This is a genomic window from Oceanobacillus sojae, assembly GCF_007991515.1.
GTDB lineage: Bacteria > Bacillota > Bacilli > Bacillales > Amphibacillaceae > Oceanobacillus > Oceanobacillus sojae.
Genome location: NZ_BJYM01000014.1, coordinates 57,672 through 150,340, shown reverse-complemented (window position 1 = coordinate 150,340; position 92,669 = coordinate 57,672). Strand labels below are relative to the sequence as shown.

Annotated in this window: 102 protein-coding genes and 2 other annotated features (1 of these 104 only partly in view); of the genes, 86 read left to right on the top strand and 16 right to left on the bottom strand. The window is 39.1% G+C overall.

The annotated features are described in order from the left end of the window. Nucleotides 1-320 precede the first annotated feature (320 nt). The 29 genes from OSO01_RS16595 (at nt 321) to tuf (ending at nt 33,541) form a co-directional block, all read left to right on the top strand. Nucleotides 321-1,007 (top strand): MgtC/SapB family protein, encoded by a 687-nt coding sequence (locus OSO01_RS16595; RefSeq protein WP_246145191.1) that lies wholly within the window; start codon nt 321-323, stop codon nt 1,005-1,007. A gap of 182 nt (nt 1,008-1,189) precedes the next feature. After that, a complete protein-coding gene (locus OSO01_RS16590) occupies nt 1,190-1,657 on the top strand; it encodes a CtsR family transcriptional regulator (RefSeq protein ID WP_147211559.1) in 468 nt (155 codons plus the stop codon). Nucleotides 1,658-1,681: 24 nt separating this feature from the next. Continuing rightward, entirely contained in the window at nt 1,682-2,233 is a 552-nt protein-coding gene (gene mcsA / locus OSO01_RS16585) for a protein-arginine kinase activator protein McsA (RefSeq protein ID WP_147211558.1), read from the top strand. After that, on the top strand, nt 2,230-3,294 hold the full coding sequence (gene mcsB / locus OSO01_RS16580) for a protein-arginine kinase McsB (protein WP_147211557.1): 1,065 nt from the start codon (nt 2,230-2,232) through the stop codon (nt 3,292-3,294). The genes mcsA and mcsB overlap by 4 nt, the downstream gene beginning before the upstream one ends. 13 nt (nt 3,295-3,307) lie before the next feature. Further along, entirely contained in the window at nt 3,308-5,737 is a 2,430-nt protein-coding gene (clpC, locus tag OSO01_RS16575) for an ATP-dependent protease ATP-binding subunit ClpC (RefSeq protein ID WP_147211556.1), read from the top strand. A gap of 228 nt (nt 5,738-5,965) precedes the next feature. After that, nucleotides 5,966-7,339, top strand: coding sequence for a DNA repair protein RadA (radA, locus tag OSO01_RS16570; protein WP_147211555.1), 1,374 nt, complete (start codon nt 5,966-5,968; stop codon nt 7,337-7,339). Nucleotides 7,340-7,500: 161 nt separating this feature from the next. Further along, the gene (locus OSO01_RS16565) at nt 7,501-8,598 is read left to right on the top strand and encodes a PIN/TRAM domain-containing protein (RefSeq protein WP_147211554.1); all 1,098 of its coding nucleotides are present in this window, start codon (nt 7,501-7,503) and stop codon (nt 8,596-8,598) included. Nucleotides 8,599-8,802: 204 nt separating this feature from the next. Beyond that, the gene (gene gltX, locus OSO01_RS16560; RefSeq protein WP_147211553.1) at nt 8,803-10,272 is read left to right on the top strand and encodes a glutamate--tRNA ligase; all 1,470 of its coding nucleotides are present in this window, start codon (nt 8,803-8,805) and stop codon (nt 10,270-10,272) included. Between the two features lie 330 nt (nt 10,273-10,602). Beyond that, nucleotides 10,603-10,820: a binding site (T-box leader), on the top strand. A gap of 126 nt (nt 10,821-10,946) precedes the next feature. Then, the gene (gene cysE / locus OSO01_RS16555) at nt 10,947-11,603 is read left to right on the top strand and encodes a serine O-acetyltransferase (protein ID WP_147211567.1); all 657 of its coding nucleotides are present in this window, start codon (nt 10,947-10,949) and stop codon (nt 11,601-11,603) included. Continuing rightward, nucleotides 11,584-12,990: a cysteine--tRNA ligase gene (gene cysS / locus OSO01_RS16550; RefSeq protein WP_147211552.1), complete on the top strand. Its 1,407-nt coding sequence runs from the start codon at nt 11,584-11,586 to the stop codon at nt 12,988-12,990. The genes cysE and cysS overlap by 20 nt, the downstream gene beginning before the upstream one ends. Next, a complete protein-coding gene (locus tag OSO01_RS16545; RefSeq protein WP_147211551.1) occupies nt 12,990-13,391 on the top strand; it encodes a Mini-ribonuclease 3 in 402 nt (133 codons plus the stop codon). Before cysS ends, OSO01_RS16545 begins: the two co-directional genes overlap by 1 nt. Nucleotides 13,392-13,416: 25 nt before the next feature. Beyond that, a complete protein-coding gene (gene rlmB, locus OSO01_RS16540; protein WP_147211566.1) occupies nt 13,417-14,145 on the top strand; it encodes a 23S rRNA (guanosine(2251)-2'-O)-methyltransferase RlmB in 729 nt (242 codons plus the stop codon). Next, nucleotides 14,146-14,652 carry an NYN domain-containing protein gene (locus OSO01_RS16535; RefSeq protein ID WP_147211550.1) on the top strand — a complete coding sequence of 169 codons (507 nt, stop codon included), beginning with the start codon at nt 14,146-14,148 and terminating at the stop codon, nt 14,650-14,652. Nucleotides 14,653-15,094: 442 nt separating this feature from the next. Continuing rightward, nucleotides 15,095-15,748 (top strand): RNA polymerase sporulation sigma factor SigH, encoded by a 654-nt coding sequence (sigH, locus tag OSO01_RS16530; protein ID WP_147211549.1) that lies wholly within the window; start codon nt 15,095-15,097, stop codon nt 15,746-15,748. Nucleotides 15,749-15,861: 113 nt separating this feature from the next. Then, on the top strand, nt 15,862-16,011 hold the full coding sequence (gene rpmG / locus OSO01_RS16525; protein WP_077605138.1) for a 50S ribosomal protein L33: 150 nt from the start codon (nt 15,862-15,864) through the stop codon (nt 16,009-16,011). A gap of 48 nt (nt 16,012-16,059) precedes the next feature. Further along, entirely contained in the window at nt 16,060-16,233 is a 174-nt protein-coding gene (secE, locus tag OSO01_RS16520; RefSeq protein ID WP_147211548.1) for a preprotein translocase subunit SecE, read from the top strand. 101 nt (nt 16,234-16,334) lie between these two features. Continuing rightward, a complete protein-coding gene (locus OSO01_RS23435) occupies nt 16,335-16,487 on the top strand; it encodes a hypothetical protein (protein ID WP_186813687.1) in 153 nt (50 codons plus the stop codon). Further along, nucleotides 16,433-16,969, top strand: a complete 537-nt coding sequence (nusG, locus tag OSO01_RS16515; protein ID WP_147211547.1) for a transcription termination/antitermination protein NusG — start codon at nt 16,433-16,435, stop codon at nt 16,967-16,969. The genes OSO01_RS23435 and nusG overlap by 55 nt, the downstream gene beginning before the upstream one ends. 236 nt (nt 16,970-17,205) lie before the next feature. Further along, entirely contained in the window at nt 17,206-17,631 is a 426-nt protein-coding gene (rplK, locus tag OSO01_RS16510; protein WP_139344913.1) for a 50S ribosomal protein L11, read from the top strand. Nucleotides 17,632-17,903: 272 nt separating this feature from the next. Continuing rightward, nucleotides 17,904-18,596: a 50S ribosomal protein L1 gene (gene rplA / locus OSO01_RS16505; RefSeq protein WP_147211546.1), complete on the top strand. Its 693-nt coding sequence runs from the start codon at nt 17,904-17,906 to the stop codon at nt 18,594-18,596. Between the two features lie 49 nt (nt 18,597-18,645). Beyond that, nucleotides 18,646-18,791, top strand: a sequence feature (ribosomal protein L10 leader region). Nucleotides 18,792-18,842: 51 nt separating this feature from the next. After that, nucleotides 18,843-19,340, top strand: a complete 498-nt coding sequence (gene rplJ, locus OSO01_RS16500; RefSeq protein WP_147211545.1) for a 50S ribosomal protein L10 — start codon at nt 18,843-18,845, stop codon at nt 19,338-19,340. A 259-nt stretch (nt 19,341-19,599) separates the two neighbouring features. Further along, the gene (rplL, locus tag OSO01_RS16495) at nt 19,600-19,962 is read left to right on the top strand and encodes a 50S ribosomal protein L7/L12 (protein ID WP_077605132.1); all 363 of its coding nucleotides are present in this window, start codon (nt 19,600-19,602) and stop codon (nt 19,960-19,962) included. A gap of 338 nt (nt 19,963-20,300) precedes the next feature. Beyond that, entirely contained in the window at nt 20,301-20,906 is a 606-nt protein-coding gene (locus tag OSO01_RS16490; protein ID WP_147211544.1) for a class I SAM-dependent methyltransferase, read from the top strand. Between the two features lie 409 nt (nt 20,907-21,315). After that, nucleotides 21,316-24,861: a DNA-directed RNA polymerase subunit beta gene (gene rpoB, locus OSO01_RS16485; protein ID WP_147211543.1), complete on the top strand. Its 3,546-nt coding sequence runs from the start codon at nt 21,316-21,318 to the stop codon at nt 24,859-24,861. Nucleotides 24,862-25,234: 373 nt separating this feature from the next. Continuing rightward, nucleotides 25,235-28,849 (top strand): DNA-directed RNA polymerase subunit beta', encoded by a 3,615-nt coding sequence (rpoC, locus tag OSO01_RS16480; protein ID WP_147211542.1) that lies wholly within the window; start codon nt 25,235-25,237, stop codon nt 28,847-28,849. A 352-nt stretch (nt 28,850-29,201) separates the two neighbouring features. Beyond that, on the top strand, nt 29,202-29,615 hold the full coding sequence (rpsL, locus tag OSO01_RS16475; protein ID WP_077605128.1) for a 30S ribosomal protein S12: 414 nt from the start codon (nt 29,202-29,204) through the stop codon (nt 29,613-29,615). Between the two features lie 36 nt (nt 29,616-29,651). Then, nucleotides 29,652-30,122 carry a 30S ribosomal protein S7 gene (rpsG, locus tag OSO01_RS16470; protein WP_077605127.1) on the top strand — a complete coding sequence of 157 codons (471 nt, stop codon included), beginning with the start codon at nt 29,652-29,654 and terminating at the stop codon, nt 30,120-30,122. A 42-nt stretch (nt 30,123-30,164) separates the two neighbouring features. Beyond that, complete coding sequence (gene fusA, locus OSO01_RS16465; RefSeq protein WP_147211541.1) at nt 30,165-32,243, top strand: elongation factor G; 2,079 nt, start codon at nt 30,165-30,167, stop codon at nt 32,241-32,243. A 107-nt stretch (nt 32,244-32,350) separates the two neighbouring features. Further along, nucleotides 32,351-33,541: an elongation factor Tu gene (gene tuf / locus OSO01_RS16460; RefSeq protein WP_077605125.1), complete on the top strand. Its 1,191-nt coding sequence runs from the start codon at nt 32,351-32,353 to the stop codon at nt 33,539-33,541. A gap of 90 nt (nt 33,542-33,631) precedes the next feature. On the opposite strand, the gene glpX is transcribed toward tuf, so the two are convergent. Continuing rightward, complete coding sequence (glpX, locus tag OSO01_RS16455) at nt 33,632-34,576, bottom strand: class II fructose-bisphosphatase (protein WP_147211540.1); 945 nt, start codon at nt 34,574-34,576, stop codon at nt 33,632-33,634. 451 nt (nt 34,577-35,027) lie between these two features. Between glpX and OSO01_RS16450 the strand changes: the two genes are divergently transcribed. The 45 genes from OSO01_RS16450 (at nt 35,028) to OSO01_RS16230 (ending at nt 65,851) form a co-directional block, all read left to right on the top strand. Further along, nucleotides 35,028-36,389 (top strand): sigma-54 interaction domain-containing protein, encoded by a 1,362-nt coding sequence (locus OSO01_RS16450; protein ID WP_147211539.1) that lies wholly within the window; start codon nt 35,028-35,030, stop codon nt 36,387-36,389. Nucleotides 36,390-36,610: 221 nt separating this feature from the next. After that, nucleotides 36,611-37,306, top strand: coding sequence for a CoA transferase subunit A (locus OSO01_RS16445; protein WP_147211538.1), 696 nt, complete (start codon nt 36,611-36,613; stop codon nt 37,304-37,306). A gap of 24 nt (nt 37,307-37,330) precedes the next feature. Then, entirely contained in the window at nt 37,331-38,005 is a 675-nt protein-coding gene (locus OSO01_RS16440; RefSeq protein WP_147211537.1) for a 3-oxoacid CoA-transferase subunit B, read from the top strand. 52 nt (nt 38,006-38,057) lie between these two features. Next, nucleotides 38,058-38,834 carry a 3-hydroxybutyrate dehydrogenase gene (locus OSO01_RS16435; RefSeq protein ID WP_147211536.1) on the top strand — a complete coding sequence of 259 codons (777 nt, stop codon included), beginning with the start codon at nt 38,058-38,060 and terminating at the stop codon, nt 38,832-38,834. Between the two features lie 24 nt (nt 38,835-38,858). After that, on the top strand, nt 38,859-40,037 hold the full coding sequence (locus tag OSO01_RS16430; RefSeq protein WP_147211535.1) for a thiolase family protein: 1,179 nt from the start codon (nt 38,859-38,861) through the stop codon (nt 40,035-40,037). 147 nt (nt 40,038-40,184) lie between these two features. Further along, the gene (locus tag OSO01_RS16425) at nt 40,185-41,498 is read left to right on the top strand and encodes a GntP family permease (RefSeq protein WP_147211565.1); all 1,314 of its coding nucleotides are present in this window, start codon (nt 40,185-40,187) and stop codon (nt 41,496-41,498) included. Nucleotides 41,499-41,539: 41 nt separating this feature from the next. Continuing rightward, nucleotides 41,540-42,859 (top strand): short-chain fatty acid transporter, encoded by a 1,320-nt coding sequence (locus OSO01_RS16420; RefSeq protein WP_147211534.1) that lies wholly within the window; start codon nt 41,540-41,542, stop codon nt 42,857-42,859. 502 nt (nt 42,860-43,361) lie between these two features. Next, entirely contained in the window at nt 43,362-43,670 is a 309-nt protein-coding gene (rpsJ, locus tag OSO01_RS16415) for a 30S ribosomal protein S10 (RefSeq protein ID WP_077605122.1), read from the top strand. A 28-nt stretch (nt 43,671-43,698) separates the two neighbouring features. After that, nucleotides 43,699-44,328, top strand: coding sequence for a 50S ribosomal protein L3 (gene rplC / locus OSO01_RS16410; RefSeq protein ID WP_077605121.1), 630 nt, complete (start codon nt 43,699-43,701; stop codon nt 44,326-44,328). Nucleotides 44,329-44,354: 26 nt separating this feature from the next. Further along, nucleotides 44,355-44,978 (top strand): 50S ribosomal protein L4, encoded by a 624-nt coding sequence (rplD, locus tag OSO01_RS16405; RefSeq protein ID WP_147211533.1) that lies wholly within the window; start codon nt 44,355-44,357, stop codon nt 44,976-44,978. Then, nucleotides 44,978-45,265, top strand: a complete 288-nt coding sequence (rplW, locus tag OSO01_RS16400) for a 50S ribosomal protein L23 (RefSeq protein ID WP_147211532.1) — start codon at nt 44,978-44,980, stop codon at nt 45,263-45,265. Before rplD ends, rplW begins: the two co-directional genes overlap by 1 nt. A 43-nt stretch (nt 45,266-45,308) precedes the next feature. After that, nucleotides 45,309-46,139, top strand: a complete 831-nt coding sequence (rplB, locus tag OSO01_RS16395; protein WP_147211531.1) for a 50S ribosomal protein L2 — start codon at nt 45,309-45,311, stop codon at nt 46,137-46,139. Between the two features lie 57 nt (nt 46,140-46,196). After that, complete coding sequence (rpsS, locus tag OSO01_RS16390; RefSeq protein WP_077605117.1) at nt 46,197-46,475, top strand: 30S ribosomal protein S19; 279 nt, start codon at nt 46,197-46,199, stop codon at nt 46,473-46,475. An 18-nt stretch (nt 46,476-46,493) separates the two neighbouring features. After that, nucleotides 46,494-46,835 (top strand): 50S ribosomal protein L22, encoded by a 342-nt coding sequence (rplV, locus tag OSO01_RS16385; RefSeq protein WP_077605116.1) that lies wholly within the window; start codon nt 46,494-46,496, stop codon nt 46,833-46,835. 3 nt (nt 46,836-46,838) lie between these two features. Further along, a complete protein-coding gene (gene rpsC / locus OSO01_RS16380; protein WP_147211530.1) occupies nt 46,839-47,480 on the top strand; it encodes a 30S ribosomal protein S3 in 642 nt (213 codons plus the stop codon). 18 nt (nt 47,481-47,498) lie between these two features. After that, a complete protein-coding gene (gene rplP, locus OSO01_RS16375) occupies nt 47,499-47,933 on the top strand; it encodes a 50S ribosomal protein L16 (RefSeq protein WP_147211529.1) in 435 nt (144 codons plus the stop codon). Then, the gene (gene rpmC / locus OSO01_RS16370; RefSeq protein ID WP_077605114.1) at nt 47,923-48,123 is read left to right on the top strand and encodes a 50S ribosomal protein L29; all 201 of its coding nucleotides are present in this window, start codon (nt 47,923-47,925) and stop codon (nt 48,121-48,123) included. Before rplP ends, rpmC begins: the two co-directional genes overlap by 11 nt. Before the next feature lie 26 nt (nt 48,124-48,149). Further along, nucleotides 48,150-48,413 (top strand): 30S ribosomal protein S17, encoded by a 264-nt coding sequence (rpsQ, locus tag OSO01_RS16365; protein ID WP_077605113.1) that lies wholly within the window; start codon nt 48,150-48,152, stop codon nt 48,411-48,413. Nucleotides 48,414-48,455: 42 nt separating this feature from the next. After that, a complete protein-coding gene (rplN, locus tag OSO01_RS16360) occupies nt 48,456-48,824 on the top strand; it encodes a 50S ribosomal protein L14 (protein WP_077605112.1) in 369 nt (122 codons plus the stop codon). 34 nt (nt 48,825-48,858) lie between these two features. Then, nucleotides 48,859-49,170 (top strand): 50S ribosomal protein L24, encoded by a 312-nt coding sequence (gene rplX, locus OSO01_RS16355; RefSeq protein ID WP_077605111.1) that lies wholly within the window; start codon nt 48,859-48,861, stop codon nt 49,168-49,170. Nucleotides 49,171-49,197: 27 nt separating this feature from the next. After that, nucleotides 49,198-49,737, top strand: coding sequence for a 50S ribosomal protein L5 (gene rplE / locus OSO01_RS16350; RefSeq protein ID WP_147211528.1), 540 nt, complete (start codon nt 49,198-49,200; stop codon nt 49,735-49,737). A gap of 28 nt (nt 49,738-49,765) precedes the next feature. Next, nucleotides 49,766-49,951, top strand: a complete 186-nt coding sequence (locus OSO01_RS16345; protein WP_010652082.1) for a type Z 30S ribosomal protein S14 — start codon at nt 49,766-49,768, stop codon at nt 49,949-49,951. Between the two features lie 29 nt (nt 49,952-49,980). Continuing rightward, a complete protein-coding gene (rpsH, locus tag OSO01_RS16340; protein ID WP_147211527.1) occupies nt 49,981-50,379 on the top strand; it encodes a 30S ribosomal protein S8 in 399 nt (132 codons plus the stop codon). Between the two features lie 30 nt (nt 50,380-50,409). Further along, on the top strand, nt 50,410-50,946 hold the full coding sequence (gene rplF, locus OSO01_RS16335; protein ID WP_077605108.1) for a 50S ribosomal protein L6: 537 nt from the start codon (nt 50,410-50,412) through the stop codon (nt 50,944-50,946). A 30-nt stretch (nt 50,947-50,976) separates the two neighbouring features. Beyond that, on the top strand, nt 50,977-51,336 hold the full coding sequence (gene rplR, locus OSO01_RS16330; RefSeq protein ID WP_077605107.1) for a 50S ribosomal protein L18: 360 nt from the start codon (nt 50,977-50,979) through the stop codon (nt 51,334-51,336). Between the two features lie 28 nt (nt 51,337-51,364). Further along, nucleotides 51,365-51,865 carry a 30S ribosomal protein S5 gene (rpsE, locus tag OSO01_RS16325; protein WP_139089182.1) on the top strand — a complete coding sequence of 167 codons (501 nt, stop codon included), beginning with the start codon at nt 51,365-51,367 and terminating at the stop codon, nt 51,863-51,865. Nucleotides 51,866-51,878: 13 nt separating this feature from the next. Then, complete coding sequence (rpmD, locus tag OSO01_RS16320; RefSeq protein ID WP_077605106.1) at nt 51,879-52,061, top strand: 50S ribosomal protein L30; 183 nt, start codon at nt 51,879-51,881, stop codon at nt 52,059-52,061. A gap of 30 nt (nt 52,062-52,091) precedes the next feature. Beyond that, nucleotides 52,092-52,532, top strand: a complete 441-nt coding sequence (rplO, locus tag OSO01_RS16315; RefSeq protein WP_077605105.1) for a 50S ribosomal protein L15 — start codon at nt 52,092-52,094, stop codon at nt 52,530-52,532. A gap of 1 nt (nt 52,533) precedes the next feature. Next, nucleotides 52,534-53,829 (top strand): preprotein translocase subunit SecY, encoded by a 1,296-nt coding sequence (secY, locus tag OSO01_RS16310; protein WP_147211526.1) that lies wholly within the window; start codon nt 52,534-52,536, stop codon nt 53,827-53,829. A gap of 31 nt (nt 53,830-53,860) precedes the next feature. Then, nucleotides 53,861-54,505, top strand: a complete 645-nt coding sequence (locus OSO01_RS16305) for an adenylate kinase (RefSeq protein WP_077605103.1) — start codon at nt 53,861-53,863, stop codon at nt 54,503-54,505. A 455-nt stretch (nt 54,506-54,960) separates the two neighbouring features. Then, a complete protein-coding gene (gene infA / locus OSO01_RS16300; protein ID WP_040985051.1) occupies nt 54,961-55,179 on the top strand; it encodes a translation initiation factor IF-1 in 219 nt (72 codons plus the stop codon). A gap of 31 nt (nt 55,180-55,210) precedes the next feature. Beyond that, on the top strand, nt 55,211-55,324 hold the full coding sequence (gene rpmJ / locus OSO01_RS16295) for a 50S ribosomal protein L36 (RefSeq protein ID WP_010095733.1): 114 nt from the start codon (nt 55,211-55,213) through the stop codon (nt 55,322-55,324). A gap of 23 nt (nt 55,325-55,347) precedes the next feature. Beyond that, nucleotides 55,348-55,713 (top strand): 30S ribosomal protein S13, encoded by a 366-nt coding sequence (gene rpsM / locus OSO01_RS16290; RefSeq protein WP_147211525.1) that lies wholly within the window; start codon nt 55,348-55,350, stop codon nt 55,711-55,713. A gap of 21 nt (nt 55,714-55,734) precedes the next feature. Then, a complete protein-coding gene (gene rpsK, locus OSO01_RS16285; RefSeq protein ID WP_040985036.1) occupies nt 55,735-56,124 on the top strand; it encodes a 30S ribosomal protein S11 in 390 nt (129 codons plus the stop codon). A 205-nt stretch (nt 56,125-56,329) separates the two neighbouring features. Further along, a complete protein-coding gene (locus OSO01_RS16280) occupies nt 56,330-57,274 on the top strand; it encodes a DNA-directed RNA polymerase subunit alpha (protein WP_077605101.1) in 945 nt (314 codons plus the stop codon). A gap of 43 nt (nt 57,275-57,317) precedes the next feature. After that, nucleotides 57,318-57,671 (top strand): 50S ribosomal protein L17, encoded by a 354-nt coding sequence (rplQ, locus tag OSO01_RS16275; protein ID WP_147211524.1) that lies wholly within the window; start codon nt 57,318-57,320, stop codon nt 57,669-57,671. Between the two features lie 402 nt (nt 57,672-58,073). Next, entirely contained in the window at nt 58,074-58,916 is an 843-nt protein-coding gene (locus OSO01_RS16270; protein ID WP_147211523.1) for an energy-coupling factor ABC transporter ATP-binding protein, read from the top strand. Next, nucleotides 58,892-59,761, top strand: coding sequence for an energy-coupling factor ABC transporter ATP-binding protein (locus OSO01_RS16265; protein WP_147211522.1), 870 nt, complete (start codon nt 58,892-58,894; stop codon nt 59,759-59,761). The genes OSO01_RS16270 and OSO01_RS16265 overlap by 25 nt, the downstream gene beginning before the upstream one ends. Next, the gene (locus OSO01_RS16260) at nt 59,754-60,551 is read left to right on the top strand and encodes an energy-coupling factor transporter transmembrane component T family protein (RefSeq protein ID WP_147211521.1); all 798 of its coding nucleotides are present in this window, start codon (nt 59,754-59,756) and stop codon (nt 60,549-60,551) included. Before OSO01_RS16265 ends, OSO01_RS16260 begins: the two co-directional genes overlap by 8 nt. 22 nt (nt 60,552-60,573) lie before the next feature. Continuing rightward, nucleotides 60,574-61,347 carry a tRNA pseudouridine(38-40) synthase TruA gene (gene truA, locus OSO01_RS16255; protein WP_147211520.1) on the top strand — a complete coding sequence of 258 codons (774 nt, stop codon included), beginning with the start codon at nt 60,574-60,576 and terminating at the stop codon, nt 61,345-61,347. A gap of 195 nt (nt 61,348-61,542) precedes the next feature. After that, a complete protein-coding gene (rplM, locus tag OSO01_RS16250; protein WP_077605095.1) occupies nt 61,543-61,980 on the top strand; it encodes a 50S ribosomal protein L13 in 438 nt (145 codons plus the stop codon). 19 nt (nt 61,981-61,999) lie between these two features. Beyond that, nucleotides 62,000-62,392, top strand: coding sequence for a 30S ribosomal protein S9 (rpsI, locus tag OSO01_RS16245; protein WP_077605094.1), 393 nt, complete (start codon nt 62,000-62,002; stop codon nt 62,390-62,392). A gap of 1,046 nt (nt 62,393-63,438) precedes the next feature. Beyond that, nucleotides 63,439-63,822 (top strand): VOC family protein, encoded by a 384-nt coding sequence (locus OSO01_RS16240; RefSeq protein ID WP_147211519.1) that lies wholly within the window; start codon nt 63,439-63,441, stop codon nt 63,820-63,822. A 261-nt stretch (nt 63,823-64,083) separates the two neighbouring features. Further along, entirely contained in the window at nt 64,084-65,121 is a 1,038-nt protein-coding gene (locus OSO01_RS16235) for a serine hydrolase domain-containing protein (RefSeq protein ID WP_147211518.1), read from the top strand. Between the two features lie 217 nt (nt 65,122-65,338). After that, nucleotides 65,339-65,851 (top strand): type 1 glutamine amidotransferase domain-containing protein, encoded by a 513-nt coding sequence (locus OSO01_RS16230; RefSeq protein ID WP_147211517.1) that lies wholly within the window; start codon nt 65,339-65,341, stop codon nt 65,849-65,851. Nucleotides 65,852-65,907: 56 nt separating this feature from the next. Here OSO01_RS16230 and OSO01_RS16225 read toward each other — a convergent pair whose 3' ends face one another. Further along, a complete protein-coding gene (locus OSO01_RS16225) occupies nt 65,908-66,285 on the bottom strand; it encodes a winged helix-turn-helix transcriptional regulator (RefSeq protein WP_147211516.1) in 378 nt (125 codons plus the stop codon). A gap of 194 nt (nt 66,286-66,479) precedes the next feature. Between OSO01_RS16225 and OSO01_RS16220 the strand changes: the two genes are divergently transcribed. Then, complete coding sequence (locus OSO01_RS16220) at nt 66,480-67,058, top strand: DUF6944 family repetitive protein (RefSeq protein WP_147211515.1); 579 nt, start codon at nt 66,480-66,482, stop codon at nt 67,056-67,058. A gap of 135 nt (nt 67,059-67,193) precedes the next feature. Here the strand turns inward: OSO01_RS16220 and OSO01_RS16215 are convergent, their stop codons facing one another. Then, a complete protein-coding gene (locus OSO01_RS16215; RefSeq protein ID WP_147211514.1) occupies nt 67,194-67,628 on the bottom strand; it encodes an Rrf2 family transcriptional regulator in 435 nt (144 codons plus the stop codon). Nucleotides 67,629-67,827: 199 nt separating this feature from the next. Here OSO01_RS16215 and OSO01_RS16210 point away from each other — a divergent pair, with 199 nt between their 5' ends. Further along, nucleotides 67,828-68,466 (top strand): NAD(P)-dependent oxidoreductase, encoded by a 639-nt coding sequence (locus tag OSO01_RS16210; protein WP_147211513.1) that lies wholly within the window; start codon nt 67,828-67,830, stop codon nt 68,464-68,466. A gap of 68 nt (nt 68,467-68,534) precedes the next feature. On the opposite strand, the gene OSO01_RS16205 is transcribed toward OSO01_RS16210, so the two are convergent. From OSO01_RS16205 to OSO01_RS16195, 3 genes are read right to left on the bottom strand one after another with little or no spacing between them, the layout of a single operon-like run. Then, nucleotides 68,535-69,386: a PRD domain-containing protein gene (locus tag OSO01_RS16205; protein ID WP_147211512.1), complete on the bottom strand. Its 852-nt coding sequence runs from the start codon at nt 69,384-69,386 to the stop codon at nt 68,535-68,537. Nucleotides 69,387-69,411: 25 nt separating this feature from the next. Continuing rightward, nucleotides 69,412-70,815, bottom strand: a complete 1,404-nt coding sequence (locus OSO01_RS16200) for a glycoside hydrolase family 1 protein (protein ID WP_147211511.1) — start codon at nt 70,813-70,815, stop codon at nt 69,412-69,414. 51 nt (nt 70,816-70,866) lie between these two features. Further along, the gene (locus tag OSO01_RS16195) at nt 70,867-72,714 is read right to left on the bottom strand and encodes a beta-glucoside-specific PTS transporter subunit IIABC (RefSeq protein ID WP_147211510.1); all 1,848 of its coding nucleotides are present in this window, start codon (nt 72,712-72,714) and stop codon (nt 70,867-70,869) included. 506 nt (nt 72,715-73,220) lie between these two features. Between OSO01_RS16195 and OSO01_RS16190 the strand changes: the two genes are divergently transcribed. After that, a complete protein-coding gene (locus OSO01_RS16190) occupies nt 73,221-74,429 on the top strand; it encodes an MFS transporter (protein ID WP_198048738.1) in 1,209 nt (402 codons plus the stop codon). Nucleotides 74,430-74,661: 232 nt separating this feature from the next. Here OSO01_RS16190 and OSO01_RS16185 read toward each other — a convergent pair whose 3' ends face one another. The 4 genes from OSO01_RS16185 to OSO01_RS16170 all read right to left on the bottom strand — a co-directional run bounded on the left by OSO01_RS16185 (nt 74,662) and on the right by OSO01_RS16170 (nt 77,683). Next, nucleotides 74,662-75,810 (bottom strand): ArgE/DapE family deacylase, encoded by a 1,149-nt coding sequence (locus tag OSO01_RS16185; RefSeq protein WP_147211509.1) that lies wholly within the window; start codon nt 75,808-75,810, stop codon nt 74,662-74,664. Between the two features lie 246 nt (nt 75,811-76,056). Next, on the bottom strand, nt 76,057-76,383 hold the full coding sequence (locus OSO01_RS16180) for a branched-chain amino acid transporter permease (protein WP_147211563.1): 327 nt from the start codon (nt 76,381-76,383) through the stop codon (nt 76,057-76,059). 2 nt (nt 76,384-76,385) lie between these two features. Continuing rightward, nucleotides 76,386-77,093: an AzlC family ABC transporter permease gene (locus OSO01_RS16175; RefSeq protein WP_147211508.1), complete on the bottom strand. Its 708-nt coding sequence runs from the start codon at nt 77,091-77,093 to the stop codon at nt 76,386-76,388. 35 nt (nt 77,094-77,128) lie between these two features. Further along, entirely contained in the window at nt 77,129-77,683 is a 555-nt protein-coding gene (locus tag OSO01_RS16170; RefSeq protein WP_147211507.1) for a helix-turn-helix domain-containing protein, read from the bottom strand. A 94-nt stretch (nt 77,684-77,777) separates the two neighbouring features. Between OSO01_RS16170 and OSO01_RS23430 the strand changes: the two genes are divergently transcribed. Beyond that, a complete protein-coding gene (locus OSO01_RS23430; RefSeq protein WP_156988018.1) occupies nt 77,778-77,915 on the top strand; it encodes a hypothetical protein in 138 nt (45 codons plus the stop codon). 78 nt (nt 77,916-77,993) lie between these two features. Here OSO01_RS23430 and OSO01_RS23770 read toward each other — a convergent pair whose 3' ends face one another. The 3 genes from OSO01_RS23770 to adhE all read right to left on the bottom strand — a co-directional run bounded on the left by OSO01_RS23770 (nt 77,994) and on the right by adhE (nt 81,721). After that, nucleotides 77,994-78,467 carry an MBL fold metallo-hydrolase gene (locus OSO01_RS23770; RefSeq protein WP_246145190.1) on the bottom strand — a complete coding sequence of 158 codons (474 nt, stop codon included), beginning with the start codon at nt 78,465-78,467 and terminating at the stop codon, nt 77,994-77,996. After that, complete coding sequence (locus OSO01_RS23765; protein ID WP_246145189.1) at nt 78,440-78,841, bottom strand: MBL fold metallo-hydrolase; 402 nt, start codon at nt 78,839-78,841, stop codon at nt 78,440-78,442. The genes OSO01_RS23770 and OSO01_RS23765 overlap by 28 nt, the downstream gene beginning before the upstream one ends. A 282-nt stretch (nt 78,842-79,123) precedes the next feature. Beyond that, the gene (gene adhE, locus OSO01_RS16160) at nt 79,124-81,721 is read right to left on the bottom strand and encodes a bifunctional acetaldehyde-CoA/alcohol dehydrogenase (RefSeq protein WP_147211506.1); all 2,598 of its coding nucleotides are present in this window, start codon (nt 81,719-81,721) and stop codon (nt 79,124-79,126) included. A gap of 689 nt (nt 81,722-82,410) precedes the next feature. Here adhE and OSO01_RS16150 point away from each other — a divergent pair. From OSO01_RS16150 to OSO01_RS16135, 4 genes are all read left to right on the top strand, one after another. After that, nucleotides 82,411-84,948: a winged helix-turn-helix domain-containing protein gene (locus tag OSO01_RS16150; RefSeq protein WP_147211504.1), complete on the top strand. Its 2,538-nt coding sequence runs from the start codon at nt 82,411-82,413 to the stop codon at nt 84,946-84,948. Nucleotides 84,949-85,433: 485 nt separating this feature from the next. After that, the gene (locus tag OSO01_RS16145) at nt 85,434-85,838 is read left to right on the top strand and encodes a hypothetical protein (RefSeq protein ID WP_147211503.1); all 405 of its coding nucleotides are present in this window, start codon (nt 85,434-85,436) and stop codon (nt 85,836-85,838) included. A 147-nt stretch (nt 85,839-85,985) separates the two neighbouring features. Continuing rightward, the gene (locus tag OSO01_RS16140; protein ID WP_147211502.1) at nt 85,986-87,071 is read left to right on the top strand and encodes a sensor histidine kinase; all 1,086 of its coding nucleotides are present in this window, start codon (nt 85,986-85,988) and stop codon (nt 87,069-87,071) included. Further along, on the top strand, nt 87,072-87,758 hold the full coding sequence (locus OSO01_RS16135) for a response regulator transcription factor (protein WP_147211501.1): 687 nt from the start codon (nt 87,072-87,074) through the stop codon (nt 87,756-87,758). Between the two features lie 155 nt (nt 87,759-87,913). Here OSO01_RS16135 and OSO01_RS16130 read toward each other — a convergent pair whose 3' ends face one another. Further along, nucleotides 87,914-88,594, bottom strand: a complete 681-nt coding sequence (locus tag OSO01_RS16130; RefSeq protein WP_147211500.1) for a PadR family transcriptional regulator — start codon at nt 88,592-88,594, stop codon at nt 87,914-87,916. Nucleotides 88,595-88,778: 184 nt separating this feature from the next. On the opposite strand from OSO01_RS16130, the gene OSO01_RS16125 reads away from it, so the two are divergent. From OSO01_RS16125 to OSO01_RS16115, 3 genes are all read left to right on the top strand, one after another. Continuing rightward, on the top strand, nt 88,779-89,390 hold the full coding sequence (locus OSO01_RS16125) for a pyroglutamyl-peptidase I (RefSeq protein WP_147211499.1): 612 nt from the start codon (nt 88,779-88,781) through the stop codon (nt 89,388-89,390). Between the two features lie 72 nt (nt 89,391-89,462). Beyond that, the gene (locus tag OSO01_RS16120) at nt 89,463-90,026 is read left to right on the top strand and encodes a cysteine hydrolase family protein (RefSeq protein ID WP_147211498.1); all 564 of its coding nucleotides are present in this window, start codon (nt 89,463-89,465) and stop codon (nt 90,024-90,026) included. Nucleotides 90,027-90,208: 182 nt separating this feature from the next. Continuing rightward, on the top strand, nt 90,209-91,366 hold the full coding sequence (locus OSO01_RS16115) for a pyridoxal-phosphate-dependent aminotransferase family protein (protein WP_147211497.1): 1,158 nt from the start codon (nt 90,209-90,211) through the stop codon (nt 91,364-91,366). A 123-nt stretch (nt 91,367-91,489) separates the two neighbouring features. On the opposite strand, the gene OSO01_RS16110 is transcribed toward OSO01_RS16115, so the two are convergent. Continuing rightward, nucleotides 91,490-92,107: an HAD-IA family hydrolase gene (locus OSO01_RS16110; protein ID WP_147211496.1), complete on the bottom strand. Its 618-nt coding sequence runs from the start codon at nt 92,105-92,107 to the stop codon at nt 91,490-91,492. A gap of 5 nt (nt 92,108-92,112) precedes the next feature. Further along, entirely contained in the window at nt 92,113-92,532 is a 420-nt protein-coding gene (locus tag OSO01_RS16105) for a VOC family protein (protein ID WP_147211495.1), read from the bottom strand. 87 nt (nt 92,533-92,619) lie between these two features. Between OSO01_RS16105 and OSO01_RS16100 the strand changes: the two genes are divergently transcribed. After that, nucleotides 92,620-92,669, top strand: partial view of an RNA polymerase sigma factor gene (locus OSO01_RS16100; RefSeq protein ID WP_147211494.1) — the start only. It continues 607 nt past the right edge of the window; the window shows 50 of its 657 coding nt (coding positions 1-50); it begins with the start codon at nt 92,620-92,622; the stop codon falls past the right edge of the window.

Below are 92,669 nucleotides of genomic sequence, written 5' to 3'. Positions count from 1 at the left end.
ACATTAAAAAAAGAGTTAAGCTTATGCTTAACTCTTTTTTGTATTCTTAAACCTTCTATATTAAATTTGGAATCATAAAATAATTAAATAAGCTTATTAAAAATAGTAATCCAGAATAGATAATAAAATTTTCTTATTAGCAAATTAAAAGGATTAGAATATAATGGAAGTTAGACATGATAAAATTTAAAAATGATATTTTTGAGAGAGGAGATGGAGACAAGCTATTCTTTTCTATCTATTCGAATATGCATAAAAGATGAAACGATCACGTAAAGATATAATTGCATTTTAAATTCTATACAAAGGAGTAAGTAAAATTGGAACAATTCATTGGTGGTGATTTTCTTGTTATTGTATCACGTTTATTTATTGCTTTGATATTATCTGGTTTAATTGGTTTTGAACGAGAAATTAATAATCATTCAGCTGGGTTCCGTACGCATATACTAGTAGGAGTAGGATCCTGTTTAATGATGATTTTATCAATTTTTGGTTTTATCGCTTTCATGGAACAATATGATAATATTCGATTCGATCCTGCCCGTATCCCTTCTTATGTAATTAGCGGTATCGGCTTTCTGGGAGCAGGTACAATTATTGTTTACGGAGGAACTATCAAAGGGTTAACAACAGCTGCTTCTATATGGGCTGTAGCAGGTATTGGATTAGTTGTCGGAGCCGGTATGTACAGCGTTGCTATTGTAACAACGCTTATTATTCTTGTCAGTTTAATTTTTTTAAATCAAATAGAGCATTTCTTCCCCCGATTTAAATCAAGCAATTTTATTGAGATTATTGCATCAGAGGAATTTGAAATACATGAAGCAGTAAAGTCAATTGAAAAGAATCATTTTAATATTAAACAAATGGAGATAAAATTGTTGGAAGGTAATCAACGCAGAATTCATATGTGGACAAATATGAAGGGGAATAAAAATTTAATTTATTTATTTGATGATATATCCAAGCTTCCAGGAGTGGTAAATATAACAAAACGAAGTTAAAATTTAAATATTTTCATAGAGTTTCTATAATTATGTTTTGATTTCTTGTCTGTTTGTCAAAAATAGAAATACCATCCATTTGCAACTTAAAGAATTTATATTATAATAAAGTCATAGTCAAAGTTAGTCAAAGTCAAAGGAACTGATTTATCGAATAAATTATTTGATTTGAGGTGCGAAGGATGAGTAACATTTCAGATATCATTGAACAATATTTGAAAAAAGTATTACAGGCAGAGGAGCAGCAAGCTATCGAAATTAAAAGAAGTGAAATTGCAGATCAATTTCAATGTGTACCTTCTCAAATAAATTATGTGATTAATACACGATTTACTGTGGAGAAGGGGTATATTGTGGAAAGTAAGCGTGGGGGTGGCGGTTATATTCGGATTATGCGTATACGTCATCAGAATCAATCAGAGTTAATCGATGAAATTATATTTTTAATCGGTGATTCGATCCCCCAACGTGCTGCCTTAGATATTTTAGATCGGCTTTTAGAGGAGGAGCTGATTACAGCACGTGAAGCAAAGTTAATGTTAGCAAGTATTGATAGAACAACATTGGCTTTTCAATTACCATTACGTGATGAATTGCGTGCACGTATACTCAAATCTGCATTAACTGCTCTTAAGTATTTGAACGATTAATTACCTGAAGGGGAGGAGCGTCGTATGGAATGCCAGGAATGCCATGAAAGAAAGGCTACATTACATTTTAAACATATAATAAATGGCCAGGAGACAAAAATCAGTCTTTGTGAAGTATGTGCCAAGAAAAAAGGGTATTTAAGCTATCCAGAAGAAGGATATTCTTTAAATGACCTTTTATCAGGGCTGTTCCAAAAGGATGGATTAAATTTGAGCTCTGCAGGAACAACAAAATCCAATCAGTCCCAAGAACTGAAATGCCCCTCTTGCGGCAGAACGTTTAGTGAATTTAAAAAGGCCGGGAAATTTGGCTGTGCAAATTGTTATGCTTCCTTTGGATCCAAGGTAGAACCAATTTTACGGCGTGTACATGCTGGAAATACAAAGCATACTGGCAGGATACCAAAGCGTGCAGGAAAGTATATACAGCAAAAACAATTAATTTCTTCTCATAAAGAAGAGTTAAAACAGCTGATTGAAGAAGAAGAGTTTGAAAAGGCAGCTGTTCTTCGTGATAAAATCAGAGAACTGGAGAAAGAAAATCACCAAAATAAGGAAGCGGGTGATAACACGTGACATTAGAATCATTTATAAACGAAGCGATTAGCCCATGGATGCTGGAGGATGGTCCAGATAAAGATATAGTGATGAGCAGCCGCGTTCGTTTAGCCCGCAACTTTGCTGATCAATTGTACCCGACATCCGGTAATCAAGAAGCATTAGAAGAAGTACTGCAGTTTATTAAGAAAAATTATACTCAGCAGGAAGATACGGAGCAGAATTCCATTTCATTTATACCAATGAATAATTTAAATATGATTGAAAAACTTGTTTTGGTGGAAAAACACTTAATAAGTCCACATTTAATTAAGCATAGTGATCATGCGGCTGTGTTATTATCCGAAAATGAGCAGACTTCGATTATGGTAAATGAAGAGGACCATTTGCGTATCCAGGTGTATTATCCAGGTCTACAGCTGAAAAAAGCATTGGAGGAAGCATACTACTTAGATGATTGGCTGGAAGAAAAGGCCGACTATGCATTCGACGAGACAAAAGGTTACCTCACCAGTTGTCCTACAAATATTGGAACTGGGATGCGAGCTTCTATTATGATGCATTTACCTGCTCTCGTGCTGACAAAGCAAATTAATCGGCTGATTCCCGCAATCAACCAGCTAGGTCTTGTTGTCAGAGGGATATATGGTGAGGGCAGTGAGGCAAGAGGAAATATATTTCAAATATCAAATCAGATTACGCTGGGCAAATCGGAAGAGGACATTATAGAAGATTTGGAGAGCATTGTTAATCAGCTCGTGGAGCATGAGCGCATGGCTCGTGTATATATTTACGAACAATCAGAGATTAGCCTGGAGGATCGCGTCTTCCGTTCATATGGAACATTAAAAAATAGCAGGATAATTGATTCAAAGGAAGCTGCGATTTGTATTTCAAATTTGCGTTTAGGTATAGATTTAGGCATAATAGAAAACATTTCCGAGAATATACTGAATGAGCTGATGGTTTTAACACAACCTGGATTCCTGCAACATTATGCTAATAAAGCATTACGCTCTGATGAACGTGATATTCGAAGGGCTTCCATCATTCGTGAAAGATTAAATTTGAAAAAGTAGGAGGAAATAACATATGATGTTTGGTCGCTTTACAGAGAGAGCACAAAAGGTATTAGCATTATCTCAAGATGAGGCTGTACGATTAGGCCATAATAATATTGGAACAGAGCATATTCTTCTTGGTTTGGTACGTGAAGGGGAAGGCATAGCTGCGAAAGCATTGCAATCTCTCGGCTTGGAAGTATCTAAAATTCAAGAAGAAGTTGAAAAGCTGATTGGTGTTGGCAAGCAGCCTTCTCAATCCATTCATTATACTCCCAGAGCGAAGAAGGTCGTTGAATTATCTCAGGATGAAGCAAGGAAGCTGGGCCACTCTTATGTTGGAACAGAGCATATTCTCTTAGGTTTAATCCGTGAAGGAGAAGGAGTTGCTGCCCGTGTTTTAAATAACCTTGGTGTAAGCTTAAATAAAGCCCGGCAGCAGGTGCTTCAGCTCTTAGGGAGTAATGAGTCCCAGGCAGGGCGCCAAGGGCGCACAGGGCAGCAGACAAACGCAAGCACCCCTACTTTAGATTCTTTAGCCCGCGATTTGACAGTCAGCGCGAAAGAAGGAAAGATAGACCCTGTTATTGGACGCTCCAAGGAAATTGAACGTGTTATTCAAGTACTGAGCCGCCGAACTAAAAACAACCCTGTGCTTATTGGTGAGCCCGGTGTCGGCAAGACTGCTGTTGCAGAAGGACTAGCACAGCAAATTATTGATAATGAGGTTCCGGAAACACTGCGCGATAAACGTGTGATGACATTAGATATGGGTACTGTTGTTGCAGGAACAAAATATCGTGGTGAGTTTGAGGACCGCTTGAAAAAAGTAATGGAAGAGATTCGTCAATCAGGGAACGTTATTTTATTCATTGATGAGCTCCATACCCTTATTGGTGCCGGTGGAGCAGAGGGTGCAATTGATGCATCTAATATTCTTAAGCCATCACTTGCCCGCGGAGAATTACAATGTATTGGAGCAACGACATTAGATGAGTACCGGAAATACATTGAAAAGGATGCTGCATTAGAGCGCCGGTTCCAGCCAATTCAGGTGGATGAACCGACACTTGATGAAACAATTCAAATTTTAAAAGGCTTAAGAGACCGCTATGAAGCGCATCATCGTGTAACAATTACAGATGAGGCAATTGAAGCAGCAGCAACCTTATCTGATCGATATATTACGGACCGTTTCCTGCCGGATAAGGCAATTGATTTAATTGATGAAGCTGGTTCAAAAGTACGCTTGAACTCATATACTGTTCCGCCAAACTTAAAAGAGCTGGAACAGAAATTAGAAGAGGTAAGAAAAGAAAAAGATGCTGCAGTACAAAGTCAGGAATTTGAAAAGGCAGCATCACTAAGAGATTCTGAACAGCGTTATCGGGAAAACCTTGAGAAAACAAAGGATGAGTGGAAGGAAAAGCAGGGGCAGACCGATTCTGAAGTAACCATGGAGGATATTGCTGCAGTTGTATCAATTTGGACAGGAGTTCCTGTTTCTAAACTGACGAAGGATGAGAGTGAGCGTCTGCTGAACATGGAAGAAATTCTTCATGATCGTGTTATTGGTCAATCCGAAGCAGTAAATGCTGTAGCAAAAGCAATTCGCCGTGCCCGCGCCGGGTTAAAAGATCCAAAACGTCCAATTGGCTCTTTCATATTCCTTGGGCCAACTGGTATCGGTAAAACAGAGCTTGCCCGTGCGCTTGCAGAAGTAATGTTTGCCGATGAAGATGCTATGATCCGCATTGATATGTCTGAGTACATGGAAAGGCATGCGACTTCCCGTTTAGTTGGGTCTCCTCCAGGCTATGTAGGTTATGAAGAGGGAGGACAATTAACAGAAAGAGTCCGCCGTAAACCATATTCTGTTGTTCTGCTGGATGAAGTGGAAAAAGCACATCCAGAAGTCTTTAACATTCTCTTGCAGGTACTTGAGGATGGCAGGTTGACCGATTCAAAAGGAAGAGTTGTTGATTTCCGTAATACTGTTATCATCATGACTTCTAATGTTGGAGCAAGCGAATTGAAGCGTAATAAATACGTCGGTTTCACATTAGATAATGAAGAAAGACAGCATCAGGATATGAAATCAAAGGTTCTGGATGAATTGAAAAAGGCATTCCGCCCAGAATTCCTAAATCGTATTGATGAGACCATCGTGTTCCATTCCTTGGAGAAAAAACACATGAAGGATATTGCATCATTAATGCTGAAACAGCTACAAAAACGCTTAGAAGAGCAAGACTTAACACTTTCTCTTACAGATAAAGCGATTGAAAAAATTGCTAATGAAGGCTTTGATCCAGAGTATGGTGCCCGTCCACTGAGACGCTCTATTCAAAGTAATATTGAGAATTTATTGTCAGAAGAGCTTTTAAAAGGTAACATTCAAAAAGAGCAAAAGGTAAAAATAGGCTTAAACAGCAAAGGAGAATTTATTATCCTTTCTTAAAAAGAACTTCCTAATAAAGTATCAAAAGCTAGAAGAACATGGGTTCTTCTAGCTTTTCTCCATTATATTGAAAAAACTTGTGGCATAAATATGGAAGATAGTTTTTTAATTTGATGCTTTCCTGTAACCTATGAAAACCAGAAATAGTCTATAATAAGAAATATGGGTGGTTTCATGTATAGTGACTTGCATTAGACATGGAACATTGATTGAAGGAGGTTTCAAACGTTGGCAAAAAGGAAAACAAAATTTGTCTGTCAAGAATGTGGTTATGAATCGGCTAAGTGGATGGGAAAATGTCCAGCTTGCCATCAATGGAATACAATGGTAGAAGAAATTGAAGCTGCTGCTGTAAAAGGCAGAACAGGATATATGTCTGGTATAACCTCCTCACAAAAGCCTGAAAAAATCACCTCTATTGAATCGAAGAAGGAACCGCGTGTGACAACGAAAATGAGGGAATTTAATCGTGTGCTGGGCGGAGGCGTTGTTTTAGGATCACTGGTTTTAATTGGCGGAGATCCGGGTATTGGAAAATCAACCCTCTTATTACAAATATCTGCACAGCTGGCGGAGAAAGATTTACCGGTTCTTTATGTTTCAGGTGAAGAATCTACAAGACAAACAAAATTACGTGCAGATCGGTTAGATATAAAAACAGATAAACTGTATGTATTATCAGAAACAAATTTAATGGATATAAGCAGACAGATAGAAGAAATTAACCCCTCCTTTGTCGTTGTTGATTCTATTCAAACCGTTTTTAAAGAAGAGATAACAAGTGCGCCCGGCAGTGTTTCACAGGTTAGAGAATGTACAATGGAGCTTATGAAAATTGCGAAGACCAAAGGTATTCCTATTTTTATTGTCGGTCATGTAACCAAAGAAGGCTCCATTGCAGGTCCCCGTTTATTAGAACATATGGTGGATGCTGTATTGTACTTTGAAGGAGAACGGCATCACACTTATCGTATTTTAAGAGGTGTGAAGAACCGTTTTGGAAGTACAAATGAAATGGGGATTTTTGAGATGAAGGAGGAAGGATTACGTGAAGTAATGAACCCTTCTGAAATCTTCCTGGAAGAAAGATCTCAAGGTGCTGCCGGATCGACTGTTGTTGCTTCGATGGAAGGAACGCGGCCGGTTTTAGTAGAAATACAGGCATTGATTTCACCGACAAGCTTTGGTAATCCGCGCAGGACGGCCACAGGGGTAGATCATAATCGAGTACCGCTTTTGATGGCTGTATTGGAAAAACGCGTCGGGCTTATGCTGCAAAATCAAGACGCTTATATTAAAGTAGCAGGTGGTGTAAAGCTGGACGAGCCGGCTATTGATTTAGCACTTGCGGTCAGTATTGCATCAAGCTTCCGGGATCAGCCGACAAAGCCAAATGATATTTTTATAGGAGAGGTTGGCCTTACAGGGGAAATTCGTCGTGTATCCCGTATTGAACAACGGGTACAGGAGTCTGCAAAATTAGGGTTTAAGCGGGTAATTTGTCCGAAAAATAATTTAGACGGCTGGAATTATCCAGCAGGTATCGAAGTAATTGGTGTTTCCAATGTGCAGGAAGCTTTAGAAATTGGATTACATCAGTAGAGTTTTAAGAAAATGTTCAAAAAGTGCTGTGGCTGCTCATCCCATCGAAATTTGCGGGTCCGTTTTTTGAACATAAACTTTTCGAAGAATTCCAATCAGGTTAGCATATATTACGCATCATTTGGTAATACTACTAATACTAGTCAGGAGGTGTAAAGGAATTGATGAAAAAAGTAGTACACTTATTTTTTATTATATTGGGCGGTACCATGGGGTATCTCTATCTTCCGGCAATCGTTCAGTTATTAAACGTTTCTGAATCAAGCTGGTTAACTTCATCTATTTTGGGAATGATTGTTGGAGCTATTATATTTTTTATCTTGTCTTATTTACTAGTAAACTATATTGTGAATTTCTTTCGTTGGGTGGAAGATGCACTGGTCAAATTACCAGCCATGGATTTGTTTTTTGGCAGTATTGGATTAATTGTCGGTTTAGTTATAGCTTACTTTGTTAATATGCCTTTGCAAGATATGAGCATTCGTATTTTTTCGCAGGTTTTGCCTCTTTTCATTATGATTATACTTGGTTACTTAGGTTTCCAGGTTGGTTTTCGCCGGCGTGAGGAATTTATGAATATACTCAAACCTGCGAAAAAGGACAAGCGCCGCAGCAATGATGAAGAGGATGCGGATTCAAATGTGCAGTATCCAAGCCCTAAAATTTTAGATACAAGCGTGATTATCGATGGGCGGATTGCAGATATTTGTCAGACAAATTTTTTAGAGGGAACAATCGTTATTCCTCAGTTTGTACTCGGTGAATTACAGCATATCGCAGATTCATCCGATGCGTTGAAACGGAATCGGGGCAGACGCGGATTAGATATCTTGAACAGAATTCAGAAAGAGCTCGCTGTAAAAGTTGAAATCTATGAAGGCGATTTTGAAGATATTCCAGAAGTGGACAGCAAGCTGATTAAGCTGGCAAAAGTCATTGACGGGATTGTCGTGACAAATGATTTTAATTTAAATAAAGTATGTGACTTTCAGGGAGTGTCTGTTTTAAATATTAATGATCTTGCCAATGCAGTGAAGCCGGTTGTACTTCCGGGGGAAGAGCTGCATGTTCAAGTAATTAAAGACGGGAAAGAGCACAATCAGGGTGTTGCTTATTTAGATGATGGAACGATGATTGTTGTAGAAGAAGGCAGAGATTATATCGGCAAAAATATTGAGGTTGTTATTACGAGTGTTTTACAAACCTCTGCTGGCCGGATGATTTTTGCAAAACCAAAATTACTTGAAAAAGCTTTATAAAAAGGGTATAACTGATAAAGGATAAAAAAAGTGATAACATGGATATGTTATCACTTTTCGTATAGAACTTGTTAATAGGATAAAGATAGGGGAGCCCCTCTTCTGACAGGTGTTCAAAAAAGATTTCTATTAGATTTTTTGAACAGTTTCTCCTGAAAAACAGGCAGCGAAGCGATTTTATAAACAATGAAGGAGGCATTTTAAATGAGTAAGGAAGTTCGTGTACGTTATGCACCCAGTCCTACAGGGCATTTGCACATTGGTAATGCTCGTACGGCTTTATTTAATTATTTATATGCAAAACATTTTGATGGGAAATTTATTATTCGCACAGAAGATACAGATGATAAAAGAAATGTAGAAGGCGGCGAAGAGAGTCAGTTAAAATATTTAAAATGGCTCGGTCTGGAATGGGATGAAGGAGCAGATATCGGCGGGGATTACGGTCCTTACCGTCAAACAGAACGCTTAGATATTTATCAAAAGTACGTAGATGAACTGCTTGAGCGAGATTTAGCCTATAAATGCTACATGACAGAAGAAGAGCTGGAAGCAGAACGAGAAGAGCAGCGTACTAATGGACAAGTCCCTAAATACGCTGGAAAACATAGTAACTTAACAGAGGAAGAAATTCGGAGCTTTGAAGAGGAAGGCAGGAAACCGAGTATCCGTATTCGTGTTCCTAAAAATAAAACATATACCTTCCAGGATATCGTTCGTGGAGAAATCACATTTGAATCGAGTGATTTTGGCGACTGGGTCATTGTAAAGAAAAATGGTATTCCAACTTATAATTTTGCCGTAGCTATTGATGATCATTTTATGGAAATTACCGATGTATTGCGTGGAGAAGAGCATATCTCTAATACACCCAAGCAAATGATGGTCTATGATGCATTTGGATGGACAGCACCGCGTTACGGGCATATGACATTAATTCTTAATGAAGAACGTAAAAAGCTGAGTAAACGTGATGAGCATATCCTGCAGTTTATTGAGCAATACCGTAATCTGGGCTACCTTCCAGAAGCGATGTTTAACTTCATCAGCTTACTTGGATGGTCTCCGGTTGGCGAAGAAGAGATGTTTAGCCAGGATGAACTGATTGAAATATTCGATCCGCAACGGTTATCTACTTCTGCTGCTATTTTTGACCAGCATAAATTGAAATGGATGAACAATGAATATATTAAGAAATCAGATTTAAGCCGTGTAATTGACTTAGCATTGCCGCATTTAATTGAAGCAGGTAAGCTTCCTGAAGATATGGACGGGAAGACACGCGAATGGGCAGAAAATGTAATTAGCTTATATCGTGAACAATTACGCTATGGAGCAGAAATTGTAGAGTTGACAGAGCTGTTTTTCCAAGAGGATATTTCATATGGTGAAGCAGAGCGGGAAATCCTGAGTGAAGAACAGGTTCCAGAAGTATTACAGGTATTCACAGATAAATTAATCCATTTAGAGTCGTTTGATAAAGATTCAATTAAAGCGCAATTTAAAGCAACCCAAAAAGAAACAGGACATCGCGGTAAGAAACTTTTCATGCCTATCCGTGTGGCTACAACGGGACAAATGCACGGTCCGGAGCTGCCTTTTGCTATTGAATTATTAGGAAGAGATATTATCGTGAAGCGTTTGGATAAATTATTAAAGGAAATGGGAGCTTAAGAGTTCACATTTGTCCGATTATATAATATATTATCCTTATAAAGGATGTTCAAAAAGTCTCCAAATGATAAGCGGCGAATCTCTGCGTTGCCGTGACTTTTCCGATGGGACTGGGACTGCGATTACTCGCCCCACCAAGAGCGTTACTCACGTATTTGAAAGCATAGAGGAACTTCTGTTAAGATCGTCCACGTCCTGTGGACAACACAGAAGTCACCACATCCTGTGGAAGTCCGTTCGGAAAAGCCATAGCGCCTTGATCTTCTTGCTTCTAATTTGGCTACTTTTTGAACTTGTACTTATAAGAAATGCCTATAAAAACGAAATATCCATAAAGCGTGGATGGGGTAAAGTAAAAATGAATTTCTTACTCAGAGAGAATCACATTTGCTGCGAGTGATTTTAAGATTTCTTTTTGAAGTGCGCCTCAGAGTCTATCGTAGAAAATAAAGTACACGATAGCGGTTCTCTGCCGTTAACAAGAGCAAAGTGGAGAGAGGTTTTTCTTTCTCTGAACAGAGTGGGACCGCGCAAAAAGCGTCTCTGTGTTTTTTAGAACACAGAGACGCTTTTCTTATAGATATAGAAGAGAAAAACCAAGGGCACTTATGCTGTGCGAAATCTTTCCAACTTATTTTAAATAAAAGGGGCTGTATATTGTGGTCTTTCGAAGAATGAAGGAGGATATGGAGGTTGTATTTGAACAAGATCCGGCCGCTCGAACATATTTTGAAGTTATGTTAACTTATTCTGGCGTACATGCAATATGGGCTCATCGCATAGCTCATTGGCTGTATAATAAGAACTTGAAATTTCTGGCTCGTTTTATTTCGCAATTCTCCCGTTTTATAACCGGTATTGAAATACATCCAGGGGCAAGAATAGGAAGACGATTGTTTATTGATCATGGAATGGGCGTTGTCATTGGAGAGACGTGTGAAATAGGGGATAATGTCACAATCTTTCAGGGAGTAACGCTTGGCGGAACAGGTAAAGAACAAGGTAAACGGCACCCCACGATTGAAGACAATGCGATGATATCGACAGGTGCCAAAGTACTTGGGGCAATTACTATTGGAGAGAACTCAAAAGTAGGAGGAGGCTCCGTCGTATTAAAAGATGTTCCTGCTAATTCTACAGTTGTCGGTGTTCCCGGCCAAGTGGTAGTCCAAGATGGAATAAGACTGAACAGGGATCTGGATCATCAGAACATTCCAGATCCGGTTTCGGAAAAATGCAGTGATTTACAAGACCAGATTACAGAACTAAAAGCGGAAATCGAGCTTTTAAAGAAAGGAAGAATAAACAATCATGACGATCCAAATATATAACACGTTAACAAGGCAGAAAGAGGATTTCAAACCAATTGAACCAGGAAAAGTGTCTATGTACGTTTGCGGGCCCACCGTATACAACTATATCCATATTGGAAATGCACGTCCTGCCATTGTATTTGATACAGTACGGAGATATTTTGAATATAGGGGCTTTGATGTTCGTTATGTTCTTAATTTCACAGATGTAGACGATAAAATTATTAAAGCAGCCAAGGAAGCGGGGGAAGAGGTAGGTACGCTTGCTGATCGGTTTATTGATGCTTATTTAGAAGATGTGAAATCACTGGGTGTGAAAAAGGCAACCCAAAATCCGCGTGTTATGGATTCGATGGAAGAAATTATAGTCTTTATCAAAGAATTAGTTGACAAAGGCTATGCTTATGAAGCGGGCGGAGATGTGTATTTCAAGCCGCGCTCCTTTGAAGGATATGGAAAGCTTTCTCATCAATCTATTGATGAATTGCGTTCTGGCGCCCGCATTCAAGTCGGCGAGAAAAAAGAAGATCCTTTAGACTTTGCTTTATGGAAAAAAGCAAAAGAAGGAGAAATTGCATGGGATTCTCCTTGGGGAGAAGGGCGCCCGGGCTGGCATATTGAATGCTCAGCGATGGCGAAGAAATATTTAGGTGAAACAATTGATATTCATGCAGGAGGGCAGGACTTAACCTTCCCGCATCATGAGAATGAAATTGCACAATCCGAAGCACATAATGATAAAACCTTTGCAAACTACTGGATGCATAACGGCTATATTAATATTGACAATGAAAAAATGTCGAAATCACTCGGTAATTTTGTGCTTGCACGTGATTTAATTGAAAAGCACGATCCGAAAGTATTACGTTTCTTTATGCTTTCCGTACATTATCGCAACCCGATTAATTTCACAGAAGAATTATTAGAAAGTGCTAAAACAAGCTTGGAAAGAATTGAAACAGCTTATCACAATTTAGGACATCGCCGTAAAGCAAGCATGGATCTAAGAGAGGATAATAAAGAATGGCTGGCCCGTATTGAGGACCGTAAAAAACGGTTTGAAGCAGAGATGGATGATGACTTTAATACAGCGAATGCAATTTCCATTCTATTTGATTTATCTAAAGAGGCGAATGTTTATGTACAGGAGGAGCAAACAGCAACAGAGGTGATTGATGCCTTCCGTGAAACGATTGACTCCATGCTCCAGGTATTAGGAATTGACATCAAAAATGAACAGGAAGAGCTTTTGGATGAAATTATCGAAGCGTTGATTGCGGAACGGAACGAGGCGCGTAAAAATCGTAATTTTGCCCGTGCAGATGAAATACGTGATCAATTGAAGAACGAAAAAATCATCTTAGAGGATACGCCGCAGGGTGTAAGATGGAAAAGAGGTAAATAATGAAAGACAGTGATGTCAGACAGATGAAAAGCCTCGCTCTGGCGTATATTGGTGATGCAATTTATGAAGTATATGTACGTGAGCTATTATTAGAGCGGGGAACCATTAAACCGAATCAATTACATCAGGAAGCTATTCAATATGTATCTGGCAAGTCACAGGCAAAGGTTATTCTCCATTGGCTGGAGGATAACCTTTTAACAGAAGAAGAAAGCAAAGTAGTAATCCGGGGAAGAAATGCCAAATCGGGCAGTACGCCTAAAAATATCAGTGTACAGACTTATCGGTACAGTACAGCGTTTGAAGCGTTGATTGGCTATCACTATTTATTAAAAAATGAGCAAAGGCTGCAGGAATTAATGACAAAAGCAGTGGATTTTTTAGAAGAAGGGAGTGCTTGAAGTGACACAGGAAAAGGAGTGGATTATGGGTAAAAATCCCGTAATCGAAGCATTAAAATCTGGCCGTTCTGTAAATAAAGTTTGGATATCTGAACAATTGCAGGGGACGGCTGCACACAAAATACAACAGCTTGCCCGTGAAGCTGGAGCGGTTGTTCAGAAGGTGCCAAGATCGAAGCTGGATAAGCTGCAGGAAGGAAATCATCAGGGGGTAGTAGCCTCGGTAGCCTCTTATCCTTATGCATCCATTGAAGATCTCTTCGGCAGGGCAGAGGAAAGAGGAGAGGCGCCTTTCTTTATTTTGCTGGATGAATTAGAGGATCCGCATAACTTAGGATCTATTTTACGTACTGCTGATGCAACTGGAGCGCATGGAGTTATTATACCTAAGCATCGTTCAGTCGGTCTGACAGCTACAGTGGCGAAAACAGCAGCTGGAGCGTTGGAATATATTCCTGTTGCCAGAGTGACGAATATTGCTAACACTATTGATGAACTTAAAGAAAGAAATATATGGATTGTCGGGACAGAAGCAGATGCTGATGAAGATTATCGGCAGCTTGACGGAACCCTGCCAATTGGACTTGTTATCGGAAACGAAGGAAAAGGAATGAGCCGGCTTGTCCGGAAAAAATGTGACTGGACGGTCAGCTTGCCGATGGTCGGACAAGTTTCCTCGTTAAACGCATCAGTTGCATGCAGTTTACTTCTTTATGAAGTATTACGAAAGCGAAAGCCCCTAGGGAGTTCCTAAATGGTTGTATTAATTGTAGATGGCTATAATATCATCGGAGCATGGCCAGAGCTTGAGTATCTGAAAGAAAAAGATATTGGTCAGGCAAGAGATCGACTTATTGAGCTTCTGGCAGAGTACCAGGCGTTTACCGGCGACCGTGTGATTATAGTCTTTGATGCATACTATGTACGGGGATTGGAATCGAAGCAAGAACAATTTAAAGTTGAAGTTATTTATACCAAAGAAAAAGAAACAGCAGATGAATGTATTGAGAAGCTTGTCAGGAAAGTAAAAAATGTTGAGACTCAAGTGTATGTTGCAACATCAGATTATGCCGAGCAACGGACAATTTTTGGACAAGGGGCTCTGCGCAAATCAGCCAGAGAGCTCCAGATTGAGATGGACGATATGAATCAGGAGATCCGTATTAACCTTGAGGTACATCAGAAGGAAAAGCCAGCTGCTAAAATCCCGATAGACCATGATTTGCTAAAAAGGTTTGAAGAGATGCGGCGGGGGAAATAGAAGGATATGGAATGAACAGAAAGCAGGGAGTGCTTCTCAGAATGCTTAAGAGAAGTCATTCCTGCAAAAAAAGGTGTTACAGATAGAATGAATGCCCGGCACAGAACGCTCAAAATGAGAAGCTTTTTTCCACCTGGTATTTTTTAATAAGCTCGACAGCTATTTGATGGTTTTCAATTAAAGTCAAATAGAAGAACCTGATATCGTTATGACGAAAAATATTTTTTAAAATAAATAATTATAGCTCCAGATGGCTTTAGACAAAGCGATAAGCACGTTTTGCTTCATTTTATATTTAGGTAAAAAGGCTTGTTTCTTTTCACGGAAACGACAAATTACGACTACTTCTGTCATAAAAGGGTCGTTGACGATATTTCTGATCGTCTAGTATAATAGTGCCTATCGTGGATATATTTGGAGATATCGATTTAGGAGGGGATTATTGGTGAACGGTGGGCAAATCAATACACGCAGCAAGAAGTTGGACAAGCTAGAAGATATTCATTTGCTGGAATTAATCCATCAAGGTGACAGCTATGCATTGGACCTCCTGATACATCGGTATTTAAATTTTGTAAGATTAAAAGCAAGAACCTATTTTTTGGTCGGTGCTGATAAAGAAGATATTATTCAAGAAGGAATGATTGGGCTATATAAAGCTATTCGTGATTTTAATATGGATCAGCCGACTCCTTTTAAAGCGTTCGCAGAATTGTGTGTAACAAGGCAAATTATCACAGCGATTAAAACAGCGACCAGACAAAAACATGTCCCTTTAAATTCTTATGTTTCTCTTGATAAGCCCATTTATGAAGAGGAATCTGACCGGACACTGCTAGATATAATCAGCAGCACGGAGGATAGTGATCCAGAGGAAATGCTTATTAACCGGGAAGAGTACGGTGCAATGGAATTCAAATTATCAGAATTGTTGAGCGGTTTGGAGAGACAAGTACTTCAGCTGTATTTAGATGGTTGTACCTATCAGGAGATTGCAGAGCAATTAAACCGTCATGTGAAATCGATTGATAACGCTTTAGTACGGGTGAAGCGGAAGCTGGAGATACTGCTGGAGGAAAATGGAGTTACTATTTAAAAGAGAGTGTTCAAAAAGAACAAAGTGTGAAAAAACCAGAGATAACATTGACATAACGATAGTGAAGTGCTATGTTAATATAGTCTATATCCCTATGTATTGGGGTGGAATATATGAATAAAAAGATAGTCTTATCATGTGCAGTATGTTCTAGCAGGAACTATTCAACGAACAAAAACGCAGCCAATCAATCGCAAAGATTAGAAGTGAAAAAGTTCTGTAAACATTGCAAAACACATACCCTGCACCGTGAGACAAAATAGATATAGATTGATGGATAGATTCGCGTAAGTTCGGGGGGATATCAGTAGATGTTTAAGTTCTTAAAGAATGTTTCAAGAGAAATGAAGAAGGTAAGCTGGCCAAAAGGAAAAGAATTGAGAAACTATACCGTTGTGGTAATCTCTACAGTCATTTTTATGGCGGTATTCTTTTTCGTTGTTGATTTAGGCATATCTCAACTTTTAGATGCATTTTTTGAATAATTCCGTTATAATATAGGTATAATGAACAGAAGATAAAAGTCAGCGAAAACCCGATTTATGCGGGTTTTTTAAATTGGAATAGAAAAGTGGAGAGCGCTCATGTGTTAGCTCCCTGGCTTCTGGCGCTTGTAGCTAGAAAAAAGAAGAATACATTGATTTGTGAAGAGGAGGGGACAGGGCAGTTTATTGTCCGATACAAATGGAAAAGAATTGGTACGTGGTTCACACTTATTCCGGCTACGAGAATAAAGTGAAGATGAATCTTGAAAAAAGAGTAGAGTCTATGGGAATGGAAGATAAGATTTTCCGTGTTATTGTTCCGGAAGATGAGGAAGCAGAAATTAAAAATGGTAAAAAGAAAATGGTAAAGAAAAAATCTTTCCCTGGCTATGTTTTAACAGAAATGGTTATGACCGATGATTCATGGTATGTGGTACGTAATACTCCTGGAGTTACAGGATTTGTCGGTTCCAGCGGACATGGTGCAAAACCGACACCGTTATTACCGGATGAAGTAGATGTTGTATTGAAAAGAATGGGTGTCAGTGAGCCCGCTCTCCAAATCGACTTTGAAGTCAAAGAAAGTGTCCGTGTAACTGACGGTCCATTTACAGACTTTACAGGAACGATTGAGCAGATTGATGCAGATAAACAAAAACTGAAAGTACATGTTAATATGTTCGGGAGAGAAACACCGGTTGAACTGGACTTTTCTCAAGTAGACAAGCTTTCATAGGTTTTTCCTGGGAGATAAAAAAGAGCTATCCAACTAAATGTGAACGAATTGCTGAAATAGCAATTCGTTTCAGGTAAAGCTTTTTCATGAACCGAGGCTTGCTTTTTTTTTGAATTCATGCTAAGATTCTTTTGTTATTCTTGTTCTCAATTAAAAGGAGAACAGGGAATGAGTGGGAGGGTAAATAAAATCAAAGACCCTATTACCACATCACGGACTTTAAGGAGGTGTGTCTCGTGGCTAAAAAAGTAATCAAATTAGTAAAATTGCAAATTCCTGCGGGAAAAGCGAATCCAGCACCACCAGTTGGGCCGGCGCTAGGTCAAGCAGGTGTTAACATTATGGGATTCTGTAAAGAATTTAACGCTCGAACACAAGAACAGGCAGGTTTAATCATTCCTGTTGAAATCACAGTATTCGAGGATCGTTCATTTACATTTGTTACAAAGACTCCACCGGCAGCAGTGCTACTTAAAAAAGCAGCTGGAATCGAGTCTGGTTCAGGTGAACCTAATAAAACAAAAGTCGCTACTGTAAAGCGCGACAAAGTAAAAGAAATCGCTGAAACAAAAATGCCTGATTTAAATGCAGCTGATGTTGATGCGGCAATGCGCATGGTTGAAGGTACTGCGCGCAGTATGGGAATCACAATCGAAGACTGATTCGATATTCCGTAATCAGGCTTTCTGAAGTTAAAGAGGAAGTTCAAAAAGCTCCCAAATGATAGGCGGCGAATCTCTGCGTTGACGTGATTTTCTTGCTTCTAATTTGATCCCTTTTTGAACACGTACTTTAAGGGTTGCGGTTGTTTTCACCCGCAGCCTTATTCGTGAAAACGCCGGATGGAAAGATGATTTGTGTACTGGACAAGAGTGTTTGCTCTCGTCCCGTGGGAGGTACAACCGTTATAACCACAAAAGAGGAGGATATTAATATGGCTAAATATGGTAAGAAACATCAAGAAGCTTTAAAGCTGATTGATCGTACAAAAGCATATGAAATTAAAGAAGCTGTAGAGCTTGCAAAAAAGACTGCAAAAGCAAACTTTGATGAAACAGTAGAAGCTGCTTTTCGTCTTGGTGTAGACCCTAAGAAAGCAGATCAACAAATCCGCGGAGCAATGGTTTTACCGCATGGTACTGGTAAAACTCAACGCGTTCTTGTATTTGCTAAAGGTGATAAAGCAAAAGAAGCAGAAGCTGCTGGTGCAGATTATGTTGGAGAAGAAGATTACATCAACAAAATCAACCAAGGCTGGTTTGATTTCGACGTAATCGTTGCTACTCCGGACATGATGGCTCAAGTAGGTAAATTAGGTCGTGTTTTAGGACCAAAAGGCTTAATGCCAAACCCTAAAACTGGAACAGTAACTTTCGAAGTAGAAAAAGCTGTTCAAGACATTAAAGCTGGTAAAGTAGAATATCGTGTTGATAAATCTTCTAATATCCATGTTCCAATTGGAAAAGTTTCTTTCGATGAAACAAAATTAGTAGAAAACTTTACTGCACTTACTGATCAACTTGTAAAAGTTAAGCCTCAGTCTTCTAAAGGTACTTACCTTAAAAATGCTTCCATTGCATCTACAATGGGACCAGGAATCAAAGTTGACGTTTCAAACTTCCGTTAATTAGTAGTTGACTTTTAAGCCAACGTTCGATATACTAATTTTCGGTTTAATAAAATCGAATGTTATACCGTAGACAGCAGGGGCTATGCATGAGCTTAATTATCCTGCCGAGGTGTTTATTTATAGAAAGGCAAAACCGTTTTGCCGATCTAAGGTAAGCTCTCATGTCTGCATGAGAGCTTTTTTTATAGAAAAGCACGTTCGAACGGTGTAATAATAGCGACGGTTATTATAGGAGGTGGAAAGATGTCAGGGATTATTGAACAAAAGAAACAATTAGTAGAAGAAATTGCAGATAAGTTTCGTAATAGCCAAACTGCAGTAGTAGTTGACTATCGTGGACTTAACGTTTCAGAGGTTACTGCATTACGTAAAGAGCTTCGCGAAGCAGGTGTTGAATTCAAAGTATACAAAAATACAATGGTTCGCCGTGCTGTAGAAGCTGTTGAGCTAAACGAGCTTAGTGATGTATTAACTGGACCAAACGCAATTGCATTTAGTGAAGATGTTGTTGCTCCGGCAAGAATCTTGAACAACTTCAGTAAGGATCATGAAGCTTTAGAAATTAAAGGCGGAATTATTGAAGGAAATGTTGCTTCACTAGATCAAATTAAAGAGCTTGCAGATCTGCCAAACTACGAAGGTATGGTATCTATGCTGCTTAGCGTACTTCAAGCTCCAATCCGTAATCTTGCTTATGCTACAAAAGCTGTTGCAGAGCAAAAAGAAGAACAAGGTGCGTAATACACCAAACGGTTTAATAACGAAAAGCGCAGAGCGCCCGTTTAAAAACGTAGAGATTGGAGCGGCGTACCTGAGATAAAGGAATCACGGTGAGGTAACGAACCGATGATGACTTATCGTAGGGGGCTCACGTGTTAGCTCCCTAGTTTTTGGCGCTCGGAGCTGGATAGCTATATTTCAAGCGTAAGAGTAAAATTGTGATAAAACCACATGCTTGCTCACAAATAAAAAACAAACTTATATCAGGAGGAATTTAATCATGACAAACGAAGAAATGATTAGTGCAATTAAAGAAATGACTGTACTTGAATTAAACGATTTAGTAAAAGCAATCGAAGAAGAGTTCGGCGTAACAGCTGCTGCTCCAGTTGCTGCTGCAGGTGCTGCAGGCGGCGCTGCTGAAGAAGAAAAAACTGAATTTGACGTTGTTCTTACTGGAGCTGGTGCTTCTAAGATCAAAGTTGTTAAAGCAGTTCGCGAAATCACTGGCCTTGGCTTAAAAGATGCTAAAGACTTAGTAGATAACGCTCCTAAAGCAATTAAAGAAGCTGTATCTAAAGAAGAAGCAGAAGAAGTTAAAGGCAAACTTGAAGAAGCTGGTGCTTCTGTAGAAGTTAAATAATTTAACGAATATAAGAAAAAGAGCTCGTCGTATTTTAGACGGGCTCTTTTATCACGAATTGATAAAAGGTCACCTTTGTCACTAGAAAAAGTTCAAGTTTATATACGAGAATGATTTTTAGTTGAACAGGTGGCCTTTTTTTAACCAAGAAAATATTTGGGTTGTTTGTATTAGATGCAAGTTATAAGTAGGTTTTTTTGGCTGGCGCTCCAAATTCTTGGGACTACGGTTACTCGCCCCGCCCAAGCCGCTGTAACGGACATCGCCCTATGATTAGGAAGTGTACGATCGCAGCTCAGGTATTTTTCTTAATTAATATAAAGTGGGTGCTAATCCATATGACAGAGCATTATTATTCGAAGCAGCCTCAGGCGAAGTCATCTCCTCAAAGCTGGTCTTTTGATTTGCGGGGAAGGACATTTCAATTTACAAGTGATATTGGTGTCTTCTCGAAAAGTGAAGTGGATTTTGGTTCAAGAGTGCTTATTGAAACTTTTCAGGAGCCGGAAATTAATGGGCCGATATTAGATGTAGGGTGCGGTTATGGACCAATTGGATTGTCTTTAGCTTCCGATTTTTCTGAAAGACAAATTTTTATGATTGATGTAAATGAGCGGGCTGTTGAACTGGCTGCTAAAAATGCAGAAATCAATAAAATTACGAATACAACTATTCTTCAAAGTGATCTATATGAGAATTTGAATGAAAAATCTTTTGCTTCTATTGTTACCAATCCGCCGATACGCGCTGGTAAAAGAGTAGTGCATGCTATATTTGAAGAAGCTTATAATCATTTAGCAGATCATGGAGATTTATGGGTAGTCATTCAGAAAAAACAGGGAGCGCCCTCTGCAAAAGATAAGATGGAAGAGATTTTTGGTAATGCGGAAGTAGTTATAAAGAAAAAAGGTTATTTTATATTGCGAGCAAAAAAGTTTGACTAATGATTGGGACTATGCTAAGATTGGAAGATGCTAAGATGAGGATACGTTTGCCTAGGAGGTTTTTATTAGGTGAATGTATAAAATCTTTACAAATGGGAAAGGCTTGTAGAATCGGGAAAATCAAGATTCGACAAATTGCTTTTCTATAGTTTATCAAAATTCTTTCATCTGCACAATCTAAAATCACAATATCCTTAAAACAGTTGTTTTTTCAACGGGTGAAAATAAAGTTTTACCGGAAGAAAGATAAGCTGTCAAACAGGAAAGTGATACATGGTGTGAATGATAGGATAATGAGTTTATAGTTTTATTTTTTAAAGAACAGATGATTTATTCAGACGTTCTTTTAAATATGAGTTACATTTTGTAGAAACAACTACCAAAATGGATGATTTAAGGGGTGAAGCAGTTGACAGGTCAACTAGTTCAGTATGGACGGCACCGCCAACGCAGGAGCTATGCACGTATTAACGAAGTGTTAGAATTACCTAACCTAATCGAGATCCAAACCGCTTCTTATGAATGGTTCTTAGAAGAAGGTTTGAGAGAGATGTTCCAGGATATCTCTCCAATTGAAGACTTTACAGGAAATCTATCACTTGAGTTTGTGGATTATAGTTTGGGTGATCCGAAATATCCTGTAGACGAAGCAAAGGAAAGAGACGTGACATACAATGCTCCCCTTCGCGTGAAGGTTCGTTTAATTAATAATGAAACCGGAGAAGTAAAGGAACAGGAAGTGTTTATGGGTGACTTCCCGTTAATGACAGATACGGGAACATTTATTATCAATGGAGCGGAGCGTGTTATTGTATCACAGCTTGTACGTTCCCCAAGTGTTTATTATAACGAAAAAATTGATAAAAATGGAAAACGCGGTATTACAACAACAGTTATTCCAAACCGTGGAGCATGGTTAGAATTTGAAACAGATGCAAAAGATGTTGCTTATGTTCGTATTGACCGTACTCGTAAATTACCAATTACTGTTCTATTAAGAGCTTTAGGATTTGGAACAGATCAAGAGATTGTTGATTTGTTAGGCGAGAATGAATATTTACGAAATACGTTAGAAAAAGATAATACAGAGAACGCTGAAAAAGCTCTTTTAGAAATCTATGAGCGTTTACGTCCTGGTGAACCGCCAACAGTAGATAATGCGAAGAGTCTATTAGTATCTCGTTTCTTTGATCCGAAACGCTATGATTTAGCGCATGTGGGCCGTTATAAAATGAATAAAAAGCTCCATATTAAAAATCGTTTATTCAACCAGGTGCTTGCTGAGCCTGTTGTAGATCCAGAAACTGGAGAAGTTATTGCGAATCAAGGCGATCGTCTGGAAAGAAAATTATTAGATAAGATTCTTCCATATCTTGAGCGTAAGGAAGATCGTTTTGGAGATAAAACTATTACACCGCATGACGGGGTTTTGGAAGAAGAAATCACGATACAATCTGTGAAAATTCTTGACCCTACAGATCCAAATGGAGAACGTGAACTGACTGTAATCGGAAATGGGGAAGTAACGAAAGAAATAAAAAATATCACACCAGCTGATATTTTAGCTTCTATCAGTTATTTCTTTAACTTGCTTCACCAAGTAGGAGATACAGATGATATTGACCATCTGGGGAATCGTCGCCTGCGTTCAGTCGGTGAATTATTACAAAATCAATTCCGTATCGGATTATCCCGTATGGAACGTGTTGTTCGTGAAAGAATGTCTATTCAAGATACTTCGAGCGTAACACCGCAGCAATTGATTAATATTCGCCCGGTTATTGCATCGATTAAAGAATTCTTTGGCAGCTCGCAGTTGTCACAATTTATGGATCAGACAAATCCGTTGGGTGAATTGACGCATAAACGTCGTCTGTCAGCACTTGGACCTGGTGGTTTGACACGTGAACGTGCCGGTTTTGAAGTGCGTGACGTTCACTACTCTCACTATGGCCGTATGTGTCCAATTGAGACGCCGGAGGGACCGAATATCGGTTTGATTAACTCTCTATCCAGCTATGCACGAGTAAATAAGTTTGGATTTATTGAATCGCCATATCGTCGTGTTGACCCTGAAACTGGAAAGGTAACAAGTACAATTGATTACCTTACTGCGGATGAACAAGATAATTATGTCGTTGCACAGGCAAACTCGCCGTTAGATGATGATAACTTCTTTGTAAACGAGGAAGTAACTGCTCGTTTCCGTGAAGATAATATTATTGTATCCCGCGATAAAATTGATTATATGGATGTATCACCGAAACAGGTTGTATCTGCAGCGACTGCATGTATTCCATTCTTGGAAAATGATGACTCCAACCGTGCATTAATGGGAGCTAACATGCAACGTCAGGCAGTTCCATTGATGAATCCAAAGGCTCCAATCGTTGGTACAGGTATGGAATATGTGAATGGTAAAGACTCTGGTGCTGCTGTTATCTGTCGTCATGACGGGGTCGTAGAGCGCGTGGAAGCGAAGACCGTTATTGTACGTCGTATTTCAAATGTGGATGGCAAAGAAGTAGAAGGCGATGTAGATCGTTACGGATTACAGAAGTATAAGCGTTCCAACCAGGGAACTTGTTATAATCAGCGCCCGATTGTTGCTGAAGGAGATCGTGTAACAAAAGGTGAAGTTCTCGCTGATGGACCTTCTATGGAAGATGGAGAATTAGCATTGGGTCAAAACGTTCTTGTAGGCTTCATGACTTGGGAAGGTTATAACTACGAGGATGCCATCATTATGAGTGAACGACTTGTAAAAGATGATGTATATACTTCTATCCATATTGAAGAGTTTGAATCAGAATCTCGTGATACAAAACTTGGACCAGAGGAAATTACAAGAGATATTCCTAACGTTGGGGAAGATGCACTTAAAAACCTTGATGAACATGGAATTATCCGTGTCGGTGCAGAAGTAACTGACAGTGATATTCTTGTAGGGAAAGTGACACCTAAAGGAATGACGGAGCTTTCAGCAGAAGAACGCTTATTACATGCGATTTTTGGTGAGAAAGCACGTGAAGTAAGGGATACATCCTTACGCGTTCCTCATGGCGGCGGCGGAATCGTCTTAGATGTAAAAATCTTTAATCGTGAAGATGGCGACGAGTTACCACCAGGTGTAAATCAGCTTGTTCGTGTATATATCGTTCAAAAACGTAAAATACATGAAGGAGATAAAATGGCAGGCCGTCACGGTAACAAAGGGGTTATCTCCAAAATCTTACCGGAAGAGGATATGCCATTCTTGCCAGACGGTACACCAATTGATATTATGTTGAACCCTTTGGGGGTACCATCACGTATGAACATCGGACAGGTGTTTGAACTGCATTTAGGAATGGCTGCCAGACAGCTTGGATTACATGTAGCAAGTCCGGTATTTGATGGTGCAACAGAGGAAGATGTTTGGGAAACACTTGAAGAAGCAGGTATGCCGAGAGATGCGAAGACAGTTCTTTATGATGGGCGTTCAGGTGAAGCTTTTGACAACCGTATATCTGTAGGTGTCATGTACATGATTAAACTTGCGCATATGGTTGATGATAAACTGCATGCTCGTTCAACCGGACCATACTCTCTCGTAACACAGCAGCCGCTTGGTGGTAAAGCACAATTCGGTGGACAACGTTTTGGTGAGATGGAAGTTTGGGCATTGGAAGCTTATGGTGCTGCATATACACTTCAAGAGATCTTGACTGTTAAATCAGATGATACAGTTGGTCGTGTGAAGACATATGAAGCGATCGTAAAAGGTGATAATGCACCTGAACCGGGTGTTCCTGAATCGTTTAAAGTATTGATCAAAGAGCTTCAAAGTCTTGGTATGGATGTTAAGATGCTTTCTAGTACAGAAGATGAAATTGATATGCGTGAACTAGAGGACGACGACAGTCAAACGTCGACGAAGCTTAACATTGAAGTGGAAGAACCGTTAAATCAATAAAATTTGTGCAGCAATGGTTTAAACTTCTCATGTGATGTGGTGACTTCTATGTTGCCCACACGATGTGGGCAACATAGAAGTTCCTTTTCTTTTGAACCATTCTGCTCTTTCTATAAAATTTCGTTTAAAGAAATCCCAGACTTTCGCCAAGACATGACGATAAGCCAGGTTTTCTCAAACTTTCTTAACTTGTAAAAGAGGATGTTCAAAAAGTTCAACAAAAATGACACAGCGAATTTCTGCGTTGACGAGATTTTTCCGATACTCACGTATTTAAAAGCATACGCTCCGTTCGTAAAAATCTCGTCGCCTTGAACTTCTTGGTCTTTTTCATCGAACTTTTTGAACATACATTAAAAGGGAGGATTGCCCCTTGTTGGATGTAAATAATTTTGAGTACATGAAAATAGGGCTCGCTTCACCAGAAAAGATTCGTTCTTGGTCTTATGGAGAAGTGAAAAAACCAGAAACAATTAACTACCGTACTTTAAAACCGGAAAAAGACGGGTTGTTCTGTGAGCGTATCTTTGGCCCACAGAAGGATTGGGAATGTCATTGTGGTAAATATAAACGCGTTCGTTACAAAGGTGTTGTCTGTGACCGTTGTGGTGTAGAGGTGACAAAAGCTAAAGTACGCCGTGAGCGTATGGGGCATATTGAACTTGCTGCTCCAGTATCACACATTTGGTATTTCAAAGGAATCCCGAGCCGTATGGGGTTAGTATTAGATATGTCTCCTCGTGCATTAGAGGAAGTTATCTACTTTGCAGCATATATCGTAACAGATCCGGGAAGTACACCGCTTGAGAAGAAGCAGCTGCTTTCTGAGAAAGAATTCCGTTCTTATTATGATAAATACGGCAATAACTTCAAAGCTCAGATGGGCGCAGAAGCTATCCGTAAATTATTGCAGGATCTTGACTTGGAAAAAGAAGTTGATGCATTGCGTGAAGAGCTGAAAACAGCTCACGGCCAACGCCGTACTCGTGCAATTAAACGTTTGGAAGTAATGGAAGCATTTCGTAACTCTGGAAACGATGCAAGCTGGATGATTTTAGATGTTCTTCCGGTTATTCCTCCAGAAATTCGTCCAATGGTTCAATTAGACGGCGGACGTTTTGCTACTTCTGATTTAAATGACCTTTACCGTCGTGTAATCAACCGTAACAACCGCTTAAAACGTCTGCTTGATTTAGGCGCTCCAAGCATTATTGTTCAAAATGAAAAACGTATGCTTCAAGAAGCTGTAGATGCTTTAATTGATAATGGTCGTCGCGGCCGCCCGGTTACAGGACCAGGAAACCGTCCATTAAAATCTCTTTCTCATATGCTGAAAGGGAAGCAAGGCCGTTTCCGTCAAAACCTATTAGGTAAACGTGTGGATTATTCCGGCCGTTCTGTTATCGTTGTTGGACCTCATTTGAAAATGTACCAATGCGGTCTGCCGAGAGAAATGGCATTAGAGCTGTTCAAGCCGTTTATCATGAAAGAATTAGTGGCTAGAGGTCTTGCGCACAATATTAAATCAGCGAAGAGAAAAATTGAAAGAGTGCACCCTGACGTATGGGATGTTCTTGAAGATGTAATTAAAGAGCACCCGGTACTGCTTAACCGTGCACCAACCCTTCACAGATTGGGTATTCAAGCATTCGAACCTACGTTGGTTGATGGCCGTGCAATCCGTCTGCATCCGCTTGTATGTACTGCATATAACGCTGACTTTGATGGAGACCAAATGGCTGTACACGTTCCCCTTGGAGCCGAAGCACAGGCAGAAGCCAGAATCTTAATGTTAGCAGCACAGAACATCCTTAACCCTAAGGATGGAAAACCAGTTGTTACACCATCACAGGATATGGTACTTGGAAACTATTACCTTACTTTAGAACGTGAAGGTTCAATTGGAGAAGGTTCTTACTTTAAAGACACTGATGAAGCATTAATTGCTTATCAAACTGGATATGCTCACCTGCATACACGTATTGCAGTGCAGGCATCCAGTTTAAATAACAAAACATTTACAGAAAAACAAAATAGCCAGCTATTATTAACAACTGTTGGTAAGCTGATCTTTAATGAGATTCTTCCGGATTCTTTCCCGTATATGAACGAACCTACCAAGGTGAATTTAGAAGAGAAAACACCGGAAAACTATTTTGTGGATCCTGGAACAGATATTAAAGAAGAAATTAAAAACCGTGAAGTGGTTAAGCCATTTAAGAAAGGCTTCTTAGGTGATATTATCGCTGAGGTCTTCAAGCGTTTCAAAATTACAGAAACCTCTAAGATGCTTGACCGCATGAAGGATTTAGGATTCAGTTACTCTACAAAAGCTGGTATGACAGTTGGTATCTCAGATATTGTTGTACTCCCAGAGAAACAAGGTATCTTAGACGAAGCTCAATCCAAAGTTGATAAGGTCTTAAAACAATTCCGTCGTGGTCTGATTACAGAGGAAGAACGCTATGATCGTGTAATTGCTATCTGGTCAGAAGCGAAGGATGTTATTCAGGACCGCTTGATGGGGTCATTGAGCAACCGAAACCCAATCTACATGATGAGTGATTCCGGTGCCCGTGGTAACGCATCAAACTTCACACAGCTTGCTGGTATGCGTGGATTGATGGCTGACCCATCTGGTAAAATCATTGAAATTCCAATCAAATCAAGTTTCCGTGAAGGTTTAACCGTAATGGAATACTTTATTTCCACCCATGGTGCGCGTAAAGGTCTTGCCGATACAGCACTGAAAACAGCCGATTCAGGTTACTTGACTCGTCGTCTTGTAGACGTTGCACAGGATGTTATCATCCGTGAAGCAGATTGTGGAACGGACCGCGGCCTGAAAGTTGCTGCTCTTGTAGATGGATCAGAAGTTATCGAACCATTGTTAGACCGTTTGATTGGCAGAACAGCATTCGAAGACGTAAAACATCCTGAAACTGGTGAATTCATTGTAAAGAAAAATGAACTCATCCATGAAGATCAGGCGAAAACGATTGTGGAAGCTGGTATCGAAGAAGTAACAATCCGTACAGCCTTCACTTGTAACACGAAACATGGTGTATGTCAGAAATGTTATGGCCGTAACTTAGCTACTGGGTCAGACGTTGAGGTTGGAGAAGCGGTTGGGATTATCGCAGCACAATCCATCGGTGAGCCGGGTACACAGTTAACAATGCGTACCTTCCATACTGGCGGAGTTGCCGGAGATGATATTACACAAGGTTTACCTCGTATTCAGGAGCTGTTTGAAGCCCGTAATCCGAAAGGGCAGGCGGTAATTACAGAAATCTCCGGTACGGTTCTTGAAATGAAGGAAGTTAAAGATAAACAAGAAATTGTTATTCAGGGTAATGTAGAGCAGCGCAGCTATGCTGTACCTTATAACGCCCGCTTGAAAGTTCAAGAAGGAGATCAAGTGGAAACTGGGCAAGAGCTCACAGAAGGTTCCGTTGATCCAAAAGAACTTCTTCGCGTCAAAGGTGTAGAAGGCGTTCAAGACTACTTGCTTAAAGAAGTACAACGTGTATATCGTATGCAAGGTGTAGAAATCGGAGATAAACACGTCGAAGTAATGGTTCGCCAAATGCTTCGTAAGATCCGTGTTGTATCTTCTGGAGATACAGATGTATTGCCAGGCTCTCTGCTTGAATTACATCAATTCAAAGATGCAAACCACAAAGTATTCAAGGAAGGCGCAGATCCTGCTACAGGCCGCCCGGTATTACTTGGTATTACAAAAGCATCTCTTGAAACTGACTCATTCCTGTCAGCTGCATCCTTCCAGGAAACTACACGTGTCCTGACAGATGCTGCTATTAAAGGAAAACGTGATGAATTACTTGGCCTGAAAGAGAATGTTATTATTGGTAAACTTGTTCCAGCCGGTACAGGAATGCCGCAATATCGTACTTTAGAAGCTGAACTTGATGTGCCGGAATCTGATGAAGAAATAACAGATGAAGAAAGCACACAAAGAGTATAAAATGAAATGTTGAACAGGAAGGGGATTATCCCTTCTTGTGATCACCTTGTAAGTTATTTTTGGGAGCACCGAAAAAATACCAAGAATATATTGACAAACAATATATAGGGTGGTATTATATTCAAGGTGCTTCTGATTATGCTTGCAAAAGTAATTTTCGGAGCAGACCATAAAATCGGAACTTCGGTTTACTTTAAACGATAATAACAAAAACAATCTGAGTATAGGTTAATTATTTTTCGCAAAAATTGTGAGAGATTTTTTTATCGCTAAAAATGAACCACCTGGATGTGTGGTATTACAAAAGGTTGTTATTTGATTACTAAATTGAAATTGAGAGGAGGAAGATTCAATGCCAACAATTAATCAGCTAGTTCGTAAAGGCCGTGTGACAAAGACAAAAAAATCTGACTCACCTGCACTTAATAAAGGCTACAACAGCTTTAAAAAGAAAATGACTGATCAGAGCTCTCCGCAGAAACGTGGTGTATGTACTCGTGTAGGTACATTAACTCCTAAGAAACCAAACTCTGCACTTCGTAAATATGCGCGTGTACGTTTGTCTAACAACATGGAGGTAACTGCATACATTCCTGGAATTGGTCACAACCTGCAAGAACACAGTGTTGTTCTTATCCGTGGCGGTCGTGTAAAAGACTTACCGGGGGTACGTTATCATATCGTACGTGGAGCACTTGATACTGCTGGAGTAGAAGGCCGTATGCAAGGACGCTCTAAATATGGAACGAAAAGACCTAAAAAATAAGTAATTTAAATAATATAAGGGAAAGGAGGATGTACAATGCCTCGTAAAGGTCCAGTACCAAAGCGTGATGTATTACCAGATCCGCTTTATAACTCAAAATTAGTTACACGCCTCATCAACCAGATTATGGTAGACGGGAAGCGTGGAAAAGCACAAAAAATCCTTTATAATGCGTTTGAATTAGTTGCTGAAAGAAGTGGCCAAAACGCAATGGAAGTTTTTGAGCAAGCAATGAAAAATGTTATGCCAGTACTTGAAGTACGTGCCCGCCGTGTTGGTGGTTCAAACTATCAAGTACCAGTGGAGGTTCGTCCAGAACGTCGTCAAGCTTTAGGATTACGTTATATTGTTAACTACTCCCGTCTGCGCGGAGAAAAAACAATGGAAGAACGTCTTGCTAATGAAATTCTTGATGCTTCTAATAATACAGGAGCTGCTGTTAAGAAAAGAGAAGATATGCATAAAATGGCAGAAGCGAACAAAGCATTCGCTCACTACCGTTGGTAATATAAATCTAACAAAAGCTTTCTATAGGAAGGAGAAGAATACATGGCTAGAGAGTTCTCCTTGGAAAAGACACGTAATATCGGTATCATGGCGCACATTGACGCGGGTAAAACCACTACTACTGAGCGTATTCTTTTCTATACAGGACGTATTCATAAAATTGGTGAAACACATGAAGGTGCATCTCAAATGGACTGGATGGAGCAGGAGCAGGAGCGTGGAATCACAATTACTTCCGCCGCAACAACTGCTGCTTGGAAAGACCACCGTATTAATATCATCGACACACCTGGACACGTAGACTTCACAGTTGAAGTTGAACGTTCTCTTCGTGTACTGGATGGTGCGGTAACAGTACTAGATGCACAATCTGGTGTTGAACCACAAACGGAAACAGTATGGCGTCAAGCGACAACATACGGTGTTCCACGTATCGTTTTCATTAACAAAATGGATAAAACAGGTGCAGATTTCTTGTATTCAACCAATACATTAAAAGAACGCCTTGGTGCAAACGCGCATCCAATCCAAATGCCTATCGGTGCTGAAGACGAATTCAGTGGAATTATTGATTTAGTTAAGATGGAAGCTCATATCTATCTTGATGATCTAGGTCAAACTGATGAAACTACTGAAATCCCTGCTGAGTTAAAAGACGAAGCTGAAGAGCTGCGTGCTAACTTGGTGGAAGCAGTAGCTGAAACAGACGAAGAGCTGATGATGAAGTATCTTGAAGGAGAGGAAATCTCTAACGAGGAGCTTGCAAATGCAATTCGTCAGGCAACATTAAATGTAGACTTCTACCCAGTACTTTGCGGATCTGCATTTAAAAACAAAGGTGTTCAGTTAATGCTGGATGCAGTACTTGCTTATCTTCCGGCTCCAACAGACGTGCCTCCAATCGAAGGTATCGTTCCTGGAACAGAAGAAAAAGTAACTCGCCCATCATCTGATGATGCGCCGTTCTCTGCATTAGCATTTAAAGTTATGACGGACCCTTATGTTGGTAAATTAACATTCTTCCGTGTGTACTCAGGTACACTTAACTCAGGTTCTTACGTAAAGAACTCTGTAAAAGATAAACGTGAGCGTATTGGGCGTATCCTGCAAATGCACGCAAACTCTCGTGAAGAGATTTCTGTTGCTTACTCAGGTGAAATTGCTGCTGCAGTAGGTTTGAAGGATACAACAACAGGTGATACACTATGTGACGAAAAGGATCTAGTTATTCTTGAGTCTATGGAGTTCCCTGAACCAGTTATCTCGGTTGCTATTGAGCCAGAAACAAAAGCAGACCAGGATAAAATGGGTATTGCTCTATCAAAACTTGCGGAAGAAGATCCAACTTTCCGCACAGAAACAAATACAGAAACTGGACAAACTATCATCTCTGGTATGGGTGAGCTTCACCTTGATATCATTGTTGACCGTTTAAAACGTGAATTTAAAGTTGGCGCAACTGTTGGTGCTCCACAAGTTTCTTACAGAGAAACTTTCCGTGCTGCTGCTGAAGTAGAAGGTAAATTCGTACGTCAGTCTGGTGGACGTGGACAATTCGGTCACGTTTGGGTTAAATTTGAGCCAAACGAAGAAGGCGCTGGATTCGAATTTGTTAACAATATTGTTGGTGGTGTTGTTCCTCGTGAATACATCCCGGCTGTTCAACAAGGTATCGAAGAATCCATGGAAAATGGCGTTCTTGCCGGATATCCGTTAATTGATGTGAAAGCTACATTATATGATGGAAGCTATCACGATGTCGATTCCAACGAAATGGCGTTTAAAGTAGCTGCTTCTATGGCACTTAAAGCTGCTAAAAATAAATGTAACCCAGTTCTGCTTGAACCAATGATGAGAGTAGAAATTGTTGTCCCAGAAGAATATATGGGAGACATCATGGGTGATGTAACATCCCGTCGTGGACGCGTTGAAGGTATGGAAGCCCGCGGAACTGCCCAGGTAGTTAAAGCGTTCGTACCACTTGCAGAAATGTTCGGTTATGCAACTGCATTACGTTCAAATACACAAGGTCGCGGAGTGTACACAATGCACTTTGACCACTATGAAGAGACACCTAAAAGCATTACAGAAGAAATTATCAAGAAAAATGCAGGTCAATAATTGATTTTTTCTTCAATCTGACGTATAACATTTAGTAAAGGCTGGGAAATTTTAACCGACTTTCCCGGCTCATAAAAATTGCTATATATTTAAAGGAGGAACTATAAATGGCTAAAGAAAAATTCGACCGCTCGAAAAGTCACGTAAACATTGGAACAATTGGTCACGTTGACCATGGTAAAACAACTTTAACTGCTGCAATCACTACAGTAATGGCAAAAAGAAATGGTGATGGCACTGCAATGGCTTATGACCAAATTGATGGTGCTCCAGAAGAGAAAGAACGCGGAATTACAATCGCAACTTCTCACGTAGAGTATGAAACTGAAACTCGTCACTATGCACACGTTGACTGCCCAGGTCACGCTGACTATGTTAAAAACATGATTACTGGTGCTGCACAAATGGACGGAGCTATCCTTGTAGTATCTGCTGCTGATGGTCCAATGCCACAAACTCGTGAGCATATCCTATTATCTCGTAACGTTGGGGTACCTTCTATCGTAGTATTCCTTAACAAAACAGATATGGTAGACGATGAAGAGCTACTTGAATTAGTAGAAATGGAAGTTCGTGATTTACTAAGCGAATATGACTTCCCTGGTGATGATGTACCAGTTATCGCTGGTTCTGCTCTTAAAGCACTTGAAGGCGTAGAAGAATATGAAGAAAAAGTTGTTGAACTTATGGCTGCAGTTGATGAATATGTTCCAACTCCAGAGCGTGATACTGACAAACCATTCATGATGCCAGTTGAGGATGTATTCTCTATCACTGGTCGTGGTACTGTTGCTACAGGTCGTGTTGAACGCGGACAAGTTCGTGTTGGAGACGAAGTAGAAATCATCGGTCTTAACGAAGAATCTTCTAAAACTACTGTAACTGGAGTAGAAATGTTCCGTAAGCTTCTTGACTATGCAGAAGCTGGTGATAACATTGGTGCATTACTACGTGGTGTTGCACGTGAAGATATCAACCGTGGTCAAGTACTTGCTAAGCCTGGTACAATCACTCCACATACTAACTTCAAAGCTGAAGTTTATGTATTGTCAAAAGACGAAGGTGGACGTCATACTCCATTCTTCACTAACTACCGTCCTCAGTTCTACTTCCGTACTACGGACGTAACTGGCGTAATCAGCCTTCCAGAAGGAACTGAAATGGTAATGCCTGGAGACAACATTGAAATGACTGTAGAACTTATTTCACCAATCGCGATCGAAGACGGAACTCGTTTCTCTATCCGTGAAGGTGGACGTACAGTTGGATCTGGCGTTGTATCTACTATCGAAAAATAATAAATGATTAAATTAAAAAGACAGCGTGACGACGCTGTCTTTTTTGCATTTTAGAATATCTTACTATGAATTTCATTAGAATATTAGAAATTAAACAGAAGACAAGGGATGCTCTGTTGCTATATGACGATAGCATTTATTTAAACCATCTAAAACAATGGAATGTGTTGTAAAGACATTTTGATTATTTTCTATTCCCTGCAGCAGCATATTGCTGGTAATACTCGTAGCGATAAAAGCACATTCATTTGTGCCGACTAATTGATTATGAGCAAGTGCTTCTTTAGGATCTGTAATTCCCATCGATACACAACGCTCCCATTGTTCATTTGTTTTTGGAAGTAATCTTGCCTGCATTTCTCCTCCCAGGCTTTTCACTCCTACAGCCGCCAGAACCCCTTCTGGAGCGCCGCCAATTCCAATGAATAAGTCTATATCACTCCGGTGGATGCAAGTTGCTATTGCAGGAATGACATCTCCTTCTTCAAACAGCTCTGTTCTGACACCTAAAGCACGTGCTTCTTCTATCCAATGATTATGTCTTTCTCTATCCTGTACAATCATTTTTAATTCTTCAAGTTTTTTTCCTTTTGCATCTGCGATAATGCGCAGATTCTTCTCGAGTGGATAATCAATATCAATCTTCCCTGCAGCTTCCGGACCAGTTACAAGCTTCTCCATGTACATATCGGGAGCATGCAGCAATGTTCCTTTCTTTGCAGCGGCAATTACAGCGATGGCATTATTCTTTCCTTTAGAAGTAGAGGTAGTTCCATCAATTGGATCAACTGCTAAATCGATACCTGCACCATTTCCAGTTCCAACTTTTTCACCGATAAATAACATTGGAGCTTCATCCATTTCTCCTTCACCAATAACTACTTCGCCATCCATAGGAATTTTATTTAGTAAAGTGCGCATAGAATCTGTAGCTGCCTGATCAGCTTCTATTTTATTTCCTGTCCCAATCCACGGATATGTCGCAAGTGCTGCTGATTCAGTAACGTGCAGAAAATCTTGAATGAACTGATTCATAACTACCATCTCCTTTAGAGTTTTAGTTTCGTGAAATAGAAATATCTAACATTTAATATTCATTGTTTTCATTACATACAGCTAAATGAATATCTAATTTAATAGTAATATAATTATCGTTTTATATCAATATCTTTTATTTATTTTTGTTTGTTATTTTTATCTTTTGTTTTGGAGGATAAAAATAGATGATTAGAGTATGCTGAATCTGGTACAAAAAGGTTGTATCCTTTTGAAATTTGATAAATCTCTTTCGCTCTACGAAAAGTAGCTCCTCCTACAGACAAGAATTTGATATGATAAAAGCGGCAGATTAAAAAGTTTTTATTTGGCTGAACAAGTATCATCAGATTCAGAAGAAATAATCTTGTTACTCAACTATTTATTTTTTCATTGCAGTAAGAGTAATGGGTAGAACGATAATTATGAACTTCGTGATGGGAGAGAGAAGATGCTGTTTAATAATACATACAGGGAAGAAATCATTGAAGCTGTTTTTGAAAAGACGAATTTTTGTTTTGTGGTTGTTAATGAACAGGGGTTAATTACGTATTTAAATAAAAATTACTGTGATTTTATTGAGGTACAACTAAAGGATGTACTCGGTAAACATGTAGCAGATGTTATTGAAAATACAAGAATGCATATTGTCGCACAGACGGGCAAAGAAGAAATTGCTGATCTGCAGTATATAAAAGGGAATCATATGATTGCTAATCGTATACCGCTGTTTGCTCACGGGAAGTTAGTTGGTGCGGTTGGAACAGTCCTTTATAAAGATACGGAAGAGTGGAAGAAAATGAATTCTCATATTAAGGATTTATTAATGGAAATTGAAAACTACCAGAAAAAGTTAAGTAATCCAAGAGGAGCGAGTTATTCATTACAGGATGTTGTTGGAAGCTCTGTCCAAATAAATGAGATTAAAGAAAAGATAAAGAAGGTTTCGTCAGGAGACGCCTCTATTTTATTAGAGGGAGGAAGCGGTACGGGAAAGGAACTTTTTGCGCATAGTATTCATAATTTAAGTGAACGCAGTGCGAAGCCATTTATAAAAGTAAATTGTGCTGCGATCCCGATGGAATTGCTGGAGTCTGAATTATTTGGTTATGAGGGCGGTGCATTTACAGGAGCTAAGAAAGAAGGAAAGCTGGGTAAATTCCAATTGGCTGATGGAGGTACTCTTTTTTTGGACGAGATTGGAGACATGCCAATAAATGCCCAAGTAAAAATCCTTCGTGCTCTGCAGGAGGGTGAGATTGAAGTAATTGGTACAGAAAGGACACAGAAGATCGATGTACGTATTATTTCTGCAACAAATCAGTCCATTGAAAAGCTGATAAAGGAAAATCGCTTTCGGGAAGATCTTTATTATCGTATTAATGTAATTTCAATTAAGATTCCTTCTCTCAAGGAAAGGGTAGAAGATATTCGTGTAACTGCGAAGTTTTTACTTGATAAAATTACTCAAGGTACGGGAAAGCGGGTAATCAGCTTCAGTGATTCTGTCATGCAATTTTTTATGCACTATGACTGGCCTGGGAACGTTCGTGAACTGGAAAATGTGATTGAATCTGCGGTGCACCTGACAAACACAGAAATTATTGAATTGAAAGATTTACCGGATCATATGCAGCAGAGTCTTTATATAACGGAAGAGGGCATGGGATTAAAGGAGATTATGGCCAATGCAGAAAAACAGGCTATTACAGGTGCGATCAGTCAATCAAATGGAGATAAAATAAGTGCTGCTGGTTTGCTTGGTATCAGTAAATCCAGTTTCTATGAGAAAGCGAAAAAGTATGATTTATAAATTCCTGAAATATGGAATGTACTCCATGAATCTGGAAACGTCATAAATTCTGCTTTGGAAGGGTTTACAAAAATATAAATTAGAAGAAAAAATCTATAGTCCAGGAATCTGGACTATAGATTTTTTGGCTTTTAGCTTCTTTTGTTGACAGTTCTTTATTTTCTTATGTAATCAATTTTGGCATATTTTTTGCTGGTATACTGTGGAGGGGGGAGAAGCAGATGAAAACAATTTATACATCTTTTGAAGACGCAGTGAAAAATATTCAAGACGGCTCCACAATTATGGTAGGGGGCTTCGGACTCGTGGGCATACCTGAGAATCTTATTTTAGCATTAGTAAATTCACAGGTTAAGCATCTTACTGTTATATCAAATAATTGTGGTGTAGATGACTGGGGACTTGGATTACTTCTGAAAAATAAGCAGATTGATAAAATGATTGGTTCCTATGTTGGCGAGAATAAGGAGTTCGAGCGGCAGGTGCTGGCTGGTGAACTGGAGGTTGAGCTGACACCTCAAGGTACACTTGCAGAGAGAATACGGGCAGGTGGAGCGGGAATTCCGGCATTTTATACACCGGCTGGGGTTGGTACACCAATTGCAGACGGAGGAGAGGTGCGCATCTTTGACAATAAAGAATATTTGCTGCAAACAGCACTAAAGGCAGACTTCAGTTTGATCAGAGCTGCTGTCGGCGATTATGCAGGGAATTTGGTTTATAACAAGACTGCAAGAAATTTCAATCCGATGATGGCAGCAGCTGGGAAAGTAACGATTGCAGAAGTGGAGCAGCTTGTTGAAACAGGTTCTATTGATCCGGATCATGTTCATACCCCAGGGATCTATGTTCAGGGGTTGATTGAAGGTAAACAGGAAAAACGTATAGAGCGTTTAACAGTAAGACAGGGAATGTAAATTTAGCGAAGGAGGACATAACAGGTGATAAAACAATTAGATAAAGTATCTGTCAGAGAAAGGATTGCAAGGCGGGCTGAGAAAGAAATTGAAAGCGGTTACTACGTTAATCTTGGAATCGGAATGCCGACAATGGTTGCCAATTATATTCAGGAGGGGAAGCAAGTTGTTCTCCAATCGGAAAATGGTCTGCTTGGTATTGGCAAGTCTCCTTTAGAAACAGAGGTTGATCCCGATTTGATTAATGCGGGCAAGGAGACAGTAACAGCACAGGCAGGTGCATCCTACTTCAGTAATGCAGAATCATTTGCAATGATTCGGGGGGAGCATTTAAACCTTGCAATTTTGGGAGGTATGGAGGTTTCCGAAGCTGGTGATCTGGCTAACTGGATGATTCCGGGAAAAATGATTAAAGGTATGGGAGGTGCGATGGATATTGTGCATGGCGCGAAAAAAATTGTTGTTATTATGGACCATGTGAATAAGCATAACGAGCCGAAAATATTAAAAAAATGCAGTCTTCCATTAACAGGGGAACAGGTGGTGAACCGAATAATTACGGATCGTGCAGTAATGGATGTAGAAGAAAACGAGCTTGTACTGGTTGAAGTAGCAGAAGGGTGGACAGTTGAAGAGGTTATAGCATCAACAGAGGCAGAGCTCAAAATTAGCGACTATTTACAAACAGGAGCTTACTAAAATGATTCTTTGATGTGAAGGTATTTTTTAGATAAAAAGGGGGATCTTTGAAGTGGTGGAAAATAAGGTGGTTTTTATAACCGGAGCAGCAAGCGGTATTGGATATGAAATTGGTTGTGAATTTGCAAAGAATGGTGCAAAGGTAGTTTTATCAGATGTAAATGAGGAGAAAGTAAAGGAGGTTTCGGAGAATTTAAAACAGGAGAGCTATGACTGTATTGGTCTGAAATGCGATGTTACGAATGAAGAAGAGCTCAAGCAGGCTTTAGATGAAACGATAGAAAAATACGGAAGAATGGATGTTTTAATTAATAACGCAGGATTGCAGCATGTATCCGCTATGGAAGATTTTCCGACTGAAAAGTTTGAGTTCATGATAAAAGTAATGCTGACAGCTCCGTTTATGGCAACAAAACATATTTTCCCGGTTATGAAAGAACAGGGATTTGGAAGAATTATTAATATGGCATCGATTAATGGTCTGATTGGTTTCGCCGGAAAGGCGGCATATAACAGTGCCAAGCATGGAGTGATTGGTTTAACAAAAGTGGCTGCTTTAGAGGGCGCAGCGGAGGGCGTCACAGTGAATGCTATCTGTCCGGGATATGTAGATACACCACTCGTACGCGGGCAATTTGAAGATCTGGCAAAGAATCGGGATATCCCGGTTGAGAAAGTACTGGAGGAAGTATTATACCCGCTTGTACCGCAGAAACGTCTGTTGGAAGTGCAGGAAATTGCTGATTATGTGATGTTTTTAGCCAGCGAAAAAGCAAAAGGTGTTACTGGGCAGGCAATTGTATTAGATGGGGGATATACGGCGCAATAAGAAAAAATGAAGAGGTGAGAGAAAATGACTAATGTCTATCTGATTGAAGGGGCTAGATCACCGTTTGGTACATTCGGCGGCAGTTTAAAGGATATTGATCCTACGGAACTAGGTATAGCCGTCAGCAAGGAAGCAATACGTCGCAGCAATATTCGCGCCGAAGATATAGATGTAATTGTCTTAGGTAATGTCATTCATTCCGGAAAAAACGCGCCGTACCTTGCAAGGCATATTGCATTGCAAGCAGGACTGCCGCTATCCAGTCCTGCACTTGCGGTAAATCGTTTGTGTGGATCTGGGTTGCAGTCTGTGATCTCTGCAGCTCAATCCATTTTGCTTGGGGAAGGAAATGTAGCCTTGGCCGGAGGAGTCGAAAATATGAGTCAGTCTCCTTTTGTGTTAAGAGGAAGCAGATTTGGCACCAAATTAAAGACTCCGCAAGTGGATGACATGCTTTGGGCAGCTTTAACAGACGAATATATTGGCTCAGGAATGGGGGTTACTGCAGAAAACTTAGCAGAGAAATATCATATTTCCCGCGAGGATCAGGATGTATATGCTTATTTGAGTCATCAGCGGGCAGCAAAAGCACAACAGGAAGGAAGACTGGCTGAAGAAATTATCCCGATTGAATTAAAATCTAGAAAAGGCTCGATGATTGTAAATACAGATGAACATATTCGGGAAAGTACAACTGTGGAAAGGCTGGCTGGATTAAGAGCTTCTTTTAAGAAGGATGGAACGGTTACAGGAGGAAATGCAAGCGGGATTAATGATGGGGCGGGAGCTGTTATTGTAGCAAATGAAGGTTATATTGTGCAGCATCAGCTGCAGCCGCTGGCGAGAATCATATCCTGGGGCGTTGCAGGTGTGGAACCGGAATATATGGGAATTGGTCCTGTGCCGGCGATAAAGCAAGCTTTACAAAAGGCTGAGCTTACACTGGATGATATTGACTTATTTGAAGTGAATGAAGCATTTGCTGCACAATATTTAGCTGTGGAAAAGGTGCTCGATTTAGATCGTGAGAAAGTAAATGTTAATGGGGGAGCTATCGCTTTGGGACATCCGATTGGAGCCAGCGGTACAAGGGTGCTTTATTCCTTGGTAAAAGAATTGAAGAGAAGAGGGAAGAAATATGGCGTAGCCTCGCTTTGCATTGGGGGAGGACAAGGGATTGCAATGATCGTTGAAGCTAGATAACCAGAGAAACGGCGGGGCAAATTTGTTTGCCGTTATTTTTTCATGGAGCTGACAGGCAAAAGGGGTGACAGGGGCAAGCAATCGTTATTGATGGAGGGTTGTTTTGTAAGTGTCTTACAATTAGACAGGGGGGGAGTGAAGTAAATGATTTTAAGTGCAATTGGACTTATTGGTGGTTTAACCTTATTAATCGTTCTAACAATGAGAGGAATGAATCTGCTGATTGCGGCACCTTTATCAACATTATGGTTAGCAGTTTTTAGCGGGATCCCACTGTTTCCGCAATTAGTTGAAGCAGATCAAGCCAGTATGCTGGATAGTTATATGACCAGTTTTTCTGGCTTCGTTGCCAGCTGGTTTATCATGTTTTTGCTTGGTTCCATTTTTGGTAAAGTGATGGGTGATGCCAGAGCAGCTGATAGCGTATCAAAATGGGTTGTTGATAAATTAGGAGTTAAATATGCTGTTGCGGCAGTAGTAGCGGCATGTGCGATTTTAACTTATGGTGGTGTTAGTTTATTTATTGTTGGTTTTTCAGTATTTCCATTAGCGTTAAGTTTATTTAAACAGGCGAACTTACCGAGACGTTTCATTCCTGCGACTTTGGCATTCGGATCGGTTACTTTCACGATGACTTCAGCAGGTTCACCAGAAATCCAAAACTGGATTCCGATTGAATTTCTTGGAACAACCGCTTATGCAGCCTGGGAAGTTAGTTTAATTGTTGCCATTTTTATGATTATATTTGGATATTGGTTATTAAAGCACTTAATTAATCGTGCGGTTGCTAAAGGTGAGCAGTTTGAAGTTAGAGAAGGTGACCCGGTTGCAGAAGAAAAAGAATTACCCAATCCTTTATTATCAGCGGTACCGCTATTAGTCGTATTAGGAGTATCATTTATATTCCACGATACGTTAGGTACATCTGCCTTAATTATTGCCTTAACAGGAGGGATTATTGCAACATGGGCGTTGAACCATAAATATTTACCAAATGTTTGGGTGTCAGCCTCTAATGGTACGATGGGTGCATTGTTGGCTATTACGAATACGGCAGCCGTTGTGGGCTTTGGCGGGGTTGCCAGGGAAACGCAAGCCTTTAATGCGGCCGTGTCTGCTGTAACGGATATGCCAGGGAGTCCTTTAATTGGTGGAGCAATTGCGATTGGTGTTATTGCAGGACTAACAGGATCATCATCAGGTGGACAGCAGATAGCCTTGCCACTCGTTTCACCACATTATATAGATATGGGCGTAGACCCTGAAGCACTTCACCGTGTAGCAGCAATCTCATCAGGGGCATTAGACACATTGCCGCATGGCGGTTATGTTGTTACAACCATCAGGGCGATCTGTGGGGAAACGCATAAAGATGCCTACGCACCTTTTGCTGCAGTAACAGTTATCGTTCCGATATTAGGTGTCATTTTAGCCATTGCGTTATTTTCATTAGGGATGTAAGTGATCTGATTAGGTGAAAAAAGGCACTAGGGGGAATTCTATTGCGAGTTTTAACTTCGTTTTTTGACAGAATAGTACAACGATATTTACCAGATGCATTTTTATTTGCGATTATTTTAACGATTTTTGTGTATTTATTAGGTGTTTTCCTTACAAATAACAGCCCGATGGAGATGGTAGCCTATTGGGGAAATGGTTTTTGGGACCTGCTTGAATTTGGCATGCAAATGTCACTGGTTGTTGTTACAGGGTATATTTTAGCAAGCACTCCTGTGGTGAAGCGGTTTTTAGCTAAACTCAGCAGGATAGCGAAGACGCCGGGGCAAGCGGTGATGCTTGTGACATTTGTTGCTTTAGTTGCCTGTTTAATAAATTATGGTTTTGGTCTTGTTGTGGGAGCATTATTTGCTGTTCATGTGGCAAAGCGAGTTCCTTCAGTGGATTACCGAATACTAATTGCCAGTGCGTACAGCGGCATGGTTATCTGGCATGGCGGTTTTTCCGGATCCGTACCACTTCTTATTGCTACTCCAGGACATTTTTTAGAAGATGCGATTGGAATAATTCCTGTTACAGAAACATTGTTCAGTTCATTTAATCTATTTATTGTGATTACACTATTAATTACACTTCCGTTTTTTAACAGGTATCTATTAAAAGGGGCAGATTCTTTAGGTAAAATAGATCCTTCATTATGGAAGGAAGAATCAGAAGAGGAAACGGGATCTCATCCGGCGGAAACACCGGCAGAAAGATTGGAGAACAGTCAGCTCTTGTCTCTTTTGATTGGCTTAATGGGTCTCGTTTTTGTCGGGTATCATTTCGTAACGAATGGATTTGATCTGAATATAAACATCGTCAATTTTATTTTTCTTTTCTTAGGGATTCTTCTTCATAGAACACCGAGACGTTTTCTGGAAACAGTAGGGAACGGTGTAAAGAATGCCGGTGGAATTATCGTACAATTCCCATTCTATGCAGGGATTATGGGAATGATGGTAGCGTCTGGATTATCCGATAAAATATCTTTATTGTTTGTCAGTTTTGCAACAGATTACACCTTGCCGATTTTTACATTTCTTAGCGCCGGATTAGTTAATGTGTTTGTTCCCTCCGGCGGCGGTCAATGGGCAGTGCAGGGTCCGATTATGATACAAGCCGCTCTTGAAATAGGTGCAGATACGGCTAAAACAGCAATGGCAGTTGCCTGGGGTGATGCCTGGACCAATATGATTCAGCCATTCTGGGCTCTCCCTGTGCTTGCTATTGCCGGGTTAAAGATCAGGGATATTATGGGGTTCTGTGTCATGATTTTATTCTTTAGCTTTATTCCAATAGCAATCGGGTTTCTACTATTATAATAGTTACTATTAATCATTAAATATTGCGGAGCGGTGAAACAGCCGGCTCCGCTTATTTGTATTGTATGTAAATAAATGAATATCCTAAAACAGCGTTCATTTTATTTAAGCCCAAGATTCAAGTGAATCATAAAACGGCATATGAAGCACTCATAGTAATATTCTGGTCAGTTGATTTATCTATATTATTGGAAGGTTATTGGAGGTGCTCCAAAATAAAAAAAGAGTAGAAATGCATCTATTACATAAGGAAGAAAAAAACTTTTAAATTTTGCTTGCAATCGTACAAGGAACTATGTATAATATAAAAATGTGCAAACTTATAGATGCTTATTTACAAGCTTGCTATGACCAAACAATTCTAGTATAATGTAATAGTTGGTCAATTAATGCGATGATGCGGAAGGTTGTTGGCACACCCGGCCCCTTTGTCATGGCGAGGTGCTAAGAAAATTTTCGCGGAGAATGTCTATAATGATATAGGCGAGAAGGAGGGAAAATGATGGCAAAAGAGAAAATCAGAATTCGTTTAAAAGCATACGATCACCGTATTTTAGATCAGTCTGCTGAAAAAATAGTGGCTACTGCAAAACGTTCCGGAGCAAAAGTGTCTGGTCCGATTCCACTGCCGACTGAAAAAGCTATTTACACAGTTCTTCGTGCGGTCCATAAGTACAAAGACTCTCGTGAACAGTTTGAAATGCGTACGCACAAGCGTCTGATCGATATTCTTGAGCCTACACCAAAAACGGTTGATGCGCTTATGCGTTTAGATCTTCCATCAGGTGTAGATATTGAAATTAAATTATAATTTGTTTTAAATACAGGAGGTGTAACGGATGACGAAAGGAATCTTAGGTCGTAAAATCGGCATGACTCAGCTTTTCTCTGAAAATGGAGAACTTGTACCAGTAACAGTTGTTCAAGCTGAGGCAAATGTTGTGTTGCAAAAGAAGACATTAGAAAATGATGGTTATGAAGCGTTGCAAATCGGTTTTGCTGATAAAAAGGAATCACGTACAAACAAAGCGGAAAAAGGTCATGCTGAGAAAGCAGGCACTGCCCCTAAGCGCTACGTTCGTGAAATCCGTGGCGCAGACGTTGAAGGCTATGAAGTTGGCCAGGAAATCAACGTTGATATCTTTGAAGCCGGAGAAAAAATTGATGTGACAGGTACATCTAAAGGTAAAGGATTCCAAGGTGCTATCAAGCGTCACAATCAACAACGCGGACCAATGTCCCACGGTTCTCATTACCATAGAGGCCCTGGTGCAATGGCTGCAATTGATGCAATGCGTGTTTTCAAAGGTAAAAAATTACCAGGTCATATGGGTTCTGAACAAAAAACAATTCAAAACCTTGAAGTGGTTAGTGTAGATGCTGAAAAGAATTTAATTCTAATCAAAGGAAATATTCCTGGTGCAAAAAAATCTTACGTGAAAATTACTAGTGCAGTAAAAGGTAACTAATCACATAAACGAAGGGAGGATATGTCATGCCTAAAGTAGCACTTTTAAAACAGGATGGAAGTAATGTTGGAGAAATCGAATTAAATGACGCTGTTTTTGGTATTGAGCCAAACACACATGTACTTCATGAAGCAGTTGTTATGCAACGTGCGTCTTTACGTCAAGGTACACACGCTGTAAAAAACCGTTCTGAAGTTCGTGGTGGAGGCCGCAAACCATGGCGCCAAAAAGGAACTGGCCGTGCACGTCAAGGATCTATCCGTTCACCACAATGGGTTGGCGGTGGAACTGTTTTCGGACCAACTCCGCGTAGCTACAGCTACAAATTACCAAAGAAAGTTCGTCGCTTAGCGTTGAAGTCTGCATTATCTTCTAAAGTGAAAGAAGAAGGCTTGTTTGTTTTAGAAGCTATCACAATTGATGCTCCAAAAACAAAAGAAGTTATTAACATCTTAAACGGATTGAAAGTTGAAGAGAAAGCACTAATCGTTCTTTCAGAGAATGATGAAACAGTTGCACGTTCTGCAAACAACTTACAAAACGTGAAGGTATTAACTGTAGAAGAATTGAATGTACTTGACTTGCTTACGCATGACAAGCTGATCATCACTAAAGATGCAGCTGAAAAAGCAGGGGAGGTGCTCGCATAATGAAAGATCTACGCGATGTAATTAAACGCCCTGTCATTACAGAGAATTCTGCTGACTTAATGGCAGAGAAGAAATACACTTTTGAAGTAGCTGTAAAAGCTAACAAAACGCAAATCAAAGATGCTGTAGAAACAATCTTTGGTGTAAAAGTAGAACAAGTAAACACAATGAACCTTAAAGGTAAATTTAAGAGAATGGGCCGTTACGGTGGATATCGCCCTGACCGCAAAAAAGCTATCGTTCAATTGACTGAGGATAGCAAAGAATTAGATTTCTTTGAGGCTTAATAAAACGAATAAATAAATTTTAGAAGTAGAAGGAGGGACAACGATGGCGATTAAAAAGTATAAACCAACCTCAAATGGTAGACGTAATATGTCTGGTTCAGATTTTGCAGAGATTACTACGAGTACCCCTGAGAAATCCCTTTTAGCTCCATTATCTAAACGTGGTGGGCGTAATAACCAAGGGAAATTAACGGTTCGTCATCACGGCGGCGGTCACAAGCGCCAATATCGTATTATCGACTTCAAACGCGATAAAGACGGTGTGCCAGGACGCGTTGCTACAATTGAATACGATCCTAACCGTTCAGCAAACATTGCATTAATTCACTATGCTGATGGTGAGAAACGTTACATCCTTGCTCCAAAAAACATTAAAGTAGGGCAAGTTATTGAATCTGGTGTGGATGCAGATATTAAAGTAGGTAACGCATTACCGCTTGGAAGTATTCCAGTAGGTACAGTTATCCATAATATTGAATTGAAACCTGGACGCGGAGGACAATTAGCACGTTCTGCTGGTGCAGAAGCTCAAATCCTTGGACGCGAAGAAAAGTACACTTTAGTACGTCTTGCTTCTGGAGAAGTTCGTTTAATCTTAACAACTTGCCGTGCTACAATTGGTCAAGTGGGTAACATTGAGCATGAACTTATCCGTGTAGGTAAAGCTGGTCGTTCCCGTTGGAAAGGTATCCGTCCAACAGTTCGCGGTTCTGTAATGAACCCTAATGATCACCCGCATGGTGGTGGTGAAGGACGCGCGCCAATCGGACGTAAATCACCAATGTCACCTTGGGGCAAACCAACACTTGGTTACAAAACACGTAAACGTAATAAACCATCTGATAAGTATATCGTTCGTAAACGTAAAAAATAAACGGAAAAACGGGCGGGCTAAAGCACCCGTCTCTAATCCCTGGAAGGAGGCTTATCCATGGGCCGTAGCTTGAAAAAAGGACCTTTTGCAGATGATCATCTATTGAAGAAAATTGAAGTGTTAAACACGGAAGACAAGAAACAGGTAGTAAAAACCTGGTCTCGCCGCTCTACAATTTTCCCGCAATTCGTAGGTCACACAGTTGCAGTATATGATGGACGTAAGCATGTGCCAGTATATATCACTGAAGATATGGTGGGTCATAAATTAGGTGAATTCGCACCAACTCGTACGTATAGAGGACACGCTGGTGACGATAAGAAAACAAAACGCTAATGAGAGGAGGTACTAGGCATGCAAGCTAAAGCCGTTGCGAAATCAGTTCGTATTGCTCCTCGTAAGGTTCGTTTAGTTGTAGATCTAATTCGAGGAAAAGAGGTTGGCGAAGCAATCGCTATTTTAAAATATACACAGCGCGGAGCTTCCCCGGTCGTAGAGAAAGTATTAAATTCTGCAGTTGCTAACGCAGAGCATAACTATGAAATGGATGCAGACAACTTAGTAGTATCTGAAGTATTTGTTAACGAAGGCGCTACTTTGAAACGTTTCCGTCCACGTGCACAAGGACGTGCAAGCAAAATCAATAAACGTACTAGCCACATCACAGTTGTGGTAACTGAAAAGAAGGAGGGATAGTCAGTGGGTCAAAAAGTAAATCCAACAGGTCTACGCGTAGGTGTCATTAAAGACTGGGAGTCTAAATGGTACGCTGGTAAAGACTATGCAGACTTATTGCATGAAGATATTAAAATCAGAGAATATCTTGAAGGACGTCTTAAAACGGCTGCTGTTTCTTCTATTGAAATTGAACGTGCAGCAAACCGTGTAAACATTACAATTCATACTGGTAAGCCAGGAATGGTAATTGGTAAAGGCGGATCTGAAGTTGAAGCTTTACGTAAATCTTTGAACAACTTAACTGGCAAACGAGTTCATATCAATATTCTTGAAATTAAAAAAGTAGATATTGATGCAACACTTGTAGCTGATAATATTGCTCGTCAATTAGAAAATCGTATTTCATTCCGTCGTGCTCAAAAGCAAGCTATCCAACGTGCGATGCGTGCTGGAGCTAAAGGAATTAAAACACAAGTATCTGGACGTCTAGGCGGTGCGGATATCGCTCGTGCAGAACATTATAGTGAAGGAACAGTGCCACTTCATACTTTACGTGCTGACATTGACTACGGTACAGCAGAAGCTGATACTACTTATGGTAAATTAGGTGTTAAAGTATGGATCTATCGTGGAGAAGTCCTTCCAACTAAAACCAATAAATAAGGGAGGGGGCTCATTACTATGTTAATGCCTAAACGTGTTAAATATCGTAGACAACATCGTGGTAAAATGAGAGGTCAAGCAAAAGGCGGTACATCTGTTTCTTTCGGAGAATACGGTTTACAAGCTCTTGAGGCTTCTTGGATTACAAGCCGCCAAATCGAGGCAGCGCGTATTGCAATGACTCGTTACATGAAGCGTGGCGGTAAAGTTTGGATCAAAATCTTTCCAGACAAACCTTACACTGCAAAGCCTTTAGAAGTTCGAATGGGTTCCGGTAAAGGTGCTCCAGAAGGATGGGTAGCAGTAGTAAAACCAGGTAAAATTATGTTTGAAATCGCAGGTGTATCTGAAGAGGTAGCTCGTGAAGCACTTCGCTTAGCTTCTCATAAATTACCTATTAAAACGAAATTCGTAAAACGTGAAGAAATTGGTGGTGAAAGCAATGAAGGCTAAAGAAATAAGAGATTTAACCACTGCCGAAATTGAACAAAATGTAAAATCATTAAAAGAAGAGTTATTTAATTTACGTTTTCAATTAGCTACTGGCCAATTGGAAAACACTGCACGTATCCGTGAAGTACGTAAATCAATCGCTCGTCTTAAAACAGTAGTTCGCCAACGCGAACTAAGCGCAAATAACTAAAGATTCCAGAGGGGAGGTTAACCTCAATGTCTGAACGTAATGATCGTAAGGTTTATACTGGTCGTGTTGTATCCGACAAAATGGATAAAACTATTACAGTTTTAGTTGAAACTTACAAATTCCATAAGCTTTATGGAAAACGTGTTAAGTATTCAAAGAAATTCAAAACGCATGATGAAAACAATGTTGCAAAAACTGGCGACATCGTACGTATCATGGAAACTCGCCCGCTATCAGCTACAAAACGTTTCCGTCTGGTAGAAGTAGTAGAAGAAGCGGTAATTATTTAATAAAGTTCGCTCGGAAGGTATCCGAAGGGAGGTCACAGTGTTATGATTCAACAAGAAACTCGTTTGAAGGTTGCAGATAACTCTGGTGCTCGTGAAGTATTAACCATTAAAGTATTAGGCGGTTCCGGTCGTAAAACTGCCAACATTGGTGATGTAATTGTTTGTACTGTCAAACAAGCAACACCAGGGGGCGTTGTCAAGAAAGGCGACGTTGTAAAAGCAGTAATTGTACGTTCTAAATCTGGCGCTCGTCGTAAAGATGGTTCTTATATCCGTTTTGATGAAAATGCTGCCGTAATTATTCGTGATGATAAAAGTCCAAGAGGAACTCGTATTTTCGGACCTGTTGCACGTGAATTACGTGATGCTCAATTCATGAAAATCGTATCTCTAGCTCCAGAAGTTTTATAATAAGAAATTTCCTCATCAAGGAGGTGCGTAAAGCATGCATGTAAAAAAAGGTGATAAAGTCAAAGTTTTATCCGGTAAAGACCGCGGTAAAGAGGGTACTGTATTAGAAGCATATCCGAAGAAAGAGCGCGTATTAGTAGAAGGCGTGAACATGATTCAAAAACATGCGAAACCTTCTCAAGACAACCCGCAAGGCGGAATCTTGAATATCGAAGCTCCAATTCACGCTTCTAATGTATTGCCAATCGATCCGAAGTCCGGAGAACCAACTCGTGTTGGCTATGAAGTAAAAGATGGTAAAAAAATCCGTATTGCAAAAAAATCCGGTGAAGCATTAGATAAATAAGTTTTTCTGTGAAAGGAGGGCTAACGCATGAACGAATTAAAACAAAAATATCAGGATGAAATCACTTCATCTTTAATGAATAAATTTAATTATGATTCCGTAATGGAAGTACCTAAAATAGAGAAAATCGTGATCAACATGGGTGTTGGTGACGCAGTACAAAATTCAAAGGCATTAGATAGTGCTGTTGAAGAATTAGCTTTAATTTCTGGTCAAAAACCATTAGTTACTCGTGCTAAGAAATCAATCGCAGGTTTCCGTCTTCGTGAAGGAATGCCAATCGGTGCAAAAGTTACTCTACGTGGAGAACGCATGTATGAGTTCCTGCAAAAACTGATTGCTGTTTCTCTTCCACGTGTACGTGACTTCCGTGGTATTTCTAAAAAAGCATTTGATGGTCGTGGAAATTACACTCTAGGTGTGAAAGAACAGTTGATTTTCCCAGAAATTAATTACGATAAAGTAAGTAAAGTTCGTGGTATGGATATTGTTATCGTAACAACATCTAACACTGACGAAGAAGCTCGTGAACTTTTAGCTGGATTGGGCATGCCTTTCCAAAAATAGACATGAGCTAATAAAAGGAGGGAAAATTTTGGCTAAAAAATCTATGATAGCGAAACAAAAGCGCCCGCAAAAATATAAAGTACAAGAGTACACACGCTGTGAACGATGTGGACGCCCGCATTCAGTAATTCGTAAATTCAAACTTTGCCGTATTTGTTTCCGTGAACTTGCCTATAAAGGTCAAATTCCTGGTGTCAAAAAAGCAAGTTGGTAATCCCCGATTCGGGAAGGAGGTAATTAGTAATGGTTATGACAGATCCAATTGCAGATATGCTTACTCGCATTCGTAATGCGAACATGGTAAAACATGAACAATTAGAGCTTCCTGCTTCTAATATTAAAAAAGAGATCGCTGATATCCTAAAGCGCGAAGGCTTTGTAAAGGATTATGAGCTAGTCGAAGACAACAAGCAAGGTATATTACGTATCTTCTTAAAATACAGTGCAAACGAAGATAGAGTTATTACAGGAATTAAACGTATCAGTAAACCAGGTTTACGCGTATATGCTAAAGCAAATGAAGTACCTCGTGTATTGAACGGTCTTGGCATTGCTATCGTATCAACTTCTAACGGAATGCTTTCTGATAAAGAAGCACGTTCCCAGGCAGTTGGCGGCGAAGTATTAGCGTACGTTTGGTAATCACTATTTTTTAATGAGGAGGTGTAGGGAATGTCTCGTGTCGGACTTAAGCCTGTAGAAATTCCAGAAGGTGTAGAGTTGAAATTCAACGGAACTACACTAACAGTCAAAGGACCAAAGGGTGAATTAACAAGAGATTTTCATCCAGATATTAAAATTAACGTTGAGGGTAATATTTTAACTGTAGCTCGCCCGAGTGATCATAAAGACCACCGCGCACTACATGGTACTACTCGCAGCTTAATCAATAACATGGTGGTTGGAGTAAGCAAAGGTTTTGAAAAATCATTGGAAATTAACGGTGTTGGTTACCGTGCTCAAAAGCAGGGAAACAAAACTGTTGTTAACGCTGGTTATTCACATCCTGTTGAACTTGAACCCATTGACGGTATTGAAATCGAAGTACCTAAAAACACACAAATCATTGTTAAAGGTATCGATAAAGAATTAGTAGGAGCAGTTGCTGCTAATATCCGAGCAATCCGCCCGCCAGAGCCTTATAAAGGTAAAGGAATTAAATATGCGGATGAATATGTACGTCGTAAAGAAGGTAAAACTGCTAAGTAAGTTTTTTAGCCCGAGAAAGGAGTGACCCAGATGATCACAAAGCCTGACAAAAATGTTACTCGTAAAAAACGTCACAATCGTGTACGTAAAACATTATCAGGAACTGCAGAGCGTCCACGTTTAAACGTGTATCGTTCTAACAAAAATATTTATGCTCAATTAATTGATGATGTAAATAATGTAACCCTGACAAGCGCTTCTACAGTAGATAAAGAGCTTGGAATTAACGGCGGCAATGTTGACGCTGCGAAAGAAGTAGGGACAGCTATTGCAAAACGTGCAATTGATAAAGGATATAAATCCATCGTATTTGATCGTGGAGGTTATTTATATCATGGACGTATCAAAGCTTTAGCAGAGGCTGCTCGTGAGGAAGGCCTTGAATTTTAAAAGTAAAAGGAGGTAACCATCTATAATGATTACGAATATTGATCCGAGCAAATTAGATCTTGAAGAACGTGTTGTTACGGTCAACCGTGTTGCAAAGGTTGTAAAAGGTGGACGTCGTTTCCGCTTCGCAGCATTAGTAGTTGTCGGTGACAAAAACGGTCATGTAGGTTTCGGTACTGGTAAAGCACAAGAAGTACCTGAAGCTATTAAAAAAGCAGTAGATGATGCAAAGAAAAACTTAATTACTGTACCAATCGTAGGCACAACCATTCCACATCAAATTCATGGACAGTTTGGTTCTGGTAACGTATTGATGAAGCCGGCTTCTGAAGGTACTGGAGTTATCTCTGGTGGTCCAGTACGTGCGATTTTAGAGCTTGCTGGTGTAGGTGATATCCTGACTAAATCACTAGGATCCAACACACCAATCAACGTAATCCGTGCTACATTGAACGGTTTAACTAATTTAAAAACAGCTGAAGACGTAGCTAAATTACGTGGAAAGTCTGTTGAAGAACTGTTAGGATAAGGAGGGAAACACAATGTCTAAAAAATTGGAAATAACCCTCACTCGTAGTGTTATCGGCGGCACTGACGTTCAACGTAAAACTGTTGAGGCGTTAGGGTTAAAGAAAATTCGTCAATCGGTTGTACGTGAAGATACTCCAGCCGTTCGCGGTATGGTCAACAGAGTGTCCCACTTATTGACAGTTAAAGAAGTTTAATTAAATTTTGTGTAAAGAGGAGGTGCTCGCATGAAACTTCATGAATTAAAAGCAGCAGAAGGATCCCGTAAAGAAAGAAACCGTGTAGGTCGCGGAACATCTTCAGGTAACGGTAAAACTTCTGGTCGTGGACATAAAGGACAAAAAGCACGTTCCGGTGGTGGAGTAAGACTTGGTTTTGAAGGTGGTCAAATGCCTTTATTCCAACGTTTACCAAAACGTGGTTTTACTAACATTAACCGCAAAGAATATGCGATTGTGAACCTTGACACGCTTAATCGCTTTGAAGAAGGAACTGAAGTTACTCCAGAGCTATTATTAGAAACTGGTGTCGTAAGCAAATTGAATGCTGGAGTTAAGATTCTTGGAAAAGGGCAATTAGAAAAGAAACTGACTGTTAAAGCTCATAAATTCTCTGCATCTGCAAAAGAAGCAATTGAAGCAGCGGGCGGTCAATCTGAGGTGATCTAATTTGTTTCAGACACTCTCCAATTTTTTGCGTGTAGCAGATATAAGAAATAAAATTATATTTACACTGCTTATGCTTATTGTATTCCGTATCGGCACGTTTATTACCGTGCCTTTTACAGATAAAGCTGCTATTGATTTTATGATGAATCAGCAAAGCATGTTTGGCTTTATCAATACATTTGGCGGCGGAGCATTGCAAAATTTCTCTATCTTCGCGATGGGAATTATGCCTTACATCACCGCATCAATCATCATGCAGCTGCTGCAAATGGATGTTGTTCCGAAGTTTGCTGAATGGAAGAAGCAAGGAGAAATGGGACGTAAGAAAATTGCACAAGTAACACGTTATGCGGCTATTGGTATAGCGTTTGTTCAAGCGATTGCTATGTCTATTGGCTTTAATGCCATGGCAGGCGGATTACTGATTCATGATCCTGGCGTAATGAAATTCTTAATGATTGCTATCGTGTTAACAGGCGGAACAGCTTTTCTAATGTGGTTAGGGGAACAGATTACTGCTCACGGTGTTGGTAATGGTATTTCTGTCATTATCTTCGGCGGTATCGTTGCTGCTATTCCGAACGGCGCTGGACAACTGTACAACCAATACTTCTCTAATCCGGGAAGTGAGTTGTTTATCAATATCGTTATTGTAGCGTTAATTGTACTGGTTATCATTGCGGTTACGGTCGGAATTATTTTCGTAAACCAAGCATTACGGAAAATTCCAGTGCAGTATGCGAAGAAATTAGTAAATCGTTCACCTGTAGGAGGTCAATCAACACATTTGCCTATTAAGGTAAATGCGGCAGGGGTAATTCCAGTAATTTTTGCGATTGCCTTTATGATTGCTCCATCTACTATTGCTGGATTTTTTGAAGGAAACCAAGTAGCAAATATCGTGACATACATTTTTGATTACACACAGCCTATTGGTATGGTAATCTATGTTGCACTGATTATTGCTTTCTCATATTTCTATACATTTGTTCAGGTTAACCCGGAGCAAATGTCAGAGAACTTGCAAAGACAAGGTGGCTATATCCCTGGTATTCGCCCGGGACACAATACAGAAGAATATTTAACAAGGGTTATTAACCGACTGACCTTTGTTGGGGCGCTATTCTTAGCAGCCGTCTCTGTATTCCCAATTATCTTGGGCAGTCTTGCAAATTTACCATCGACAGTACAGATCGGCGGTACTAGCTTAATAATCGTTGTCGGTGTCGCATTAACAACGATGAAACAATTAGAAGGTCAGCTTGTGAAACGACATTATAAAGGGTTTATTAAGTAAATTTCCTGCCTACAAAAGCGAGGGGAAACAATTGAATTTGATCTTAATGGGATTACCTGGTGCCGGTAAAGGCACACAGGCCGAAAAAATTAATGAAAAATACAATATCCCTCACATTTCAACTGGGGATATGTTCCGGTTAGCTATTAAAGAAGGTACAGACCTTGGTAAAAAAGCGAAGGAATATATGGACCAAGGAAATCTTGTTCCAGATGAAGTAACAATCGGTATTGTCAAAGAGCGCCTGGCGAAGGATGATTGTGCAGATGGGTTTCTATTAGACGGATTCCCGCGTACAATTGCTCAAGCTGAAGCACTGCAAGAATTGACAGCTGATTTGAATAAAACCATCGACTATGTATTACATGTGGATGTACCAGAAGAAAAATTGGTAGAGCGTTTAACTGGACGGAGAATTTGTCCGACTTGCGGAACAACTTATCATGTCGTTTACAATCCTCCAAAAGAGGAAGGTATTTGTGATAAGGATGGCTCCCAGTTAATTCAGCGAGATGATGATCAACCTGAAACGGTGAAGAAACGGTTAGCCGTTAACGTAGAGCAAACACAGCCATTACTTGATTTTTATCAAGATAAAGGATATCTTGTGAAGGTGGACGGTGATCGTGATATCGACGACGTCTTCTCCGACATTGAGTCCATTTTGGATAAATAAGTCAACTATTTAATGAACAGATTAGGTGCAAAACTCAGGTCTGAGAGTTATAATAGGTGAGATAATGTGTAATGCTTTTATCAAATACGCTAAAAAATTGGTTCATCAACCTTTTGATATAAAACGAACAATTGCCTAGGTGATGGTGAGTGCTGATATACGTTAACAAATTGATTCTCTTAACAAGATTCCATTTGTACGTATGATGCAGGATAGTGATTCAGGTCAGTACAATTGATATCTCGGTTGTGAACGGCCGGTTGTCCTACGCTGGCCAATGGAGGAAGCAGTGTTCTAATAAATCATTTCAAATGATGATAGTACGCTAAATGTACGTTTAATATTTCCCTGCAGGGTGCCGTTGATTAAGAACGGCTTTTCACAAAAGGGGAATGAGGCTTTATCCTTGATTTAGATAAGGTTGTAACTGATTTGAAGAAGGGAGATCACACACAATGGCGAAAGATGATGTTATTGAAGTAGAAGGTACAGTGACAGATACATTGCCGAATGCGATGTTTAAAGTTGAGCTTGAGAATGGCCATACAGTATTGGCACATGTATCTGGTAAAATCCGTATGCACTTTATCCGCATTTTACCAGGCGATAAAGTAACGGTTGAACTTTCTCCGTATGATTTAACCAAAGGACGAATTACGTACCGTTATAAATAAACGAGCTCCGATCTAAAAGGAGGTAATGATGATGAAGGTAAGAGCATCTGTAAAACCAATTTGCGAGAAATGCAAAGTCATCAAACGCAAAGGTAAAGTAATGGTAATTTGTGAAAATCCAAAACACAAACAAAAACAAGGCTAAAAAACAGGAGGTGCTAGCACTCTATGGCACGTATTGCAGGTATTGATGTTCCACGTGATAAACGTGTAGTAATTTCTTTAACTTATATTTATGGTATTGGAAAAACTACCGCACAGGAAGTCCTTAAAGAAGCAGGCGTTTCTGAAGATACTCGTGTCCGTGATTTAACGGAAGACGAATTAACAAGAATCCGTCAAGCGATTGATAGCTACACTACAGAAGGTGACCTTCGTCGTGAAGTATCTTTAAATATCAAACGTTTAATTGAAATCGGCTCATACAGAGGTATTCGTCATCGTCGCGGATTACCAGTTCGTGGACAAAAGACAAAGAACAACTCTCGTACTCGTAAAGGCCCACGTAAAACAATGGCTAACAAGAAAAAGTAATGTAAGGAGGTAAGCTTACAAATGGCACGTAAAACAAATACGCGTAAACGTCGTGTGAAAAAGAATATAGAATCGGGCATTGCTCATATCCGTTCTACTTTTAACAATACAATTGTTACAATTACGGATACTCAAGGTAATGCTATCGGCTGGAGCTCTGCTGGTGCTCTAGGATTTAAAGGATCAAAAAAATCAACTCCGTTTGCTGCACAAATGGCTGCTGAAACAGCTGCTAAGTCTGCAATCGAAAATGGCATGAAAACATTAGAAGTTACTGTTAAAGGACCTGGCGCTGGGCGTGAAGCTGCAATCCGTTCTTTACAGGCTGCTGGATTAGAAGTTACTGCAATTGTTGACGTAACTCCAGTTCCTCATAATGGTTGCCGCCCACCAAAACGTCGTCGTGTTTAATTTAACCGTATAGAATTTGTCAGCCTTGGTCATAATGGTTGATAAAACGTACGGTTATCTACATGTTGTAGATAAACAGATTCCAAAGACAGTTCGTACGAAAGATTTTTAGGTAGAGCAGAAACGCCAACTGCCTATTTGAGGAATTTCGGTTAGACTTTGTGGTCTAGCCGGGGTTTCGACGTTTTAAAGGAGGGTTTGTTAAATGATCGAGATAGAAAAGCCAAAAATTGAAACGCTTGAAATTAGCGATGATGCTACTTTTGGTAAATTCGTAGTTGAACCGCTAGAACGTGGATATGGTGCCACACTTGGAAACTCCTTGCGTCGTATCTTACTATCCTCACTACCAGGTGCTGCTGTGACAACCGTTCACATCGACGGAGCACTGCATGAATTTTCAACGATTGACGGGGTTGTGGAGGATGTAACAACTATCATTCTTAACTTGAAAAAACTTGCACTTAAAATCTACTCTGATGAGCCGAAAACATTAGAAATTGATGTTCAAGGTGAAGGAGTCGTAACAGCTGCAGACTTAACGTATGATAGTGATGTAGAAGTGATGAACCCAGAGCTTCATATTGCTACATTAAACAGTAAAGCTAACCTTCATATGAAGTTAACTGCTGAAAGAGGTCGCGGTTATCGTCCGGCAGATGAAAACAAGTTTGATGATCAACCGATTGGCGTTATCCCAATTGATTCGATTTTCACACCAGTATCACGTGTTACGTATCAGGTAGAGAACACACGTGTAGGTCAAATTGCTAATTATGATAAACTGACATTGGATGTTTCAACTGACGGTAGTATTCGCCCTGAAGAAGCTGTTTCTCTAGGCGCGAAAATTATTACGGAGCATTTGAATATTTTTGTCGGCTTAACGGATGAAGCACAGAACGTGGAAATTATGGTTGAAAAAGAAGAAGATCAAAAAGAAAAAGTAATGGAAATGACCATTGAAGAGCTTGATCTTTCTGTTCGTTCTTACAACTGCTTGAAGCGTGCTGGTATCAACACCGTTCAAGAGCTTGCAAATAAATCTGAAGAAGATATGATGAAAGTTCGTAATTTAGGACGTAAATCATTAGAAGAAGTAAAAGTAAAATTAGAGGATCTAGGATTAGGTCTTCGAGATGATGACTGATAAACCAGTCACCTGTAGAGTTTCGAAAAGGGAGGGATAGTCCGTGGCTAGAAAATTAGGACGTACAACAGATAGTCGTATGGCTCTTCTTCGCAACCTTGCATCTGATTTAATTATTCATGAACGCATTGAAACAACAGAAGCAAAAGCGAAAGAGTTAAGATCGATTGTAGATAAAATGATTACTCTTGGAAAGCGTGGCGATTTACATGCACGCCGTCAAGCTGCAGCATTTTTATACAACAAAGAAGCGGATGAAGAAAACAACGTAGTTCAAAAATTATTTGATGATGTTGCTGCGCGCTATGAAGATAGACAAGGTGGATATACACGCGTTCTTAAACTTGGTGAACGCCAAGGCGATGGCGCTAAAATGGCAATCATTGAGTTGGTTTAATTACTAAAACGGCAAGGGGCAGGACTCAATCTCTCTCAGAGGTTATCCAAGCCCTTTTTTTGTATTGAAAAATTATATGATTTTTACGAAGAGAGTTCAGAGGGCAAGTGAAGTTGATAATTGCCGCTACAGAAATACACTACGCTTTCCGTGGGCTTGTCCTCAGCCTCCTCGAAAAAAAGAAGTTCACTTTTTTCTGCGGGGTCTTCACACTGCGCATTCCCACAGGAGTCTCCGTGTATTTCTTCCGCTAGATATATACTATTAATTTTATTTTTCAATAGCAATAATAAAACATTTATTTATAACAAATACTTTCTTTCATCAAATAAAATCGATAAAATAACCATAATAGATAAAGCAAATTACATAATAGAAAAAACAGGAGAAGGGGGTGTCTGGATGGATAGAAAAAAGCTAGTAGAGTTTAAAAATGTTTCCTTTCAATATGAAGAAGAAGGAGCACTTGTGTTAAATCAAGTCTCTTTTGATATCTATGAAGGTGAGTGGGTTGCTATTATCGGTCATAATGGCTCTGGAAAATCAACCATTGCCAAGCTGCTTAATGGACTGCTAATGCCAAAGGACGGGGAAATCATTGTTGATGGCAAGAGAGTAGATGATGATACTGTCTGGGATATACGGAAAGATGTAGGGATGGTCTTTCAAAATCCAGATAATCAATTTGTTGGTGCAACAGTTCAGGATGATGTCGCATTTGGTATGGAAAACAGAGGCATACCCAGAGAGGAGATGAGAGAGAGAATCCAGCGCACCTTATCTGCTGTACGTATGCAGGATTACTTAATAACAGAGCCGCACCGTCTATCTGGTGGACAAAAGCAGCGTGTAGCCATTGCCAGTGTCTTAGCAATAGCTCCTAAGGTATTAATTTTGGATGAGGCAACTGCTATGCTCGACCCGACAGGCAGAAAAGAAATTATGCACACGGTGAATGATATTCAGGAATCAGAAGGGCTTTCCCTGATTACCATAACGCATGACCTGCAGGAAATTGTTCAGGCAGACCGTGTGATTGTCATGAATAAGGGGCAAATCTGGGAGGAAACAACGCCAAGAGAGCTTTTTTTACAGCGGGAAGAATTACGTGAAATTGGGCTGGATGTGCCATTTGTTGCCCAATTAACCGATGAGCTGAGGAAGCAGGGAGTTCCATTAAAAGAAGCAGCATTAAACCACGAAGAGTTGTTGGAGGAATTATGGAAATTCAATTCAAAGATGTAAGTTATATTTATCAAGAGAATACACCTTTTGCCCATAAAGCCCTTGAGCACATCTCCTTTACGGTAAATTCTGGTTCGTTTGTGGCGGTTATCGGTCATACCGGCTCAGGGAAATCAACACTCATTCAGCATCTCAATGGACTGAGCCTTCCGAGCAGGGGAGAGATAAACATTGGTGATTTCCATCTGAGTGCAGACGGGAAGCCAAAGAATATCCGTGATTTAAGAAGAAAAGTCGGTGTCGTTTTTCAATATCCGGAGCATCAGTTATTTGAAGAGACAGTTGCCAAAGATATCGCCTTTGGACCAAAGAATTTTGGCGTAGAGCAGGAGGAAATCGATCGTAGGATAGAGAAGCTTCTTCCTGCTGTCGGTCTGCCAAAGGAAATATTAGAGCGTTCCCCATTTGATTTAAGTGGCGGACAGAAGCGGCGAGTCGCTATTGCAGGAGTGCTGGCAATGGCTCCGCAAGTTCTTGTGCTGGACGAGCCGACTGCGGGACTTGATCCACGTGGACAACGTGAAATTATGGATATGTTTTATCAGCTGCATCAGGAGCAAAATCTGACAACGGTATTAGTGACACATAGTATGGAGGATGCACTGGCTTATGCAGATAAAATTATTATCTTAAATAAAGGACAAAAATATATGGAGGGTCATCCGCTTGACGTGTTTAAACAAGCAGAGAAGCTGCAGGAGGTACAATTAGGACTCCCGGAGGTCATTCACTTTCTAAACCAGTATAATGAGCGTTTTGGCACTTCTTTAACCTATCAATATCAACCCATGCCGGAGTTAGCAAAAGAGATCAAGAAGCGGCTGGAGGTGGGGTCTCATGAATAATGCTCTGATTATTGGCCAGTATGTTCCTGGAAACTCCCTTATTCATCGGCTGGATCCAAGAACGAAAATTACGGTAGTTTTTTTCTTTGTTATTATTGTATTCTTTGCAAATAATGTACCAACATATAGCTTGTTAACGGCATTTTCGGTGCTCTGTGTACTTATTTCACGGGTACCGCTGCGATTTATTCTAAAAGGACTGTTGCCCGTCTGGTTTTTAATTATTTTTACATTTATCCTGCATTTAATTATTACAAATGAAGGGAATCTTTTAGTTGATTGGGGATTTATTAAGATTTATAGCGGTGGAGTTATCCAGGGTTTTGCGATTTCCTTACGCTTTTTCCTGCTGATCCTGACGACTTCTTTATTAACATTAACAACAACGCCGATTGAAATTACCGACGCGATGGAGGAAATGCTTCACCCACTGAAAAAGATTAAGTTCCCTGTTCATGAGCTGGCATTGATGATGTCTATTTCCTTGCGCTTCATTCCAACACTGATGCAGGAAACGGATAAAATATCCCGCGCGCAGGCGGCCCGGGGCGTAGATTTTCGGACAGGACCTGTCAAGGATCGGGTGATGGCAGTTATTCCACTGCTGGTTCCGTTGTTTGTCAGTGCATTTAAACGCGCTGAGGATCTGGCAATGGCGATGGAAGCCCGCGGCTATCAAGGCGGGGAAGGAAGAAGCAAGCTCCGTGAATTACATGTAGGTACAAAGGATATTCTGGTTTTAACCGGTTTTGTACTGATGCTTGTGGCGTTGTTTGTCTTAAGACAGTAATGGAAGGAAAGGAACTGTACAAATGGAAAGGTTAAAATGCACGATTTCTTATGATGGTTCAGGCTTTGCCGGCTTTCAAGTACAGCCCAGGCAGCGGACTGTCCAGGGTATGCTGGAAAAAGCCTTAGCAAAAATCCATAAGGGGGAAGCGATCCGGATTCAAGCATCAGGAAGGACGGATACAGGAGTCCATGCAGTCGGCCAGGTTATTCATTTTGATACGCCTCTAACGATTCCTGAGCATAATTGGAAGCAGGCTATCAATACACTCTTGCCTGATGATGTCCATATATCTCATGTCGAGCAGGTCAGTGATTCATTTCATGCCCGTTATAGTGTGAAGCAGAAAGAGTATCATTATATGGTTTTAAACAGGGACGAACCGGACGTATTCCGCCAGAACTATGCATTGTATTTTCCCAAAAGCCTCAATATAGAGGCCATACAGGCTGCCTGTGAGTATTTAGAGGGCACACATGACTTTACTACCTTCTCTTCTGCGAAATCGACTGTGAAAGGCTCAAAAGTGCGGACATTGTATCATGCCTCCTGCAGGAAAAAAGGAAATGATATTGAATTTATTTTTCGTGGGAGCGGCTTTTTATACAACATGGTGCGGATCATGGTCAGCGCGCTGCTGGATGTAGGAGTTGGGAAACGTAATCCAGAGGATATACCGGTGCTTTTAGCCGCAAAAGAAAGAGGGAAGCTCGGCAAGACAATTTCTCCAAATGGACTGTATTTATGGGAAGTAAGCTATCATGAGCAGACGGAAGAGAAGCATTTTGAAGATTGAATGAAAAAGAGAAATAAAAAACGAGATTTTTTTAAATTACTTTCGTACTAGGCTTGACTTTTGGTCTTGAAAGATATAAGATGATATATGGCATTTTATTTCTAAACCATGATTAGCCCCGGAATCTAATTATGTTAAGAATAAAAATATGATTACGAATAGTAAAGAATGATTGATATATGGAGGGAAAAAATTATGCGCACAACTTTCATGGCAAATGAAGCAAATATCGAACGCAAATGGCTAGTTGTGGATGCGGAAGGGCAACGTTTAGGACGTTTAGCAAGCGAAGTAGCTGCTATCTTACGTGGTAAACATAAACCTACGTACACACCACATGCAGACACTGGTGATTATGTAATTATCATCAATGCAGATAAAATTGAATTATCAGGGAACAAAATCAATGACAAAATGTACTACAATCATTCCCATCATCCAGGTGGATTGAGAGCTCGTAACGCATACGAAATGCGTACGAAATATCCTGAAGAAATGCTTGAAGTTGCAATCAAAGGAATGCTTCCAAAAGGACCTTTAGGACGTAAAATGAAGAAGAAATTGTATGTATATAGAGGCGCTGAGCACAACCATCAGGCTCAAAAACCAGAAGCTTACGAACTTCGTGGATAATTAAAGGGAGGTAAATGAATTGGCACAAGTACAATACTACGGCACAGGACGCCGTAAAAAGTCAACTGCCCGCGTACGTCTAGTACCCGGTACAGGAAACATTACAATTAATGGTCGCGATGCTAGAGACTATTTTCCATATGAAACACAATTACTAATCTTGAATCAGCCGCTTGCTACTACAGAAACTCAAGGAACTTATGACGTTCTTGTAAATGTACACGGCGGTGGATTCACTGGTCAAGCAGGTGCAATCCGTCACGGAATCGCACGTGCATTGTTACAGGCAGATCCAGAATATCGTGGATCACTTAAAACTGAAGGATACCTTACTCGTGATGCTCGTATGAAAGAGCGTAAGAAGTATGGTCTTAAAAAAGCACGTCGTGCTCCTCAGTTCTCAAAACGTTAATATCGTTGTTATATCAATGTTTATGGCACTTCTCATTTATTTGGGAAGTGCTTTTTTATTTGCAATGAGAGCAGAAACAGGTGCACGCTTTACAGCTTCTAAAGGTAAAGAGAATACAATAACGATTAGTCCAGTTCTATAAAAGATCAAAGAAATTTGCTCCGATTTATATTTTTGCAATAAAATTATATTGGAAATATTCTCTAAAATAGGTATAATTAGATTGTTCACTAACAAATATGAGGTGCATGATGAATATAAAAATACTGGGGCAGGGGGTATTTTAAATACTGCTTATTACTTAATCTAAGCATTATTAAAATAGTTTCAGCATTTCTTATTATTTTGATTAGCTTCCTCTATAAATCGACAAGAAAATTGTATACAAAGTTATTAGATTTTTCTGTAATGAAAAAATTCAACCTATTTTGGATTTTATGGGCTTATTTATTATTCTATTATCTCAGCCATATTTTCTTTAAATGTGGATTCTTTATGAATGCGCAGTTAGTTAGTTTCCATTACTTTCTTATGGGATTATATTGCAGGTAAACTTGAAAAGAATAGGGTGAAACTAAAGTGAGAAAAGTAATAATGATATTGATAACAATGATTATTCAATTACTATTGATCTTAGCAATAACTGTGATATACCATTTCTCTTTTATTGATACGCTCTTTGTTACATGCTTTTTAATATTATGCCTGACTTGGATTATTTCTTATTTTGGTAATTACAATGGAAATAATCAGCAAGTCTCAGATAGGTATCAAGGTGGAACAGATTATAAAGTCAAAGTTTTTAGGTTAAGACTTAATCCGGTTTTAATAGGAATTTATTTATTTTCTACTCTTGGAATATTATTTAGTTTTTTATACTATATTCCTTATTTTATTTGATAACTTGATTTGGTTGTATTCTAATTAGAATAGGAATTCTAATTACTTTAGGAGTCACCAATGGTACGTTTAACCATTTGATATACGTCTGTATGCTTCGGATCAACAATGAATAAAAAACTAAACAATATTTAAGGAGATAGAAAATGAAGAGCCTTTTAATAGAATCACATTGTATATTTCCAACAAAGGATATCATAAAAACTGCAAATTTTTATGAACAGAAATTAAGATTTAAGGCTGTTCATTATTTGAATGTGGATGAACCCCATATCTGTTTGTATCGTGATACAACAGAGATAATTCTAATCAAAACTAATGGACAAAAGGCAATTCCGAATAGAGACTTATATGGTTATGGATACGATGCTTACTTTATTACAAAAAATCAAGAAGAGCTTCAAGAAGAAATGATCCGCTCTGGTGTGAAGATAGTCCATTCCTTAAATGATACAGATTACAATAATAAAGAATTTGTAATTGAAGATATAGATGGCAGATGGATTGCTTTTGGGATTAAAGTTGGTTGAGGGGTGTGCTGAAATAACAAAACCAAGTAAATTAATATAATATTATCTAAAACAAGTTATAACTAAAGTGTACACGATTTTTGATTTATTAACAGATTATTGCCAAAATAATTGTGTTATGATACACTCACAATAATTATACAGGTGATATAAGTGAGATAACTTATGTTGGTGTCCTTAATGGTTAAAAACAGTAATGTTGCGCAGTGCCTCCAATCATAGTGGGGGCACTTTCTTTATTTTTAAAGGAGAGTGGATAAAATGCTATTAAAAAATGAATGCGCAAGCTTGTTTGAAGATGTACATACTCATGTAAAAGAAAGTGCTAAAAAGCTGGGTTCCAGTGGTGGTGCTCTATTTATTATCCATAACGAAAAAATTGTAACAGAGTCTTATTTTGGTAAACAATCGAGTACGAAACATGCTCGGGATGTTAAAGCAGATACGCAATTTCATATTGCATCTGTAAGAAAGACTTATATTGGATTTGCAGCTGCTTATGCGATATATCATGGCTATTTTTCCATTGATGACTCGATTCAAAAATTTGTTGAAGATTCCCATGTATCCCCATCCCCGTCCCCATATGAGGTTGTAACCATTCGTCATTTATTAACCCATACACATGGACTTAAAATAGAGGATGGTAAATTAGTAAGTGAATATAAACCTGGTTCATCATGGGCATACAGAGGTCCAAGTATCGAATTGCTGGCAACGATTATCAAAAAAACAACAGGGAAATCCGTAGCTGATATTGTAAAAGAGCAGGTGATTAATCCGGCCGGCTTCCAATCGACAGAATGGATTAAGATGAGCCAGCCTCATTCAAAAATTTCTGATACTATTCGAGATACTGATAACGTCTTTTGGACGGAGATGGATATGGTAGATGGTTCCGGAATGAATATGTATGTGTCTGCAAAAGAGCTGGCCTTATGGGGATACCTTCATTTAAAAGAAGGGAAATGGGGAGGAAAACAAATTATTCCTAAAGAAATTATTCAAATGGCAACATCCATTCAGACTCCGAATACCAATCTTCCTATTCATAAGAATGGATTTTTATGGTTTATAAAAGACACGAACCATCCTTTTAACCAAATAGGTGATAGTGTTCCTAAAGGTTCTTATCAATTACTTGGTTATACAAATGTAACGCTGCTCGTCATTCCTGAGGAAAATGTAGTTGCAGTAAGAATGTTCAACCGTTATGGTTCGTCGGAAGGATACGATTATCTCAACGATGTGAGGGCTTTTGGAGACACTGTTTATGAATGTTCTATAAAGACAAAGTAATAATCGTATACATAATCAAGTGGCCAAACCGCCGTATGATTTGGTTACTATCTTTCTTGATAGTTGATATTGAAAGGGAAAGGTATAATAATCCTTGAAACTAGCTGTATAGCATCAATAGTTACCTATAAGTAACCTGCGCTCCCAAAAGTGCGTTCTTCACAGGCCCGGGAATATTTGATACCATAAATATAAACTAATGAAGGAGGAATATGAAATGGCAAAACACATTGCAGCAATTGTTACAGATATGGTAGAAGAGATAGAATTAACAGGTCCTGTAAAAGCTTATAAGGATGCAGGTCATACAGTAGACGTCATTAGTGATGAAGCAGGTAAGATAATTAAAGGTAAAAATGGAGAGGAATTAAAAGCTGATAAAGGAATTGAAGAAGTGAAAGCAAGTGACTATGATGCATTATTAGTGCCGGGTGGATTCTCTCCAGACTTACTCCGTATTAATCCAAAAAATGGTGACTTCGCAAGAGCATTTATGGAAGCTGATAAGCCCGTATTTGCAATTTGTCACGGTCCTCAGTTTTTAGTGGAAACGGATTTATTAAAAGGCAGGGAATTAACAAGCTTTGTTTCTGTCAGAAAAGACTTAAAAAATGCAGGAGCAAGTGTAAAAGATGAAGAAGTTGTCGTTGACAAGAATTTGGTTACAAGCCGTACTCCTGACGATTTGCCAGCCTTTAACAGAGAGGCACTAAAGCTATTAAATAATTAATTTAAAAATAACGGTCAGATCGAGAATCTGGCCGTTATGTTATTTTTCAATTAATTCTAACTGATGAGCCCTTCATTTTTTAGTTGCTCAATCCGCATTTTCCCCCAGTCATACATCATCTCAATGATAGGTAATAATGTATACCCCAGTTCTGTCATGGAATACTCTACCCTAGGCGGGCTCTCTGGATAAACTTTGCGGCTAATCACACCGTCCTCCATTAATTCTTTTAATTGATTGGAAAGCGTCTTATGAGAAATATTTTTAAAAAGCCGTTGCATGTCATTAAAACGATGAGGTCCCTCGACTCCCAAGTGCCATAAAATAACTACCTTCCATTTACCGCTGAAGATAGAAAGTGTCATTTCCTTCTCACAATGGTAATCCCCATTCTGCAATTTTACTTGTATTTCTTCTCGTAATGTATTGCACACAAGTGTCAACTCCTCTCCCTTATCAATTTAATACTTTTAGGATAATCCTGAATCAATTCAACGTTTCTGTCCAGTAATATGATTTTGAAGCTAAGTATACCGAAATTCATTTTCTGTTGTATTTATTATTGGTCACGAATCGCTGAAGAAAGAATACAATAATCAGAACCAATATGAGCGAGGATGACTTACATATGAACAACCATTGGAAAGAAATACTTGGTAATTCTCTCTCAACAATTGGCACAATACAAGCAGCTATTGGCAGTACACCACAATTTCATTTAAATCAAAACCAAAGCTATCAATGGAGATTGATAGGAAATGTACTACAGGCATTGGGAAGCGCCTTATCAGCTGATGGGCAGGGTGGACCTTCGCTTGAAAGACTTGGGGATAATATGCAGGCTGCCGGTAATTCAACGGTTATTACCGGACTGCTGCTTTATGGCACATCTGATACAGAAACAGAACAAAAAATAATTATTTCAGGAAATTGGATTCAGGCATTAGGAAGCTTTACCGCACTTGCAGATGAATTTTTTGATAATACAGAGGAGGGCAGAGCAGAGAATATCATTGGGAATTTGTTACAAGGTATTGGAAATGCTCTGCAGGCCTTAAGCGGTGTTCAAGTGCTGTATGGAAACAGCATAAATCAAGGACAGCTTGGAGTGGCGGGAAGCTGGATACAAACTGCCGGCTCGGTAATAACTCTGATTGGTGAATTTTTAGAGGAATCTGAGGAAATCCGTTTAGGTATAAGTGAATAAAAATAATGAGGTGTGGACATGAACGGAAGCATCTTGTTGAGCTGCGGATGCCTTTATATTGTGCAGAGAATTGTTTATTCCCTAGGGCTCTAGCCAATAGTAAATAAAAAACGACATTCAAGCAGCGAATGCCGTCTAACTTATATTTTCTTTTTTGATAATATCATCTACAACATTTTCAACCGATACATTTCCGAGAGACTTCTCCAATGCTTTTTGAGCAGCTTCAAACACTGGTACAATAGCTGCTTGAATATTCCTTCCCACGGGGCAATCGGGATTTGGATTGTCATGCACGGAAAATAACTCTTTTTCCTGTACAACATTTACTGCCTTATAAACATCAAACAATGTTATATCGGATAAATTCTTTGCAAGTTCAGCTCCTGCAATCCCAGGCTGGACTTTTACTAATCCTGCTCCTTTAAGCATCCCTATAATCTTCCTGATTACAGCTGGATTTGTATTGACACTTCCTGCTAAAAACTCAGAAGTGCTTGTGCCATTTTTATTTATCTCAATGAGAGCTAATATATGAATACCTACAGAAAATCGACTGCTAATGGACATGCTTCTCACCTTTCATATTATAAATCGATGTATTCCAATCATACACCTGTAACCAATATTATTACAAGCGTATTCCTATTTTAATAGCCGTGAATAAGGGGCATAGTATTAAAATATTGACAAAAATTCTAGTTGTAACTATGATAGTTACATGTAATTAGCATAGTTACAAATGATATTTCTTAAAGGGGATAATAAAATGAAGATTGCTATTATTGGAGCAAGTGGTAAAGCAGGAAATTTTATTTTAAAAGAAGCGGTAAGTCGTGGACATGAAGTGACTGCCATCGTAAGAAATGCTTCAAAGCTTGAAGAGAAAAATGTTGCAGTTATAGAGAAAAGTATATTTGATCTAACATCTGAGGATTTGAAGGAGTTTGAAGCAGTTGTTAACGCCTTTGGTGCACCTCTTGGTGAAGAACAGGCTCATGTTGATGCTGGACATGCATTCATTGATGCATTAAAAGGAACGAATGCCAGAGCAATTATTGTAGGTGGAGCTGGAAGCCTTTATGTCGATGAAGACCAGACAGTTACGTTGGTGGAAACTCCTGATTTTCCAGATGCATTTGTCCCGACTGCTAAAGGACAGGGACGAAACTTACAGGAATTACAAAAGACTTCTGATATTACGTGGACATTTATCAGCCCTTCTGCAGTATTTGATGCGGAAGGAAAAAGAACCGGCTCTTATCAAACTGGAAAAGATAATCTTCTAGTTAATTCAAAAGGTGACAGCTACATCAGCTATGCAGACTATGCTATTGCGGTATTAGACGAAATTGAAAATTCAAAGCATATAAATGAGCGCTTTACAGTTGTCGGCGAAGCGGAATAAGTATTTGCGAATTTATAAAAATAACCTCAAAGGCTAAGGCACCTTTGAGGTTATTTTTATAACAGCAGTTATGATTTACCAGGTTCATCTCTTAATATCCGGTTTATATGGATAATTAAATAAATTTTTTCCTGCCGGCTTAAATCAATACTATATTTTTGTTTTATAAAATGCGTAATGCTTTCAATAATCTTATTCTCCAGCTGCATCGATTGACTTAATTGGTCAAACAGTATGTCTGTATCTGTGTCTTTAAAAATTTGATTTTTTATGATTCTTTCAGCAAAAAACTTTAGATGTGTAATAAATCTTGTGTAGGAAAGACTTGCTTTATCGAAATTGGCACTGGATTTTCTTTGAACAATTGCTTCAATATGATCAATCAATCTGGTGATTTGCGTTTCTTCATTATAGGATTCTGAATTTAAACGTGCATTGACAAAATGCATCCCAATGGCAGAGGCTTCACTTTCAGGAAGCTCAATTTCCATTGTTTGATTAATCAGGTTTACTGCGAATTTACCAATTGAATATTCCTTTGGATAATATTTCACAATCTCGACATAGTTAAATTTCTCTCCAAGGTTTCCTTCATGAAATCGGCGGACAACAAAAGAGATATGATCGGACAGCGACAGGTATAAGTAATCCATTACTTCCATATCATATTCTTTTGTTGCAAATTCAATGATTTCTTTCACAAGATTAAAATACGTATCATCCAGCTCACTTGCAAGCTGTATAAAGTTCTTCAAAATCGTTTTGTCTTTTAGGATAAATGTTTTCTCTATTTCAGAATCTTGAATCTTGCAGCCAATTGATTTCTTATATCCGATTCCCTTGCCCATTAAAATGTATTCATTTCCAGAATCATTGATTGCCAATACTAAGGAATTGTTCATCACTTTTACGATCTGCATGGCCACGTTCCTATTCCTTTGCTGATTAATTTAATCCGTTATTTTTAATAACATCCTGATACCAGTAAAAACTATCCTTCTTAATTCGGCGTAATTCTTTGAGATCAAAATCTTCTCTGTCTATATAAACCAGACCATAGCGTTTCATAAAGCCTTGGCGGGAGCTTAGCAGGTCCATAACAGACCATGGGCAATACCCAAACAGCTCGACACCATCTGAAATGGCATCATTACAAGCAGCAATATGATCTCTCAGGTAGTCAATACGGTAGTCATCATGTATTTTACCATCTTCTGTTAACTGATCGCCAGTTCCTAAGCCATTTTCGGTGATAATCATTGGCAAACGGTACTTTTCATAGTAGTCGTTGAGTAGTAGTCTTAGTCCTGTCGGATCTACTTGAATTCCGTAATCTGTTACTTCGAGATTCGGGTTTTTCTCAATTTTAAAGTATCCATATAAGTCGAAATCAATATCATTTACTTTCGTTCCGAATGGATGAGCTTCATCTGCAGGAAGATAGCTGGCTACTAAAGTACGGTAATAGTTTACGGCAATATAATCCGGCTTCGAAGCTTTTAAAATTTCTTCATCCTCTGGTTTTGTTTCCGGATAAATATCACATTTCTTAAGATATTCTTTATAGTATCCCGGATACTCACCGAAACAATACATTTCCAAGGCATAATTCGTTTTGAAATTATCATTCATTCTGGCTGCCCATACATCTTCTGGGCGGTTTGAGCTTGGATAGGTCATTGTAGAAGATACCGCCGGTCCGATTTGTGCGCCTGGAAGCATGTCACGGCAAGCGTTGGTAGCAAGTGCATGTGCTAAAAACATATGATAATCCATTTGTGCTCTTACTTTTTCAGCCTGTTCACTTGGCACATCGTACATATTCATGCGGATATCAACACGAATCATAAGATTTTGTTCATTGTGCACCTGCCAATGCTTTACACGATCGCCGAAAACTTCGAAGCAGGTTTTAGCAAACTTTTCAAAAGCGAAAGCACAATCACGGCTTTCCCAGCCATTGTACTTTTCAACAAGGGCAAATGGGAGGTCAAAATGATACAGCGTTACAAATGGAATAATATCATTCTCTAATAAGAAATCAATCACGTTATTATAGAAATCTATTCCCTTTTGATTCACTTCTCCGTCTCCATCTGGAATAATTCTCGCCCAGGAAATAGAGAAGCGGTAAGCTTTTAACCCAAGTTCCTTCATTAAAAGAATATCTTCTTTATAGTTATGGTAGAAATCACTGGCAACTCTGGTATCTGCTTGTACATCTGATTTTTGGAAAGCATTATAATCAGCTACCGTTTTACCTTTGCCATCCTCGTTCCATGCTCCTTCAACCTGAAAGGCGGAGGAGGAAGCTCCCCACCAGAAATCTTTGCTGAAATAGTTTGTCATTATCATCACTCCTATATATTTTTTAATAATTATTTATCAAGCAGTTCTATCCTAATTGCTTTCTACAATGGAAACACCTTGAAACTGCGAAGAATTGGTGACAACCATCGGGGTGGTGAGATCATATCCTTTTGCTTCTATTTCTTCTATATTAAATGAGACAATTTTCGTTCCTTTACTTATCTCATCACCAGCGTTTACATGGGCTTCAAAACCTTCACCATTTAATTCGACGGTATTAAAGCCTATATGAATTAATAATTCAGCACCATTTTCGAGCTGCAGCCCGATCGCGTGTAATGTTGGGTAGAGAACGGATACCTTACAGTCGGCTGGCGCTACTACCTCACCTGCAATCGGGTAAACCGCTGCTCCTTCTCCTAATGCGCCTGATGCGAAAACTTCATCCTTTACTTCAGACAATGGAATCAGCTTTCCTTGGACTGGTGAAGGAATAGTTACTTCTGTATCTGTTACTGTATTTGGAGTATCCTCATTGCTCTCATCAAAACCTTCATCTGTTGCATCCTCCTCTTCAGGAATATCTTTAAAACCAAATAACATCGTCATAGCAGCAGCTCCAAAGAAGGCAATCGCAATACCAATAATATAACATAGGAACGCTTTTGTACCTGCTTCAATATAGACGGGAATGGTTAAAAATCCCTGGTTGGCAAAGGCTGTACCATAGGATCCGCCCCAGCCCATCAGACCGCCGCCTATCGCTCCGCTGATAACCGCATAAATCATCGGCTTTTTCAAACGGAGGTTAACGCCGTAAATGGCGGGCTCGGTAATTCCGAAAAGGGCTGTTACGGTTGCTGTTGCAGATAACGTTTTTAATTTCTTATTTTTTGTTTTCAAAAAGACTCCCGCAGCAGCTCCCGCCTGTGAAAAGTTAGCAGCTCCTGCAAATGCCAATAGATTCTGCTGACCAGTTTGTGCTACATCATTAATTCCAATTGGCAGGATTGCTTTGTGAGCACCAAATATAACAAGAACACACCAGATTCCGCCAATAAAAGCACCTAATAATGTTGGGCTGATATCCATAATGATATAGTACAGCCAGTTTATGAAGTTACCTAAGTGAATTCCGATAGGACCGAAAATAATTAAGGTTGCTGGTACCATTACTAATAGAGTAAAAGTTGGCACCATAATAATTTTTAAAACTTCTGGTGTAATACGTTCGAAAAAGCGTTGTACATACGCCATGATAAATACTGCAATAATGATTGGGATAACTGTTGATGTGTAATTTGCTAATGTTACAGGAAGACCCAAAAAGGTAACAGCTGCATCTCCAGTCATTATTTCAACCAGATCAGGGTAACATAGAGTTGCTGCCAGCACCATTGCAATTAATTCATTTGCCTTAAATACCTTCGCCGCTACATAACCAATCATAATTGGGAAGAAGTAAAATAAAGCATTGGAAGTCGCATCCAGTATCTGATACGTATTATATTCTTTAATATCCACATTCCAGTAATAAGCGGCAATCATAACTGCAAGAGCCAGAATTCCTTTCAGCATTCCGGATGCAGCAATGGCCGGGATAATCGGAATAAATATGGATGTAAATGTATTTAAAATCCGGCTTCCGATAGACCCTTTACTCTCTTCTTTCTTTTCTTTCGTTTTGTTTAAATCACCTAAAAGAAGTTGAATTTGGTCATGTACTTCAGCCACTTTATTTCCAATAACAACCTGATACTGTCCGCTATTCTCTACGACCGAGATAACCTCGTCCATCTTTTCTAAATTTGCCTTGTTTGCTTTTTCTGTGTCGTATAAAGTAAAACGCAAACGTGTATAGCAGTGGGTTAATCCGGAAACATTTTCTTTTCCGCCCACATTGTTTAAAATGTCCTGCGCCACCTGTTGATAGTTCATGTCTTTTTCTCCCTCGCTATAAATTAATCCACTGGCCAACGGATAAAATGTAAAGAACACATATTGACACAAAAAAAGACCAAACGTACACATTTAACCTCATGGAAAAAAAGCATAGTTTTCCCCATGATTATTAAAGTGTACATTTGATCTTGCCTGCATTATCAGTAACACGTCAAATGTATTCCGGTATTTTGCTTTGCACATATGTTAACACGCTTTCTTTTTTGATGCAAGCGTTTTTTAAATCTTTTTTCTGTGAAGAAATAAGAAATAAATGACACTTGTGCAAATTTTAATCTTAGGATATGATACTGCATTAGAACTTTGAAAATGGAGATTGTACTGAAAAATCTTTGTTTTAAAGCGGCTGAAAAAGCAGGAAAACTACTGGTAATCCAATAAAAAACACGAGAAAAGGGGACCGGATATGCTCAGTGAACCTTGAATTTTCTCAATATTTATTTGGAAACATTTTACTGCAAAAAGAAGGAGTAATGAAAAAGATGAGTAATACACAGAAAAAGCAGGCATCATTGATTTTATGGATTGTTGTATGCTTCTGGTTCGCCCAATATGTTTACATTCCCTATCAAACTACGTATCTAATTTTGGCGAACATTTCCAGTAACCTGGTAGGAGCTATTATTGGTGCATACGGCATTTCCCAGCTTATGCTCCGGCTTCCCGCAGGTATTTTGGCAGATCTTAGCAGCAATCACAAGCTGTTTATCCTATTTGGTTCTTTATTTGCGGGCGGTGCCTCTTTAAGCAGGATTTTGCTGCCAGATGGTATCGGTTTTTTCCTCGGTAATATTTTATCCGGAACAGCAAGTGCGACCTGGATTTCTTTTATGATTCTCTATATGAGCTTTTTCTCCCAAAATGATCAGATACGGGCAACCAGCAGGATTATTATGGCTAATAATGCCGGTATGCTGCTTGGCTTTGTAACCAGTACGCTCCTCTATGATAAAGTCGGCATGATGATGATTTGTGCTTTTAGCTTAGCGGCAGGACTTATAGGCTTTGTACTCGCTTTCTTTCTTCGATCAACCAAACCATCTAATTACATGAATAAGGTTTCCTTCAAGGAATTAATCAAGGTGACAGCAAATAAAAATTTAGTTCTTTTTTCCTGTTTGGCATTAGTGCAGCAGGGTGTGCAAATGTCTACCACGATGTCTTTTACAAATCAGATTGTCCAGGAGCTTGGCGGTTCTAATCTGGTCATCGGTGTATCGTCTATTATTTATATGCTTTCAGCTGTCGTTTTTGCCAGGTTAGCTTCCACTAAATTCCTGGAAATGATGTCTATTAAGCTATGGATTTGTTTTAGCTTTCTTTTCCTCGGCGTTTACTGTGTATTAGTTCCCCAGACAGATTCAATCGTGATGGTTTGCCTCCTGCAGCTAATACCTGGTATAGGTACAGGGGTTTTGTTCTCACTGCTGACCTCCAGTGCCATGCAAACAATTCCTGAACAAAAGCGTTCTACAGCAATGGGCTTCTTTCAAGCAGTCTACGCGCTGGGTATGACTGTTTTTCCAATAATTAGCGGGAGTATTTATGAGCATTTATCCATGAAATATGCCTTTATTTTTTTAGCGGGAACGTGTTTCCTGGCAGGTACGGTTTCTTTTGTTCACTTTAGAAGGCAAGAAAAAAGTGGAAGGGGAGTAGATAAAAAAAGTGAGGTGTATCATCAAATTTAAGTGGCAGGGTAAACGATTAAGTACTTAGAATAGTTAATAAAATAAAAGTCTCACTACTTTTTTGTTAATGTTTGAGCAAGTAGTGAGACTACATTATTTTGGTTCTTTATACTAAAGGTTTATTCAAGTCCAATTTTGGTATTGCAATCCCGCGGCGTTGCTAACTTAAACTTTGTTTCTTGGACAAGTGAGGGACGAAAGAAACGAAACCTCCACTGATTGAGGTTTCACTTTATTTCGATAATCCTAAAATTAATTCTTTGTAGATATCAAAGAATGCAAAGTAGTAATCTTTGTAAACATATTCATCTGTTTTATGCGCCATTTTCGTTTCACCTGGTCCAAACATCATGAACGGGAAGTTATCATCTTTCCCCCGTAATAAATTTGATGCATCTGTCACCCCGGGTGAACCTTTAACTGAGATTTCTAAACCTAGATGTTTTTTACCAATCTCTTTAGCAAGGTTAACCATCTTAGAATGCTTTGAAGAGAAAACGCTAGGTAATGACATGGTTACTTCAATATCAATATGAGCGCCTTCTTTATTGAATTTATCAGCTGTTTTGTTGAATAAATCAATCACTTCATCGTTATCAAATTCCGGAATAGTACGCACATTTAATTCAGCTGCTGCCTTATCTGGAACGGAGTTTACTTGGTTTCCGGCATTAAAAATAGTTGTACTCATAACCAATTTGCCCAGGACCTCATTTTTACGGTCATCGCCATTCAATTTCTCGTCTAACTCTAATAGATATTTCATCAATGGATTAATCGCATTATAGCCTTGTTCAGGCATAGAACTGTGTGCTGCTTCACCAATAGATGTTATGTGCAAGTTAAGCGATCCTTTGTGAGAGTAAATAATTGTGTCATGAGAAGGTTCGGCTACCCATAGATAATTTACATCATCCATATAGCCTTCTTCGTATAATTTTTTAGAACCCGCACCGCCGACTTCTTCTCCAGTGGTTGCCATAAAACGGACAGTTCCATTCTTTAGTTTATTATTTTCTTTGAGTTCAATCATCACTAAAACAAGGTTTACTAAACCTGCTTTCATATCATCCGTTCCACGGCCGTATAATTTTCCGTCTCTTTCTATCAATGTGAACGGATCTGAAGTCCACTCGTTCTCATCACCGGGAGAAACGACATCCATATGACCGGAAACACCAATGACCGGACTTCCGCTGCCAATGTCAGCGACTAAGTTAACACGAGAGTCTGTTACTGGCACAATTTTAGATTCAATACCATATTCAGCGAATAAATCCTTTATGTAATTTGCTACTTCAATTTCATTTTCATTAACAGATTTAATTGCTATAATGTCAGATAAAATCTTTATCTTTTCATCCTCAGTAAAATGTTTCATGCTGCAACCCTCCCAAATTTCATTGTCTATTTTCAGTGAGAATATAACTATATATTCCCTAAAATGCTTTCGTATAAACGGGATGGGTTTAGAACAAGTGTGACCGAGAAGAAACAGATGTTTTGTTGAAAGTAATAGGAAGGTAAGCCTTCCTGGTTCATTGAAGGAAATATTCAACGTATCAGAAAAAATTCTGTCCTAAAAAGAAATTCATTTTTTTTCGTTTTATAATGTATCTATACAGCATCAAAACACACTCTGTACTAAAAACATATAAAATATCGTCCCGCCGGCAATAGACAGCAGCATACTCCGCCTCCAGCAATGTAGGATAATAATCAAACCAATGGCAAGAAGTTCTGGCAGGAAGCCTGCCAATGATGTGACAGTTACGTTCTTTAAAGAATAGACTACCAATAATCCAAATACAGCCGGAGGTAAGACATATCCTAAGTATTTAATGTATTTTGGTGTAGGCTTATCGGATTTAAATATCATAAAAGGCAGGAATCTGGTCAATAGAGTGCCTGCAACCACAGAAGCGACGATGATAATTTGCTGCGTTATTGTCATCATTAGGAAATCACCTCATGTTTTGTGATGAATTTTTTTATTAAAGTTAGAAAAATTAATATAATAAGCATAGCAGGAATAATAAAATGTTCTGTACCAAATAGGATTAAACATAAAACGGAAGCGGCTATACCTATTACAGAACTTATGTGATTACGCTCTTTCAGCCATTGGTCTAAAAAGATAACGACAAATAGTGCCGTCATAACAAATTCCAGGCCTTCCGTATTAAACGTAATCATCGAGCCAAACAAGCTGCCGATTGTAGCACCACTGACCCAATAGATTTGGTTTAACAAGGTGACATAGAACATAAACCAGCCCTTATCGATATTAGAAGGTATGCGGGAGGTATTGTTAATCACAAATGACTCATCGCACATACCATAGATGAGATAAATCTTTTTCTTACCTGTTCCTTTATATTTATCTAACATAGAGATACCATAAAAAAGATGTCTGGCGTTTATCATTAAGGTTAATAGAAAAGCACTTAGCGGGTTAAATGCACCTAATAGTAAACTCCCAGCTACGAATTCCATCGAGCCGGCAAAAATGAGTATGCTCATTAAGATGGCATAGATTGGCTGAAACCCTAAGGAATGCATGTATACACCGTAGGCAATGCCTAAAAAAGCAAACCCGGCCAGTATCGGCAGCGTTTTTGGGAAGGCATACTTCAATGTTGATAGATGATTTTCTAAAGACATTTTTTATTCACTCGCTTTCAAGCAATGGAGACTATTTATTTTGCATAATAGATTAATACAAGAAGGTGAAGCACCTTGTCTCCAATATTTCTGTAGATATGAGTTTGATTCCCGTCAAAAATAATTGCTTCACCTTCATCAATTGTTTCAACAGTACCGTCAATATCCATTTCTAATTGTCCATCTTGTACAAATACATGCTCCTCAACACCTGGATTATGCGGAGATGATTTATGTTCATTTTCAGGATCCAGCTCAACCGTAAAAACTTCAAATTGCTTTTCCGGAGAAAAAGGTACAGCCGCATGTACTCTATAATGGTTTTTTTCTTCTGTAATCAGGTGCCTGTCTTGCTTTTTAATCACTCTGATAGGATTTGTCTGTTGACTGATCAGAGATGAAAAGGATACTTTTAGACCATTGGCGATTTTCCAGAGGGTTGTTACTGTCGGAACAGAGTCTCCTCTTTCTATTTGTGCAAGCATAGCTTTGCTTACTTCTGTTATTTTCGCTGTTTTATCTAAACTCAAGCCTCGTTCTTTCCGAATCGTTTGCAGGTTTTTACTGATATAATCCTCAATTTGTTTCATCTGTTTGCCCCCTTTCTTACACTATCCCAAGTATATTTAGTAAATATAACATACTTTTAAATGTTATAACATACAAAAATCAAAAAGAGTGAAAATGAGGCTGAAGGGTATTGAAGTAGCTGAGAAATCAGAAGAATTTAAGTCAAATCAAACAGTTGTTGAACTAATTGGTATTAATAAAGAGATGGAGTTTGCAATTATGTGCAGTGTAAAAGAATTACCCGTTTTTTAAATATTATTGACTAATAAAAAGCCATCTCAAATGAATGAGATGGCTAATGATTATATTTGATTAATGTATCCTGGGAAATTACTGTGATTGAATAATTTGGTCATTCACAAATGCTTGTATGAAAAACAATTCATTATCATTAGGCTCTCTTTTATTATCTGCTTTAAAATACTCTATAGCATCTTCGAGTGAGGCAGATTTTACAGCACGATTTGCTGTTGTTAACTCTTCCCAATATATATTCATTTCATTTAAATCACAGATTGATTCATGTCCAAGCAAGAACATTTCAGCATTGTATTTAGTAATGTCTTCAATCATAGTCAATAACAATGATTGTTTGTAATGAAATAAAGAATTGGTGGTTTTTCCATATGCGCAATCACCTAAAAAAATAATTTTTTCATCAGGAATATAAATGACTGTAGAGTCATCAGTATGAGTACTTTTAATCCTTTCAAGTAAACAAACTTTATTCCCTAGATCAATCGTTAGTGTATTTTCAAAGATTATGTCCGGAGATTTCAACTTAAAATTATCCCTGTCTGGCATATCGTTTTTATAATCTCCATAAATAAATCACCCAACTCATTTATACCTTCATTTTTTTGAAGTGAATAATCATCAAAGGAGTAACTTTCCCATTCTTTTATGATTTCATTTGTTCGGCTATTAACGATAACAGCTGCATCAAATTCGTTCGTACCCAGAAAGTGATCCCAATGTCCATGGGTAATAACGACGTATTTAACCGGAGGTACATCGAGTTTTTCGATCTCTATTAAAAAGTCTTTGGCATGTTGAACAGAATTACCAGCATCTATGATTAAACTGTATTGTTCACCACACACCAATCCCAATGTTGGCCGCTCTTTATCATCCTGATTGGATAAATAATAAATTGTATCACTTAATTTATTTAGCATGTTAGTTCTCCTCTATTCTCTATATTAATTTTATGAAAGAGAAAACCTACATGTTTATTCTATAGTTAATAAAATAATTTAAGATTTTCTCAGTTTATTTTTTACCATTGGCCTGGTACCTCCTTCTTTTACTAAAGAAAATTATAACATGATTCAAAATATTTGTTAGGAGAATTCGCAATATTACTTAATTATTAAATACATTTCTCTTAAAAAGCTATACAAAAACTCTCCATTTATAATAGAACGAAGAGTTTTTGTATAACGTATTTACATGAAAAATTATCCTTTATAAGCCTGGCGATAAACGTCGGCCAATTCAGTTACTAGTGGTAATTTAGGGTTTGCCGTAGTACATTGATCCTCGAAAGCACGATCGGCAAGCTTATCTACCTGTGCCTCAAATTCTCTTTCATCAACACCATTTTCTGCAATACTCATCGGAATATGCAATTCTTCAGCAAGCTGATAGATTGCCCGCACTAAGCTTTCTACTCCCTGTTCAGTTGTGGCTGCTGGTAAACCTAGTACTCTTGCAATCTCTGCATAGCGTATGTCAGCGATAAAATGCTCGTATTTAGGAAATGACACGAATTTTGTCGGTTTCTTAGCATTATATCTAATAACATGCGGTAAAAGAATAGCATTGGCGCGGCCATGTGCAATATGGAATGCTGCTCCCAATTTATGTGCCAGACTGTGGTTAATACCTAAAAATGCGTTGGCAAATGCCATGCCGGCAATGGTAGAGGCATTATGCATTTTTTCTCTTGCTAAAGCATTACTGCCATCACGATACGCTTGAGGCAGATATTCAAATACAAGCTGAATTGCTTTGATGGCAAGCCCGTCGGTATAATCGTTTGCCATGTTAGAAACGTAAGACTCGATTGCATGGGTCAGTACATCCATCCCTGTATCTGCTGTAACGGCTTTTGGTACTGTCATAACAAACTGCGGATCAATAATGGCTACATCTGGCGTTAATTCATAATCTGCTAATGGATACTTTGTATTGGTTTCTTTATCGGTAATAACTGAGAAAGAAGTCACTTCAGATCCTGTTCCGGAAGTGGTAGGAATAGCGACAAATTGTGCCTGCTGACCCAGCTTCGGATATTTATAGACCCTTTTACGAATATCCATAAATTTTTGCTTTAAGCCATTAAATTCTGTATCCGGATGTTCATGAAACAGCCACATACCTTTAGCAGCATCCATTGCTGAACCGCCGCCGAGTGCAATAATAACATCCGGCTGGAAGGCATCTATTGCTGCTGCCCCGCGCATCACGGTGTCCTTTGATGGATCTGCTTCTACATCTGAGAAGATTTCACAATGTACATAATCCGGGCGTCTGCGTAAATAATAGAGTACTTTGTCTACATAACCTAATTCAACCATCATTGGATCGGTTACGATAAAGGCTTTTGATATATTCGGCATCTTCGCCAGGTATTGAACAGCATTTTTTTCAAAATATATTTTAGGCGGTACCTTGAACCACTGCATATTCACATTCCTTCTCGCCATTTTTTTAACGTTTATTAAATTCATTGCTCCTACATTTGTGGAGACGGAGTTGCCGCCATATGATCCGCATCCAAGCGTCAATGAAGGCAGGTAAGCATTATAGATATCTCCAATTGCTCCATGAGAGGATGGGGCATTCAAGATTATTCGTCCTGCCTTCATTCTTTTGCCGAATGCCTCCTGTATAGCTTGATTATCTGAATGAAGTACGGCTGAATGTCCCAATCCTCCAAATTCCAGCATTTCCTCAGCGCGCTTGAGACCTTCTTCGGTACTGTTTACTTTGTAAGCTGCCAGAACAGGGCTTAATTTCTCGCGGGAAAGTGGATGATTGGCTCCCACACCAGTTAATTCAGCGACAAGAATTTTTGTATCCTGAGGAACTTGAACACCAGCTATTTCGGCAATTTTCACAGCTTTCATGCCAACAATGGCAGGATTCACTGCACAGGTATTCTCATTGATGACCAGCTTTTCTACTTTTGCCTTTTCCTCCGGTTTTAGGAAATATACATTGTTATCTATCATTTCCTGTTTTACTTGATCATAGATTTCTCGATCGATGATAATGGCTTGCTCAGAGGCACAAATCATGCCATTATCAAATGATTTAGATAGAATCACATCATTTACTGCCCGCTTTACGTTCACTGATTTTTCGATATAACAGGGAACATTGCCGGCTCCCACTCCTAACGCCGGTTTCCCCGAGCTGTATGCTGACTTCACCATACCAGAGCCGCCTGTTGCCAGGATTGTTGCTACACCATCATGCTTCATGAGTGCCTGTGTTGCTTCAATAGACGGCTTCTCAATCCACTGGATGCAATTTCTTGGTGCCCCGGCTTTTACAGCAGCTTCATGTACAATTCTTGCAGCCTCAGAACTGCATTTTTGTGCAGAAGGATGGAAGGCAAAGATAATAGGATTTCCCGTTTTAATAGATATAATTGACTTGAATAATGTGGTAGAAGTCGGGTTCGTTACAGGTGTTACGCCGGCAATCACACCAATTGGTTCGGCGATTTCCACCATACCTTCCTGCTCGTTCTCGCTGATGATACCAATCGTTTTATCATACTTGATATTATGATAGACATATTCGGTGGCAAAGATGTTTTTGATGATTTTATCCTCATACACACCGCGGCCAGTTTCCTCAACAGCTAATTTAGCGAGCTCCATATGCTGATCCAATCCTGCAAGCGCCATTTCTTTAACAATTTGGTCGATCTGCTTTTGGTTTAGCTTTCGCAGTTCTGTTAATGCTTTCTGGGCATTTTTAACCAGTTTATTAATACTTTCCTCAACGGTTATTGCTTGTTTTTTCTTCTCTTTTGTAATCATTGTAACCTCTCCTTATTATAAATTTGTGAAATATTGAGCATGATATTCCAAAATAAATTTCTACAATGTTGACGGGTGGCGGGGGACTTTAAAGAAAGATATATCGTTTATGACACATGTATTGGGCTTGATAATAACGGTATAATGCTTCGTCCAGATATAATTTGGTATGTCGTGACCTTTTTCCATATACATGGCCTCGAAAACATCGCCGATTTGTTGTTCGAAAATTTCCTGTGAATACGATTCGGCATCCGTATTAAATTCTTTCCATTCATTTAGAATCATATATAATCACCCCTTTAATTATCTTGGCTATAGCATAGCATTATTTAACTATAAAAACTGTTACATATTTGTGAAATGTTTCACAAACTTACTTTAAGCTTGATATATAGCACGATTAGAGCTGTTTGACAAAGAAATATTATTCTGAGATTGGAAATTATGGATGATTATCTTCAGGAAATCATTTAATGTTACATTTATCGACATTATTTCCCCGGAAATATTCTTTAAAGAGATATTATTATTTCGCACACCCATTTAATTGTCGAAATTGGAAAACAAAAAAATTCATCCTTAAAGCCTATTAAATTTATATAAGTAACCGTTAAAAAGAAAAACATGTATAATAGGATGCAAGTCGTATTGCCTACATAAATCGAATGATGAGGAGATGAACAAGTATGCAGGCTGTTTGGTTATACTCTAAAACAATTGTTCCTAAAGTTCCTGAAGCGATTATTAACAGGGATCGCTTATATGCATTACTGAAGAGAAACCCTCATCCAAGAGTTACTATTGTGCAAGCTGCAGCTGGTTACGGAAAAACAACAATATTAAGCCAGTGGGTTCATCAATTAGACGAGCCTGCAGCCTGGTTATCCATTGATATAATGGATAATGATCCGAGCCGCTTCTGGCAATATGTTTTGAAAGCTATCGCTCAGGCAACAAGGCAGCCAATCGATGAAAGACTGGAGCATCTATTTGATTTGCAGTATATGCCTCCTTTTGAACTGATTGTTGATTCGCTCCTGAATGAATTAATGATAATAGAATCCTCTTTGCATATTGTGTTGGATGACTATCATCACATTGAGCTTGATATCATTCATGAGATGATTTCGCGTCTTATTAATTATTTACCGGAGCATGTTCATCTATATATGGCTAGCAGAACGAAATTACCGCTCCCTGTTGCTTCGTGGCGCGTGAAAAATTGTGTGACAGAAATTGGTACCGAAGAACTGTCTTTCACTTATCAGGAAGTAGAAGCTTTCTATCAGAAAAAGCATATAATAATGGACAAAACAGATTTTTGTCGGAAAATTTTGAGTGAAACAGGCGGTTGGGCAGCCGGAGTTCAATTAGGCGGGATATCAGAGGAAAGAAGTGCAGGTTCTCTTGATAATTCCACGTCTTTTGTGACGGAGTATATGATGCAGGAGATATTTTCTACTTTGCCTGAAAGTACCCAGCAGTTTTTGTTACAAACATCGCTGTTGAAAGTGTTAGATCCTGAATTATGCAATGATTTGACAGAAAGTTCAAATAGCTACGAGCAATTAGCTGAGTTAGTTGATCAAGGTATCTTCACCATTCGTTTGTCACCGAAGAAACAGACCTTCCGTTATCATCAGCTGTTGGCGGAAGTGCTGGAGCAAGAGCGGAATAACAGGTACACTGGCGAGGAGCTGGAGGCTCTCGTCAAAAAAGCCGGAGGTTTATTATATGCCAGAGGAGAGTTCAATACGGCTATTGATCTAGTGCTTGAGCAGCAGCTATATACATTAGCTGACCAATGGATTAATGAACAATTACTGGATATTTTTTATAGTGGTCAAATCAGGTTGCTGATTCAATGGGTGGATAGCCTGCGTGCAGCAGCGTGCACTGTCCATGTAGAAACACTGCTGATATATGCTATTTCACTGATGACTATTCAGGATATGGAAAAGGTAGCTGTGGTCACTAAAGAATTAGATAACCGTCATGAACAGGATGGATGGAAAGACAAGGACGAGCATGCTGAGCTTGTGAGTATTCTTATTTCGCTAAAGGCATACGTTCATCTGGCTTTAGGGAACTTAGACACATTTATTGAATTAATTACAAAACAAGTAAATCGGGGACTGACCAATGGCAAATGGTACCATGCTCCCGTGCATTACAATCTATATCATGCTAAACTTACGCGTACTCCGCTTGGAACGAAGGGGAATTATTCCAGTATCAGTGATATACGGGCTTTTTTAGAGATTTTTCGGCAGACTGATTTTAAGGAACACCATGTCATGGGGTACAGCTATGGTTTGTTTGCGGAAATACTTTACGAAGCGGGTCAACTAGAAGAGGCCCTGCTGGAAATTAAAGATGGCCTTCATTATGCTCATCGCTTTAATGATCGCGGGTTATATGTGCCGCTATCCATTCTGAAAGGAAAAATATTCATGGTGCAAGGGCAATCGGCAGCAGCACATACTGTATGGGATCATACGCTAAACCAAGTGCCTGAATGGTATTGGCAACGGTCTATCCAGGCGATGAAGGCATTAGCTTATTTAAAAGAAAATAAAATAGAAGCAGCAGAGACTGAATTATTTAAGACAGATCGCCCAGAGCCTTTGCAGATAGAACTTGGTCAAGAATTGTGGCTATTAGTCTATTGCCGTCTATTAATGGCAAAGAGAGCATGGCAGGAGGCATTGAAAATTGGCTTGCAGGTACATGAATATGCTGCAAAAATAGATCAGATCGATTTAATGATTGAGGCTTCTACTTTAACAGCAATCTGCTATAAACAATTGAAGCAGGAGAGCCTTGCATATGTTGCTTTGCATACCGCTCTTATGTCCGGCTCCCAGTCCGGCTACAAACGTATATTTGTTGATGAACCCGGATTCGATCATTTACTGAAGGACTATCAGACATATAAAAGAATTAAGGGCTCCTTTCAGGAAGAAATCCCCCTGGATTATCTGGAGGAACTGGCTGCTATGGGCAAGCCTATGGAGTTCCTTGATGAGGGACTGGCTGCATTGACGTTGCGAGAAAGGGATGTCCTGCGTCTACTGGTAAGCGGTGTTTCCAACCGCGAAATGGCAAAGCTGCTATTCCTGTCAGAAGGTACGATACGGGTCTATCTGACGAGAATTTATAGCAAGCTTCAGGTGAAATCACGGGCGCAGGCGATATTACGTGCGAAAGAGTGGGATATTTAGCCTGGGTGAATGGGAGAGCTGGTTTTACAAAACGGGTGGATATAATGCTTAAGAATAGATATTTTTCTTTTGTTTGATTGGTGTTAGTGGATGGCGGAAACAGAGATATATTCGATAAGGAAAATGTGCATAGAGATTTTTCAGTTGAGTAGATAAAGAAAGCTTATTGCAGAAAATACGGATGTATAAGCTGTTAGGGTTAAATTATGAACTTTTATATATGAATACTAAATGAAAATAGGCCCTGATAAGAGAATGATACTAAATATATCGCTCTCTTATCAGGGCTGTTAAACGTGTTGAACTATAAATATTTTGACGCTTACTCAGGTATAAGTGTCATTTCCATTCCTTTGTACTTACAAAAAATTCGCTTTAAGAAAAATTTAAGAAATGCTTTAGAAATAGATAAGAAATATTGTGTAATTTTTTATCTGTAGAAAAGATAAAAAACAGCAGTGAATTTCAGAAAGGAAATGATGAAAATGACAAATAATCAAGCAGAGAAACAAAATATAACACTGATTTTAGGATTAGGTGCTTTAGCACTGATTAGACCACTAATGAAAATAACCGGATTAATTCATATCTTTGGCAGTGAAGCTGTTGGAAGCATAGCTATGACAATATTAATTTCTATAGCATGGATTCTGATTGTTATATGGAAAAAGGCTCAAAATCCAATCAAAACGTTAGTTCTGTCAGGCGTCAGCTATGCAGCTTTTGCTATTATACTAAGCGGTATCCTATCACCAATTCTTGATGGCACTTTACAGGGACCGCTAACAAATCCAATTGCGCTGGTCAGTGTTTTTATGACGAACATTATTTGGGGATTAATATTAGGTATTTTAGCTTCCGCGTTACCATATAAAAAGAAGCGAAGCTGATATTTACTATGAAAAGACGTTTTTCTAAAACGACAGAAAAGCGTCTTTTGTAGATTCAGGATATTTCGTCAAGAATGATAAGAAAAGGCGGCTGTGCAGGGCTGTTCGGATTCTATTATAATGGTAAGTGAAGGAAGGTGCTTCAAGGTGTCTATCAAAAAACGGTTGATTTTATCCAATATAGCAATGATTATCGTCCCGGGAGCTTTACTATTGGTAACAGAGATAGTTTTAGGATACTTCCTGTTTGTCGTTTTTAACGGCAACCCAGAAGGTGAGGATCTAAAGGTTTTTGTCCAATTCCGATTTATCGCTATTACACTTATTTTAATATTGACCAATGGTTTACTGACTTATTTTATGTCCAGAAGTATTATCAAACCAATTTCTAAATTATCTACGGCAGCAAAGAAAATCAGTGAAGGCGATTTGGAATACAGTGTCCAGTCGGATAAAAAGGATGAATTAGGTGACCTTGCCAATACGTTTGAACAGATGCGTCTTAAGTTGAGAGAAGCAGATAGAGAGCAGAAACAATATGAACAGAATCGCCAGGAACTGATTGCCAGTATCTCTCATGATTTAAAAACCCCGTTAACCTCCATAAAAGGCTATGTGAAAGGAATTCAGGATGGTGTGGCGAACACCCCCGAAAAGCTGGACAGGTATATGGATACGATTTACAGAACAGCAAATGATATGGACGGACTTATTGATGAATTATTTTTATATTCAAAGCTCGATTTAAAAAGAGAAACCTTCCAATTTGAACAAGTAGATTTATATGCTTTTTTTGCTGATTTTATTGATGAATTAGCATTTAATCTGGAAAAGGAGCAGGGAACCGCTGCTTTATCAGCCAATAAAGAAAACAGCTACGTAGTGGAAGCAGACCGTGAAAAATTAAGAAGAGTAGTGATGAATATTATTCAGAACAGCTTAAAATATATGAACCAGGAACAGAAGGAAATCCAAGTAAATTTAACATCTGAATCTGACAGAATCGTTGTGGAAATGAAGGACAATGGAAATGGGATAAGGGAAGAAGACATTCCTTATATTTTCCAAAGCTTTTACCGGACAGATACTTCGAGGAACTCTGCTACAGGAGGCAGCGGACTTGGATTGTCGATTGTCAAAAAGATAATTCAAGAGCACGGTGGAATGGTTTGGGCCGAAAGTGAACCTGGCAAAGGAACGAGTATCTACTTTACACTAAAGAAGGTGATGTAAATGCAAAGTATATTGATTATTGAAGATGAGAAGGATATTGCTGAATTGGAACGGGATTATTTAGAGATAAATGGATTTCAAAGTGATATCGCTGCAACAGGAGAAGAAGGACTGAAGCTGGCAGCGGCAAATTCTTACAGCCTTATTTTATTAGATTTGATGCTGCCGGGGATAGATGGATTTGATTTATGTGAAAAGCTGCGGAGTACATTGGATGTACCTATATTGATGGTAACAGCCAGAAAGGAGGATATCGACAAGATTCGCGGATTAGGCAGGGGAGCAGATGACTATATTGTAAAGCCATTTAACCCGAATGAGCTGATTGCAAGAGTAAAAGCGCATATTGCCAGGTACGACCGTTTAACAAAACGGGACAGAAAATCAAATGAACTCCATCTGAAAAACCTGACAATTGATCATGATTCACGAAGAGTCTTTATAAACGGTCAGGAGAAGACATTTAGTGCAAAAGAGTATGATTTATTGTATTTTTTAGCGTCTAACCCGAATATTGTCTTTACAAAGGAACATTTATTTGAACAAATTTGGGGGTATGATGCAATCGGAGATAATACTACAGTTACGGTTCATATTAGAAAAATAAGGGAAAAGATTGAAGAAAATCCTTCTTTGCCGAAATTTATTGAAACGATTTGGGGTGTGGGGTACCGGTTTCAGGAGTAATGTGTGTATTTTGTTTTTCGAGTAACTTGAAATAGCTCTGCTGATGAGCTTGCTGCGACATCTATTTAAAAGTAAACTTTATTAATAGAATTTATACAATATAAAACCAAAGACGAATTGCCTGTTTTGCGATCCGTCTTTGGTTATGAAAAGGTCTATTCATCATCTGGTTTATTCTCAACATCACCAGCAATATTTAAAAGCTCTTCTCTTGTTTTTTCAAGCAGCTCCTGCAGCCGTTTTTTCTTCTCTGGATTATCCATAACTTGGCGACCTGTTTTAAAAAAATCATGGAACAACCCCTGCATTTCAGATCTTAAGTTTTGCATTTCCTCGATATTTACATTTTCAAATTGATTCATTCGAGAAACAAAGTGATCTTCCTTTTGGTGCTGGTCTAAATAGGCAGTGCCTTCCTCCGTAATATGATATACCTTTTTTCTGCCTTCTTTAACGGCCTCCACAAGATCCTGATCCTCCAACATTTGAAGGGTAGGGTATACTGAGCCCGGGCTGGGCGAGTAAAACCCCTTAAATTTTTCTTCTAACACCTTGATAATGTCATAACCGTGTCTTGGCTGCTTTTGCAATATTTTTAACAAGACCATCTTAATATCTCCACGTTTGAAAAAGCGTTCGCCGCCACGACCTCCTCCCCTGGCATCGTGTCCTGCAAAGAAATGAGGACCGCCTCTCCTTTCAAAATGTTCATTTCCCATCCCGAATTTATTCCGTCTTAAGAAGTCCTTGTGAAATGTGTTATCTCCTGCGAAAGCATGGTGGTGATTAAAATGAGCCTGCTTTTGGAAAAAAGGGTGTTCATCTTGTTGAAACATAATAGATTCCTCCTGATTATTATTTTTTGCTTCGAAGTTAACGATATATCGTTAATGATAATAATAAGCGATATATCGTTAAATGTCAAGATAAAGTATTCAGGTTATGTATTTGGGGTTTACATCCAGATAAACATAATTCACAGTATGTTATACTGGAAGAAAAACAAGGCAGGTGCAGCATATGACAAAGAAGCTATTATTAACAGGATTTGAACCTTTTCTTGATTTCTCCATTAATCCAACAATGAAAATTGCAGAAGAATTAAATGAGGCAGCAATTGGAGATTACACGATTACTTCCCATATACTATCTGTAGATTTCCATAAGGCAGGAAAACAACTCCTGCAATTAATTGAAGAGACAAAGCCGGATGCAATTATCTCTCTTGGTCTTGCCGGCGGCAGATTCAAAATTAATCCCGAACGCATTGCTATTAATGTGAATGACGGACCAAAGGATAATCAGGGGCACAAACCGGATAATGAAGTCATCTGGGAGGATGGAGCAGACGGAATGTTCTCTACTTTACCAATCAGCAGAATGGTCCAACAGCTGAAAGCACAAGGACTTCCGGCGGAAATTTCCAACACGGCGGGGACTTACCTATGTAATCATGTGATGTATCAAGCATTGCATTATACGAAAACGAACAATCTCGGTCTTCCAGCTGGTTTTATCCATATCCCTGCATCTCATGAGCTTGCGATTGAACATGGGAAGATACCGAGCTGGAGTCATGATGATTTGAAGAGAGCTATTACTATATGTATTGAGACCTTGTCTGAAGCATAGATAAGCAAATTCAATTAAATTGTGTTCTATCGCTGTAAACGATAAATCACTATAAGAAATGAGGAATAACCCTTGAAAAAAGCATTGATAAATATTGATTACACAGTTGATTTTGTAGCAGAGGACGGCGCTTTAACTTGTGGTAAGCCCGGACAGGATCTAGAAAATACCATTGTTTCGTTAACGGAGCAATTTATCAATGATGGTGATTACACAGTTTTTGCCGTTGACGTTCATGATAAAGATGATCCTTATCACCCAGAATCGAAGCTGTTTCCGCCTCATAATATCCGGGGCACAAACGGGAGAGATTTATATGGCCGGTTGCAGGAAATATATGAAATAAACAGTAATAAAGAAAACGTATATTACATGGATAAAACGAGATATTCCGCTTTTGCAGGAACAGATTTAGAAATAAAATTGAGGGAAAGAAATATTGAAGAAGTACACCTGTTAGGAGTATGCACCGATATTTGTGTGCTTCATACAGCAGTGGATGCCTATAATAAGGGGTTTCGTATTGTTGTGTACCAAGATGCAGTTGCCTCATTTAATCAGGCAGGGCATGATTGGGCACTGGGGCATTTTGAAGGTTCACTGGGAGCGGCAGTGGAAAAGTTTGAGAATAAATAAAATAGCCGTTACATTCTCGGAGTAATTGGAAAAGGTTTTTTCATAATCTCCCTAAATCCCATTAACAGAACAAACTATACTTTATAATTAAACAGTGATAATATTTTTAGCATAGATTCATATAATTGAGAATTTACTTAAATGTGCAAAACATGAACGAAATTATGGAAAGGGGAAAAGTTATGTATTCCAATATTCTTAGACATCCTGGACCTACTCCAATTCCTAAAAAAGTGGAATTGGCGATGGCGCAAGATATGATCAGCCATCGTACAGAGGAATTTACCAAACTGTATCGGGAAACAACGGAACGTGTCAAAACCATTTTTGGAACGAAGCAGAATATTATGCTTCTTCCTTCAGGCGGGACGGCAGCATTAGAAGCAGCTGTAGCCAATACTGCCTCAGCTGGTGATGAAGTAGTTGTTGTTACAATAGGTGCTTTTGGAGACTATTTCGTTTCGATATGCGAGAAACATGGCCTGCATGTTCATAAACTTGAGAAGAACTGGGGCGAAGCTTGTACAAAAGAAGAGCTTGCAAACTTTTTAAAGCCCTTGTCCGGTATCAAATCTGTTTTTGCGACTTATAATGAAACTTCGACAGGAATTCTAAATCCAGTTGATCAACTGGCAGAGGCAGTACACGAGAATTCAGATGCTTTATTTATTGTTGATGGTGTGAGCTGTATCGGTGGCGCCCCTGCAGAGATGGACAAATGGGGAATCGATATTTTAGTAACAGGCTCTCAAAAAGCAATTATGCTTCCACCGGGCCTTGCCTTTGTAGCTGTAAGTGACAGGGCCTGGAAGGTGATAGAAATGAATGATACGACTGTCTATTATTTAAATCTGTTAAGCTATCGTGAGTGGGACGCAAAGTCAATGACACCTAATACACCTGCGATTTCATTGATTATGGGATTATCTGCGGTTTGTGATTTAATTGAGGAAGAGGGCGGATTTTCGAAAACAGTAGAACGTCATGAAGTCATGAAAAATATGGTTCGGGAAGCTATGAGAGCTCTTTCCATTGACTTGTTAACAAGTGATGAGCATGCCTCACCAACCTTAACGACAATCTGTGCTCCAAAGGGGTTGGATCTTTCCGACTTTTTAACACACTTAAAGAAAAAATATCATCTTGATTTTGCTGGTGGTCTTGGACAGCTTCAGGGTAAGGTTTTTAGATTTGGACATATGGGATATTGTTTCCCAAGCGATATACTTCAAGCAGTTTCCCTGATTGAAGCAGCCTTGCAGGACTTCTCTTATCAATTTGAGAGCGGTGCCGGGGTAAAGGCAGCTCAAGATGTGTTCTTATCCTCATTAAAAAAATAGCATATTAATTGCAAATGATAGAGTTGATGGCATCCCATAAGTTGAGTAAACTTGTGGAATGCCATATTTTATATCCAGCCTTAATCTGGACAGGCTTAATGGCTGGTATACCCAGTCCATTAACTACATAAAATTCACTAACTCTTTTAAATCCCTGATCATATAATCCCCAGATAAACTACTATCCGAATCGTCAGTTAAAATAATAGATTTAACTCCAGCATTTCGGGAACAATCAGCATCAATTTGCCGGTCCCCTACATAGAATACGGCATCTTTATTTAATTTGTATTTGTCGATAATATATTCTATCCCTTGCGCATGGGGTTTCCTTTCAAAGCCATATTCACTTGTGATAACCTCTTTGAAAAAATGGGTCAGATTGAGATTTTCAAGTACATGGGCAGTGGATTTTCCCTTGTGGGTGTAAATAAAGTTTTGAATATTATTTTCATATAAATAATCTAAAACATATGCTGCATGCGGTATACATTTTATTTCATCGGCTCTCTGATTATTAAGATTAGAAGCCATTGTTTTTAGTTGATTTTTATCATAAGCAGAGCTGTTAGCCATTAAATCAATAAATGCGTTAACGGATTTAGATTTAACATATTGATAGATTTCTTTTTGAGAGTATGAAAGATGACACTGATCAGCAACGATTGCCAAGTTATCTATAATAATTTCGTAAGAGTCAATGATTGTTCCATCTAAATCCCATATAAAGGTGTTTTTCATATTTTTTATTTCTCCTTCTCCTGCATTTCCCTGACATTATCCGAATGGAAAGGTGAACCTTCGACCTCATTCACCACACTAAATGGATTTCCATCTAAATCAAAAAAATCAAAGAATTTCATATCGCCAAAAAAATCTATTTCGGTAACTGCTGCTCCCTGACTTTTAAAGTGCCGGTGTGCAATCTCGATATCAGCCACCACAAAATTGTAGTAAGAATTTTTTTTATTTCTCTTCATATTAAATTCTGTGGGCTGCGGAATTTCTACTTTGACCAAGGCTAATTGTGTTGAACCAATAGGTAAATAAAATCCTGCTCCATCTTCCCAGCTGTCAATTTTCTTTGCTCCAAGATACTTCTCATACCATTCTGAAGATTTTTCAATATTAGTTACAGGGATAAAAATACTTCCAACTTTAAACATACATTATTCCTCCTTCTGATGAAATTCTTATGTATAACGTATATACTTATGTAAAAGTTACATCTAGTTTGAAAAAGGTGAAAAGAGATGATTTTTAAGGACTTAAAGCCTGAAATTAACAAGTTGTATAAATACTG

Bases quoted from the DNA above. Each gene is read 5' to 3' on its own strand.
- OSO01_RS16590 (WP_147211559.1), top strand. From the start codon at position 1,190: ATGAGTAACATTTCAGATATCATTGAACAATATTTGAAAAAAGTATTA.
- mcsA (WP_147211558.1), top strand. From the start codon at position 1,682: ATGGAATGCCAGGAATGCCATGAAAGAAAGGCTACATTACATTTTAAA.
- clpC (WP_147211556.1), top strand. From the start codon at position 3,308: ATGATGTTTGGTCGCTTTACAGAGAGAGCACAAAAGGTATTAGCATTA.
- gltX (WP_147211553.1), top strand. From the start codon at position 8,803: ATGAGTAAGGAAGTTCGTGTACGTTATGCACCCAGTCCTACAGGGCAT.
- cysE (WP_147211567.1), top strand. From the start codon at position 10,947: ATGAAGGAGGATATGGAGGTTGTATTTGAACAAGATCCGGCCGCTCGA.
- cysS (WP_147211552.1), top strand. From the start codon at position 11,584: ATGACGATCCAAATATATAACACGTTAACAAGGCAGAAAGAGGATTTC.
- OSO01_RS16545 (WP_147211551.1), top strand. From the start codon at position 12,990: ATGAAAGACAGTGATGTCAGACAGATGAAAAGCCTCGCTCTGGCGTAT.
- rlmB (WP_147211566.1), top strand. From the start codon at position 13,417: ATGGGTAAAAATCCCGTAATCGAAGCATTAAAATCTGGCCGTTCTGTA.
- OSO01_RS16535 (WP_147211550.1), top strand. From the start codon at position 14,146: ATGGTTGTATTAATTGTAGATGGCTATAATATCATCGGAGCATGGCCA.
- rpmG (WP_077605138.1), top strand. From the start codon at position 15,862: ATGAATAAAAAGATAGTCTTATCATGTGCAGTATGTTCTAGCAGGAAC.
- secE (WP_147211548.1), top strand. From the start codon at position 16,060: ATGTTTAAGTTCTTAAAGAATGTTTCAAGAGAAATGAAGAAGGTAAGC.
- nusG (WP_147211547.1), top strand. From the start codon at position 16,433: ATGGAAAAGAATTGGTACGTGGTTCACACTTATTCCGGCTACGAGAAT.
- rplA (WP_147211546.1), top strand. From the start codon at position 17,904: ATGGCTAAATATGGTAAGAAACATCAAGAAGCTTTAAAGCTGATTGAT.
- rplJ (WP_147211545.1), top strand. From the start codon at position 18,843: ATGTCAGGGATTATTGAACAAAAGAAACAATTAGTAGAAGAAATTGCA.
- rplL (WP_077605132.1), top strand. From the start codon at position 19,600: ATGACAAACGAAGAAATGATTAGTGCAATTAAAGAAATGACTGTACTT.
- OSO01_RS16490 (WP_147211544.1), top strand. From the start codon at position 20,301: ATGACAGAGCATTATTATTCGAAGCAGCCTCAGGCGAAGTCATCTCCT.
- rpsL (WP_077605128.1), top strand. From the start codon at position 29,202: ATGCCAACAATTAATCAGCTAGTTCGTAAAGGCCGTGTGACAAAGACA.
- rpsG (WP_077605127.1), top strand. From the start codon at position 29,652: ATGCCTCGTAAAGGTCCAGTACCAAAGCGTGATGTATTACCAGATCCG.
- fusA (WP_147211541.1), top strand. From the start codon at position 30,165: ATGGCTAGAGAGTTCTCCTTGGAAAAGACACGTAATATCGGTATCATG.
- tuf (WP_077605125.1), top strand. From the start codon at position 32,351: ATGGCTAAAGAAAAATTCGACCGCTCGAAAAGTCACGTAAACATTGGA.
- glpX (WP_147211540.1), bottom strand. From the start codon at position 34,576: ATGAATCAGTTCATTCAAGATTTTCTGCACGTTACTGAATCAGCAGCA.
- OSO01_RS16450 (WP_147211539.1), top strand. From the start codon at position 35,028: ATGCTGTTTAATAATACATACAGGGAAGAAATCATTGAAGCTGTTTTT.
- OSO01_RS16445 (WP_147211538.1), top strand. From the start codon at position 36,611: ATGAAAACAATTTATACATCTTTTGAAGACGCAGTGAAAAATATTCAA.
- OSO01_RS16430 (WP_147211535.1), top strand. From the start codon at position 38,859: ATGACTAATGTCTATCTGATTGAAGGGGCTAGATCACCGTTTGGTACA.
- rpsJ (WP_077605122.1), top strand. From the start codon at position 43,362: ATGGCAAAAGAGAAAATCAGAATTCGTTTAAAAGCATACGATCACCGT.
- rplC (WP_077605121.1), top strand. From the start codon at position 43,699: ATGACGAAAGGAATCTTAGGTCGTAAAATCGGCATGACTCAGCTTTTC.
- rplD (WP_147211533.1), top strand. From the start codon at position 44,355: ATGCCTAAAGTAGCACTTTTAAAACAGGATGGAAGTAATGTTGGAGAA.
- rplW (WP_147211532.1), top strand. From the start codon at position 44,978: ATGAAAGATCTACGCGATGTAATTAAACGCCCTGTCATTACAGAGAAT.
- rplB (WP_147211531.1), top strand. From the start codon at position 45,309: ATGGCGATTAAAAAGTATAAACCAACCTCAAATGGTAGACGTAATATG.
- rpsS (WP_077605117.1), top strand. From the start codon at position 46,197: ATGGGCCGTAGCTTGAAAAAAGGACCTTTTGCAGATGATCATCTATTG.
- rplV (WP_077605116.1), top strand. From the start codon at position 46,494: ATGCAAGCTAAAGCCGTTGCGAAATCAGTTCGTATTGCTCCTCGTAAG.
- rplP (WP_147211529.1), top strand. From the start codon at position 47,499: ATGTTAATGCCTAAACGTGTTAAATATCGTAGACAACATCGTGGTAAA.
- rpmC (WP_077605114.1), top strand. From the start codon at position 47,923: ATGAAGGCTAAAGAAATAAGAGATTTAACCACTGCCGAAATTGAACAA.
- rpsQ (WP_077605113.1), top strand. From the start codon at position 48,150: ATGTCTGAACGTAATGATCGTAAGGTTTATACTGGTCGTGTTGTATCC.
- rplN (WP_077605112.1), top strand. From the start codon at position 48,456: ATGATTCAACAAGAAACTCGTTTGAAGGTTGCAGATAACTCTGGTGCT.
- rplX (WP_077605111.1), top strand. From the start codon at position 48,859: ATGCATGTAAAAAAAGGTGATAAAGTCAAAGTTTTATCCGGTAAAGAC.
- rplE (WP_147211528.1), top strand. From the start codon at position 49,198: ATGAACGAATTAAAACAAAAATATCAGGATGAAATCACTTCATCTTTA.
- rpsH (WP_147211527.1), top strand. From the start codon at position 49,981: ATGGTTATGACAGATCCAATTGCAGATATGCTTACTCGCATTCGTAAT.
- rplF (WP_077605108.1), top strand. From the start codon at position 50,410: ATGTCTCGTGTCGGACTTAAGCCTGTAGAAATTCCAGAAGGTGTAGAG.
- rplR (WP_077605107.1), top strand. From the start codon at position 50,977: ATGATCACAAAGCCTGACAAAAATGTTACTCGTAAAAAACGTCACAAT.
- rpmD (WP_077605106.1), top strand. From the start codon at position 51,879: ATGTCTAAAAAATTGGAAATAACCCTCACTCGTAGTGTTATCGGCGGC.
- rplO (WP_077605105.1), top strand. From the start codon at position 52,092: ATGAAACTTCATGAATTAAAAGCAGCAGAAGGATCCCGTAAAGAAAGA.
- infA (WP_040985051.1), top strand. From the start codon at position 54,961: ATGGCGAAAGATGATGTTATTGAAGTAGAAGGTACAGTGACAGATACA.
- rpmJ (WP_010095733.1), top strand. From the start codon at position 55,211: ATGAAGGTAAGAGCATCTGTAAAACCAATTTGCGAGAAATGCAAAGTC.
- rpsM (WP_147211525.1), top strand. From the start codon at position 55,348: ATGGCACGTATTGCAGGTATTGATGTTCCACGTGATAAACGTGTAGTA.
- rpsK (WP_040985036.1), top strand. From the start codon at position 55,735: ATGGCACGTAAAACAAATACGCGTAAACGTCGTGTGAAAAAGAATATA.
- OSO01_RS16280 (WP_077605101.1), top strand. From the start codon at position 56,330: ATGATCGAGATAGAAAAGCCAAAAATTGAAACGCTTGAAATTAGCGAT.
- OSO01_RS16270 (WP_147211523.1), top strand. From the start codon at position 58,074: ATGGATAGAAAAAAGCTAGTAGAGTTTAAAAATGTTTCCTTTCAATAT.
- OSO01_RS16265 (WP_147211522.1), top strand. From the start codon at position 58,892: ATGGAAATTCAATTCAAAGATGTAAGTTATATTTATCAAGAGAATACA.
- OSO01_RS16260 (WP_147211521.1), top strand. From the start codon at position 59,754: ATGAATAATGCTCTGATTATTGGCCAGTATGTTCCTGGAAACTCCCTT.
- truA (WP_147211520.1), top strand. From the start codon at position 60,574: ATGGAAAGGTTAAAATGCACGATTTCTTATGATGGTTCAGGCTTTGCC.
- rplM (WP_077605095.1), top strand. From the start codon at position 61,543: ATGCGCACAACTTTCATGGCAAATGAAGCAAATATCGAACGCAAATGG.
- OSO01_RS16240 (WP_147211519.1), top strand. From the start codon at position 63,439: ATGAAGAGCCTTTTAATAGAATCACATTGTATATTTCCAACAAAGGAT.
- OSO01_RS16235 (WP_147211518.1), top strand. From the start codon at position 64,084: ATGCTATTAAAAAATGAATGCGCAAGCTTGTTTGAAGATGTACATACT.
- OSO01_RS16230 (WP_147211517.1), top strand. From the start codon at position 65,339: ATGGCAAAACACATTGCAGCAATTGTTACAGATATGGTAGAAGAGATA.
- OSO01_RS16220 (WP_147211515.1), top strand. From the start codon at position 66,480: ATGAACAACCATTGGAAAGAAATACTTGGTAATTCTCTCTCAACAATT.
- OSO01_RS16215 (WP_147211514.1), bottom strand. From the start codon at position 67,628: ATGTCCATTAGCAGTCGATTTTCTGTAGGTATTCATATATTAGCTCTC.
- OSO01_RS16210 (WP_147211513.1), top strand. From the start codon at position 67,828: ATGAAGATTGCTATTATTGGAGCAAGTGGTAAAGCAGGAAATTTTATT.
- OSO01_RS16205 (WP_147211512.1), bottom strand. From the start codon at position 69,386: ATGCAGATCGTAAAAGTGATGAACAATTCCTTAGTATTGGCAATCAAT.
- OSO01_RS16200 (WP_147211511.1), bottom strand. From the start codon at position 70,815: ATGACAAACTATTTCAGCAAAGATTTCTGGTGGGGAGCTTCCTCCTCC.
- OSO01_RS16195 (WP_147211510.1), bottom strand. From the start codon at position 72,714: ATGAACTATCAACAGGTGGCGCAGGACATTTTAAACAATGTGGGCGGA.
- OSO01_RS16190 (WP_198048738.1), top strand. From the start codon at position 73,221: ATGAGTAATACACAGAAAAAGCAGGCATCATTGATTTTATGGATTGTT.
- OSO01_RS16185 (WP_147211509.1), bottom strand. From the start codon at position 75,810: ATGAAACATTTTACTGAGGATGAAAAGATAAAGATTTTATCTGACATT.
- OSO01_RS16180 (WP_147211563.1), bottom strand. From the start codon at position 76,383: ATGACAATAACGCAGCAAATTATCATCGTCGCTTCTGTGGTTGCAGGC.
- OSO01_RS16175 (WP_147211508.1), bottom strand. From the start codon at position 77,093: ATGTCTTTAGAAAATCATCTATCAACATTGAAGTATGCCTTCCCAAAA.
- OSO01_RS16170 (WP_147211507.1), bottom strand. From the start codon at position 77,683: ATGAAACAAATTGAGGATTATATCAGTAAAAACCTGCAAACGATTCGG.
- OSO01_RS23430 (WP_156988018.1), top strand. From the start codon at position 77,778: ATGAGGCTGAAGGGTATTGAAGTAGCTGAGAAATCAGAAGAATTTAAG.
- OSO01_RS23770 (WP_246145190.1), bottom strand. From the start codon at position 78,467: ATGCCAGACAGGGATAATTTTAAGTTGAAATCTCCGGACATAATCTTT.
- OSO01_RS23765 (WP_246145189.1), bottom strand. From the start codon at position 78,841: ATGCTAAATAAATTAAGTGATACAATTTATTATTTATCCAATCAGGAT.
- adhE (WP_147211506.1), bottom strand. From the start codon at position 81,721: ATGATTACAAAAGAGAAGAAAAAACAAGCAATAACCGTTGAGGAAAGT.
- OSO01_RS16150 (WP_147211504.1), top strand. From the start codon at position 82,411: ATGCAGGCTGTTTGGTTATACTCTAAAACAATTGTTCCTAAAGTTCCT.
- OSO01_RS16145 (WP_147211503.1), top strand. From the start codon at position 85,434: ATGACAAATAATCAAGCAGAGAAACAAAATATAACACTGATTTTAGGA.
- OSO01_RS16135 (WP_147211501.1), top strand. From the start codon at position 87,072: ATGCAAAGTATATTGATTATTGAAGATGAGAAGGATATTGCTGAATTG.
- OSO01_RS16130 (WP_147211500.1), bottom strand. From the start codon at position 88,594: ATGTTTCAACAAGATGAACACCCTTTTTTCCAAAAGCAGGCTCATTTT.
- OSO01_RS16125 (WP_147211499.1), top strand. From the start codon at position 88,779: ATGACAAAGAAGCTATTATTAACAGGATTTGAACCTTTTCTTGATTTC.
- OSO01_RS16115 (WP_147211497.1), top strand. From the start codon at position 90,209: ATGTATTCCAATATTCTTAGACATCCTGGACCTACTCCAATTCCTAAA.
- OSO01_RS16110 (WP_147211496.1), bottom strand. From the start codon at position 92,107: ATGAAAAACACCTTTATATGGGATTTAGATGGAACAATCATTGACTCT.
- OSO01_RS16105 (WP_147211495.1), bottom strand. From the start codon at position 92,532: ATGTTTAAAGTTGGAAGTATTTTTATCCCTGTAACTAATATTGAAAAA.